This window comes from Streptomyces sp. NPDC048473, assembly GCF_043200155.1.
Taxonomy (GTDB): Bacteria; Actinomycetota; Actinomycetes; order Streptomycetales; family Streptomycetaceae; genus Streptomyces.
The window spans coordinates 1-111307 of the sequence record NZ_JBICXE010000022.1 but is presented as its reverse complement, the minus strand read 5'-3'; the positions used below and the strand labels follow the sequence as shown (position 1 = coordinate 111307).

Here is a 111307-nt window from a genome sequence, read left to right as displayed (position 1 = left end):
GGCGACGAAGCCGTAGGCACCCAGCGCGATGACGCCCGCGCCGATCCAGATCCAGCCCCGGTGCTCGCGCACGCCCTGCCAGACGAGCCAGGCGCCGCCGATCTCGAAGAGTGCGGCGATGACGAACAGAGCGACAGAGCGGGCGACGACCATGGAAGCAGCGTGTCATGGGGCGGGGAGCGGGCGTCGGGGATGTCTGGGGACGACGAGGGGAGGGCGCGCCGAACCGGTGGGTAGATATGGGCGATTCGGGGTGATCTGTATCTTCGGGGCATGGTAGTGACACGTGGAGCTGCGCCCGTGGTGTTCGCCGCGACGGCTGCGGCTGCGGCTGTGGTGCTGGGGATGGGCGGCGCGGCTGCGGCGGCGACCGCGGCTGTCGGTACCCCCGTGGTCCGGGGCGGTGCGCCGGAGGCGGTGGCCGGGGGCATTGCGTCCGAGGCGGATGTGTCGCACCACGGGCATGTCTCGCTGTGGGGTACGGGGCTCGGGGTCTGGGTGCAGAGCCAGAACCACGGCCCGTCGAACCTGGCCGGTGTGACTATGCGGGTGCGCACGTCGGTGCGGCTCTCCGGGCGGCAGGAGCTTCCGCAGGGCTGTCTGCAGGCCGACCGGCTGACCGTACTGTGCCGGACGGGTGCGCTGCGCGCGGACGCGGCGGAGGGGCAGCAGCTCGCCCTTGAGCTGCAGCTTGCGGGGCGGCCGGACGAGGTCGTCGTGCGGATCGACACGCTGTGGAACGGCGGAGCGACCGACCGGAACCCGAAGAACAACGACCACGAGGTGCTGGCTCCGGCCACCGGGGATGAGTACGTGTTCTGACCACGCCCCCTGCCCCCCGGCCGGTACGCCTTCTGACCCCCGGCCGGCGATGCGGGGCGGTAGGCGTGGGGCGCGTGTTCATCGGGTGAGTGCGGCCTGCAGGGCCGCCGGGTCGGCGTGGTCGCTCGCCCAGGCGATGTAGCTGTCGGGGCGGACGAGCAGGGTGGTGGTGCGGTCGCCCCTCCGGTGGGCGTGCACCAACGGGGTCGGTGATACCGGAGTGGCGGCGTCGTGTCCGATAGCGGCCGGCGTCTGCCCCGACCCGGCCGACGCCCCGCGCCGTGCGGCCCTCGTCACCTCGCAGATCCTGGGGATGGCGCTCGCGCGCTACGTCCTGCGGATCGCGCCCGCCGCCTCGATGCCGCGCGAGGAGGTGATCGCCCGGCTCGCACCCACCGTTCAGCGCTATCTGACCGCCGAGCGGCCGTAGCGAGGCCGCGAGGGTGATATCTGCTTCGTACACTCTCTGCATGCCGCAGAAGTCCCAGGTCCGCCGCAGTGCACTGATGGCCGAGCTGACCGTCGAGTCGCGCCGCTACATGGCCGCGTACGCCCTCTTCAACCAGGCCGTCGCGGACCATCTGCGGCTCCACCCGACCGATCTGCAGTGCCTCAATCTGCTCAGTCTGGAGACGGTGCCGGTCACCACGGGCCGCATCGCGGAGCTGACCGGGCTCACCACGGGGTCGGCGACCCGGCTGGTCGACCGGCTGGAGCGGGGCGGCTATGTGACGCGCGAGCGTGACACGGCCGACCGGCGGCGGGTGCTCGTCACGACTGTCCCGGAGCGGATGGCGGAGATCGGTGCGGTGTGGGAGTGGCTGAACGGGGCGTGGGCGGCGATGTTCGAGGCGTACGACGATGACGAAGTGGCTCTGCTCATTGCCCATATGCGGCGGACGGTTGAGCTGAGCGCACTGCAGGTCACGGCGTTGCGGGAGGGTGGCCCGTCAGTCTCCGGCCCCGGAGGCGCCGGAGGCCCCGGACGGGTTTGACGGCGCCCGGTCGTGGTCGTTCTCCTCGGTGTCGTCCGGGGGAGTGGGCGCGAAGTCGTGGAGCGCCTTCGTGACGATCGCGTCCAGGTGGGTGTGGTGGGCGCCCCGCCAGTAGACGCGGTCGCACTCCGTGCACTGCGCGAAGACGTCGTACGAGCGCCGGGTGCCGTGCTCCAGGTGGTCGCTGACGGAGTCCTTGTCGGCCGCCTTCAGCGGGCCGTTGCAGGCGGTGCATCTGGTCCAGGGGGCCAGGTGCGGGGTGAACCGCTCCAGCACGTCACGCAGTTGGTCCTCCGGCCGGTCGCTGTAGACGTACGCCCCGGCCCAGATCTCCCGCCGGTGCAGCAGCCCGCGGTCCCGGGAGAGCAGTACGCGGTGCTCGACCGCCGACCGGGTGGCCAGCGCGGCATCGCCGATGTCCTCGCTCTCGTACGCCGCATCGACACCCAGCAGCCGAAGCCGCCGGGCGAGCGTGCCGAGGTGGACGTCGAGCAGGAACCGCAGGGGTGCGCCCGGGACGCGCTGGGGGCGTTCCACGGCGCGTACCCGGACCAGCTCGCCCGCCCCCGGGATGTGCGAGACGGGTACGGGGCGGCCGTCGACCAGGAGCTGCCCGGCCTCGGTGAGCGGGATGCCGAGCGACTCCACGACATGGCCGAGGGTGGAGGAGCCGTCGGTGGTCACGGCCGAGCGTCCCCGGCGGCGTTCATGAGCGACGAAGAGCCGCAGTTCGGGGTCGACTTCGAGGTGGATCTCCGGTCCGTTCACCTCGTCAGGATGTCATCGCGCGGGGTACGTCAGCCAGGGGTTTCGGCGCCGGGGCGCCGGGTGCCGGGACGCCAAGGTGCCGGGGTGCCGGCTCAGGGGCGGAAGGCGGCCGCGTGTTCCTCGGCCCAGGCGGCGAAGGTGCGGGCGGGGTGGCCGGTCAGCTTCTCCGTATCGCCGGTCACCTCGGCCGGTGAGCCGTCCGTGGCGGCCGAGTAGGCGAGCAGCGCGTCGGCGATCGGCTCGGGAACGAAGGGGGCCATGGACTCCTTCCATGCCTCCTCGGTCACGGTGTTGACGGTGATGGGGCGCCCGGACGCCGCCGCCAGCAGGCCGACCTGTTCGGCGGCGGTGAGCGATTCGGGGCCGGTCAGGTGGTACGCCGCGCCCTGCAGCCGAGGGTCGGTGAGAACGGCGAGGGCGGCCTCGGCGACGTCCGTCGCATGGATCGGGCTGGTGTGGCTGCGGGGGTAGGGAAGGCCGACGGAGCCGTGGGCCCGTACCGAATCCGCCCACTGGTACGCATTGCTCGCGAAGGCGCCGGGGCGGAGCAGCGTCGTGGTGAGGGGCGAGGCCGTAAGGGCCTGCTCCACCGCGTGGTGGGAGGCGGCGATCGGGTTGTCGTGGGCGTCCGGGCCGAGGACCGAACTGGAGGACAGCAGCACGATGTGGCCGACCCCGGCGGTCTCGGCCGCGGAGAGGAAGGCGTCGATGCCGGACGCCTCGGCGTAGAGGAAGACGGAGTCGACCCCGTCGAGAGCGGTCGCGAAGGTGGTGGGATCGCCGAGATCGCAGGCCACGATCGGTACGCCGGCGGGCAGGGCGGTGAGTGTCTCGGGGTTGCGCGAGGCGGCACGTACGGCGTGGCCGTCCCGGTGCAGAAGCGAGACGAGCGTGGAGCCGATACGGCCGCGGCATCCGGTGACGAGAGTGAGCATGGGGTGGGGGTCTCCTCTGGCGTTGATCTGCTCTGAATTTTTATCTGTGATGCACATAAGCTGCGCGACGCAGATAAATATCCTGGAGGAGGGCCCGCCCGTCAAACGTTTTCGGGCGGGCCCGTGGTCCGGGGCTCGTCGTCCGGGGTGCGCGGGCCCGTGGCTACGGCACGACGCGGTAGTGCGTGGTGATGCGCCCGCCCGCGCCCTGGTCGCCCTCGTCCAGGACGTGGAAGGCGACCCCGGGCGGCGCCACCAGGTCGGTCAGCCTCTCGCCGCTCTCCCAGGGCAGGCGCAGCGTCGACACGACTCCGGGCGCCACGAGCAGGGGGCGTCCGGCGAAGGTCGCCGCCATCGCGGTGTGCGCGTGTCCGGTCAGGATCGCCGGGACGTTGTCGATGGGGCGCTCGGCGAGGAGTTCGGCGAACCGGGCCGCGTTGGTCAGGTTCGTCGAGTCCAGATACGGGTGGTGAACGGCGGCCGGGGGGTGGTGGAACGCGGGGATCGCCGGGGTGTCGCCCAGGTCGTCGAGTGTGCGGGCCAGCCAGTCCAGGGTCTCGTCGTCGAATCGGCCCGCATCCTCGCCGGGGATGGTCGAGTCGCAGAGCAGCAGGGCGTAACCGGCCACGTGGTGCAGCCGGTTGACGGGGGCGGCCGGGCGCGCCCCGTCGTCCGGTTCGCCTGCCAGCAGGACCTTGCGGTAGGCGCTCCGGTCGTCGTGGTTGCCCGGACACGGGAGAGCGGGCGCGGTGAGTCCGGCCAGCAGCCGGGCCGCCTCCGCGTACTCCTCGGGAGCGCCGTGGTCCGCGATGTCGCCGGTGACCAGGACCGCATCCGGCTGCCGGGTCAGGGAGTTGAGGTACGTCACCACTCGGGTGGCCCGGTCCGTGGCCCGGTCGGTGCCGTCGAGATGCAGATCGCTGATGTGTGCCAGCAGCATCGGGTCGTCCTCCGTAGGTCGGCGAAATCAATCTAATGGTTTATACGTTACTGACCATTAGATCGATGGGTGGGGTGCCCGCGCAAGACCCGGGCGGAACCGGGCGGAACCGGATGGGCCCGGGCGGTCCCGGCACCTACAGTTCCCGCATGAAGATCCTCGACCTCGAACCCGGCGATGCCCGACTGGCCGCCGACCTGCTTCCCGTCCTGCGCGAACTCCGCCCGCACCTCACCGAGGACCTCTTCCGGGAGGTGTACGAGAAGGGGCACGCACAGGGGCTTCGGTTCAGCGCCGCCTACGACGACGAGGGTGCCTGCGTGGGTGCGGCCGGCTGGCGCATCGTCGACAACACCAGCCGGATCCGGATGCTGTACGTCGACGACCTGGTCACCGCCGAAGGTGCCCGTTCCACCGGTGTCGGCCGTCGGCTCCTCAGGCATCTCGAAGGGCGGGCCAGGGAGGCCGGCTGTCTGCACCTCAACCTGGACTCGGGCACGCAGCGCACCGACGCCCACCGCTTCTATCTGCGGGAACGGCTGAGCATCGGCGCGTTCAACTTCGACAAGGCCCTTGATCTGGACTGAGCTCAAGGGCCTGGGTGTGGCCCCGGGTCCGGGCCGGAGCGCGGGCCGAGTTTCAGCGTCCCGCGTCAGGGGCGTCAGGGGCGTTTGGGGCGTCAGAGGCGTCCGGGGCGAGGTCCAGCTGCCAGTTGTTCGTCAGCAGCGCATGGCCGGGCGGGTACTCGAAGTCGCACTCGCCGACCAGGGTGAAGCCCGCCTTGCGGCACACCGCGTTCGACGCGCCGTTGTCGACGGACGGATAGGCGTGCAGAAAGCGGTGCTTGTGCTCGGTGCGGGCCTGTTCGGCGACGGCCGTCGTGGCGGCCGTCGCGATGCCCAGGCCCTGGTATCCGGGGAGGACGGACCACCCCGTCTCGTACACCTCCCGGCCCTGCCAGGTCCGCTCCCAGAAGCCGATCGTGCCCACGGCCTCGTCCCCGTCGGCCAGGGTGATGCGGAACATCCTGCCTGCGCCCGTCCGGTCCGCGCTCATCGCCACGTAGCGCTCGTGACGCGTGATGAGCTGCTCCTCCGTCTCGGGTCCGCCCAGATGGTCCATCAGCTCCGGTGCGTTGGCGCGGCGGAGCAGCTCCAGGTCGGCGTCCGACCAGGGCTCGATCCGTACGGATGATGAAGCGGCGCGTTCCATGCCAAAACTGTAGGACGCGGCACTGACAGTCGGACGGGGCTAGCCCCTTCGAGCAGGTGCCGGCGCTGACCGGCCGGGATCCGGGCCGGCGGCCTCCCGGCGCGTGACGCCGGGGGCCGGAGGGTGCGTGTCCGGTACACCCGGACCGTCGTAGAGGCCACCGAGCCTCGTGTACGCGCCGTCGACGATGTCCTCGGCGTCCACCAGCATCGCGCGCTCGGCCAGCCGCGCCGCCTGATGGGTGTACGGGGACGGCGGCGCGGGGTGCCGACGCCGCCACCAGCTCTCGCACGCCGCGTAGATGCCGCCGGCGAAGACCAGCACGGGGATGGACAGGGCCAGCAGAGTGTCGCCCATGGCAGGCCTCCTCACGACGCAGAACAACGTAGATGACTCCTGCATCGGCAGGATCGGCAGGTCAACTGAAGATCATTCTTCGGCCAATGAATGGCCGAATGCGGGTGATTGAGGGACGGCGCGGGGTCGGGGGCCCGGGGCAGGCGCCCCCGGCCGGCCCGGACTACCGGCTCCACACATGCACGGCGTCGCCCGACTCCGACACTGTGTACCAGGTGCCGTCACCGAGGGCCGTGACTCCGCCGGATATCGGGAAGGGGTACACGATCTGCGCGGTCACCCGCATCTGCGCCGCGTCCGTGCTCACCAGCCAGTGGCGCTGCTCGCCGTACTCCTCGTCCCTCTCCGACGTACCGGCGATGACGGTCTCCTCGTCGAGGAAGCCGCACTCGTAGTCCCAGAGCGACTCGTCGGCGTCCTCGTCGTCGGGACCGGCCTCGGGGTGGCGGGCAATGGTGTTCTCGGTGTCGAGTTCGCACAGCACGGAACCGTCGTCGATCCGGTGCACGCCGAGCGTCTCCTCGTAATGAGTCACCGTCAGGAAGCGCTCGCCCGAAGGGCTCACCGCCATCAGGACCCGCTCGTCGTCGCAGAACCGCTCGACGGAGAGCTTCTCGCCGTCCCACCGGCCCCACAGCATCGGCACCCCGTCCTGGCCCTCGCCGACACTCAGTCCCATCCGGGAGGGGTCCGGGTGCGGGACGTGATCCGAGCCCGCGGCCACGGTCTCCGCGTCCGCCCGGCCGAGCACCCGCCCGTCGGCGGCGTCGATGACCAGCCACTCGTCCAGCGCCTCCGGGTCGGGTCCGGCCGCCGCGACGGGGCCGCGGATGTGGGCCCACACGAGTGTCCCGTCCGCCGAGAACACGGCCGAGCCGCTGTCCGCGTACAGATGCGAACGGCCGGTCGCGTACTCCTCGTGCGTGGTGTGGAGGGTGCGGCAGCTGCCGTCCCAGCAGCCGTGCCGGACCTCCCAGCGCACTGCGCCCGTCGGGTCCACCGCGCGCAGCGCGTGCACCCCGGCGAAGACCGCGAGATCACCGCTCGGCGCCACCGTGCAGGTGCCGAAGCGGCGGGGCCAGGGGGCGGGGAAACGGATCGCCGGGGCGTCCTCGGTGTCCGGGTCGACGGCGACCAACTCGGTGTCGCTGCGCTGGAGAAGCAGGCGCCGGCCGGGGGCGGGCTGTCCGTCGCCGGACGCGGGCCGTATGTCCTCCTGCTGTGCGGGCCACCGCAGGAGGTGCGGGGCGTCCGCCGCGTCCTGCTTGCAGTCCAGCGGTGCGGCGAGCGTGGCGACAAGACGTGCGGCGGCAGCGTTGGCCATGGGTGGCCCTCCCCCTCGTACATGAGTGCATCGGTACGAGGAGAACCGTACGACCGGGGACCGACAGTCGCTCGCGCTGTACGTCTCAGGCTCGGGACGGAAGGTACGTATCAGGGACGACGGCGACCGGGCAGGGCGCGTAGTGCAGCATCGCGTGATTCACCGGACCCAGATGGAATCCGTGCCATCCGTCGGTCCGCCGGGCGCCGACGACCAGCAGTTCCGCACCTGCGGCGGCTTCGATCAGTTCCTGGTGCGCCGGTCCCTGCATCACCGACCTGTGGATGGTGGCGTCGGAGGAACCGGTCCGGTCCAGCACCGCCAGTACCTCGTCGAGGTGTTCCTCGGCCTGTTGGTGGTGTGCGGAAGCCGGGGAACCCGAGAGGAGCGGATGGCTCAGGGCCTCGTGGGCGGGTCTGCGCCAGGCTCGTACGGCGATCAGCTCGCCGTGGCGCGATGCCGCCTGGCCGAGTGCGAAAGCGGCGGCTGCCGAGGGGCCTGCGGCGTCGCCGATCCCGACGACGATGCGTCCGGATTCCGGCGGGGTGCTCGGCGCCGTTGCCTGGACCACCACGACAGGGCAGTGGGAGCGGCCGGCGAGCGCGAGGCTGATGGACCCCAGGAGCATCCCGGCGATCCGGCCCCGGCCGCGGGAGCCGAGGACGACAAGGGCTGCCTCGTGGCTCTCCCTGACGAGTGCGGCCACCGGGTCCTCGGGCTGCACGGAGGCCACCACGCGCACCTCGGGGCCGAGCCGTTGCGCGCGTTCCTGAGCCACGGCGACGAGATGCTCGGCGAGGATCTCGTCGGTGGGACGCTCGGTGTCGGAGGCGGGGTGCGTGCCTTCGTAGCGCTCCCACAGCGACGCGTGGACGACGCGCAGGGGGAGCCGTGCGCGTGCCGCTTCCGCCGCTGCCCAGTCCAGGGCACGGAGACTGCCCTCTGATCCGTCCACTCCGACGACTACGGGGAGCTGCATCGCTCCCACCGCCTTCCTGGGTGTTTCTACGGTTCGATCGTCAGCACCTGGTCCAAGGGGCGACGTGGCGTGCGTGGTCCCGTGGGCCCGTATCCCAGGCGGACGATCATCTGTGCGTGCCCCGCGCCGAAGACCGGGTCGCGCAGGAGCCATCGCAGGTCCGGCCATTCGATGGGCTGCGTCGCGAACGAGGTGGACACATTGTGGAGCGTGGCGGTGAGCAGTACGCGCTCCAGCGCCTGACCTGCGCTCAGCCAGTCCATCGGGTGGTCGCCCGGGGTGCTCAGCAGGGCCAGTTGCGGCTGCTTCTCGAACGGGACACGTGCCCGGCCCGGGATCACACCGGTTCCCGCGAAGTCGCGGGTGGTCGCTCGTTCGGAGGCGTCGCGGGGGCCGAAGGCGTAGTCCGGGATTCCGTCGACGGGTGCCTCGGTCTTCGTGTCCCGGGTCCAGTATTCCTGCTCCGCCACCCGTGCCGGGTCCCCGCGGTCGTATCCCTCGGCGTCCCGGATCAGTTCGAGCACGGTCTGCAGATGCGGCGGGACCAGGAACGAGAAGTCCGCGCCCTCGATACGGGCCGCGTCGGCGAACTGTGCGCAGATGTCCTCGGGGATCGCCTGCTCGTCGAACGGATAGCGACTGGTGTGCCGGTCGCGGATCGCAGGGTGGAGAGCGGCGAGCGCTTCATTCTCGGGCTTCCGCGGGGCGTCGGCGGGGCGGATACCGAGGCGGACGGTGGCCAGTACGGCCGGGGCCGACGGTTCGGGCAGCAGTGCGGTGGCCGCGTCCAGGCCGTGGTGGGCGGCGGACACCCGCAGGTTCAGCAGTGCCGCGCCGCAGCCCACGTGCAGTGCACGGGTGGCGGGGTCGGCCTCCGGCATCGCGCGGTCGAGGTCCGCCACGAGAGTGAGGGTCCGGCCGGCGCGTGTGTAGCGGAACTGCCAGGGCTGGGCGTTGTGCATGGACGGGGCGGTGGTGGCATCGGCGACGAGGCCGGTCAGCGTTGCGTCGTCGAGTGTCTGGCTGGGCATCGGAACTCCCGGAGATCGGGAACGGTCGATGGTCTCTTCAGCATGGAACAGATGTGGGCCGGGTGGTACGGGTCTCTCGTCCCTCCCCTCCCATGCTCCGGACGGGTCCGACGCCCCGGACCGTTCTTCAGGCCTCAGGAGCCTCGGCCCGGGGACCGTACAGCTGCGGCAGCCCCGTCCGCGTTCCGTGCAGCCGCTCCGCCGCGGGTCACCGGAGGGCTGCGGCGGCCGCGCGTGCCCGAACCCGGCCACGACTGCCTGTTGTGAACGATATGCGCGGTTCCGGGGGGACGCTCGGCCGCGATGCCGTACGGAGTCCACGACGCGCCCGTACACCGCAACCGTGGTGCCATGAAGAAGAGCCCCTGACGAAGGGACCGCCGCGGTCATGGCAGCCGCAGTGTCCCCGGCACCGTGCCTCCGCTCCGTGCGGGCCGTGGTCTTCGATACCGACGGAGTGATCACCGGCTCCGCCCGGAGCCACGCCGCAGCCTGGAAGAAGGCGTTCGACGCCTTCCTGCCGGCCGGTGAAGGGCAGCGGCCGTTCGACGCCGTCGACGACTACCTGCGCCACGTCGACGGCAGGTCGCGGAGGGACGATGGCGGCGTTCCTGGCATCGAGGGGGCTGGGCGCCGGTGGCCGGCGGGGTGAACGGCCGGCCCTGAACACACTCCTCGGCGCCACCGTCCCGTGGTCAGTGGGGGAGTGTCATCTCGAAGGATGTGTGCCCGGGACGGCTGTCGACCTCGATGGTGCCGCCGTGCGCGGTGACCACGGCGTGGACGATCGACAGGCCGAGGCCGGTACTGCCGGTTTTCCGGGAGCGGCTGTGATCCGCGCGGACGAAGCGGCCGAAGATCTCGGGCCGGAGTTCCTCGGGAATGCCCGGCCCGTTGTCGGTCACGGTCAGACGGGCGACGGTGTCCTCGGCGCGGAGCCCTACGGTCACCTCGGTGCCGTCGGGAGTGTGGGTGCGGGCATTGGTGAGCAGGTTGCCGATCGCCTGGTGGAGGCGGTGTGCGTCACCGGTGACGGTCACGGGCTCTTCGGGGAGGTCGAGCAGCCAGCGGTGGGCGGGGCCCGCGGCCCGGGCGTCCTCCGTCGCGTCGAGGACGAGCAGGGTCAGGTCGACGGGTTCGTGGTCCAGGGGCCGCCCGGCGTCGAGCCGGGCGAGGAGCAGCAGGTCGTCCACGAGGCCGCTCATCCGCCGGGATTCCGCCTCGATCCGCTCCAGGGCGCGCACGACCTCGGCGGGTACGGGGCCGTGGTGGCGCAGGGCGAGTTCGGCGTGGCCGCGGATATTGGCGACGGGGGTGCGCAGTTCGTGGCTGGCATCCGCGGCGAAGTGCCGCAGTCGTTCCTCGCTCGTCTGGCGTCGGGTGAGCGCGTCTCCGACATGTCCGAGCATGCGGTTGAGAGCGGTGGCGACCTGCCCGACCTCGGTGCGCGGATCGGTGACGGGCAGCGGCCTGGGCATGGCGACCTCGCCACTGGCGAGCGGCAGCCGGGCCACGTTCGCGGCCTGCGCGGTGACCCGGTGCAGGGGCCGCAGCGAGATCCGTACCCACAGGGCTCCTGTGACGCCGGTGGCCAGCAGAGCGGTGCCGAACACCATCGCCTCGACGACTTCGAGCCGGTGCACGGTCTCTTCCACGGGGTGCAGCGGCAGTCCGGTGATCAGGACGTCGCGATCGTCACCGGTCACTGCGGTGACCCGGTAGGCCCCGAGTGCGGAGAGGCGGATGCTGTGGCCGTCCGCGTCGACCGGGACGGCGGCCAGGGTGCGCCTGTCCCCGGCCGTCAGCGGCACAGGGCGGTCGGCTGCCTCGTCGACCACGGCCGCCTGGGTGACCGTCCCGTTCAGCAGCCGGGCGCCGAACGTGTGCTCCGACTGTCCGCGGGTGTCGGGGCGGTTGTCGGCGTCCGGCCTGGCCTCGTGCTCCAGACTGGCCGCGAACCGGCCGCCGGACGCGGTGAGCTGCTGGTCCAGGCGGCGTACCAGGAAGCCTTCGAGCGCCAGGGCGGTCGTGATGCCGACGGCGAGACAGGCGACGGCGAGCAGCAGGACCAGCCCGGCGGTGAGCTGTCCCCGCAAGGTGTGCGGCACGGGCCGCCTCACGAGAGGCCCGGCTTCAGGACGTATCCCACACCCCGCACCGTATGGATCATGGGGGCGCGGCCGGCGTCGATCTTCTTGCGCAGATAGCTGATGTAGAGCTCGACGACGTGGGCACGGCCGCCGAAGTCGTAGGCCCAGACCCGGTCGAGGATCTGCTCCTTGGACAGCACCCGGCGCGGGTTGCGCATCAGAAACCGCAGGAGCTCGAATTCGGTACGGGACAGCTCGACGATGTCGCCCCCGCGTCTGACCTCCCTGGCCTCCTCATCCATGGTGAGCTCGCCCACGGTCAGCCCGTTCCCGCCCGGTCCGCTCGCCGTTCCGGCCCGGCGCAGCAGCCCGCGCAGCCGGGCCAGCACTTCTTCCAGGCTGAACGGCTTGGTCACGTAGTCGTCGCCGCCTGCCGTGATGCCGGCGATACGGTCCTCCACCGCGTCGCGGGCGGTCAGGAACAGCACGCAGACGTCCCGGGCCTCACGGCGCAACTCCCGCAGCACCCGCAGGCCGTCCATGTCGGGCAGCATCCGGTCCAGTACGACGGCGTCCGGCCGGAAGACACGGGCCTCGGCGACGGCGGAGGCACCGTCCGCGGCCGTACGGACCTGCCAGCCCTCGCCGGTCAGCGCTCCGGCCAGCACCTCGGTCAGGTCCGGTTCGTCATCGACGACGAGGACCCGCACCGGTTCCCCGTCGGGCCGGCGCAGGGACGGCTGCGTGCGGTGGTTGCTCATGGTCTGTCCAGCATCCCCCGGCCCGGGGCGCGGCTGCCCGCCCGAATCCTCTGAGTTCCCTCTGAATTCCTGCTGGTAACCGGCCGGACAGGGCGGGCGGGCGTTCGGTTCAGAAGGTACGCAGAGGATGCGCTGCAAATCTGGCGAAGTCCACCGCACAAGCGGATCTTCCCGAGGAGCGTCATGGCCGGCACACCCCTGACCACCAGGTACGCGAGCCGCGGCCTGAGCCACCGGCGGCCACCGCGAAACATCATCCCGATTCTCGTCCCCGGACTGATCTGGACGGGTGCCGCGGCCGTCCTGGCCCTGTGGTGGAGCGACACCACCGCCGTCGTCGGCCCGGCCGGATGGCTGACCGGCGCGGGGCGCATCACCGGCCTCCTGGCCGGGTACGCGTGCGCCGTCCTGCTGGCCCTCATGGCGCGTGTCCCGCTGCTGGACCACAGCATCGGAACCGACCGGCTGGCCCGCTGGCACGCGATGGGCGGGCGCTGCACCATCTCGTTGGTCCTCGCCCACACCCTGCTCATCATCTGGGGATACGCCGTCGCCTCCCGGACGAACGTGGTGGACCAGACTACGCTCCTGGTCCTGCACTATCCGGACCTCCTCAAGGGAACAGCGGGCTTTCTGCTCCTTGTCATCACGGGAATCGTCTCGGCGCGGTCCGCCCGCCGCAAAATGAGTTACGAGACCTGGCACTACCTGCATTTCGCCACTTATCTGGCCGTCTTCCTCGCCTTCGGCCACCAGCTGTCCAACGGAGCGGACTTCGTCGCCAACCGCCCCGCGCAGCTCGCCTGGTACGCCCTCTACCTGGGTGTCGCCGCCCTCATCGCGTGGTACCGGTTCGCCGTCCCCGTACGCCGTGGACTGCGTCACCGGCTGACGGTGTCCGCCGTCCGCGCCGAGGCCCCCGGTGTCGTCTCGGTCCATCTCACAGGCCACTACCTGGACGAACTAGGAGCTCGGCCGGGCCAGTTCTTCCGCTGGCGCTTCCTCACTCGCGGACTGTGGTGGACCGCCAACCCCTACTCGCTGTCCGCAGCGCCGCACCCCCGCCATCTGCGGATCACCGTGAAGGCCGACGGATCCCACAGCAAGGCCCTCGCCCACCTCGCCCCCGGCACCCGGGTCTGGGCCGAGGGTCCGTACGGCGGCTTCACCGCGGAACGCCGCACCGCCCCCAAGGTTCTGCTGCTCGCCGGTGGCGTCGGCATCACTCCACTGCGGGCGCTGTTCGAGACGTTGCCCGGACAGGTGACGCTCATCTACCGGGCCCGGCGGACCGAGGACCTCGCCCTGCGCGCGGAGCTCGACGCGATCGCCGCCGCCCGCCCCACGACGCGCGTCCACTACGTCGTCGACGACCACCCCGCGCCGTCCGCTCCTCACCCGGGCCCATCCCCCGCTCCGGATGCCGCCCCGCCGGTCCCCCTGCTGACCCCGCACGCTCTGAGCGGGCTCGTCCCGGACCTGGCCGAGCACGACGTCTACCTCTGCGGTCCGCCCGGCATGACCGATTCAGCGATACGCGCGCTGCGCGGCGCCGGGGTACCGCGAAGCCGGATCCACCACGAGTCATTCGCGTTCTGATGAGCACCCGGAGGAGAACCACCGTGCGTCGAGCCGTCCTCATCACCGTCGGTACCAGCGGGCTGATCGTGGTGCTGCTGTCGTTCAAACCCCACCAGATGCCCGGCACGGCCGAAGGTTCACCCCGGCCCGCCGGCACGACGTCCCCGCACACCTCGGCGAGCGCGCCACCGGGCACCCACACCGCATCCGGCACCTTCACCGGCGATCCCGTCGACACCCAGTACGGGACGGTGCAGGTGGCCGCCACCCTCGTACGGGGAGAGCTCACCGCCGTACGCGTACTCCAGGCACCGAACGAGAACGGCCGGGACCAGCAGCTCGCCGCCTACGCCCTGCCCCGCCTGACCCAGGAGGCTCTCGGAGCCCAGAGCGCGCACATCGACTCCGTGTCCGGGGCCAGCTACACCAGCCAGGGATACATGCAGTCGCTCCAGAGCGCACTGGACAAGTCCGGTGCGTGACACCGAACGCGGCCTGCGCCATGCCGAGCATGTGATGGGCACCGTCTTCTCCTTCGACATCCGCCAACGCCCCACCGCGGCGATCCGCCGCGCCCTCGACGAGGCCGTGCGCGGGCTGCACCACGTCGACGAGGTGTTCTCGACCTACCGTCCCGACAGCGTCATCAGCAGGCTCGGCCGGGGCGAGTCCGGACTCGACGCCTGCCCGGCCGAGGTCCAGGACGTCCTCGCGCTCTGCGCGGAAGCGACCCGGACCAGCGATGGCTGGTTCAGCACCAGCCCGGGCGGCACCCTCGACCCCTCGGGCCTGGTCAAGGGCTGGGCGGCCGAAGCCGCTTCACACGTCCTGTACGAGGCGGGCGCACGGAACACGTGCGTCAACGCCGGAGGCGATCTCCAAATGCGCGGCGAAGCATCCCCGGGCACCCCCTGGCGCATCGGCATCGCCCACCCGCTGCGCCCCGGAGAACTGGCCGCCGTGGTGACCGGACATGATCTGGCCGTCGCCACCTCGGGAACCGCCGAACGCGGAGCCCACATCCTCGACCCGCACACCGGAGAGCCGGCCCGTGCCCTGGCCTCTCTCACCCTGACGGGCCCCCGGCTGACCATGACGGACGCCTACGCCACCGCCGCGTTCGCCATGGGCGCGGTGGCACCCGCCTGGCTCGAATCGCTGGACGGGTACGAGGCGCTGGCCATCACACCCGACGGGCAGGAGTGGCACACCCCCGGCTTCGGCCGCCGACGGGCTTGACGCGCGCCCTCGCGGTGCCCGGCGACTAACGAGTCGCCCCGAGTCGCGTGACCAGGTGGTGCCAGCCTTCCTCCAGGCGCTCCAGCGGGATGCCGCGCTCCTCGGTGAGGTGGTGGACGAGGGCGGTGTCGATGGATCCGAGCAGGGTGTGTGCGAGCAGTTCCGGGTCGCCGGCCACGTTCGCCCGACGCAGCAGCATCGTGATGTGGCTGAGCCGCAGATGGCGGGCCGGGACGGTGTAGTTGCGCAGCGGGTCGGTCCGGCTGGCCAGGATCAGGGGGTGGTGATCGCGTTCGTGGCGCAGGACGGCGGGCCCGAAGGCGTGCAGCCGCTCCGCCGCGGGGGCGCCGGGGCCCAGGGGCGGCGGGCCCGAGAGGAAGGCGGCCTGGAGCTGCTCCTCCCGGTGGTCCAGGAGCGCGAGCAGGAGTCCGGCTCGGTCGCCGAAGCGCCGGAAGACGGTGCCTTTGCCCACCCCTGCGGCGGCGGCCACCGATTCCATGGTCAGGTTCGCCGCTCCGCACCCGGTCAGGAGCCGGGAAGCGGCGTCCAGCAGGCGCGTGCGATTGCGCGCCGCGTCCGCCCGTAGCTGCGGCGGTCCACCGGTCGGGGCGAGCGGGAGACTTCTGCGCGCCTCGCCGGGGTCGGGCGGCCTGGGCGGCGGGGAAACGGGACCGGTCATGGACTCAGAGTAGCGCCCGGAAGGAATAAGTGGACCCTAGTCCGCTTAAGTGGTACAACTTTCAATGGACCGCGGACCACGGTCCGCTTGTTCCGTAGATTCCGCCCTCCGGGAGTTCTCCATGTCTGTACGCATCCTCGCGCTCGTCGGCAGCCTCCGCGCCGGCTCGCACAACCGTCAGCTCGCCGAAGCCGCCGCCAAGCACGCCCCCGCGGGCGTCGACATCGAGCTGTACGAGGGCCTGGCCGACGTGCCCTTCTACAACGAGGACGTCGACGTCGAGGGAAGCGTCCCGGCCGCTGCCGCCCGGCTGCGCGAGGCGGCCGGTCGGGCCGACGCGTTCCTGCTGTTCTCGCCCGAGTACAACGGCACCATGCCGGCCGTCCTGAAGAACGTCATCGACTGGCTGTCCCGCCCGTACGGTGCCGGCGCCATCTCCGGCAAGCCGGTCGCCGTGGTCGGTACCGCCTTCGGCCAGTACGGCGGCGTATGGGCGCAGGACGACGTCCGCAAGTCCGCCGGCATCGCGGGCGGTGTGGTCCTGGAGGACGTCAAGCTGTCCATCCCCGGCTCCGTGACGCGCTTCGCCGACACCCACCCCGCCGACGACGCCGAGGTCGTCACCGCGCTCACCGAGGTCATCCGCCAGGTGACCTCGCAGGCCACTTCCGCGGCTGCCTGACCCCTCACGGGCACCTCGTCGAGGCGCCGACGAAGACCGGCCGCGCCGATCGGGGCGTCACCGGCACCGCCGTGCGGACCGACGCCGAGGCGGAAGCCCCCGGACTTGCCCGACTCACAAAGGGTCGCCGCAACACTCACGTGTTGCGGCGACCCTTTGGTGTGTGATGACCGTCACGCTGATCTTTTTGGGTGCGGTGTCGTCCGGATGCGGGGCGCCGGGCGTATGCCCGGTGAGACCGCGGAGATCCAGGAGCTGATTGTTGACCGTCGAGGAGTTCGAAGAGTTCTATGCGCAGACGGCCGCCCGGCTGACGGGGCAGTTGCTTGTGATGCTCGGCGACCAGCACGAGGCGCAGGACGTGGTGCAGGAGGCTTTCGTCAAGGGCTGGAGCCGACGGCGTCAGCTCGACCGTGACGGGCAGCCCGAGGCGTGGATCCGTACGGTCGCCTGGCGACTTGCGGTGAGCCGGTGGCGCGGGCGGCGCCGCACAGCGGATGCCTGGCAGCGCAGCGGTGCCCCGCCCCATATGGAGGCGCCCGGCCCGGAGTCGGTGGCCTTGGTACAAGCGCTGCGGGATCTGCCGTCCAAACAGCGCCGCACGCTGGCCTTGCACTACGTATGCGATCTGACCGTCGAACAGATCGCCGCGGAGACCGGTCTGGCGGCCAGCACCGTCAAGACGCATCTGTCCCGGGGCCGGGCCACGCTCTCGCACCGTCTGCAGGATCCGCGTTCCGAGGAGGGGCCCTGTGTCTGAACCCCAAGACCCGCTGCGGTCCCTGTTCAAGGAGGCCGCCGCCACCGGCCAGTCCCGCGCCCGTTCCGCTCCGCTCTCCTTCATCACCGAGCGCGCGGAGCGCATGCGCAGGCGCCGGATCCTTGCGCTGGCTGTCGGAGCCTGCCTGGTCTTCTCCGGCGCCGGCGCGGCCGTGGCCGAACTCCTGCCCGACAGCACGGGCACCACCGTCCCGGCCACCACTCCCTCCACCCCCCGGCCCTCTCCTGTGTCCTCCCTGCCCTCTTCACCCCGCACCAGCCCGCCGCCGACGGGCATGCCCTCCCCCGGCCAGAGCGCATCGGGGGCATCGACCGCTCCCTCGCAGAGCAACCCGCCCCGCTGACCTCCCGCCTCCCGTGCCCCAGGTGACGCCTACCCGGGGCCGTTCGGCACGCGCGAATCCGACCCAGGAGATCCTGTTGTGAGCCTTTCGTCCCCCCATCGGCAGCGTGTGCGTCCGCCCGCCCGGACCAGGACCACTCCCGGACCGCCCCGCGATACCCCGTCACCGAGCACGACATCCTTCGACCGGCTGTTCCTCCAGCGGCTGCCTCTCCGGCGGCTGTTCCTGCGGCTCAAGCCCGCCGACCGCGAGGTGCTGTGGCTGTACCTGCTGACCCGGGCAGGCATCTGGATCACCGCCTACTGCACCCGCTGGCTGTTCCCCGACGACCGCCAGACCCGCCATGCCGCCTCGTTTCTCTCACCGTGGCAGCGGTGGGACTGGTGGCACTATCTGCACATAGCCCAGGACGGCTACTTCCCGGGCCGGTCCGGCCCCTGGATATCCGGCTGGGACAACAGGGAAGCCTTCTTCCCCGGCTTCCCCTTCGTGCTGCGGGCCGTCCACACCGTCATCCCGAGCTGGCCCGCGGCCGGTGCGCTGATCTCCCTCGTTGCCGCAGGCGTCGCCGTACTGGCCCTGGCCCGGATCGCCCGGCTGCACCTGCCGCAGGACAACGCGGGGCAGCGCACGGTCCTGTTCTTCCTGCTCTCCCCGTGCGCCGTCTTCCTGGCCGCCGGCTACACCGAAGCGCTCTTCCTCGCCCTGGCCCTGCCGGCCTGGCTGGCCGCCCAGCGCCTCAACTGGCCGCTCGCGGCCGCCCTGACGTGCCTGGCCACCACCGTCCGTGTCAGCGGTCTCTTCCTCGCCGCGGCCCTCGCGGTCCACTTCCTGGTCACCGCCCGCACCCCCGCCCACTGGCGCGCTCTTCCCTGGCTGGCCCTGCCCGCCGTCCCGCCATTTCTTTACAGCTGGTACCTGCACGCGCACACCGGCGACTGGATGGCCTGGAAACACGCCGAGGAACGCGGCTGGTACCGCGACTTCCACGCCCCCTGGGAAGCCTGGCAGAACACCTGGCACGCCGCCTTCGGGCATTCCCAGAGCACCGGGTACGCCCTGATGAGCCAGGCCGAACTCCTCACGATGCTGGTCGGCATCGGCCTGTGCGGCCTGCTGATCCGACAGCGGCGCTGGCCGGAAGCCGTGTACATCGGCCTGAGCCTGTGGGCCCTGGGCACTTCCTACTGGTACACGTCCATCCCCCGCGCGACCCTCCTGTGGTGGCCCCTGTGGACCGGCCTCGCCGCCTGGAGCCTGCGCAATCCCCGCGTCCAGACCGCCTGCCTCGTCATCGCGGCACCCCTGATGACCGTCTTCGCCGTCACGTTCCTCTCCGGACGCTGGGCCGGCTGACCCACACCCTGCGGCCGACCCCGGATTCACTCCGCGTACGCACTCGCATCTGCTGCCGCCGAGTCGGACGTGTATCCGCAGTCCAGCGGGCCGTGCGTCCCGGATGGAAGCCCGGGTCAGGGCCACACCAGGCAGTACGCCTGATGTCCCGCGTCATGCAGACGATGGCTGAAATCCTGCCACTCGTGCAGCAGTTGGTAGACGTTGAACGCGTCGCGCGGGCCGCCGCGGTCCGGGACCGTGGACCAGATGAAGGCTGCGGCACCCACCGTCTCCTCGCCGACGCCGCGCAGCGGGTCGACGACTGTCATCGGGAGCTTGACCACCGCGTAGTCGGGGTGCAGAACGACCAGTTCCAGCGGGGGGACCTTGTGCAGGGGTATGCCCTGGATGCCGGTGAGGACCATCGCCGCCACCGTCTCCGGCTTGATCTTGGTGAACATGCCGCCCATGCCCAGTTCGTCGCCGCCGAGCTCCTCGGGGCGCATCGAAATGGGCACGCGTGCCGCGGTCGCCCCGTCGGGGGCACCGAAATACTTGTAGGTCACCCCCACCCGGCCACCACTCCTGCTTCCGGCTCCGACACCCTGCGCACCACCGGCCTGTATGCCCTGCTTGCGTTCCGCCTCACGCCGGTGCCGACCCCGCCGGGCAGGCTCGGGCCCCAGGTCGTCGGTCCCTTCGCCCACTCCGCCACCGCGATGCATATCTCATCCACCCGACTACTACTTAGGAGACACAGCCCCCGCCGCGCAACCCGATCATCGTGTCAGTGACCTCCCCCACGGGCGTGCGGTGAAACACCTGTCCGCAAGACCGTCTGTGGCTCTGACACCATGGCTTGTGTGAGCTTTCCCTATGACGCCCCAGTTTCGCAGACGCTTTTCGACCGCGCGTCCCTCGTGACGCCCGGCGGCGTGAACTCTCCCGTCCGTGCCTTCCGGGCCGTGGGCGGTACGCCCCGCTTCATGGTGTCCGGTACCGGTCCGTACCTCACCGATGCCGATGGCCGTGAGTATGTCGACCTCGTGTGCTCGTGGGGGCCGATGATCCTCGGCCATTCCCACCCCGAGGTCATCGCCGCAGTCCAGGAGGCTGTCGCCCGCGGCACCTCGTTCGGTACGCCCGGTGAGGGCGAGGTCGCGCTCGCCGAGGAGATCGTGGCCCGGATCGAGCCCGTGGAGCAGGTGCGACTCGTGTCGTCCGGCACCGAGGCGACCATGTCCGCGATCCGCCTCGCCCGCGGGTTCACCGGCCGCGCCAAGGTGGTGAAGTTCGCCGGCTGCTACCACGGCCACGTCGACGCGCTGCTCGCCGCCGCCGGGTCCGGGGTCGCGACCTTCGGCCTTCCGGACACCCCGGGGGTCACCGGTGCGCAGGCCGGCGACACGATCGTGCTGCCGTACAACGACCTGGACGCCGTGCGGGAGGCGTTCGCCGCGCAGCCCGGTGAGATCGCCTGTGTGATCACCGAGGCGTCGCCGGGCAACATGGGCGTCGTACCGCCGCTGGACGGTTTCAACGCCGGGCTCAAGGAGATCTGCGCCGCCAACGGTGCGCTCTACATCTCCGACGAGGTCATGACCGGATTCCGTACCTCGAAGGCCGGCTGGTTCGGCATCGACGGGGTGCGGCCCGACCTGATGACCTTCGGCAAGGTCATGGGCGGTGGCTTCCCGGCCGCGGCCTTCGGCGGGCGTGCAGACGTGATGGCGCACCTCGCCCCGGTCGGTCCCGTCTACCAGGCGGGCACCCTCTCCGGTAACCCGGTCGCCACCGCCGCCGGTCTCGCCCAGCTGCGGCTGCTCGACGACGCCGCGTACGCGAAGGTGGACGCGGTCTCCGCGGAGATCCGCGGCCTGGTCGGCGAGGCGCTCACCAAGGAAGGTGTGGCACACACCGTGCAGGCGGCGAGCAACATGTTCTCCGTCTTCTTCACCGACCGGCCGGTGAGGAACTACGAGGACGCGAAGCAGCAGGAAGCTTTCCGCTTCACCGCCTTCTTCCACTCGCTGCTGTCGCAGGGCGTCTACCTGCCGCCGTCCGCCTTCGAGTCCTGGTTCGTCTCCACCGCCCACGACACGCAGGCCGTCGAGCGCATCGCCGCCGCCCTGCCCGCCGCTGCCCGTGCCGCATCGGAGGCCACCGCATGAGCGAGAACGGAAGCCGCAAGGACATCACCGTCGTCCATCTGATGCGGCACGGTGAGGTGCACAACCCGGAGGGCGTGCTCTACGGGCGCCGCCCCGGCTACCACCTCTCCGAGCTCGGCCGGCAGATGGCCGACCGGGTCGCCGAGCACCTGGAAGGCCGCGACATCACCCATGTCGTCGCCTCCCCGCTGGAGCGCGCCCAGGAGACGGCCACGCCGATCGCCAAGACGCACGGCCTCGGCCTGGCCACCGACGAGCGGCTCATCGAGGCCGGCAACGTCTTCGAGGGCAAGACCTTCGGGGTCGGCGACGGGGCGCTGCGCAAGCCGGACAACTGGAAGCACCTGACGAATCCGTTCCGGCCGTCGTGGGGCGAGCCGTACATCGAGCAGGTCGTACGGATGATGGGCGCCCTGGACGCCGCGCGTGACGCGGCGCGTGGGCACGAGGCGGTGTGCGTCAGCCATCAGCTGCCGATCTGGATCGTGCGCAGCTTCGTGGAGCGGAGGCGGCTGTGGCACGACCCGCGCAAGCGGCAGTGCACGCTCGCGTCGCTGACCAGCTTCACGTACCAGGGCGACAAGATCGTGTCGGTCGGGTACACGGAGCCGGCGCGGGATCTGGTGCCGGCGCATCTGCGGGCGGGCGCGAAGCCGGTGAAGGGTAAGTCGAAGGCGTTCGGCGCGTAGCCGGCCTGGGGGCCGGCGGGGTCGGGGTGGTGTGGGGTGCCCCCCCGGGGACCGGGCCCCGGCCCTGGCCCCGGCCCCGGTCCGTCAGTTTTCCCGGTCGTCCGGTTGCCGTTCTGTCCTCAATCGCCGGACGGGCTTGATTTTTCCGCCCGTCCGGCGATTTTGCTGCCGCGACGGGATTGGTGCCCCGAGGCCGGTGATTTTGTGCCTGCGACGGGGCTGGTGCCCGAGGCCGGTGATTTTGTGCCTGCGACGGGGCTGGTGCCCGAGGCCGGTGATTTTGTGCCCGCGATGGGGCTGGTGCCCGAGGCCGGTGATTTTGTGCCCGCGACGGGATTGGTGCCCCGAGGCCGGTGATTTTGTGCCCGCGACGGGACTGGTGCTCCGGGGGCGGGGATTGATCCCCGGCCGGCGGCTGATGACTCCGGCGGCGATTGATCACTCCATCGGCGGTTGAGCTCTGCTCCCGCTGCGTCCAATCAGGTCGGCCACGCGTTCGGCCAAGGCCAAGGTCTGGTCGCGCACAGAAAAATGTGCTAGATCGCGGAACCCCCGTGCTGCTTCTCTCATCTAAGCCTTTGCCAGTTTGTATGGAAATAAGGCAAAACGACCGCAGATGGGGAACTCATGCGCGACATCAGCCGAAGGGGTTTGCTCGGAGCCGGGCTCGGGGCCGCGGCGGCCATCGGTCTGGCGGGGTGCAACTCCTCCGGTTCGGTCCGGTCGGGGGCGGATACGGGGACCACGGGGGAGAAGGGTGCCGGCGGGCACACCGGACCCGCGAAGAAGGACGTTCGCGAGATCGGGGATGGTTCCACCGCGGACACCGGGAAGCAGCCGCACCAGCCTTCCGCGCCGGTTCCGCTCGAACCCGGGCAGACGCCACCGCAGTTCGTGATCTTTTCCTGGGACGGGGCGGGCTCGGTCGGCAACGGGCTCTTCCCGCGCTTTCTCGAACTCGCCAAGGATCACGACGCGTCGATGACCTTCTTCCTCTCCGGCCTCTATCTGCTGCCCGAGTCGAAGAAGTCCATGTACCGGCCGCCCAACAACCCGGTCGGTGCTTCCGACATCGGTTATCTCACCGATGAACACATCAAGGAGACGCTGAAGAACGTCCGTCAGGCCTGGTTCGACGGGCATGAGATCGGCACCCACTTCAACGGGCATTTCTGCGCCGGTTCCGGATCGGTCGCGAACTGGTCGTCCTCCCAGTGGCAGGACGAAATAGATCAGGCGGTCTCCTTCGTCACCGAATGGCGCACCAACACCGGCTGGAGTGACCTCGATCCGCTGCCTTTCGACTACCGCAAGGAACTGGTCGGCGGCCGGACTCCCTGTCTGCTCGGCCAGGACAATCTGCTGCCCACGGCGAGCAAGCTCGGCTGGCGCTACGATGCCAGCTCGCCCGGCGGCACCCAGGTGTGGCCCCGCAAGCGCCAGGGCGTCTGGGACCTGCCGTTGCAGGCCATGCCGTTCCCGGGGCACACCTTCGAAGTCCTTTCGATGGACTACAACATCCTCGCCAACCAGTCGCAGAATTCGACCAAGGGCATGCCCTCGCGTTATCCGGACTGGCGCGAGCAGGCCACCCGGTCGTATCTCGCCGGTTTCGACCGTGCGTACACCACGAATCGCGCGCCCTTCTACATCGGAAACCACTTCGAGGAGTGGAACGGCGGCATCTATATGGACGCGGTCGAGGAAGCGCTCAAGAAAATCGCGGGGAAGCCGGATGTGCGGCTCGTCTCCTTCAAGCAGTTCGTCGACTGGCTCGACGTCCAGAACCCGGACGTGCTCGACAAGCTCCGTACGCTGGAGGTCGGTCAGTCGCCCGAAGGCGGCTGGAACACCTTCTTTAAACAGGCCTGACAACGGGCTTTACGGGCACCGAGGGGGGTGCCCGAGATCGCTGAAACCGCCATGCGAAACTTTTCACATGAGCTATGGCCGCGCACCCCGACGCCGCTTCACCCTGCTCGCCGCCCCCGCAGCGGCCGTCGCACTCGCACTCACGCTGACCGCGTGCGGTGGGGACGGCAACAAGGCCGGCGGCGGTGGCAATACACACTTCGTCACGGGCAGTGGCGGAATCGCCACCGTGGCCAAGGGCGACCGCACGGCCGCCCCGAAGCTCGACGGTGAGACCCTCGACGGCAAGCAGCTCGACGTCGCCGACTACAAGGGCAAGGTCGTCGTACTGAACATGTGGGGTTCGTGGTGCGGACCCTGCCGTCTGGAGGCCCAGTACTTCGCGAGGGTGGCGAAGGAGACGAAGGACAAGGGCGTCCAGTTCATCGGGATCAACACGCGCGATGCCCAGAAGGGCCCCGCGGTGAGCTTCGAGAAGGACTACGGGGTCCCCTACCCGAGCCTCTTCGACCCGACCGGCAAGCTCATGCTCCGCTTCCCCAAGGGCACGCTGCGTCCGCAGGCCATTCCGTCGACCGTGGTCCTGGACCGGGACGGGAAGATCGCCGCTCGTTCCCTGACCGCGCTCGACGACACCAAGCTGCACAAGATGATCGACCCGCTGATCGCGGAGAAGTGATTCCGTGCTCACCCTTGCCGCCGTTGCGGGCCAGAACGAGACCGTGATGAACGGGGCGCTGCTCGTCGCCCTGCCCATCGCCGTACTCGGCGGACTCGTCTCGTTCTTCTCGCCGTGCGTCCTGCCGCTCGTGCCCGGCTATCTCAGTTACGTCACCGGTGTCACCGGTACGGACCTGGCGCAGGCCAAGCGGGGGCGCATGGTCGCGGGCGCCTCGCTCTTCGTGCTCGGCTTCACCGCCGTGTTCGTCTCCGGTGGCACGCTCTTCGGCTACTTCGGCCAGACCCTCCAGGAGCACAGCGCAACGCTCTCCAAGGTCCTCGGTGTGCTGATGATCCTGATGGGGATCTTCTTCATGGGCCTGATGCCGTGGATGACGCAGCGCGAATTCCGTATCCACAAGAGGCCGGTGACCGGGCTGGTGGGCGCACCGCTGCTGGGCGCCCTCTTCGGGATCGGCTGGACCCCGTGCCTCGGCCCGACGCTCAGCTCGGTGAGCATCCTTGCGATGCAGCAGGGCACCGCCGGACGAGGGGCGATACTGACCGTCGCGTACTGCCTCGGGCTCGGCCTGCCCTTCGTGCTCGCCGCGGTCGCCTTCCGCAAGGCGCTCGGCGCCTTCGGCTGGGTCAAACGCCACTACGCATGGGTCATGCGGATCGGCGGCGTCATGATGATTGCCACCGGGCTGCTCCTGCTGACCGGCGTGTGGGACAGCATGATGCAGGAATTGCAGGGCTGGTCCGACGGCTTCACGGTGGGGATCTGAGTTCCATGAGCAACACCAAGTCCAACCCGGCCCCGGAGCGCGAGCGCCGCGACGAGCGGGAGATCCGGGACGAGCAGGACCGGGAGAACGCCCGCGAACTCGGTGCGGCCGGCTCCCAGCTCTCCACCGCCCCGCGCGAGGAGAGCGCGGCCAATCTGCCGGCCATGGGCGTCATCGGCTGGGTCCGCTGGTTCTGGCGGCAGCTCACCTCGATGCGGGTCGCGCTGATCCTGCTCTTCCTGCTGTCGCTCGGCGCCATCCCCGGCTCGCTGATCCCGCAGAACAGCGTGGACGAAATGAAGGTGCAGACCTTCAAGGACGCCCACACCACCGTCACGCCGATCTACGAGAAGCTCCAGTTCTTCGACGTCTACAGCTCGGTGTGGTTCTCCGCGATCTACATCCTGCTGTTCATCTCGCTCATCGGCTGCATCGTGCCGCGCACCGGCCAGTTCGTCGGCCAGCTGCGCAGCCGCCCGCCGGGCGCCCCCAAGCGTCTGACCCGGCTGCCCGCGTACACCACCTGGCGCACCGAGGCCGAGCCCGAGCAGGTCCGCGAGGCCGCGCTCGCGATGATGCGCAAGCGCCGCTACCGCGCGCACACCGCGGGGGACGCGGTCGCCGCAGAGAAGGGCTATCTGCGCGAGGCCGGGAACCTGATGTTCCACATCGCGCTGATCGTGATGCTGGTGGCGTTCGCCTTCGGACAGCTCTTCAAGTCCGAGGGCGGCAAGCTGATCGTCGAGGGCGACGGCTTCTCCAACACGCAGACCCAGTACGACGACTTCAAGTCCGGCTCGCTGTTCGACGCCGACTCGCTCGCCCCGTTCAGCTTCAAGCTCGACAACTTCATCGGTACGTACGAGCGCAGCGGCCCCCAGATCGGTACGCCCCGGACCTACGAAGCCCATGTGACGTACACGAAGGGTGCCTACGGCAAGGCGCAGAAGACCGTCATCAAGGTCAACGAGCCGCTGGTCGTCGACGGCACCAAGGTCTATCTGAACGCGCACGGCTACGCGCCCGTCGTCTCCGTCAAGGACGGCAGGGGCAAGGAGGTCTACAAGGCCGCCGTGCCGCTGCTGCCCATCGACAACAACGTCACCTCGACCGGTGCGATCAAGGTGATGGACGGCTACCGCGACAAGAACGGCAAGAAGACCCAGCTGGGCTTCCAGGCCTTCTTCGTGCCGACCTTCGCGGGCGACGGCAAGGGCACGATGTTCTCGCAGTTCCCGGCCGCCGACATGCCTGTCCTCGCCCTCAACGGCTATCACGGCAGCCTCGGCGTCGACTCCGGACTGCCGCAGAACGTGTACCAGCTGGACAAGTCCGAGATGAAGGAGTTCAAGGACAGCAAGGACAAGCAGCTCAAGCAGCGCCTGGCGGTCGGCGACACGATGAAGCTGCCCGACGGCGCCGGCTCGATCACCTTCGAGGGCGTCGAGGAGTGGGCCAGCTTCCAGATCTCCAAGCAGCCCGCCAGCGGCTGGGCGCTCACCGGCGCCATCGCCGCGATCGCCGGACTCGCGGGCTCGCTGTTCATCCAGCGGCGCCGCGTCTGGGTGCGGGCCGTACGCGGTGCGGACGGCGTCACCGTTGTCGAAATGGCGGGTCTCGGCCGCAGCGAGTCCGCGAAGCTTCCCGAGGAGCTGGCCGATCTCGCGGTCACGCTCAACGCCGTGGCGCCCACCGCGCCCGGCCCCGACACCGACCCCGGGGCCGAACCCGGATCTGATCCCGGGTCCGATCCCCATTCCGATTCCGGCTCCGTCGAAGAATCCTCCGTAGAACCTGCCGAAGGGGCTGAGAAGTGAATCTCGCCGCCGCAACCAACGAGAACCTGGCGCACACCAGCAATGTGCTGATCTATTCGTCGATGGCCGTCTACACCCTGGCCTTCTTCGCGCACATCGCGGAATGGGTGTTCGGCAGCCGCAGCAAGGTCGGCCGCACCGCCGCCGCGCTGACCGGTGCCGAGGGCGCGGCCGCCGGCGCCACGGTGAAGGTGCAGGTCGCGGAGAAGAGCGGCGGCACCGCCGTACTCGACCGCCCGAAGATCATCACGCGCTCCGCGGCCGGTACCCGCGATGTCCCGGACGGGCCCGGCGCAGCCGGTGGCACGTTCAAGGGCGATCTGTACGGACGCATGGCGGTCTCCATGACCGTGCTCGCCTTCCTCGTGGAGGCCGGCGGTGTCCTCGCCCGCGCGCTGTCCGTGCAGCGTGCCCCCTGGGGCAACATGTACGAGTTCTCGATCACCTTCTCCACGGTGGCCGTCGCCGCGTACCTGATCCTCCTCGCGCTGAAGAAGAACGTCCGCTGGATGGGGCTGCTCCTGGTCACCACCGTCCTGCTGGACCTCGGCATCGCGACCACGGTGCTCTACACCTCCAGCGACCAGCTGGTGCCCGCACTGCACTCGTACTGGCTGTGGATCCACGTCTCCACCGCCATCATCTGCGGCGCCGTCTTCTACATCGGTGCGGTCGCCACCCTGCTCTACCTCTTCCGCGACAGCTACGAGAGCAAGCTCGCCAACGGCGTGCAGCCCGGCTCGTTCGCCGAGTCCGTGCTCTCCCGGCTGCCCGCCGCCTCGACGCTCGACAAGTTCTCGTACCGCGTCAACGCCGCCGTCTTCCCGCTGTGGACGTTCACGATCATCGCGGGCGCCATCTGGGCGGGCGACGCATGGGGCCGCTACTGGGGCTGGGACCCCAAGGAGGTCTGGTCCTTCATCACCTGGGTCGCGTACGCCTGCTACCTGCACGCCCGCGCCACCGCAGGCTGGAAGGGCCGCAAGGCCGCCTACCTGGCACTGATCGCCTTCGGCTGCTGGCTCTTCAACTACTACGGCGTGAACATCTTCGTCACCGGCAAGCACTCCTACGCAGGCGTCTGACCGTCTCCCGTCTCGTAAGGGTGCGGATCCCGCACCACCGGGCCACGCTGGAACCATGACCGATGCGATCCCCGTCATCGAGCGTGGCACCAGCGAAACCCACGGTGACCAGCACACCCTGCGGTTCACGCTACGGCTGCCCCACCCCGTCCCGCGGGTGTGGGCAGCCGTTGCCAGTTCCGAGGGGCTGCCCGGCTGGCTCGCCGCCGCCGACCCGTTCGAACCGCGCATCGGCGGAGCGATCACGCTGCGCTGGCTGAACACCGACCGGGACGGGCACGCTACGGCCGCCTCCGGCACCGTCACCGCCTGGGACATCGAGAGGGTCGCCGAGTACACCCTCGAAGGACTTCACGGCCGCATCCGCTTCCACCTGGAGCCACCGCGCGGCGACCATGTGCTGCTGCGCTTCACCAACGAGTTCCGCGGTGACGACGGGCTGCGGCTGGACTGCCTCGCCGGCTGGCACGACCACTTCCGCTACCTCGTGGACGCGCTCGACGGATACCCCGCCGACTGGTCGAAGTGGACCCCGGTCCGGTGGGCGGGGCTGCGCGAGGAGTACGCGGCGGCCGAGCGGTGACGCGGTGTCACGGTGCCGAGGACGGCGGCAGGCACTTCGGGTCCGGCGGTGTGCGCTCCGGCCAGGCGATCGCCACGAACCGCTGACGGGCGTCCTCGGGCGCCAGCTCCACCACCGGCACCGCCTTGTTGTACGGGTTCCCGTGGTTGTCCAGGCAGATCCAGCCGCTGGCCCCCGACACCCGCAGCGAACCCTTCACCCGCGGCCACTGCTCACCCACATCCGAGAGCTGCGGAAGCCGCTTGCCGTCCGGGGTCGCCTGCCGGATGCCGTGCACCGCCAGCGACATCGCGTCGTGCGCGATGATGACCTGGCCGTCGGTCAGCTCCTGGTGGCCGGTCGGACCGATCGGACCCACGGGCTTCTTCGCCACCGTGGCCAGCAGATCAAGGAAGCTCCGGTAGTCCGCCGGGGAACCGCCCGTCGCCGCCCCGCCCTTCTCCTTCGCCGCCGCCCAGGCGTCCGGGTGCGCCAGCGAGGCGTAGCGGACCGTCACCTTGCGGCGCAGCGCGCCCCGGTCGAGCTTCTTGTCGCTGCCGAGATACGAGCCCTCGTCGCCGGTGAGGATCGTGAACGGGCGGCTCTGGCAGCCGCGCGCCCCGAGCGCGTTGATGAACTGCCGCAGCTGGGTGTGGCGTCCGGCGAAGAACACCGTCTCCGCGTCCGTGTCGCAGATGAGGTGCGTGATCTGCTGGAACGTGTTGGCCGTGGTGCCCTCGTCGTTGGGGTCCTTGCGCGAGGTGAACAGCTGCGGCTCGTACTGCGTGCCCTTCACCAGTGAGGTGAACGCCGCCCGCAGTGTGTCCGTGTAGTGGTCCCCGGTACGGGTGTCCTGCACGAGCAGCGCCTTGTCCGCCTTCACCGTCCCGAAGTGCGCCAGCGCCCGCGCCTCGTCCCGATTGGTCGGGGACACCCGCGCCAGACCGGGGAACGGGTCGCCGGCCGGGCCGTTGGCGATGTCGTCGGCGGTGATCGTGGTACCGACGACCGCGATGTGCGCGGCGGTCAGCTCCTTGACCGCCGACCTGATCTGCGTACTGCTGGTGGCGACCCCCGACACGGCCCGCAGATGGTCCGGGGCCCCGGTCATCGTCTTCAGCCGGTCCACCGTCGGCTGCCACAGCAGGTTGTTCTTTCCCGTGTTGGCGAGCACCAGCCGGATCCCCGGCACCTGCTCGTTCGACAGATGGTTGGCCCGGTACTGCGCGGCGAACGCGCCCTGCAGCTCGCGCTGCATCTTCGTCTGCATGGCCCCGTCCGTCGACGTCAGCGGCAGCAGCAGCGCGACCGTCGCGTACCGGCCGGGCTTCAGGGTGTCGTTCTCCCGGGCGATGGCCGCGGCGACCTCGGTCAGCTTCGACCGCCCGAAGTCGTAGCCGTCGCCGGAGACGCCTATGCACTCGTCGCTGCCCTGCGGCCGTTCGACCCCCTTCGCGCAGGAGCGGTCCTCGGGGGCGGTGAGCCGGCCGATGCCGTACCAGCCGGACGTGAGGACCAGGGCGCCCACCACCACCGTGGTGACGACCTTCTGCCGCGCCGTGTACCAGACGCGATAGCGCAGCGGATTACGCATTCGAGCCACCGTTCCCCCGACCGCTCTGCCCGCGCCGGCTTTCGCCTGTGCCCGGTCCGCCTGTGCCTGATGATCCGCCCGTGCCCGACGATCCCGGTGGCATGGACAGCGGCCGCCAGGCCCTGATGTCCTGCGGCCAGTGCGTCGCCGCGTCCCACAGCACGCTGTTGCCCGTCGGATGCCTGCCGGACAGTTGTCGCAGTTCGTGCGCCATCTTGTCGATCACCTCTTCGTCCGGCAGGGCCAGTGGATCGGACAGCAGCCATACGGCGTGCAGCAGTCGGCGCAGCTGCAACTGGAGCTCCACGGCCCGCTCGCCGAGCCCCGCGAGCCCCGTCTCCCCGTCCGGCAGCGAACCGGCCGCCTCCCGGCCGAGCGCGACCGCCCGCCGCGGATCGGGACCGGCGTAACCGGGCGGACGCGGATACGGCGCCGAGGCGATGAACCGCAGCGAGCCGAGCCACGCCGTCACATCCCCGTCGGTGAACCGCTCCCGCAGATGCGTCACGCAGTCCCTCGTCCTGCCCAGCACCAGCTCCTGGTGCAGCCGGTGCGGGACGCTCGGGCAGCGGCCCCCGGGCGCGTACGCCGTGCGCAGCGTCTCGTGCACCGCACGCCACACCGCGTAGTACGGATGGTCGTCGTCCTGGAACCGCAGCCGGTGCAGCAGCAGCGAGCGCAGCAGCGGATCAGCGACGAAGTACTCGGGGCCGACCGGCCAGTCCTGCGCCCGCAGTACGTCCCGTACCTGCAACGCGACATCGCCGTCCAGCGACCGGCCGCGCAGCCGGGCCGTGGCCAGCAGCCGCGCCGAGTCCTCGCCGTGCGCGGCGGCCAGCACACTCAGTACGTCGAGCTGCTGCCCCGGAAGCAGCCGTGCCAGCAGCTCGTCGGCCACCCGCACCGGCGCCCGGTCCTCACGCAGTTCCACCGTGCGGTCCAGCAGCGCCCCCGGCACCAGCGAACCCGGCCGCGGCGGCCCCGGCTGCGACGACTCCGGCCGCGGCGTCCCCGGCACCAGCGCCTCGCCCGCCGCCTGGGCCAACAGCGCCACACCCAGCGGACGCCCACCCGTCAGCCGGTGCACCCCGCGCGCCAGCCCGGCCGGAGTACGGCCCACCGGATCGTGCCGGTCGAACGCCGCCTGCACATGCGCCGGGCCCAGCGCGGTGAGCGCCACGGCCAGAATCCCGGACGTCACCTCCGAACCGCGCACCCAGTGCGAACCGTGCGCCACCTCGGGCAGCCGCCGGCGCACCGCATGGCTCAGCCCCTCGTGCTCACGTGCGCGCGAGGAGGCGAACAGGGCGATCTGATCCCGCACCCCGGAGGCCCGCTGCCGCAGCACCGGCTCGACCAGCTGCCGGCCCAGCAACGTGTGCGCGTTGTCCAGCAGCAGCACCGGACGGCCCCGGCGGGCACCGCGCGCCAGGCCCCCGTACGCCCGCACCAGATCCGCGACCAGCGCGAGCACCAGATGATCCTCGGCCCGGCGGCGCAGATCACCGCCGCGCTCGAAATCGACCGCCAGCTGCCTCAGCCCGATCCTGCCGTTGCCGCCCGCGTGCGGATAGCTCCCGTACCAGTCCACCGAACGCCGCTGGAACCGGCTGAACGTCTCCTCCAGCACCGTCTCGATCGTGGCCTCGGCGACCATCCCGGCCAGCGGGACCACCGAGTCGAAGGCACTCGCCGCCAGCTTCGTCAGCACCTTGGTGACCCAGCCCGTCGCCGCGTCCCCACGGGTGTCGACGGTCGCCAGCACCGGGCCGAGCGACTGCAGATCGCGCTGCGCCCGCGTCTCGTCCTCCCGCGTCCAGGAGATCGAGGCGACGGCCACGAGCCCGAGGCTCAGCCGGGGGAACTGCACCGGCCGCGCGGCATGCACCCTCGCCGTCAGCTGGGTGGCGAGCTCCGGCAGCGCCCCGGTGACCGGAGTCCAGCCGGGGCCCGGGTCCGCGGGCGGCACGACGGCCTCGCAGTCGACCAGGGCGACCGGGGTGATCTCCCGGTACAGATGGCGCAGTTGCTTGAGCACGGCCGTCTTGCCCATGCCGCGGCCGCCGGTCAGCACGGCGACCGGCGGATCGTCACGGTGCTCGTAGGCGACCCGGGCGGAGCCGTACGGAGTGAGACCTGTCAGACGCGCCGCAAGTCCGTCGTTGCCGAAGATCGCCTCGCGCCCGTACAGCTCTCTCTCCACAGCACCCCCAGCGTCGATGTCCCATCCGATCTGTCACACCGTCAACATAAGGATATCGGCAGGGTGTTGGAGCATGGTGAAGATTTTCGAACGATCAGGGACGCGGGACGGTGAATCAGTCGACGCCGATGTCCTCGTTCCACACGTCGGGGTGGTCCTGTACGAAGTCCCGCATGAGCGCGACGCATTCGGCATCGTCGAGCAGCACGATCTCCACCCCGTGCCGGGCCAGCCAGTCGTGCCCGCCGTGGAACGTCCGTGCCTCGCCGATCACCACCCGTGAGATCCCGAACTGCCGTACCAGGCCGCTGCAGTACCAGCACGGGGAGAGCGTCGTCGCCATGGTCGTGCCCCGGTACGAGCGCTGCCGCCCGGCCGCCCGGAACGCCGCCGTCTCCGCGTGCAGGGACGGGTCGCCGTCCTGGACGCGACGGTTGTGGCCGCGGCCGAGGAGGGTGCCGTCCGGCCCGTAGAGCGCGGCACCGATGGGGATGCCGCCCTCGGCGAGACCGGTACGGGCCTCGGCGAGGGCGGTGGCGAGCATGGCGCGGTCGTTCATGTGAGCCTTTCTCGTCGTTTCCGGGGGCGCTGCCCCCGGACCCCTGCTCCTCGATCGCCGGAGGGGCTTGATTCGAGCCCCGAGGGGCGTCAGCCCAGCGGAGTGTCCAGGACCGCCTTGCGGTGGCTGAACGTCTCCAGTGAGTACCGGCCGTGGTAGCTGCCCATACCGCTCTCGCCGACCCCGCCGAACGGCAGGTCGGGCACGGTCAGATGGGCCAGCGGCAGCCCGATACCGACGGCGCCCGACGACGTCTCGGCGACCAGCCGTTCGCGTACCGCGTCGGACTCCGTGAACGCGTACAGCGCCAGCGGCTTGTCCCGGTCGTTGATGAAGGCGATGGCCTCGTCCAGACCGTCCACCGCCACGATCGGCAGCACCGGGCCGAAGATCTCCTCCCGCATCACGGGCGCGTCCGGCGCGACGTCGGCGAGCACGGTCGGGGCGATGTACTTGGTGTCCCGGTCGTACGTCCCGCCGGTCACCGTGCGGCCGGAGCCGAGCAGTCCGGTCAGCCGGTCGAAGTGGCGCCGGTTCACGATCCGTCCGTACTCCGGGTGCGTCGAGGCGTCCGCCCCGTACAGCCCCTCGACCGCGGCGGCGAGCGCGTCCGCGAGATCCGCGGCCGTCTCCGGGTCGGTCAGTACGTAGTCGGGGGCGACGCAGGTCTGGCCGGCGTTCAGGAACTTGCCCGCCGCCAGCCGGCCCGCGACCGTCTTCAGGTCCGTGCCCCGGTCCACGAACACCGGTGACTTGCCGCCCAGTTCGAGCGTCACCGGAGTGAGGTGCTTCGCGGCTGCCGCCATCACGATCCGGCCCACCGCGCCGTTGCCGGTGTAGAAGATGTGGTCGAAGCGCTCGGCGAGCAGCGCGGTGGTCTCCGGAATCGCACCCTCCACGACGGCGACCGCGTCGGTGTCCAGATAGCGCGGCAGCAGCCGGGCGACGGCGGCGGAGGTCGCGGGCGCCAGCTCGCTCGGCTTGGCCACCACTGCATTGCCCGCGGCCAGCGCGCCGACGACCGGGGCGAGCAGCAGTTGCGCCGGGTAGTTCCACGGCGCGATGACCAGGATGACGCCGAGCGGGTCCTGCACGGTGCGGGCCTTCGCCCCGCCCAGCGAAGCCGGCACGGGGGCGGGCTCGGGCCGCAGCCATGCCTCCAGGCGCTCCAGCGTGTGGTCGATCTCGCGGATCGTGAAGTCGATCTCGGTGCGGTACGCCTCCTTGCGGCTCTTGCCGAGGTCGACGCGGAGCGCGTCGGCCAGCTCGTCACCGCGCTCGGTGAGCATCGCGCGCAGCTGCCGGAGCTGTCCGGTGCGCCAGTCGAGGCTCTTGGTGCGGCCGGTACGGAAGGTGGCGCGGAGGCGGTCGACGGTCTCGGCCGGGGACTCGGCGGGGGCCGACGCGGCGACGATCTCGCGGGCCAGCTGCTCGGAGGAGGCCGGGTTCTGGCCGGTGTGCAGATTGCGGTCGGCGACGGTGTGCGCGGCGAAGGGGGAGGCGGCGGTGTAGTCGGCGCCCAGCTCGATCAGCCGGTCCTCCAGCAGCCAGGGCGCCTTGTCGGCGAGCCCGCCGATGGACTCCTCGGCGTTGCTGAACCCGGTCATGCGGTAGCCGGCGAACGGCCAACTGCCGTCCTCGCGACGGGCGGCGAGCAGCGCGGCCGGTGCGTGGCACAGGACGCCGAGCTGCGTACCGGAGTCGAGTGCGGTGGTCAGCAGCCGCCCGGAGATCTCGCTGACGGCCAGGTCCTCCATGGGTCCGTGGCCGCCGGGGTAGAAGACGGCGTCGTACCGGTCCGGCTGGATGTCCTCAAGTCGGGCTGGGGCACGGAGCTCGGGCCCGATCGAGTCGAGGTACGCGGCGACGGCATCGGCCTTCTCCTGGCCACCGTTGGCGGCCGGCAGGAGGCTGCCCGCGTCGACGGTGGGGGTAACGCCGCCGGGGGTGGCCAGTGTGATCGCGTAACCGGCCTCGGTGAAGACCCGGTGCGGCGCGGCCAGCTCCTCGGCCCAGAACCCGGTGGGGTGGGTGGTGCCGTCGTTGAGGGTCCAGTGGTCGGCGCCGGTGAGAACGAACAGTACGGAGGGCATGGGGGTACTCCCTGCGGGGCGAGCTCAAAACTTGATATGCTCAAGCAACGCAGTTCATGTAACTGCAAAAAGTTGAGCATGTCAAATAAATGTCGGCGGATGCCGATCGAAGAATGGCCGACCATGACCACCGAACCGACGCCCCGCGCCGCCACTGCTCCGGACGATCGCGCCGCCCCGACCCCGGACGATCTGCTGGAGCCGCTGGCCGTCGTCGTCCGCGGCCACCACGACGACCTCACCGCCGTCGCCGCCCGCCACGGCCTGTCCACCTCACAGGCCCGCGCGCTGATCGCCCTCAACCAGCCCATGCCGATGAGCGCGCTCGCCGCCCACCTGGTCTGCGACGCGTCCAACGCCACCGGCCTCATCGGCCGCATGGAGACCCGCGGCCTGGTCAGCCGAACCCCCGCCCCCGGCGACCGCCGCTCCAAGGTCGCGAGCCGCACACCCGAGGGCACGGAGCTCGCCCACACGATCCGCGCCGAGATGCGCGCCGTGCACGGCGCGCTCGAAGCGCTCACCCCCGAGGAGCGCACAGCACTGCTGCCCCTGCTCAACCGGCTGGGGCAGCTGCTGTACTCCTGATCCGCTACGGGTTACGAAGCGGGCGGCGCCGACTCCTCCGGCCCCGCCCCGCTCTCCCGGCGCTTGAGCTCCTCCTCGCGGCGGCGCAGATCCGCCTCCCAGTCCTTGAGGAGCGACTCGTCCTTCTTGTTCTCGTCCTTCAGTGCCCTGAGGAACTCCGGATTGTCGTCCGGCGCCACCCACTGCGAGCGGTGATTGCGGTGCCATTCGGACGGCGTACGGCCCCCGGCGGGCACCTCGCGCATCTTGCCCGCGGCGAGCCAGACGATCGGGCCCACGATCCAGAACAGCAGGATGATGAAGACCCAGGCGATCTTCGGCAGGTGCTTGGCCTCGTCCTCAGGGGTGTTCAGGCAGTCGATGAACGCGTAGATCGTCAGCGCCAGAGGCAGGAGATAGATCAGGGCCCGGAACATGATGGAAAGGTCCCCCTGCGGAGAGTTGGCGGGGCTTGTCCCGCCCCGGTGACGGGCCCAGAGTAGCCGGTGTCAATTACGTCCCACGGCGAGCAGGTGGGAACTGGCGGCGAGCAGGTCGGGGCAGGGGTACGCCATGCGGGCCGCGGTCGGCGCGGAGGTGAACATCCGTGATTCGGTGAGTGATTCACCGGTGTGCTGCTCGGTCGCTTTCGGCAGGGCCCGGGCGGGGCCCTCGACGCCGTACACCTGGGTGCCGGTGAAGCCGCCCTCGCGCATTTCCGCCTCCAGTCCGGGACCGGTGTGGAAGTGTGCTTCGGCGAATCCGGGTGGAGGTTGTGCAACTCGGTATGGGGGCCGAGGTCCTCGACTGCGCCAGGCCGATCATTGCCGCCGCCGGTGCCGGTGCCGGTGCCGCTGCCGCTGCCGGTGCGACAGTGACAGAACTCCGTTTTGCTGCTGCCCGGTTGGCCGAGTGCCTGACTGATGCCCTACGGATCGCCGAAAGCCGGGGCGGACGGCTTCAGCAGGGCAGGCCGGTGGAACGTGGCGTGGAGTCCGACGATGTTCGCAGGCCGTACATGCCTTGAATGCCGCGCGGAGCTTTGAATGCCGCGCGGAGCCTTCCGGCGCTGATCGCCACGGGGAGGCCGGTCGGCCGCGATTAAACCATCGGGAACCTTGGATTCGGACGGTTCGGCCCAGCTGTCACTCATATGGGCGGCGGTCGGGCTGTGCTCGTTTCCGGCTCTGCCGACGTGATCATGATGGTCCCACGAGGGGCTGGGGCCGGATGGCCGAGGAAGCTGTGGTGCGCCGACGGCATGGGTGTGAAGTCGTGGAGACTCCACCCGGACTGCCGGTGGTGCGTGGCCGGGCCCCAGCACAAGCGCCCGGGGCAGAAGCCCTGGGCAGGGCGAACGCAGGGGGAATGGCTGTGCACCTGACTCCACATGAACAAGAGCGCTTGATGATTCATCTGGCGGCGGACGTCGCCGAGAAGCGTCGGGCCCGGGGGGTGCGGCTCAACTACCCCGAGACGGTGGCGCTGTTGACCGTGCATGTCCTTGAGGGGGCTCGGGACGGCAGCACCGTCGCCGAACTCATGTCTTCCGGCCGGAAGTTATTGTCCCGGAAAGAGGTCATGGAGGGCATCCCCGAAATGATCAAGAACGTGCAGGTGGAGGCCACGTTCCCCGACGGCACGAAGCTGGTCACCATCCACGACCCCTTGCCGGAGGCGGGCGAGGAGGAAGAGGGGCTCGTCTCCCCGGGGGAGGTCGATTACTCCACGAAACAGGAAGACAGGCTCGTGCCCTTCAACGAGGGCCGTGAGATCACTTCCCTGACTGTCAAGAACCCGTGCGACCGTCCCATCCAGGTCGGTTCCCACTACCACTTCGCCGAGGCCAACTCCGGGCTGGAGTTCGACCGCGAGGCCGCTTGGGGCAAGCGTCTGCACGTCCCGGCCGGCAGCTCCGTACGCTTCGAGCCCAGCATCACCGAAGAGGTCGAACTCGTACCCATCGAGGGCAGGCGGCTGGTCCACGGCCTGCGCGAGAGGATCGACGGTCTGCCCGGAAAGATCGACGGTTCACTCGACAACATCGAGGGTCCGTTCGGCGAGGTCGGGGGCAAGTCCAATGACTGACTTCGCCGAGTGTCCTTGCTGCCCGGAGCCCCCCAAACGCTCCGACCCCCTGACCCGTGCCGCGTACGCGGACCGGTTCGGGCCGACGATCCGCGACCGCATCCGTCTCGCCGACACGGAGCTGCGGATCGAGATCGAGGACGACTGGTCGGGTGGCCCCGGGCGCAGCGGGAACGAGATGGTCTTCGGCGGCGGCAAGGTGATCCGTGAGTCGATGGGGCAGTCCATCGCGCCGCGCGACCCGGCCGGTGCCGACGAGACGGGAGGCCCTGGCGAGTCCGGCGGCGACGAGGTCGTCATGCCTCCGGACACGGTGATCACCGGCGCCGTCGTCCTGGACCACTGGGGCATCGTCAAGGCCGATGTCGCCATCCGGGACGGCCGCATCACCGCGCTCGGCAAGGCGTACAACGACGAGACCATGGATCCCCTCCACGAGGGGGCCGGCAACCACAACAACGTCGGCCCGATCCCCACGGACTTCGTCATCGGCCCCGATACCGAGGTCATCGCGGGCAACGGGAAGATCCTCACCGCGGGCGGGGTCGACACGCACGTCCACTTCATCTGCCCCGAGCAGGTCGGTGAGGCGCTGTCCGCGGGCGTGACCACGCTCATCGGGGGCGGTACGGGACCGGCGGAGGGCAGTACGGCCACCACTGTCACACCCGGTTCCTGGCACCTCGCCCGGACATTCGAGGCGCTGGACTCCTTCCCGGTCAACGTCGGGCTGCTCGGCAAGGGCGCCACCATGTCGGAGAAGTCCATGTACGACCAGGTGGACGCGGGCGTCATCGGCTTCAAGATCCACGAGGACTGGGGCGCCACACCGGCGGTCATCAAGAAGTGCCTGGAGGTCTGCCAGGAGACAGGCGTCCAACTCGCACTCCATGCCGACTCGTTGAACGAGGCGGGCTTCGTCGACGACACCATTCGGGCCATCGACGGACACTCCATCCACGTCTTCCACGTCGAGGGTGCGGGCGGCGGCCATGCTCCCGACATGATCAAGATGGTGCATGAGGGCAATGTGCTGCCCGCCTCCACCAACCCCACGCGGCCACTGACCGTCAACACGGTCAAGGAGCACTTCGACATGGTGATGGTCTGCCATCACCTCAACCCGAAGATCAAGGAGGACCTGGCCTTCGCGGACTCCCGCATCCGGCCCTCCACGATGGCCGCCGAGGACATCCTGCACGACCTCGGCGCCATCTCGATCATGTCGTCGGACGCCCAGGCCATGGGCCGCATCGGCGAGATGATCATGCGCACCTGGCAGACCGCGCACGTCATGAAGGTCCGCCGGGGCTTTCTGGAGGGCGACAAGCTGCCGGGGGACGAGCAGCCGACGGGCGACAAGGGCGCCGACAACAGGCGCGCCCGGCGGTACGTCGCGAAATACACCATCAACCCGGCGATCGCTCAGGGGATCGACACAGTGGTCGGGTCCGTGGAGCCCGGCAAGCTGGCCGACCTGGTGCTGTGGGAGCCGAAGTTCTTCGGGGTCAAGCCCCACCAGGTGATCAAGGGCGGGCAGATCGCGTACGCGCAGGTGGGCGATGCCAACGCGTCCATCCCGACCCCGCAGCCGGTCCTGCCCCGCGCCATGTGGGGCGCCACGGGCCTGGCGCCGCGCTCCACCTCGTTCAACTTCGTCACCCAACGGGCCATCGACGACGGGTTGCCCGAACGGCTCGCGCTGGGCAAACAGTTCAAGGCCATCAGCAGCACGCGTGACGTCTGCAAGGCGGACATGAAGGAGAACAGCGCCACCCCCGACGTCCGGATCGACCCCGACACCTTCGAGGTGATCGCGGGGGGCGCAAAGGTGGAGGACGTGACGACGTGCATCGACGGCCAGATCGTCGAGCGGAACTACCCCCGTGAACTCCCCATGGCGCAGCGGTACTTCCTCTTCTGAGATCCCGCAAGACGGCCGCAGGCGACCCGGGCGGCGAGCTGTGAAGCGTGAGCTTCGAAGATGAGTGACGAAAGGTGACCTGCGAAATATGAGCCGCGCCGCGCTGTTCGTCCTGGCCGATGGCCGCTTCCCCGCCGGAGGGCACGCACACTCCGGTGGAGCCGAACCGGCCGTGGCCGCGGGCCGTATCAAGGATGCGGACTCGCTGGAAGAATTCTGCCGGGGGCGGCTGCACACCGCCGGCCTGGTCGCGGCGGCACTGGCCGCTGCGGCCGCCGCGGGCCACGATCCGCTGGCGCTGGACGAGGCCGCCGACGCCCGTACTCCGGTGCAGGCGCTGCGGACCACTGCCCGCAAGCTGGGGCGGCAGATGATGCGGGCTGCCCGAGCGACCTGGCCGTCGGCCGAGCTGGACGCGCTGGCCGCGGCCCGGCCGCGCGGCGCGCACCAGCCGGTGGTGCTGGGTCTGGCCGCGCGGTCGGCCGGGCTGGCACCTCTGGATGCCGCGTATGCGGTGGCGTACGAAACCGTCAGCGGGCCGGCCACGGCGACGGTCCGGTTGCTGAGCCTGGACCCGTTCGACGCCACCGCCGTCCTCGCCCGCCTCGCCCCCGACCTCGACCGGACCGCCGCCGCGGCGGCCGCGGCCGCCGGGCGCATCCCCGAGGAGGGGATCGGCGCCCTGCCCGCCGCCTCCGCGCCGCTGCTGGACATCACCGCGCAGCAGCACGCCGCCTGGCCGGTACGCCTCTTCGCCTCCTGAACCCCCCAAAGACCGCTGAACACCACGCAGGACTGGAGCCCGTATGCACCTCGACCACGCAGAGACGTTTCCCGAGCGCCACACCTACAGCGCTGAACCCCGGCGCCCCGACGGCACCCGGCGTGCCCTGCGGATCGGCCTGGGCGGGCCGGTCGGCTCGGGCAAGACCGCCACCGTCGCAGCCCTGTGCCGGGCGCTGCGCGACGAGCTGTCCATCGCCGTGGTCACCAACGACATCTACACGCGCGAAGACGCCGAATTCCTGCTCCGCGAGGCGGTACTGCCCGCCGAGCGGATCACGGCGGTGGAGACCGGTGCCTGCCCGCACACCGCCATCCGCGACGACATCTCCGCAAACCTCGAAGCCGTCGAGGACCTGGAGAACGCCATCGGCCCCCTCGACCTGATCCTGGTGGAATCGGGCGGCGACAACCTCACCGCCACCTTTTCCAAGGGCCTGGTCGACGCCCAGGTGTTCGTCATCGATGTCGCCGGCGGCGACGACATCCCGCGCAAGGGCGGCCCCGGCGTCACCAATTCCGACCTCCTGGTCATCAACAAGACCGACCTCGCCCCCTACGTCGGCTCCGACCTGGAGAGCATGGCGCGCGACGCCGAGGTCCAGCGCGGGCACCTGCCCGTCGCCTTCACCTCCCTCAAGACCGAGGGCGGTGTGAAACCTGTTGCCGACTGGGTCCGCGAGCGCCTCACCGACTGGACCGCAGGCCCCGCATGACCCTCGTACCCCCGCCGACCGCGGGGGCTCCTGGACGGACTGCTGTAGGCGTACGTGCCACCGCCCGCATCACGGCAACCGCCAGCGGCACCACCACCACGCTGCCCGTCCTCGACGGCGACGGCCCCTTCGAACTGCGTCGCCTGCGCTCGCACGGGAGCGAGGCGCGGGTGTGCGTCGTCGGCGCCATGAGCGCCCCCCTCGGCGGTGACCGACTGCGTATCGAAGCGACTGCCCAGCAGGGCGCGGCGCTGCACATCACCTCCGCCGCCGCGACCCTCGCCCTGCGGGGCCCGACCTCCGAGCACGCCACGTACGACGTGCATCTGACCGCAGGGGAGCACGCACAGCTCCACTGGCTCCCCCAGCCGTTGATCTGCGCGGGCGGCAGCGATCTGCGCCAGACCTGGACCGTCGACCTCGCCCCCACCGCACGGCTCGTACTGCGTGAGGAACAGATCCTGGGTCGCACGGGCGAATCTCCCGGCCATGTGGCGACTCGTCTCACCGTCCGACGCGGTGGGCAGACGCTGCTGGACCAACAGGCCGAGTACGGACCGGGCGCACCCGGCTGGGACGGCCCCGCCGTCCTCGCCGGCCACCGCGCGGCCGGGCAGCTCCTGATCGTCGACCCGGCCTTCGAGGAGACGCCCCTCGAAGTTCAACTGCTCGGTGGTTCCCCGGAAGACGGCCAGGCCGTGCTGACACCGCTCGCCGGCCCCGCCGCGCTGGTCACCGCCATCGCCCCCGACGGCCTCTGCCTTCGCCGCCTCCTCGACACGGCGCAGGCCGCTTCCCGCCGTCCCGTCCCGCGTGGACACGGGCGCGTTCGCGTTCCGTGAGAGGCGCTGAGGTGGGGCACCCCGGGTGATCGCCAACGGTGATGACAAACTGGACGGCATGGCTTACGACGATCTTCGTTCCCTCCTCCGGGCTCTGGAGCGCGAGGGCGAGCTCAAGCGCATCAAGGCCGAGGTCGACCCCTATCTGGAGGTCGGCGAGATCGTCGACCGGGTGAACAAGGCGGGCGGCCCCGCGTTGCTCTTCGAGAACGTCAAGGGGTCGTCGATGCCCCTGGCCATGAATGTCTTCGGGACCGACAAGCGGCTGCTCAAGGCGCTCGGGCTGAAGTCGTACGCCGATATCAGCGACAAGATCGGCGGGCTGCTCAAGCCGGAGCTGCCGCATGGTTTCGTCGGGGTGCGGGAGGCCTTCGGGAAGCTCGGCTCGATGGTGCATGTGCCGCCGAAGAAGGTGAAGTCCGAGAGCGCGCCCGTGCAGGAGGTGGTGCTCACCGGCGACGACGTGGATCTGGATCAGCTGCCCGCGCTCTTCACCTGGCCCGAGGACGGCGGCTCGTTCTTCAATCTGGGGCTCACGCACACCAAACACCCGGAGACGGGTGTGCGGAACCTGGGTCTGTACCGGCTCCAGCGTCATGACCGCCGCACCATCGGGATGCACTGGCAGATCCACAAGGACAGCCGCAACCACTACCAGGTCGCCGCCAAGCGCGGGGAGCGGCTGCCGGTCGCGATCGCGTTCGGGGCGCCGCCCGCGGTGACGTACGCCTCCACCGCGCCGCTGCCCGGGGACATCGACGAGTACCTCTTCGCCGGGTTCATCCAGGGCAAGCGGATCGAGATGGTCGACTGCAAGACCGTGCCGTTGCAGGTCCCGGCGCAGGCGGAGGTCGTCATCGAGGGGTGGCTGGAGCCCGGGAAGATGCTTCCCGAGGGGCCGTTCGGCGATCACACCGGCTTCTACACGCCGCAGGAACCGTTCCCCGCACTGACCATCGACTGCGTGACCATGCGGAGGCGTCCGCTGCTGCAGTCGATCGTGGTGGGGCGGCCGCCGACCGAGGACGGGCCGCTGGGGCGGGCCACCGAGCGGTTCTTCCTGCCGCTCCTCAAGATCATCGTGCCGGACATCGTGGACTACCACCTGCCGGAGGCGGGCGGCTTCCACAACTGTGCGATCGTCTCGATCGACAAGAAGTACCCGAAGCACGCCCAGAAGGTGATGAGTGCCATCTGGGGTGCGCACATGATGTCGCTGACCAAGCTGATCGTCGTCGTGGACTCCGACTGCGACGTCCACGATCTGCACGAGGTGGCCTGGCGGGCGCTCGGCAATACGGACTACGCGCGGGATCTGACGGTTTCCGAGGGGCCCGTCGATCATCTCGATCATGCCTCCTACCAGCAGTTCTGGGGTGGCAAGGCGGGCATCGACGCGACGAAGAAGTGGCCCGAGGAGGGTTACACCCGGGACGGGGGATGGCCGGACATGGTGGAGTCCGACCCTCAGACGGCGGCGAAGGTCGACCGCCGGTGGAAGGAATACGGACTGTGAGCGCCGCCGAAGCAGCACTGGGCTCAGAGCCCGTACAACCGAACAGCAAGGTCAAGGCGTTTCTGCGGCTCGTGATGATCGAGCACTCGGTCTTCGCGCTGCCCTTCGCGTACATCGCCGCCCTGACCGCGATGTTCCGGGCGGACGAGTCCATCCACTGGGTCACGCTGCTGCTCGTCACCATCGCGATGGTGGGGCTGCGGACGTTCGCGATGGCCTGCAACCGGATCATCGACCGGGAGATCGACGCCCGTAACCCGCGCACCGCGAGCCGGGAGCTGGTCACCGGGGCGGTGTCCGTGAAGTCGGCGTGGACGGGCGCGATTGCCGCCGTTGTCGTCTTCCTCGGGGCGGCCGCCCTGCTGAACCCGCTCTGTCTGGCGCTCGCGCCGGTCGCCGTCGTGCCGATGGTCGTCTATCCGTACGGGAAGCGGTTCACCCACTATCCGCACGCCATCCTCGGTATCGCGCAGGCCATAGGGCCGATCGGTGCCTGGCTGGCGGTGACCGGCAGCTGGTCGTGGGACGCGGTGATTCTCGGTCTCGCGGTCGGTATCTGGATCGGTGGCTTCGACCTGATCTTCGGCTGCCAGGACGTCCAGGCGGACCGGGCGCACGGGGTGCTGTCGGTGCCGGCCCGGTTCGGGATTCCGGCCGCGCTGTGGGGTGCGCGGGTCTGTCACGTGGTGACGACCGGGCTGCTCGTCTGGTTCGGACTGGCCACGGAGGCGGGCCTGCTCTACTGGATCGGCATGGTGATCGTCGCCGTCGCGTTCGTGTACGAGCACCGGGTGGTGCGGCCGCACGATCTGTCCCGGCTGAACCGGGCGTTCTTCTCGGTCAACGGGTTCATCGGAATAGCGCTGTTCGCTTGCGCGCTGCTGGATCTGCTGGTGCGGGGGCTGACGGTCTGAGCCGGACAGGCCCTACGGCATGAGCGGTTGGGCGGGTGGCGTCGTGCTCCTGCGGCGGCGGAAGACGAACGCCGCCGCCACGCCCGCCGCCAGTCCGAACAGGTGGCCCTGCCAGCTGACCGAGGTGTTGGCGGGGGATATCCCCAGCACGACCGATGAGCCCCATATCGCGCCGATCACCAGCCCGGCGCCGATGTCCAGCAGTCTGCGGTCCACGAAGCCGCGAACCAGCAGATAGCCGAAGAGGCCGAAGACCAGTCCGGACGCTCCCGCCGTATTGGAGTGGGCGGGCGAGACCAGCCAGACGCCCAGACCGTCGACCACGATGATCAGAGCGGCCACGGCCGCGAACCGGCGGATGCCGCCCAGAGCGGCCAGGAAGCCGAAGACCAGCAGCGGCACGCTGTTGGACGCGACATGGCCGAAGCCGAAGTGGATGAAGGACGCGGGCACGACGTCCAGCAGTTCGCCGGGCCGGCGCGGCTCGATCCCGTACGTGTCCAGTGAGTGGCCGGTCGACACGTCGACGACTTCGAGTATCCAGAGGAACGCCACCCAGCCCAGCATCAGCTTGGCCGCGGCCTTCGCCCGGTCGCCCGTGTTCCACGCCGGTGCAATTCCATCTGACGATGCGGCCATCGAGGCCCCCCTGCCGTCCCGTGTCGCCCGTGTTCCCACCTCCGGAAACGCCTGAGGCACCTTACTCAGTTCCGAGTTCGGGCAGCCGGATAGGCTCGGGTGTGTGGATTCCGGGACTTCAGTGAGTCAGCACCAGCGGCAGCCTTGGATTGTCGGGGTTTCAGGCGCTTCGGGCACCCCATTCGCCGCCGCCGTGCTGCGCGGTCTGCTGGCCGCGGGGGAGAGCGTCGATCTGGTGGTGAGCCGGGCGTCGCGGCTGACGCTGCTGGACGAGACCGGGATCGCGTTCCGCGACGCGCACTGGCAGGAGGATCTGCGCAGCTGGCTGGCGCGCGGGGCGGACGGGAAGCCGCACACCTTCGACGTGACCGATGCGGACGTCGAGGGCGTACGGCACTGGGCGGCCGGTGATCTTGCGGCGGGACCGTCCTCGGGGTCGTACCCGGCGAAGGGGATGCTGATCGTCCCGGCTTCGACGGCATGTGTGGCCGGGGTGGCGCTCGGGCTCTCGAAGGATCTGCTCCAGCGGTCCGCGAGCGTGACGCTCAAGGAGCGGCGGAAGCTGGTCGTCGCGGTGCGGGAGACACCGCTGAACGGGCAGACGCTGAAGCATCTGGTGAGCCTGGACGAGGCGGGCGCCGTCGTGCTGCCCGCCTCTCCGGCGTTCTACGCGGGGGCGACGCACATCCAGGATCTGGTGGACTTCGTCGCGGGGCGGGTGCTGGATGCGGCGGGGGTGCCGCACGGCCTGTACCGCCGATGGGAGGGAGAGCTCGGTGGCGGCTCTCGCGGCTCCGGAGGCTGAGTCCGTGGTCAGCGCTTCTTCTTGGCGCGCGGGGTGCGGGTCCTGTCGGCCCGCTGCGCGGCGGCGGGCTGGTGGGCACGCGAGCGGTTGGCCAGGTCCTGCAGCTCGCGCATTCGGGCGTAGGCCATCTCGATCGTGTACACGGTGTTCTCACTCCTGAAGATTCGAAAGTATTTTTTGGATGTTCGGAAAGATTTGCAGGCGATGAAGCCTGCATGCCTTAGATTCTACACATAAACTCGCGGTACTGCTGAACAATGGAAGGTTTCAGTCATATGGACGCGGTGGACAGGCAGCTCATCCAGGCCCTCAGGGAGAACGGCAGGGCCTCGTACGCCGAGCTGGGACGGCTCGTCGGGCTCTCCGGGCCCAGCGTCACCGACCGCATCAACCGGCTGGAAACCGCCGGTGTCATCACCGGCTACCGCGCCACCGTCAACGCCGCGGCCCTGGGGCTCGGGGTCACGGCCCTGATCGGTATCTCGCTCTCCGACGCCGCCGATCACGAGGACGTGGCGCGTCGGCTGAAGGACCTCGCGGAGATCGAGGACGCCTGGTTCATCGCGGGCGACGACTCGTACATGCTCAAGGTGCGGGTCGGTGACGTGGACGGTCTGGAGAAGACCATCCGCCGGCTCAGTGGTACGAGGGGCGTCTCGCGTACGCGTACCACGATCGTGCTCTCCACCAAGTGGGAGAACCGGGTCGGGGAACTTCCCGAGGAGGCGTAGGCGTAACGTGGTGGAGCCCCCGGGTGACCGGGGGTTTCGCCCGGTATCACCGGGAAGGCACAGCGCGTCGACAACTGGGAGGCAGCCGCATGGACGTTGGGCTCAAGCGCGAGCTGGAGGAGAAGGTCCGCGCAGGGGAGCGGCTGACCCGTGAGGACGGCATCGCCCTCTACGAGTCGGACGACCTGGCCTGGCTCGGCGGCCTCGCGCACGAGGTGCGGATGCGCAAGAACGGCGACGTCGTGCACTTCAACGTCAACCGGCACCTCAACATGACCAACGTGTGCACCGCGTCGTGCGCGTACTGCTCGTTCCAGCGCAAGCCGGGCGAGAAGGACGCGTACACCATGCGCATCGAGGAGGCCGTCCGGCTCGCGAAGGCGATGGAGGGCGAGAGCCTCACCGAGCTGCACATCGTCAACGGGCTGCACCCCACCCTGCCGTGGCGTTACTACCCGCGCTCGCTCAGCGCGCTGAAGGAGGCCCTGCCGCAGGTCTCCCTCAAGGCGTTCACCGCCACCGAGATCCACCACTTCGAGACCATCTCCGGGCTCTCCGCCTCCGAGATCCTCGACGAGCTGATCGAGGCCGGTCTGGAGTCGCTGACCGGTGGCGGTGCGGAGATCTTCGACTGGGAGGTCCGCCAGCACATCGTGGACCACAACACCCACTGGGAAGACTGGTCGCGCATCCACCGCCTGGCGCACGAGAAGGGGCTCAAGACCCCGGCGACGATGCTGTACGGGCACATCGAGGAGCCCCGGCACCGCGTCGACCACGTGCTGCGGCTGCGCGAGCTGCAGGACGAGACCGGTGGCTTCCAGGTCTTCATCCCGCTGCGCTACCAGCACGACTTCGTGGACATGAAGGACGGCAAGGTCCGCAACAAGCTCCAGGCGCGGACGACGATGGCGACCGGCGCCGAGGCGCTGAAGACCTTCGCGGTCTCGCGGCTCCTCTTCGACAACGTCCCGCACGTCAAGGTCTTCTGGGTGATGCACGGTGTGCAGACCGCCCAGCTCGCGCTGCAGCACGGCGCGGACGACATGGACGGCTCGGTCGTCGAGTACAAGATCACGCACGACGCGGACAACTACGGCACGCCGAACAAGCTCGGCCGTGAGGATCTGCTGGACCTGATCCGTGACGCGGGCTTCCGGCCCGTCGAGCGCAACACGCGATACGAGATCATCCGCGAGTACCCGGGCCCGGACGCCGAGCGGCGCGAGTCGCCGCAGCCGATGCGCGTCTGACGTACCGTCTCCAGCAGTCCCCGTACGAGAGCCCCGGCCGCCGGCCGGGGCTTTCTCGCGTACTGGACAGGGCTTGAGGCGATGGATCGGTAATAGTTAATCTGCGCCTATGGCACTTACGTTTGAGCTGGATCCCAAGTTCGACCGCACCCTGCGGGACGGCATCGCCGTGCTGTGGACCGATGTCTCCAACGCGGGCGGTGCGGTCGGCTTCGTACCGCCCGTCACGGCCGACGACGTCCGGCCCGAACTGGTCAAGCACCTGGTCGCCATGGCCGAGGGGCGGACCCGGCTGCTGGTCGGTTACGACGAGGAGGGTGCCGTCGCCGCCACGGCCTTCCTGGCCCTCAATACGCACCGGCTGATGGTCCACTGGCTCTGGCTCTACACGGTGATGGTCCACCCCCGCCACCAGGGCAAGGGTTACGGACGCGACCTGATGGACGCCGCGGCACAGGCCGCGCGGGGGATCGGCGGGATGGAAGCGATCCGGCTCACCTGCCGGGGCGGCACCGGTGTCGACCGGTTCTACACCTCGTGCGGATACAAGGAGGTCGGGCGGGTGCCCGATGCGATCCGGGTGGCCGACGGGGACGACCGCGACGACATCATCATGCTGCTGCCGCTCGGCTGAGAGCTCCGGGCGGCCCTGTCGGGCCCCTTTTGGTGCAGCCCTCCGAAGTGATCGATTCCGGGGCATGCTTCACTGGTCGGGCAGGATCGCAGGACTGTCGTACGTAGAGAGAGGCCAACTGTGTCTGCTGCCAAGCCGAGCGCGACGATTCGTTACACCGCGATGCGCCTCAGCATCTTCGTCGGCTGCTTCGCCGTCGCGGCCGTGGCCGTCCACTTCGGCCTGCTGCCCTCCGGTGCGCGTGGCTCCAATGTCATCTGGGTGGTTCTCCTCGCCCTGGTCCTGTCCGCGCCGCTCAGCTATGTGCTGCTGCGCAAGCAGCGTGACGAGATGTCCGCGCAGATCGTGTCCAAGGTCGACCGCACGAAGGCGCGGCTCGAAGCGAACCGGACCCGCGAGGACCACGTCACCCCGTGACGACCCGGTGAGGATGACGTAAGGGCTACGTAAGGTTCCTCACACCCCGCACAGTTTCCGTACGAAACCCCGGTGCCGGAGCAAGCGCTCCTGTACTGGGGTTTCGTCGTTCCCGCGCGTGTGCCGGGGGCTCCGGCGCCCTGCGTCGTTGCCCGAAGAAGACCGAAGAAGGCCAAGGGAGACCAAAGAAGAGCTTTGAGGTTCTCAAAGTTCAAGTGTTAACGTGTTCGACATGAAGACAGCAGTGCGCCATCGATTCGCCGCGAGCGTCCCGCTCGTGGAGCGCCTGCATGTCGATCTATGCCGCTGTATGTCCGCGGTCTGTTGCCGCAACGTCTGAACCGGCACCATGCAGCGGCGCCGCCCCTGACGCGGGCGCCGCACCCCCGTCCCCCCGCACGGCGTCCCCGTGCGTCCCGATGCGTCACATCTGGAGTGTGTCCGTGTCCGCGAATCCCGCGTCCGCCGCCGCGACCGACAGCCCGTCCGGCTCCGGCTCCGGTTTCCGTATACCCAAGGTCCCGTTCTGGGCCCAGATAGTCGCCGGCCTCGTCCTCGGTGTCGTACTCGGGTGGCTTGCCCGTACGTACGACATCAACTGGCTCTACACCACGCTCGACAAGGTCGGCCACATCTTCGTCCAGCTGCTGAAGCTGGCCGTCGCGCCGCTCGTCTTCTTCGCGATCCTGGTGTCGATCACCAACCTGCGCAAGGTCAACAACGCCGCCCGGCTGGCCACCCGCACGCTGCTCTGGTTCATGATCACCTCGCTGATCGCGGTCGCCATCGGCCTCGCGATCGGCCTGATCACCAACCCGGGTTCCGGTACGGGACTGACCCCGAAGGACGGCAAGCTGCCGGAGCACGCGGGCTCCTGGCTCGACTTCCTCACGGGCATCATCCCGGACAACGTGATCACCCCGTTCACCGAGCTGAACGTGCTCCAGATCGTCTTCATGGCCGCCGTCGCCGGTATCGCCGCTCTCCAGCTCGGTGAGAAGGCCCAGCCGATCCTCACCCTCAGCGAGTCCGTCCTGGAGCTCCTCCAGAAGGCCCTGTGGTGGGTCATCCGCCTCGCCCCCATCGGCACCATCGGCCTCATCGGCTACGCGATCGCCGACTACGGCTGGGACCTGATCGGCAAGTACGCGACGTTCACCGCCGACGTCTACATCGGCTGCGCCCTGGTGATGTTCGGTGTGTACCCGCTGCTGCTCGCCACCGTCGCCAAGCTCAGCCCGCTGCAGTTCTTCAGGGGCGCCTGGCCGGCGATCCAGCTGGCCTTCGTCTCCCGCTCCTCGGTCGGCACGATGCCGGTCACCCAGAAGGTCACCGAGCGCCTCGGCGTCCCGAAGGAGTACGCGAGTTTCAGCGTCCCGTTCGGCGCCACCACCAAGATGGACGGCTGCGCCGCGATCTACCCGGCGCTGGCGGCGATCTTCATCGCGCAGATCTTCGACGTCCAGCTGGGTGTCGGTGACTACATCCTCATCGCGTTCGTCTCGGTGATCGGCTCGGCGGCCACCGCCGGTCTCACCGGTGCGACGGTCATGCTGACCCTCACGCTGTCGACGCTGGGCCTCCCGCTGGAGGGCGTCGGTCTGCTGATGGCCATCGACCCGATCCTGGACATGATGCGTACGGCCACCAACGTGGCCGGCCAGGCGCTGGTCCCGGTGATCGTCTCGGCCCGCGAGAAGATCCTCGACCACGACGCGTACAACTCGGCCTCGTCCTCCCCGGTCGACGACGTCGAGGTGCGCGACGCCGAGCCGGAGCGCGTGCCGGTCGCCGCGTAGCCGGCCGTTCGTCATCTGTGGGCCTCTCCTCCAGTCCGGGGGAGAGGCCCACGACGCGTTCCGGGGCACCGCCGACGACCGGTTCGGGTCAGTGGGGCACCGTGCTCGGTCAAGAGGCGGAGTTCCTGCGTGCCCGATCCGCCGCCGCGCAGGTCCCGCTCGCACTCGTCTTCCCCGGCAGCGGATCGGGGAGGCGCCCGGGGTGCGTGCGCCGGCCTCCTCGCGGGAGGCCGCGGGCGCGCTGCCACTGGAGCTGTACGCCGCCACCGACGACGGACGGCTGCTGCGCCGCGACCCGGTCGCGGCCCTCGCCGAGTGGTACGAGGTCGCCCCCGTGCCTGCCGGGACTGCCGCACCGGCCCTGTGCGACGCCGGGGTGTTCGCCGTGACCCCGCACGACGACACCCTGCACCACCCCTCTGCGACGGAGCCCGATGCGCCCTGGCGGGTCCTCGGTGACGCGGGCGGTGCGGTCGCGCTCACCACGATGAACAGCCGGCTTCCGGCGGTGACCGCCCACAGCCGGCTGCGCACCCGGCTTCCGGCGGCCCCCGGCACCGGGCCCGCCGGCTTCACGGACTGCGCGTCACCGGGCCCCTCGGGCGGCTGCGACGCCCTGGCCGCCCGCTCGGGCACGCTGTACGCGGCGAGCGGCGGCGGCCCGCTGCGGATGCGACGACAACCGGCCATCCGACCGGTGCGGCCCCTGCTCCGTACGACGGTGAGGAGGCCCGCGCCGTACTCTTACCGAGGAGTGGCACAGCGGGGGTGGGAGGAAGTCGACGTGGGTGCTGTGAAGAGCAAACGGATGCCGCGTGCCGTGCGTGAGCAGCAGATGATGGACGCCGCCGTGCAGACCTTCGGGCAGCGCGGATACCGTGCCGCCTCGATGGACGAGATCGCCGAGCTGGCCGGGGTTTCCAAGCCACTGGTCTATCTGTACCTCAACTCCAAGGAAGAGCTTTTCACCGCTTGCATCCGGCGCGAGGCGAAGGCGCTGGTCGATGCGGTGCGGGCGGGGGCGGAGCCGGGACTTCCGGCCGATCGGCAACTGTGGGCAGGGCTGCGCGCGTTCTTCACGCACACGGCGGAGCATCCGGACGGCTGGGCGGTACTGCACCGCCAGGCGCGCACGCACGGGGAGCCCTTCGCCTCCGAGGTCACGGTGATGCGGGACGACATCGTTGCGTTCGTGACGGGTCTGATCGGGGCCGCGGCGCGCGAGGCGCACCACGATCCGGCGCTGCCCGACCGCGATGTGTCGGGGCTGGCGCAGGCGCTCGTGGGGGCCGCGGAGTCGCTCGCCGGGTGGGCGAACGAGACCCCGGGCGTCTCGGCCAAGGAGGCCGCGGCCACCCTGATGAACTTCTCCTGGGCGGGTCTGGAGAACCTTATGAACGGGCGTCCGTGGCAGGCGCCGACCCCGTCTGCGGGCCGGGCGCGCCGATTGTCGTCCCGGTGAGGTGGATACGGCCCGCACCGCGCAGCTGGAAGCCGGTGGAGTCCGCCGCGTAGGTGATGGTGGCGGGCAGCAGGACGGGGGCCCTGAAGTCGGCCCGTACCCAACGGATCTCATGGGGCCGAGGCGCCTCGGCCAGACACCGGGCGACGGTCCACATGCCGTGGGCGATGGCCCGGGGGAAGCCGAAGAGCCGGGCGGTGAGCGGATACAGGTGGATGGGGTTCCGGTCGCCCGACGCGGCGCCGTAACGGCGTCCCAGATCGCCGGGCAGCCGCCACTCGGCGACGGCGGGAAGCTCCGCGGCCGGGGCCGAGTCTCCCGTGGTGAGGGCTGCGCCCCTCGCGGTGGGCGCACCAGCCGCGTCGGGTGTACCTGCCGTACCGCGTTCACCTGCCGCAACGGCTGCGCCCGTCGCATGCCGGGAGAGATAGCCGCTGCGGGACTCCCAGACCAGCTCGCCCGCCAGCCGCGCCTCGGTGACCACCGTGACCTCCGTACCCCGTCGGTGAGGTGCCAACCCAGCGGCGTACACCGTGAGTTCGAGCAGATCGGTCGGGTGCAGGAGCCGGTGGCGGGTGATCTCGATCCAGGTGTGGACGAGCCCGACGACCGGCAGCGGGAACCTCCGGGCGGTCATCAGCCGCATGGCGAGCGGGAAGCCCAGCACATGCGGGTAGGTGAGCGGCAGCGTGCCCGACTCGGAGAAGCCGCAGATCCGGCTGTACGCGGCGAGGCGGCCGGGTGCGATCGGTGCGGCCGGGAGCACCGCCCGGTCGGCGGGCACGGTGGCGCCCGGGCGGCCGGCCCTCTTGAACGGGGACGTGACAGCTGCCCGTATGAGTGTCACGTTCGGATGCGGCATGCGGTCACGCACCCAGCAGGCTCTGGCCGCAGACCCGAACGATCTGGCCGTTGACGGCCGTCGACGCGGGCTCGGCGAACCAGGCGGTCGTCTCGGCGACATCGACCGGGAGGCCGCCCTGGGAGAGGGAGTTCATCCGGCGGCCCGCCTCGCGGATGAAGAGGGGGACGGCCGCGGTCATCTTCGTCTCGATGAAGCCGGGGGCCACCGCGTTGACCGTGACACCGTGGTCGGCGGCGGCACGCGGGGCCAGCGAACGGACCAGGCCGATGATGCCCGCCTTGCTGGCCGCGTAGTTCGTCTGGCCGTTGTTGCCCGCGATACCGGCGATGGACGCGGTGGCGACGATCCGGCCGCCGCGGTTGACGGTGCCCGCCTTGAGCAGGGCGTCCGTGGTGCGCAGCACGCTGTCGAGGTTGACGTCGATGACCGAGGCCCAGCGGTCGGCCGGCATATTGGCGAGCCGGCGGTCACGGGTGATACCCGCGTTGTGGACGAGGACGTCGAGACCGCCGGGGGCCGCGGCGGCGATCCGTTCCGCGGCGTCCGCAGCGGTGATGTCCAGCGGCAGCGCGGTGGCGCCGAGCCGGTCGGCGGTACGGGTCAACTCGTCCTGGGACTGCGGGATGTCGAGGCAGATGACCTGGGCGCCGTCCCGGGCCAGCACCGAGGCGACCGAGGCGCCGATGCCGCGCGCCGCACCGGTGACCAGCGCGGTGCGCCCGGCGAGCGGTGCCGACCGGTCGGCGACGGGATCGGGGGCGGCCGCGGTCAGCTCGATCACCTGACCACTGATGTACGCGGACCGGGGCGAGAGCAGGAAGCGGAGGGTGGACCCGGCCGAGGCGACGGCATCCGGCGCGATACGGAGCAGCTGTACGGTGGCGCCCCTGCAGATCTCCTTGCCCAGTGAGCGTACGAACCCTTCGAGGGCCTGCTGGGCGGCGGCCTGACGGTGGTCGTCGGCCGACGGCCGCACCCCCACCACCACGATGCGCCCGCCCGGCGCCAGGGAACGGACCACCGGGTGCAGGGCGGCGTGGACATCACCGAGCCCGCCGGGGGTGTCCACGGCCGTCGCATCCAGCACAATCCCCGCAGGGCGTTCGGCGGGTCCGGTGACTTCGAGTCCGGTCGCCGCGAGAAGTGCTCCGAGCTCCTCCGTAACGGCGGAGTCCCCGGCGGTGAGATGCAGCAACGGCCCGTCCAGCGACTGGGTCTCCAGCGACCAGCGGCGCAACGGTGCGGGCTGCGGCAGGCCGAGCCGCCGGGCCAGAAAACGGCCGGGTGCTGTGCCGGTGAAGTGCAGATAGCGGTCGGCCATTGTCCAGACTCCCTGCTCGGTCGTAGATTTACTCCGGAGTAAGGTTACTCAAGAGTCAGGAGCTGGTCGAGATGATCCCCCTCGAACTCCCGCAGCCCCGCAGGGTCGCGGTCATCGGCGGCAGCCGCATTCCGTTCGCGCGCTCCGACGGCCCGTACGCACAGGCCTCCAACCAGCAGCTGCTCACCGCCGCGCTGGGCGGCCTGGTCGAGCGGTTCGGACTCCAGGGGCAGCAGGTCGGCGAGTTCGTCGCGGGCGCCGTCCTCAAGCACAGCCGCGACTTCAACCTGGCCCGCGAGACCGTACTCGGCTCGGCGCTCGACCCGCGCACCCCCGCGTACGACATCCAACAGGCCTGCGGCACGGGCCTCCAGGCCGTCATCGCCGCCGCGAACAAGATCATGCTCGGTGCGGTCGACTCGGCGATCGCGGGCGGCACGGACACCACGAGCGACGCGCCCCTCGGCGTCAACGACGAGCTGCGCAAACTGCTGCTCACCGCCCGCCGGGCGAAATCAACAGGTGCCAGGATCAAGGCACTCGCGGGGGTACGTCCCCGGCACCTCGTCCCGGACATCCCGCGCAACGCCGAACCCCGCACCGGCCTCTCGATGGGCGACCACGCGGCGATCACCGCCCGCCGCTGGGACATCGCCCGCGAGGACCAGGACCTCCTCGCGGCCACCAGCCACCAGCGCCTCGCGGCCGCGTACGAACGCGGCTTCCTGGACGACCTCGTCGTCCCGTTCCGGGGCCTGACCCGCGACCAGAACCTGCGCCCCGGCTCCACGGTCGAGAAACTCGCCACGCTGAAGCCGGTGTTCGGCACCGACCACCCCGACGCGACGATGACCGCGGGCAACTCCACCCCACTCACGGACGGAGCCGCGACCGTACTGCTGGCGAGTGAGGAATGGGCCCGGGCCCACGACCTGGAACCGCTCGCCTACCTCGCGCTGTACGAGACGGCCGCCGTCGACTACGTGAAGGGCGAGGACGGTCTCCTGATGGCCCCCGCGTACGCCGTACCGCGCATGCTGGAGCGCGCCGGGCTCACCATCGAGGACTTCGATCTGTTCGAGATCCATGAGGCCTTCGCCTCCCAGGTACTGGCCACCCTCGCAGCCTGGGAAAAACAGGGCCTCGCCCCCGTCGACCGGGACAAGCTCAACGTAACCGGCTCATCCCTCGCCACCGGCCACCCGTTCGCCGCCACGGGCACCAGAATCGTCGCCACCCTCGCCCGACTCCTCGCCGAACGCGACGCCCCGTCCCGAGGCCTGATCTCCATCTGCGCAGCCGGTGGCCAGGGCGTCACGGCAATCCTCGAACGCCCGTGACGAACCGAACCGAACCGGCCGACCACCAGTTCCTCCTGTTCCGACGTGACGCTTCGGTTCGGCCGGCCGCCAAAATCCACATCCCTGTCCGGCCTGACGCATCAGACCGGACAGGACCAAAATCCAGCCCGTCCGGTGATTGAGGACATCTTTTGAGCCCGTCCGGCGATTGAGGACGAACACGGCCGCCGGACGGACCCGGCGCCCCGCCCGACCCCACGTTGAGGAGCCGCACGTGTCCACGCCACCCACCGCCCCCACCCCCACCCTCGTCAAGCCGACCAAGGCCAGAGCCACCGACGGCTCGGTACAGCAGGTCTCCGTACCCCCCGCCGCACCCCCCGTCCGTCGCGGCTCCCTCGCCGAGATCCCGTTCGACAACGCCCGCGAGGCCCCCGCCGACGCCGTCCTCAGCCGCAAGCAGCCGGACGGCAGCTGGCAGGACGTGACGGCGGCGGCGTTCGCCGACGAGGTGCTCGCCGTCGCCAAGGGCCTCATCGCGGAGGGCCTCGGCGCGGGCGACCGGATCGCGATCATGGCGCGTACGACCTACGAATGGACGCTGCTCGACTTCGCCGCCTGGGCCGCCGGGCTCGTCACCGTCCCCGTCTACCCGACCTCCTCCGCCTTCCAGGCCCGCTGGATCCTCCAGGACTCCGGCGCCGTCGCCTGCGCCGTCGAGACCGCGGACCAGGGCCGGCTGATCAGCCAGGAACGCAAGCAGCTCGGCGACCTCACCCACCTGTGGCAGTTCGACACGGGCGCGCTCGGCCGGCTGAAGAGCCTCGGCCGGGACGTCCCCGACGACGCCGTCACCGCCCGCCGCGCCACACTGGAACCGGGAACCCCCGCCACCCTCATCTACACCTCGGGCACCACCGGCCGCCCCAAGGGCTGCGTCCTTACCCACGGCAACTTCTTCGCCGAGGTCGACAACGCGATCGAACTCCTCCACCCGGTCTTCAAGTCGGTCAGTAAATACCCCGCGTCCACGCTCCTCTTCCTCCCCCTCTCCCACGTCTTCGGACGCATGGTCGCGATCGGCTGTCTGCGCGCCCGGGTCCGACTCGGCCACGCCCCGTCCATCCAGACCGAGGATCTCCTCGCCGACCTGGCCGGGTTCAGGCCGTCGTTCCTGCTGGCCATCCCGTACGTGCTGGAGAAGGTCTACAACACCGGCCGCGCCACGGCCGAGAAGATGGGCCGTGCCTCGTCGTTCGACCGCGCCGCGAGGATCGCCCAGCGGTACGGGCAGGCCGTTGAGGCCGCCGAACACGGCACGGGCCCCGGCCCCGGCCCGGTCCTCCGGGCGGCCCGCGCCCTGTACGACCCCCTGGTCTACCGCCGTATCCGGGCCGCACTCGGCGGACACGTCCGGTACGCGATCTGCGGCGGCTCCCCGCTGGGCCAACGGCTCGCCTCGTTCTACGCGGGCGCAGGCATCGAGATCTTCGAGGGGTACGGCCTGACGGAGACCACCGCGGCCGCCACCGTCACCCCGCCGCTCAAACCACGCCTCGGCACCGTCGGCTGGCCGCTGCCCGGCACCGCCGTACGGATCGCGGAGGACGGCGAGGTGCTGCTCAGCGGCGGCCAGGTGTTCCAGGGCTACTGGGACACCGAACGCGGCGAGGCCGTACCCGTACAGGAAGGCGGCTGGTTCGCCACCGGCGTCCTCGGCGCGCTCGACGAGGACGGCTACCTCACGATCACCGGCCGCAAGAAGGACATCATCATCACCTCCGGCGGCAAGAACGTCACCCCGGCCCCCCTGGAGGACTGGCTGCGCGCCCACCCGCTGGTCAGCCAGTGCATGGTCGTCGGCGACAACCGGTCGTTCATCACCGCCCTGATCACCCTGGAGCCGGACGGGCTCGCCCATTGGCGTCAGATGAAGAAGAAGCAGGACGTGCCGATCCGCGAACTGGTGGCGGACGAGGAGCTGCGGGGCGCGCTCCAGCGCGCGGTCGACGAGGCCAACCGTCTGGTCTCGCGTGCCGAATCGATCCGCACGTTCGCTGTGCTGCCGGGGGACTTCACGGAGGAGGGCGGGCACCTGACGCCGTCGCTGAAGCTGAAACGGGATGTGATCGCACGGGACTTCGAGAAGGAGATCGAGGCGTTGTATCGGAAGTGACCGCGCAGGCGGCGGCACATCGTCACCGAGACCGGACCTGTTCCGGGCCTCTCCCGTTCTCCCCTCAGCCGTCCCGCGCGCCTTTCATGCGGTCTTCGGACGGGCGAAGGCGGCGGGTGCCGACCGGCCGGAGCGTGCGGCGACGAGGTCGGCCGCGAATTTACGGTTGCTGATGGTCTGTTCGCGGTAGCCGGCCGGGAGGTCGGACAGGGCGAGGAGGCGATCGCAGGATGCCAGCGATCCGCGCGCGTCGCCGGTCCAGTAGGAGGTGATGGAGTGCTCGAAGAGCAGGCCCCAGCTGTAGATCCAGGGCTCCATGAACAGCCAGTCCTCGGGGGCGGGGCGATTGAGGCCGGCGACGACGACTGCGTTGGCCGCTCGATAGCGGCCCATCTTCCTCAGCCGGGAGGTCAATTCGTAACAGGCCTCCAACCGCTGGGGCCGGCTTTCCCATGCGCGGGTGAGAGCGTCCATGGCGCCGGGCCAGTCACCGGATTCGGCCTTGAGCACGCCCACTTGCAGCAGGGCGTAGTACACCTCCTCGTCCCATCCGCCCATCCCGGCCCGACGCTCGTACGACGCGATCGCTTCCCGGGTCTCACCCATGTCGCGGAGGGTCTGCGCGAGGTAGAAGACCGTGCGGGGATTGTCCGGATTGCGCTTGAGGTCTTCGCGCAGCAGGCGGGCGTCCCGGGTGAACTTGTCCCCGCGCGAGCCGCCGTCGGCGAAATGCTCGATGCTGAGGACCGAGAGATCGGCAACGGTGTGCTGCTGGGCGGTGGTCAGAAATTCGTGGGTCGCGCCCTCGTACCGCCACGGGATGTCCCCTTTGACCAGCCGGGGGATGCGGTATTCGAGGGCACCGAGATGGCGCAACATGTAGGAGTCGGCGCTCAGTTCGGACAGTTCGGACAGCGGGCCCTCCCGTCGGACGGCCATGTCGGCGTCGATGAGCAGGAGATAGTCGGCCTTGCCGCGTGCGCGCTGGATGTTCAGGGTGCGGTTGTGGCCGAAGTTGGCCCAGAGGTCCTCGTGGAGTTCCCCCGGAATCCCCTTCATCGCGGCGCGGATCAGTTCCTGTGTTCCGTCACGGGAGCCGGTGTCGGAGATGACCCATGTGTCCACCAGGTCGCGTACGGAGTTCAGGCATCGCTCGATGACCTTCGCCTCGTCCTTGACGATCATGCACAGGCAGATCGACGGCTTGCGGTGCAGGACGGGTGGCCGTTCTTCGGCAGGACGGTCAATTAGATTTGTCATATAGATCTCCCCATCTGGCTTCTATGGGGTAACACCCCACGGCGAATTGGTGCGGTGTACGGGATCAGCCGATCCGGTCACCGAGGAAAGCGACGCTAGTGCGCCGGAATCCGGTGGCCGCGACGCGACACGGGATTCTCGGGGGCGCGCAGGTGGCCGGGCCGGAATGGCCAATGGGTCTAACCAGTATGTGAATAGGGGCGGATGGCCGAAGCATCCCTCACTCACAAGGGGAGCGGTCTGCACTCAGACGGTAGATCATCGGCGTGGCGCATATGCCATTACCCTCTCCGGCCTGTCACAGTCACGGCTCCTGATCCACGCAGACCCGGTAAGGAATCCGAGATGCAGAAATCGAGAAGCTGGGACATTTTGTCCCGTTCAACTCTGGGCGCCATGTCGCTGGGAATGACCCTGGCGCTGTGCCCCATGGACATTGCTCACGGAGCGCCGAACCCCACGGGTTCGCAGGCGGTCAACCGAGTGATGGCCAGCCGGGTGGCGGCCAGCGTGTCCGGGACGGTCACCTCCCAGGTCTCTCAGAACATCCGTAGCAGTCCCACCACCCAGTCGCAGATCATGGGCAGCGTGCCGTCCGGCGGCTCGGTGTCCATCGCCTGCAAGGTGGTCGGCCAGAACGTCGACGGGAACTCATTCTGGTACCTGCTGTCCAACGGCAGTGGCTGGATGAGCGCCCGCTACATCTCGACGCAGACCACCGTGCCCTTCTGCGACGACTTCCCGGGCTCGGGTGACACCGGACCGACGGGGCCCATGGGTCCGACGGGTCCGGTGGGTGCTAACGGCGCGACCGGGCCTGCTGGTCCGACGGGTGCGACGGGTCTGCAGGGCATCCCCGGTATGCCTGGTATGCCTGGTGCGACTGGTGCCACGGGTGCGTCTGGTGCCAACGGTGCCAACGGTGCAACCGGTCCTGCCGGCCCGACGGGTGCGACGGGTCTCCAGGGTGCCACCGGTGCCACCGGTGCGTCTGGTGCTGTTGGTGCTCACGGTCCGACCGGCGCGACCGGTCCGACGGGTGCGACTGGTCTGCAGGGTGCCACCGGTGCGTCCGGTGCTAACGGTGCCACGGGCGCCACCGGTCCGGCCGGTGCCAACGGTGCCAACGGTGCCAACGGTGCGACGGGTGCCACCGGTGCGTCCGGTGCTAACGGTGCGACGGGTGCCACCGGTCCTCTTGGGCCTGTTGGTCCGACGGGTGCCACGGGTCTGCAGGGTGTGCCCGGTGCCACCGGTGCCGCGGGTGCTAACGGTGCGACGGGTGCCACCGGTCCTCTTGGGCCTGTTGGTCCGACGGGTGCCACGGGTCTGCAGGGTGTCCCGGGTGTGCCCGGTGCCACCGGTGCGTCTGGTGCTAACGGTGCGACGGGTGCCACCGGTGCGTCCGGTGCCAACGGTGCGACGGGCGCCACCGGTCCTCTTGGGCCTGTTGGTCCGACGGGTGCCACGGGTGCCACGGGTCTGCAGGGTGTCCCGGGTGTGCCCGGCGCCACCGGTGCTCTTGGGCCTGTTGGTCCGACGGGTGCGACGGGTCTGCAGGGTGTGCCCGGTGCCACCGGTGCCACCGGTGCCGCGGGTGCTAACGGTGCGACGGGCGCCACCGGTGCCGCGGGTCTGCCTGGTACCAATGGTGCTGATGGCGCCACTGGTCCTGTTGGTCCGGTGGGTGCGACGGGTGCGGCTGGTACCAATGGTGCTGATGGCGCCACTGGTCCTGTTGGTCCGGTGGGTGCGACGGGTGCGGCTGGTACCAATGGTGCTGATGGCGCTACCGGTCCTGTTGGTCCGGTGGGTGCGACGGGTGCGGCTGGTACCAATGGTGCTGATGGCGCTACCGGTCCTGTTGGTCCGGTGGGTCCGACGGGCGCGGCTGGTACCAACGGTGCTGATGGCGCCACTGGGGCTACTGGCCCGGCGGGACCTGTTGGCCCGTCCCAGACTGCCACCAGCGCCGCCACGATCATCCCCCCTGGGGGCAGCGTCGAGGACATCACGGCCACCTGCCCCGCCGGGACCGTGCTGACCGGGGGAGGTGCCGTGAACCAGTTGCAGAACGACGAAATCCACTGGACCGCGAGCGCTCCGGACACCCCGACCAACACCTGGCACGTCTCCGCGTACAACGCCGGTGCCGGCCCGCAGACCGTCCAGGCATTCGCGGTCTGCATTCCCGCCAGCAACCCGTGAGGTGACTAGTACCACGGGGAATGGACGGGAACCTGCTTAGGTTTCGGGACAGCCCCCGTAGTCGCTGCCGCAGCAGATGAAGGGTTTTCTGCTGCGGCAGCTTCATGTCGTCCCGCGTCAGGAGCGGAAGTGTCCGCTATGCCTTGCTCTTGTAGTGCGCGATGTCCCAGTGACTGCCTTCCCGCGCGTAGACATTGCCGGCGGGGGACTTGTACAGAGCGGCCCCGTCGCTACGCTTCCCCGCCTCGGCGAACTTGCGCGTGATGTAGTTGTTGACGCACGGGACCTTGGTGGAGATATCCGTCCTGTACCCGTTGCGCCGGCTGTATGTGCCGGGGCTGTGCCCTTCTCGGTGCCGCCGGTGACGATCACCTTGCAGCCGCTGACCTTCCTGAAGGCGATCACGCCCGCGATGGTCGCCTTGTTGATCCGGGTGAATGACGTACACGACTTCTTGTTCCAGTCAGAGCGGTTGCCGCTGGATGTCCAGGTGATGCCCGCCTCCTTCAACTGGGCGGCGGCATCCGCGTGCCGCGCGTACTTCGCAGGTGCGGCCTGGGCGGTGCCGGCCACCAACAGGACCGAAGCGGTTGCGGCGATCACCGCGCGGGTGGACAGAAGTCCCATGCGCTTCGAGTCGTACTCCTTGTCTGTCCTGCCGGTTCGAACGCTGCTCGGGTGTGCTGCTCCAAGTGCGGGAAGCCTGCCCGGCGGCGAACAGCCTGCGTATCCACCCTTCAAGTGAAAAGGGCGTGTCGAAAAAGACTTTCCCGTCCGTCGCGCGCTCCCGGCGACTTCTGCCGGCCGCTCGCCGCGCCAGTGGAGTCAGTACGCTCCACGCATGGGTGAAGCAGCAGACAGCGACCTGGACCGGTCGGCGACGCGTACGTGGGTGGAGAAGGCCCTTGCGTCGGGGGAGCGGATCGAGAGCGCGGAGCGGCTGCGTGGCGGATGGACCTCGCAGATGCGACGGCTGGACGTCTCCGGGCCGGCCGGCGGGCGTTCGCTCGTGCTGAGGTCCTTCGTCAAGCCCTTCTTCGTGCGTCATGCGCCGGGGCTGCTCACCCGGGAGGCGGACGTCCTGCGGCTGCTGGACGCGACCGATGTCCCTGCGGCGCAGCTCGTGGCCGTCGATGCCAGGGGTGAACACTGCGACCGTCCCTCGCTGTTGATGACCCTGCTGCCCGGGCAGGTGCGGGTGGACGATGCCGGAGCGCAGGAGCGCATCGGGCTGCTGGCCCGGCAGTTGGCCGACATCCACCGGGTGCGGGTGACGGATGAGACCCGCCCGCGCGACTACGAGGCGTGGACCGCGCCGGACCGGGTGCGGGTGCCCGAGGCCACCGAACGGGCGCGGCTCTGGCAGCGCGCGGTGGACGTGATCCGCCGCGAGCCGCCTGCGTACGCACCCCGGTTCCTGCACCGCGACTTCCATCCGGGCAACGTGCTCTTCACCGGCGCCGGGGCGGACCTCCGTATCAGCGGAGTCGTCGACTGGGTCGAGACCTCCTGGGGCCCCGCAGACCTGGACGTCGCCCACTGCTCGACCGCGCTGGCGCTGCTGCACGGTGTACCGGCCGGGATGAGCTTCGCCGAGGAGTACACGGGCGCGGGCGGGCGGTTGGCCGGGAGCGGTACGGACCACCTGTACTGGCGGCTGCTGGACGCGCTGGCCTACGCGCCGGACGCGGAGAAGGTCGCGGTCCCGTGGCGGGAACTGGGGCGGACCGATCTGACGCCCGAGGTGCTCACGGCGCGCCTCGAGGGCTATGTGGAGTGCCTGCTCGACCGGTTCGCCTGATCGGCGCTCGTCGCTGCAACAGCCCAACACGGCGTCCCTGTGCGGCAGTCGGCGCACTACCCGTCCGATGTTTCGGATGATCCGAGAGAAACAGACCCTCCGGTTTCGTACACAGGGTCAAATCCGGCGTGTCCCGGGGCAAAGAGACGGTCATGTCTGTATAGATGTACACGTCTTCGTAAATGGGGCTGCTTTTGCGTCCCGTGCGGCATGAGTGCCGCCGTCTCTTCCGCACGTGGGCGCCGCGCGTGGTGTTCCCGAATTCGTCGCATCAGTGAATCGCTGAACCGCCGGCCCGCATGCCTCGATTCGCCGGAGTCCTTGTCGCCGGAAACGGCATTGCTCAAAACCTGTTCCACGCAACGGAATCACTGAACCGCCGGCTCGGCGCATTTTCGATGCACCGAATGCTGATTCACGAATCAACGACTCATTGGCAAGGGGATGCTGTGCGTTACGGAAGTGCGCTGAGGGAAGAAGTCCGATCTCCGGGAACGACTCCTCTCATCGGTATTTACGACATGTACTCGGCATCCGTTGCGGCCCGGCATTACGACGGATTCTTCGTGTCCGGATTCGGTTTCGCCGCCTCCCACTACGGGCTCCCCGACATCGGCTTCATCGCCTGGCCGGACATGGTGGCCTTCGTGGAGCGGCTGCGGCCGGCCTTCCCCTCCCACCACCTGCTGGTCGACATCGATGACGGCTACGTCGATCCCGAGGTCGCCTGCCACGTGGTGCAGCGGCTGGAGAGGATCGGCGCCTCCGGCGTCGTCCTGGAGGACCAGAAGCGCCCCCGCAGGTGCGGTCATGCGGACGGCAAGCAGGTGCTCCCGCTGGAGGAGTATCTGGAGAAGCTCAACCTCGTGCTGGAGAGCAGGCAGGATCTCGTGGTCGTCGCCCGCACGGACGCCACGGAGGAGGACGACATCCTGCGCCGGGCCGAGGCGCTGGCCGAGACGGACGCCGACGTCGTCCTGGTCGACGGGGTGCGCAGTGTCGAATGGATCCGGCGCATCCGGAAGGTGGTTGGCGACAAGCCGCTGCTCTTCAACCAGATCGCGGGCGGAAAGTCACCCAGGCTCTCGCTCTCCGAACTGACCGAGCTGGAGTGCCAGATGGCCATCTACAGCACTCCCTGCCTCTTTGCCGCACATGCCGCCATCGATGCCGCGCTGACTGATCTCAAGCAGTCCGACGGACGGCTCCCCGAGCTCGCGCCCTCCGGCGGAATCGGAGTGCGGGGCTCGACGGAACTGCTGGAGAAGAACATCAGCAGGCATCACGGCGTCCGTGAGCCGGTGTCCGTCTGACGCGAGCGATGTGCCGGGAGCGGGCCGCCCGCTCTCGTCACTGTTCCGGCCGAACGCCGGGGGCCCGGTGGTGCACCCCCCAGGCGCCAGCGGGACCCCGGCGCACGCGGACCACAGCGAAACAGGCCGTTGTCCGGACCGGGACCGTGCGGCCGGGAGAGAAGAGCCGGATCATGGGATTCACCTCGTCGAAGGCGCGTGCGGCCCTGGTGGTCGCCCTCAGTGCGCTCTGCCAGGGCCAGTTGGCCGCCGGTAACGCCTGGGCCGACGCCCCCGACGGCGGCATGGAAACGCACCACGGACCCTCCTTGGTCACCATTGACAACTCCAACGCCGACTCCTGGCTGGAAGTGGACCGGACCCTCGACGTGCTGGGCCCCTTCAGCAAGGGCACCGCGGGCAGTGACCACGACGGCGGCGGGGGCGCGATCGACCAGAACGTGTCGGGTTCGACGGGCGTGGGCGTCCAGGCCGCGCCGAACGAACACGAGGATGAGGAAGAAGGGGACGAGGGGGCGCCGAAGCCCGGGAGCGCGGCGACCGGAGGGGACGATGACGAGGGCGACGCCGACCGTGATGCCGGCCGTGATGCCACCCGTCCGCCGGGCTCGTCGGCGCCGGACGCCGCCGCTCCGCGCCGGCCCTGACGCCACCGCTCCGGCTCGGGTCCCGGAGGCCGCGCGCGCACCGTCGGTGCCGTGCGAGGCTGGTGCCGGGAGGTCGGGAGGGGTGGCGATGGGCGAGACGCGAGGCGAGGGGGCGGACCCCGGCGGGCGCTTTGTGCTGCACCGGTTCAACGGCGACGAGGTGTACCGCTTCGGTTCGGCGGAGATGTGGGTGGGCCATGCGTCCGACGGTGGTACGGACGCGGATGTGACGCTCTGGTTCGAGCTCGCGGCCGATGACGATGCCGTTCAGCGGTGCGAGGACACGGCGGATTCGGGCATGGCGCCGACCGCTGAGGTGGGCATCGTGCTGCCGGCGGCCGAAGCGGACGCCGGCCGGCTGGTCGGGAGGACGTTCGTGATGGCCGGTGCGGCGGACGGCGAGGACTCGTGCATGTCGCTGCTCTATTACTACGAGCACGAGCCGCTGCGGGACAACCGGATCACGGTGGTCTCACGCGACGGTGACCGCTTCCGGCTGCGGTGGACCGCGGTGTGCGAGGACGTGAACTTCTACGACGGGAGCAAGCCCCCGACCCGGGTGGAGATCGAGGGCGAGTTCCTGTTCCGGGACGCCCGCACCTGACCGGGTGCGGCCGACCGCCCGGACGGGTGGCGGTGGTGCACCGGTTCGCCTGCCCCCGCCCCTTGTCTGATGTGACGTCAGGTACGACGATGGCCCCCGCGCCGTCAAGTGACGATACGTCAGATTCCTTCGGGGAGGAGGCCGTTCGGTGCCGATACTGCCCACCGGGCCGCTGTCGTACGGGATGCAGCTCCCGATCCAGTCGCAGAGCACCATCTACGCGGAGGGGTGGGAGGCCGCGGCCACCCCCGCCGACCTCGCCGAGATCGCCCGCACCGCCGACCGAACCGGCTTCGCCTACCTGGCGAGCTGCGACCATGTCGCGATCCCGCGGCGGCTCGCCGGGGTCATGAGCACCGTCTGGTACGACCCGGTCGCCACCCTCGCCTTTCTCGCCGGGATCACCGAGCGGGTCCTGCTGATGAGCCATGTCGCCGTCGTCGGCCTGCGGCACCCGCTGGCCACCGCCAAGCAGTACGCCACCCTCGACCACCTCTGCGGCGGCCGGCTGATCCTCGGGGTCGGGGCCGGGCACGTACCGGAGGAGTTCCGGGCGCTCGGGGCGGACTTCGAGGGGCGGGGCGGGGTCCTCGACGAGACCATCGACGCACTGAAGGCGGCGCTCGGTCCCGAGGAGTACCCGGAGTTCGCGGGGGAACGGTTCTCCTTCGCCGGGCTCGGGCAGCTGCCGCGTCCGGCCCAGGAACGGGTGCCGGTCTGGGTGGGCGGTTCCTCGCCCGCCGCCGTGCGCCGGGCCGCGGTGCGGGGGGACGGCTGGCTGCCGCAGGGCGATCCGCGGGGGAAGCTGCCCGCACAGATCGCCCGGCTGAAGGAGCTGCGCGAGGCGGCGGGCGTCGGGGAGCCGATCGTCATCGGTGCGATCACCGAGCCGCTGTACGTCGGTGAGCCGGAGTGGTCCGTCGGGCGGCGCACCCTGACCGGAAAGCCGGAGGCCGTCGCGGAGTCGCTGCGCGAGTACGGGGCCATGGGCGTCCACCAGATCCAGGTGCGGTTCCGCAGTCGGAGTCGTAGCGAACTGACCGACCAGATGGCGGCGTTCGCCGCCGAGGTCGCACCCCATCTCGACAGGTAGGAGTCAGATCATGGGCAAGCTGGACGGGCGGGTCGTACTGATCAGCGGTGCGGCGCGCGGGCAGGGCGAGCAGGAGGCGCGGCTCTTCGCCGCGGAGGGCGCGCGGGTGGTGATCGCCGATGTGCTCGACGAGCAGGGCGAGGCACTGGCCAAGGAGCTGGGGGAGGACGTCGCCCGGTTCGTCCATCTGGATGTGAGCCGGGAGGAGGAGTGGCAGGCCGCCGTCGCCGCCGCGAAGGACGCCTTCGGGAGGATCGACGGGCTGGTCAACAACGCGGGGATTCTCCGGTTCAACGAGCTGGTGACCACGCCGCTGGAGGAGTTCCAGCAGGTGGTGCAGGTCAACCAGGTGGGCGCGTTCCTCGGGATCAAGAGCGTCGCGCCCGAGATCGAGGCCGCGGGCGGCGGGACCATCGTCAACACCGCCTCGTACACGGGGCTCACGGGCATGGCGTTCGTGGGCGCGTACGCCGCGACCAAGCATGCGGTGCTCGGTCTGACCAAGGTGGCGGCGGTGGAGCTGGCCGCGAAGGGGATACGGGTCAACGCCGTCTGCCCCGGGGCCGTGGACACCGCGATGACCAATCCGGCGGCGCTGGACCCGACCGCGGATCCGGGGGAGTCCAGGGCGGCGGTGGCCGAGCTGTACCGCAAGCTCGTACCGCTGGGCCGCATCGGGCAGCCGGAGGAGGTGGCGGCGCTGGCGCTCTTCCTGACCTCGGACGACTCCTCGTACATCACCGGGCAGCCGTTCGTCATCGACGGGGGATGGCTGGCGGGCGTCAGCCTCTTCTGAGCGGCCTGTTCCGAGCCGATCTGACGATGCATCAGGTATTGACGGGTGCGGGTGCCGGTGGAACAGTCGGACGCATCAGAATCTGACGATGCGTCAGAAACGATTGAGGACGGTGAACCCCCTTGGAATTCGGGCTCTTTGTACAGGGGTACGTGCCCGCCGCGCGGGCCAAGGCCGACCCCGGGGCAGAGCACAAGGCGCTGATCGAGGAGACCGAGTACGTCATCCAGGCGGACAAGTCCGGCTTCAAGTACGCCTGGGCCTCCGAGCACCACTTCCTGGAGGAGTACTCGCATCTCTCGGCCAACGATGTGTACCTGGGCTACCTCGCGCACGCCACCGACCGCATCCACCTCGGATCCGGCATCTTCAACCCGCTCGCCCCCGTCAACCACCCGGTGAAGGTGGCCGAGAAGGTCGCCATGCTCGACCACCTCTCCGAGGGCCGCTTCGAATTCGGCTCCGGGCGCGGGGCCGGCAGCCACGAGATCCTGGGGTTCATGCCGGGCATCACCGACATGAACCACACCAAGGAACTCTGGGAAGAGACCATCGCCGAGTTCCCCAAGATGTGGCTCCAGGACGAGTACGTCGGCTTCCAGGGCAAGCACTGGTCGCTGCCGCCGCGCAAGATCCTGCCCAAGCCGTACGGGAAGTCGCACCCGGCGATGTGGTACGCGGCCGGGTCGCCGTCCTCGTACGCGATGGCGGGCAAGAAGGGGCTCGGCGTGCTGGGCTTCAGCGTGCAGAAGGTCTCCGACATGGAGTGGGTCGTCGAGTCCTACAAGACGGCCGTCAAGGAGGCCGAACCCGTCGGGGACTTCGTCAACGACAACGTCATGGTCACCTCCACGGCCATCTGCGCCGAGACGCACGCGAAGGCCGTCGAGATCGCGGTGGGCGGCGGGCTGAACTATCTGCAGTCGCTGCTGTTCCGCTACCACGACACGTTCCCCCGGCCCGAGGGCATCCCGGAGTGGCCCGAGCTGCTGCCCGAGTACTCCGAGGAGATCATCGAGCTCCTGATCGCCGAGGAGCTGATGATCTGCGGCGATCCGGACGAGGTGCTGCGGCAGTGCAAGCGGTGGGAGCAGGCGGGGGCGGATCAGCTGAGTTTCGGGCTGCCGATCGGGATGAGCCGCGAGGACACGCTGAACTCGATCCGGCTGATCGGTGAGCACGTGATCCCGAAGATCGACACGGACCCGGTGCACCGGACCTCGCGGTTCCGGGCGGCGGCGGGGGAAAAGTAAGCCCCTCCGGCGATTGAGGCGCGGGGGCTCGGGGGCTGAGCCCCCGGTCAAAACAGCGGCGTCTTCCCGGATCGCCGCTCCGTGGAGCCGGGGTGCGTACCGCGGCCGTGCGCACCCCGGCTGCACACCCACCACAGAAGGGAACCCGTCATGCTCGACCACCTCATCCGCGGAGCGACCGTCGTGGACGGCACCGGCGGACCCTCGTACCCCGCCGACATCGGCATCCGCGCCGGCCGCATCGCCGTCATCGCCGAACCGGACACGCTCACCGAGGAAGCCGCCACCACGCAGGACGCCACCGGCCTCGTCCTCGCACCCGGCTTCGTCGACCCCCACACCCACTACGACGCCCAGCTCTTCTGGGACCCGTACGCCACCCCCTCCATGAACCACGGCGTCACCACCGTCGCCGGAGGCAACTGCGGATTCACCCTCGCCCCGCTGCACCCCGAACGCCCCGAGGACGCCGACTACACCCGCCGCATGATGTCGCGGGTGGAGGGCATGGCCCTCAAGGCGCTGGAGGAGGGCGTCGACTGGAGCTGGTCCAGCTTCCGCGAATACCTCGACGCCCTCGAAGGGCGGATCGCCGTCAACGCCGGATTCATGGTCGGGCACTGCGCCCTGCGCAGACACGTCATGGGCGCCGACGCGATCGGCGGACAGCCCACCCCCGAACAGCTCGACGCCATGCTCGCGCTCTTCCACGACGCGATGGACGCCGGAGCCTGGGGGCTGTCCACCACCCAGTCCTCCACCCACTCCGACGGCGACGGACAGCCCGTCGCCTCCCGCCACGCGCTCCCCGAGGAGCTCCTCGCCCTCTCCCGCGCCGTCGGCGAACACGAAGGCACCCAGCTCGAAGCGATCGTCGCGGGCTGCCTCGACCAGTTCTCCGACGAAGAGATCGAGCTCCTCGTCGACATGACCGCCACCGCGGGCCGCCCGCTGAACTGGAACGTCCTCACCATCGACGCCGCCGTCCCCGAACGCGTACCCCGCCAGCTCGTCCCCAGCGAACGGGCCCGCCGGGCCGGCGGCCGGATCGTCGCACTCACCATGCCGATCCTCACCCCCATGAACATGTCGCTCGGCACCTTCTGCGCCCTCAACCTCATCCCCGGCTGGGGCGACATCCTCGCCCTCCCCGTCCCCGAACGCATCGAACGGCTCCGCGACGCCGCCACCCGCGCCGAAATGCTCCGCCGCGCCGACAGCAAGGAGGCCGGCGTCTTCCGCCGCCTCGCCGACTTCGGCCGGTACGTCATCGGGGACACCTACAGCGAGGCCAACGAAGGGCTGAGCGGCCGCGTCGTGCGCGACATAGCCGCCGAACGCGGGCAGGACCCCTTCCACTGCCTCGTCGAGATCTGCGCCGACGACGAGCTGCGTACGGTGCTGTGGCCCATGCCCACCGACAACGACCCCGACTCCTGGGCGCTGCGACGGCAGACCTGGGAACACGAGGACGTCATGCTCGGCGGCTCCGACGCGGGCGCGCACCTGGACCGGATGTGCGGCGCCCCGTACACCACCCGCTTCCTCGGCGACTGTCTGCGCCGACGTAAACTCCTCCCCCTCGAACAGGCCGTCAAGATGCTCACCGACGACCCTGCCCGGCTCTTCGGGCTCCGCGACCGCGGCCGCATCGAGGAGGGCTTCCACGCCGACCTCGTCCTCTTCGACCCCGAACGCATCGACGCCGGGCCCGCCACCCTCGTACACGATCTGCCCGGCGACAGCCCCCGCCTCGACGCCAAGGCCATCGGCATCGTGTCGGTCCGCGTCAACGGTGTGGAGACCCTGCGCGACGACAAGGTGACCGGAGCGGTCCCCGGTACGGTGCTCCGCTCCGGCCGCGACACCCGGACGGTGAGCACCGTATGAGCGACAGGAACCGTACGGGCGACACGAGCCGTACCGGCGACAGAACGCGGCGCCTCTTCATCGGCGGAGAGTGGACCGAACCCGACCACGGCCACTACGAGGTCATCAACCCGGCCACCGAGGAGGTCGTCGGCCTCGCCCCCGAGGCGAGCCGAGAACAGGTGTATGCGGCAGCGGCCGCGGCCCGCGAGGCCTTCGCCACCTGGTCCCGCACCCGCCCCGAGGAGCGGGCCGCGATCCTCGACCGGGCCGCCGACCTGATGCAGCGCGACTTCACCGTCAACGCCGCACTCGCCCAGGCGGAGAGCGGCGCCACCACGGGAACGGCCAGGGCCATGCAGGCCGCCGTCGGTGCCGCCCGCTTCCGCCGGTACGCCAGGGGCGCCCTGGAACCGGTCGAGGAGGCGATCGCACCGCAGATCAACGAGGCCGGGCCGATGGGGCGGGCCGGTGTCTTCGGGGCGCTCGCCGTACGCCAGCCGGTCGGCGTCGTCACCTGCATCACCTCGTACAACAACCCCTGGGCCAACCCGGCCGGCAAGGTCGCCCCCGCACTCGCCATGGGCAACACGGTCGTCGTGAAACCCGCACCGCAGGACCCGCTCTCCGTCTACCGGATGGCCGAGGCGCTCGAAGAGGCGGGCGTTCCGGCGGGCGTCGTCAATGTCGTCACCGGATCGGGCCCCGAGGCGGGCGAGGCCGCCGTCGACTCACCGGACGTCGACATGGTCAGCTTCACCGGCTCCACGGCCGTCGGGCAGCGCATCGCGGAGGTGTGCGGGCGCGGCATGAAGCGGCAGCTGATGGAGCTGGGCGGGAAGGGGGCCGCCGTCGTCCTCGATGACGCGGACCTCGACTCCGCGGCGGCGGGCATCGGCACCACGTTCTCCTTCTACAGCGGCCAGATCTGTACGGCCCCGACCCGCGTCCTCGTCCAGCGCGCGGCCCACGACGCCCTGATCGGGAAACTCACCGCGTACGCGGGCCATCTGAAGGTGGGCGACCCGACGGACCGGGGCACGGTCGTCGGCCCGGTCATCTCCGCCGCCCACCGCGACCGCATCGAGTCGTACATCGAACTCGGCCGGAAGGAGGGGGCGAGGACCGTCACGGGCGGCGAACGCCCGGCCGGACTCGACCGGGGCTTCTACGTCGCCCCCACCCTCCTCGCCGACTGCACCAACGACATGCGCGTCGTCCGCGAGGAGATCTTCGGCCCGGTCGTTGTGGTCGTCCCCTTCGACGACGAGGACGAGGGCATCGCACTCGCCAACGACAGCGACTACGGACTGATCGACTACGTCTGGTCCTCGGACGTGGCACGCGCCTTCCGGGTGGCCCGGCAGCTGCGCGCCGGCGGAGTCGGCGTGAACACCATCGGGCGGAACATGGAGGCCCCGTTCGGCGGGTTCAAGAAGAGCGGAGTCGGGCGCGATGTCGGCTCGTACGCCCTGCACGCATACAGCGAACTCCAGGCGATCGTCTGGCCGGGCTGAACCGGCGCACCCCATGGGTGTCCGCTCAGCGGACACCCATGGGAAAATTTTGAATCCCCACAAAACGGACAGTGCTGCGATTCTCGTATGACGCTGTGATCGAGCATCGACCTCTCATCGGTAGGTCTCAGCCGCCAATCACCTTCAATTAACTCTCGCGTGTCCGTTCTGTCACCCGCAATTCAAGGGTGAAGTGCCGGAGTCTCAGCCTCCGAATGTGGATATCGCAGGGCCTAACGTCCTCTCCATGACACAGCTGGACGCGCGGCCGCAGGCCGGAGACACGGTACGGGGCACTGCCCCGGCCGACGGCGGTGTACGCGGCAAGGGTCTCGGCGGGAACTCCGTCGGCCTGATGGGCAGCGCCGTCATCGGCATCTCCACCGTCGCCCCCGTCTACTGCCTCACCTCCACCCTCGGCTCCACCGCGGGCGAGGTCGGCGTGCAGATGCCCGCCGTCTTCCTGGCCGGCTTCCTGCCGATGCTGCTCGTCGCATTCGCGTACCGCGAACTCAACAAGGCCATGCCGGACTGCGGCACGTCCTTCACCTGGACGGTGAAGGCATTCGGCCCGCGCGTCGGCTGGATGTGCGGCTGGGGCCTGGTCATCGCGACGATCATCGTCCTGTCGAACCTGGCGGGCGTCGCCACCTCGTACTTCTGGCTCCTCGCGGGTGAGATCACGGGCAGCGGTTCGATCGCGGCCCTGGACGACAGCAAGCCCGTCCACATCCTCACCTGTCTGATCCTGATCGCGATCGCCACGGCGATCAGCTACCGCGGGATGACGGCCACCAAGGGCATCCAGTACGCCTTGGTGGGCCTTCAGCTCGTCGTCCTCGCGCTGTTCGTGGCGATGGCCGTACAGAAGGCGAACAGCGGGGAGTTCGCCTCGTCGCTGGACTTCTCCTGGTCCTGGCTGAACCCGTTCGCGGTGCAGTCGTTCGCGGCATTCACGGCGGGCCTGTCGCTGTCGATCTTCATGTTCTGGGGATGGGACGCCTGCCTGACCGCCAACGAGGAGACCATCGGCAGCGAGAAGACCCCTGGGCGCGCCGCCCTCATCGCGATGGTCGTGCTCGTCGGCTCCTACCTGGCGACCGCTGTCGCCGCCCAGATGGCCGTCGGCTCCGGCGGCTCCGGTCTCGGCCTCGCCGACCCGGACACCTCCGACAACGTCTTCGCCGCACTCGCCGGCCCGGTCATGGGCCCCGGACTCGGCGTCCTGCTCTTCATCGCCGTCCTGGCCTCCGCCGCCGCGAGCCTGCAGACCACCTTCATCCCGGTGGCCCGCACGGTCCTGGCGATGTCCACGTACGAGGCCCTGCCCGCCTCGTACGCCCGCGTCCACCCGCGCTTCAGGACCCCGGGAAGGGCCACCGTCACGGCGGGTGTGGCGACCGGCGTCTTCTACACGGTCATGACCCTGGTCAGCGAGCACGTCCTGGTCGACACGATCTACGCGCTCGGCCTCATGATCTGCTTCTACTACGCGCTGACGGCGTTCGCCTGCGCCTGGTACTTCCGCGCCGACCTGACCCGCTCCGTACGCGACCTGGTCTTCAAGGGTCTCTTCCCGGCCGTCGGCGGCATCCTGCTCACCGCGGTCTTCGGCAAGACCCTCTACGACATGTGGGATCCGGCGTACGGCTCCGGCTCGTCCGTCTTCGGGGTCGGCTCGGTGTTCGTGATCGGTGTCGGGCTGCTGCTGCTCGGTGTGGTGCTGATGCTGGTGATGCAGCGTCGCAGTCCGGCGTTCTTCCGCGGCGAGGTGCTGACGAAGGAGACTCCGGCGCTGGTCGTGGAGGACTGACGGCCGGGGCTTTCGGCCGAGACCCGGACAGCCGGGGCTCCGGGCCGCGGGCCGTGCGTACGGCTACCTGCCCACGCGGGCTGCCAGCCGGCTCAGGACCCGGCGGCCTGCGCGGGACACTCCGACCGGGATCAGGGCCGCACGGCCCGGGAGGCGTACGCCGCCTGTGAAGGCGACCAGGGTGTGGCCGGGGGTGGTGGGGGACGGGGTGGCCGCCATACCGATCAGGACGAAGCGGCTCTGGAGCCAGAGCCAGCCGGGGCGGCGTACGCCGTGGAAGCGGGCGTGCATGCCGTAGCGGCTGCGGGCCACGGCCTCGATGCGGTCGCCGTCCGCGCGGGTGAGCTTCAGACGGCGCATGTCGGGGACGAGTCGGGACAGTTCGCCGTCGATGTCGGCCAGCAGCGGGTGGACGGTGGCGTACGGGGCGGGGATCTCGCGGGTGGTGACGCGGGCGCCGCGGACGCCCGCCGCGAGGGCGTGCAGGCGGCGGACCGGGTCGAGTTCCGGGGTGGTGGGCCACTGCGGGCGGGGGGTTTCGGTCATGACGTCCATGCCTTCCGGAAGGAGTCCCGGGCCCGGTGCAGCCGTGACTTGACGGTGCCCACGCGCAGGCCGAGGAGTGCGGCGGCGGATTGTTCGTCGAGGCCCTCGACATCACGCAGGACGAGGACGGCCCGGTGTTCGGGGGAGAGGCGGGCGAGGACGTCGCCGATGTCGGAAGCCAGCTGCGGGTCGCCGCGCTGGGGAACGGTGGTGAGGTCCGCGGGGACGGAGCGTGCCGTGCGGCGGGCGACGCGGACCGCCTCCCGGCAGGCGATGGCGCGCACCCATCCGTACAGCGCCGCCGGTTCCCTGAGGGAGCGCAGGCTGCGGAAGACGGCGACAAGGGTCTCCTGGACGGCGTCCGGCCCGTCGGCCAGGGCGATGGGGGTGCATATGCGGCCCGCGTACGGGGTGAGGACGTCGAGGAGCTCGTTCATGGCGATCGTGTCGCCGCGCTGGGCCGCGCGCACCAGCCGGAAGGTGCGCTCGTGATCCAGGCCGTGATCATCGGACACGGGTCGGGGCTTCCTCCCCGGCCGCCACCCGGAGTGCGGCGGCCGCGAGTACCAGGCAGACAGGGGTGTAGAGCGCCAGGTTGAGCCAGTGGAACGTGTCGCCCGCCCCGTCGTCCAGTCCGGTGCGCAGCCCGCACGCCCAGGCGATCCCGGCGAGGCCGCGCAGCGCGGTGCCGCAGGCGACGGCCACGGTGCCGGCCTGGAGCAGCCGGCCCGAACGGTGGGTGCGGCCCAGGCGGGCGCGGGCGGTGACCAGGGCCGCGCCGGTGAACAGCAGGGTGGCGAGCGGGAGGACGACGGGCGGGGTGAAGGGTGCGTCGATGCCGAGTACGGCGTACGAGAGGGATGCGGCGTCGTGCGCGGGCCAGGTGGAGCCGGTGGACCAGAGGACGTGCAGCAGTCCGTCGGCGGTGAGGACGGTGGCGACGGCCGCGGCCGCGGTGGTGGCGGCGGGTGTGCGCCGGGTGGGGTTCATGGGTGCTCCTCTGCGGGGCGGATGGTGGTGACGGGTTGCGTCACCCCACAGAGGAGCCGGGTCGCCGATTCGTTCCGACGAGTTGGGGTTCGGGCCGGACCGGAGATCCCGGGAGCCGGAGTCCGGCTCAGCCCGCGCGCCAGTAACCCAGCGCGTTCACCCGTTCCTTGGGGACGGCCAGATCCTTGCGTACGTACGAGGCCAGGGACCTGGTCGTCGCCGTGTCGCAGGCGATCCAGACGTACGCGTCGGACGGGTCGGTCCCCAGTAGCTCCGGTAGCGCGGCCTTCACTTCGGCGACCAGTCCGGTGCCCCCGTCGCTGCGCGGCACCCGGTGCAGGGTGTGGTGGGCCGGGTCCAGGCGGAACGGCAGCTTCTCGTCCGAGGCGTGCGTGGTTTCGAACCAGATGGTGGCCGGGGTCTGGGGAACCGCGTCCAGCAGGGAGTTGATGGCGGGCAGCGAGGCCGGGTCGCCGATCACGAAGAGCCGGGCGGGCGGCGGTTCGGGCAGGGTGAAGCCGGTGCCCTGAAGGGTCGCCTCGATCGTGTCACCCGGCTCGGCCCCGCGGGCCCAGTCGCTCGCGGCGCCGTTGTGCAGGGCGAACTCCAGGCTGAACGTTCCGGCAGCAGGGTCGGGGTCGACCAGCGTGTAGGCGCGCTGGTGCGGTCTGCCGCCCTGTTCGAACCAGATCCTGACCCACATCGTCGGGTGCGCCCCGCCGGTCGCGGCGAGCAGACCGCCGTCGGTGAGGTGCACCCGGTGGAAGTCCTCGGTGACCTGCTCGGCCCCGGTCACGGTGAACGTGAAGTCCCGTCCCCGCATGAGCTTGAGGACAACGCCCTCCCAGCCGTGACCCACAGCTGTCCCTCCCCGTCCTGAAGAATTATTTTAGGTTAGGCTAACCTAAATTTTGGGGGCTTGGGAAGTCGAACGATCTGGCAAGGGGCGGGATGCGGCATGCGTGGAGACGTCTACCGGGACGACTGGGGCATACCCCATGTACGGGCGGGCAGCGCACTCGAACTCGCCCACGCCCAGGGCCGTAACGCCGCCCGGGACCGTGCCTGGCAGATCGAGATCGAACGCCACCGGTTCCAGGGCACCACCGCCGCGTTCCTCGGCGCGGACGCCGTCGACTGGGACCGGTTCGCCCGGCAGGCCCGGCTCGCCGACACCGCGCAACGCTGCTTCGACCGCCTGGAGCGCCTCGCACCGCAGACCGCCGCATGGGTCGTCTCGTACGTCGACGGCGTCAACGAGGGACTGGCCGAAGGGGCGCGCCTGGCCCCGGAGTTCACGGCTGCCGGGGTCGCCCCGGGGCGATGGGAGCCCTGGACCCCGCTGGGCGTCTGGCTCTCCACCCACATCCTGTTCGCGGGCTTCCCCACCAAGCTCTGGCGCGAGGAGGTCGCCCGCCGGCTCGGCGACGGGGCGATCGAACTCTTCGCCACCGACGGCCCCGGCACCGCCGGCTCCAACGGCTGGCTGCTGACCGGCGACCGCACCGACACCGGGGCGCCGATCATCGCGGGCGACCCGCACCGTTTCATCGAGGACCCGGGCGTCTACCAGCAAATCCGGCTCGCCTGCACCGAGTTCGACGTAGTGGGCCTCGCTGTCCCCGGCGTACCCGGCATCGCGCACTTCGGGCACACGGGCGGCGTCGCGTGGGCGATCACCAACGCGATGGCCGACTACCAGGATCTGTACCGGGAGCGGTTGCGGCGTACGGCGACGGGCGGGGTCGAGGCACTGGGCCCCGGGGGCTGGGAGGCGGCCGCCGTCCACATCGAGACGATCGAGGTGGCGGGCGCCGACCCGGTCACGGCCGAGATCATCGAGACCGAGCGCGGGCCGGTGATCATCGGTGGGCCGGACGGTGATGGGGACGGCGGCGCGGAGGGCGACCCGGGCAGCGGTGCGAAGGACACCCCGGACGGCGCCCCGGGCGGTGGCGCGGGTGGCATCAGCCTCCGCTACCCGCCCCGCGTCACCCACGAGCTGGGCTTCGAGGCGCTGCCCGCCCTGCTCCGGGCCCGTACCGTCGCCGATCTCGACGCCGCGCTGGACCACTGGGTGGAGCCGGTCAATGTCGTCCTCGCCGCCGACACCACCGGCGCCACCCTGCATCGGGTCGCCGGGCACGTCCCGCTGCGCCCGCGCGAGAACCGGCTGCGCGTCGTACCGGCCCACGACCCGGCGTACGCCTGGCGCGGCCGCCATGCGCCGATGCCCCGCGCCGAGGTCGACGGTGCGGCCGTGATGGCCAATGCGCGCGGCCTCGCCGCCCCGCTCGGCGTCGAGTTCGCGCCCCCGCACCGGGCGGCACGCATCCGGGAACTGCTCGGCCGGTCCGACAACTGGACGACCAAGGGCATGGCGGACATCCACACCGACACCCGTCTCGCCTCCGCCCGCCCGCTGCTGGAACTGCTGGCCGGGGCGACGGGTCTCAGCCCCGAGGCCGCCCGACTGCGTGACCGACTCCTGTGCTGGGACCGGCACATGGAGGCCGACAGTACGGACGCCACGCTCTACGCCGCCGTGCGCGCGGACGTCGTACACCGGCTGGCCGCCCACCCCGCGCTGGCCGCCCTCACCGGCTCCGCCGACCCGGCCGCCTCTCCCGTGTACCCGGCGATGTTCCGCCCCTGGCTGGCCGCGGTGCCGAGAATCGCGTACGCCCTGGAGACCCTGCTGACGCACGGGCCGCTGCCGCACACCGACCGGCTGGCGGCCGTCGCCGCGGCGGCCGAGGCGGTGGCGGCCCGGTATGCGCAGGACGCCTCGCCGCGGCCCTGGGGCGAGGCGCACCGACTGGCCCCCTGGCAGGCGTTGCCCGGTGCGGACCCCGACGCGGACTGGCCGGGCCTCGCCGGTGACCACGACTGCGTGCTGTCCACCTCCAGCGTTCCCGGCATCACGGACCGGTTCGCCCGCGGCCCCGCCGCCCGCTACGTCTGGGACCTGGCCCGGCGCGAGGACAGCCTGTGGGTGGTCCCGCTCGGGGCGTCCGGGGTCCGGGGCGAGACCCACCACCGTGACCAACTGCCGCTGTGGGTACGGGGCGACCTCGCGCCCGTGGTCATGGACTGGAACAAGCTGCACCGAACAGAAGAGAGAGCCGAGATGACCGCCGACCCCGCCGCGAGCGCGGTGCGCACCCCCGTCCACGAGCAGGAGGCCCCCGGTTTCGGGACCGTCCGCCTGGTCCCCGTGGACCCCGCCGCGGACCTCGACCTGATCCACCGCTGGGTCACCGAGGAGCGCGCCCGCTTCTGGGGCATGGGCGACGCGAGCCGCGAAGAGGTCCTGGAGACCTACGAATTCCTGGACTCGCTCACCACGCACCACGCCTATCTGGCCCTGCGTGACGGTGTCCCGGTCGCCCTCTTCCAGACGTACGAACCGGCCGCCGACCCGCTCGCCGACTGCTACGACGTCCAGCCCGGCGACTTCGGCGTCCACCTCCTGATCGGCCCGGGCGACACCACCGAACGCGGCTTCACGGCCGCCCTGCTCTCGGTGCTCATCGGCTACGTCTTCAGCGACCCGGCGCACCTGCGGATCGTCGTCGAGCCGGACGCCCGCAACGAGAAGGCCGTCGCGCGGATGGTCCGGGCGGGCTTCGAACTCGGCCCGGAGATCGACAAGCCGGAGAAGCGGGCCCGGCTGGCGTTCCTGAGCCGGACGGCTGTCGCGGGGGCGTAGGGGGCGACGGACGAGGGCGGCGGGCCTCCCCGCCCGCAGCGGGTGTCCGGTCCGTGCCGACGGGTTGCCGTCAGGCACGCGCCCCGGTCCGCGGCCCTGGACTGCGCCGCCCGGCCACCCTTAAGCAACGCGCGCTCCGGTCCGTTCCTGCGGGCCGCCCCCCTCAGGCCCGCGCTCCGACATCGTCCACGACGTGCTTGTCCAGCGCGGCGCGCACCAGGGCCGCCGCGAGCACGGCGGGCCCGCGGTCGTCGGCCTGTTCGGCTTGCTCCGCCAGCCGTGCGAGCTTCGCCGGTGACGCGGGCAGCCCCAGCTTCTCGGCGCCCTGGAGCGCCTTCCCGTCCAGGAACGGCGCCGTCTCCGGCCACACGGCCTGCACCTCGCGTACGAAGATGTCCGCACCGGCCGGGCCCATGCCCGGGGTTCGGCGCAGCCCGGACCGCAGGATGCCCAGGTCGCCGTCGGCCTCCTTGCGCAGCCGCCGCAGATCGCCCCCGTACTCGACCAGCAGGAGCTCCGCCCCGGCGCCGAGCTGGGTGGCGGTGCGTTCGTCGTAGCGCCGGTAGCCGCCCTCGCCCAGCGCATCGACGCGCTGCTGCCATGTCGCCCCGATCATCCGGTCCGGGGACCGCATGCCGTGGGCGAACAGCGCGCGTGCCGCCGCCACCGCCACGGACGCCCGGATGCGGGCACTCAACAGATCGCTGAGCACGAGGAGTTGGTACAGGGGCTGTGGTGTGTTCCGCAGCCTGACGCCGGCCTCGGCGGCGTAGGTGGTGCCGTAGCGGCTGAGGAGGACCTCCACGGTTCGGCGGGCGGTCACGAGGGCCCGCCCCCTTCCTCGGCGGCGACCTGCTGCAGGGTGCGCCCCGTACGGGCCGAGCGTGCCCGGTAGGGGTCCGGTGCGTCCGGCCCGTCATGGGTGGCGCGCCCGTCCTTGGCCTTGATCAGCAGCCATATCTCCTCGCCCGGGGCGTCGCTCCCGCTGCCGCCCTTGAAGCGGGTGAGGGCGAACTCGCCGTGCAGCTTGGTGCCGTCGAGCCAGAAGGTCGCGTGCCCGTTCTCCAGGGACTGCTCGAACGGCACGGGTGCGCCCCAACGGTCGTGGCTGAGCGGCCGGTAGGTGCCCTGGTCCCAGACGATCACCGTGCCGCCGCCGTACTCGCCCTTCGCGATGACGCCCTCGAACGTGCGGTACTCCAGCGGGTGGTCCTCCGTGGGGACGGCCAGCCGCCTCTCGCGCGGGTTCTCCGAAGGTCCGCGCGGCACCGCCCATGACTTCAGTACGCCGCCGACCTCCAGCCGGAAGTCGAAGTGCATCCGTCGCGCCTGGTGGATCTGTACGACGAAGCAGGGCGCCGCACCCGTCCGTCCGCCGTCGCCGCGCGGCTCCGAGGTCGTGTCGAAGTGCCGTCTGCTGCGGTAGTCCCGGAGCCGGTCGTCGTTTTCGCCGGTCACATCCATCCGGATACCTCCTCCGGCAGGCCCGCCCGGTGTCCCCCTTCCACTGTGACGCTCCCGGCCGCGAAGCGCACAGGGACGGAGCGCGTCGGCACATGCTGCCAGTATGTCGACATCAAGTATCTTGACATCGAGACGAATTCCCCGGCAGGCTTCACCCTTGATCCATTGATGTCGAGACATGTCGGAGGGGGCGTGCGATGCGGCGCGGCAAGGGCGGCAGGGAACCGGAAATTCCGAAGGGCGGCCAGCAGGGTCTGCTGGCCCAGCTGCGCAATCCGCCGGGCGGCCGCAATGCGCGGATCATGCTGCTCGCCCTGGCCGTGGACCGGACCGGCTCGGGGCTGTGGGCCGCGTCCTCGGTCCTGTATCTCACCTTTGTGACGCATCTGAGTGCCCAACAGATCGGTGTGCTGCTGGGCGTGGCCGGAGTCGCGGGCATCGCGGGCTCACCGCTGGCCGGACGTCTGGCCGGCCGCTTCCCGGTGCGCCCGCTGCTGATCGGCTGCCACCTGCTCCGCCTGGTGACGCTCGCCCTGGTGCTGGTGTGCAGCGGCTTCGACGCGCTGCTGCCCGTCGTCGCCGTCACGTACCTGGGCGACAGGGCGGCGAAGACGCTGGAGATGCTGTTCGCCACCCGGTCGGCGGGCGAGCGGCGCGCGGCCTACCAGGCACTGTCCCGCAGTGCGGCCAACGCGGGCTACGCCCTCGGCGCGGGGATCGCGGCCATCGGCCTGGCCGTGGGTACCAGTGGCGCCTACCGGGCCCTGATCCTGGGCAACGCGCTGTCCTTCGTCGTCGCCGCGGCGCTGGTGTGGCGTACGAGCGAAGCGCGGGAGAAGACCGTCGAGGTGGCCGGGGCGCCAGCCGCCGGAGCCGCGGCCGCAACCGGGAAGCAGCCACCCGTCCGCCGGGCCAACCCGTGGCGGGACCGCGGCTATCTCACGTTCGTGCTGCTGGACATCCCGATGAACCTCGACGACTCGATCCTCAACGTCGGTCTGCCGCTGTGGCTGGTGAACCGCACCTCGGCGCCGCACGCACTCGTCCCGGCCTTCCTGATCATCAACACCGTGATGGTCGTGGTGCTGCAGATCAGCGTGTCGGCACGGGCCGAGGGGCCGCGCCGGGCCACCCGGGCGGTGCTGCTGTACGGGGCCATGATGTTCGTGTGCTGCGCGTTCCTGGCAGCGGCCACCCGGGGCGGGACCTGGGTGGCCACGGCCGTCCTGCTCGCCGCGGCGCTGGTGGTCACCCTGGCGGAGCTGATGCGTTCGGTGAGCTCCTGGGAGCTGGCGGTCCTCCTCGCACCCCAGGACGCCCGCGCCGAGTACCTGGGGGTGGCCGGGATGTCCCAGTCCATCCAGAAGTCCGCCGGGCCGCCACTGCTGACCGGTGCCGTGATGGCCGCCGGACCGGCGGGGTGGCTGGTGCTGGGCGCGGTGGTCGGGGGCCTCTCGGTCGTCCAACGACGGGCCTGTACGCGACGGCTCCGCACTCTCGCGCCGCCTGCCCCGAAGAGGACCACCCCCGCGCCGGTCTCCTAGGGGCTGCCCCTAACCCTCCAGGAACACCGGATTGGTGAGCGCCGCCAGTGCCCCCGGCAGCCCCGGCACTGTCGCCGGGTGCCGGACCTCGGCCCGCACATAGGCGGCGTAGACCGGCGTCGTGCGCCACTCCACCACCCCCGTCCCCGACTCCGGCAGCGTGGCCGTGAACAGCGTGCCCTGGTCGGTGACGAAGTGCGCGGTGCAGCCGGGTGCTCCGGTCACCTCCAGCCGTACGGTGACCGGGGTGTCGTCCCCGTCCACCCGCAGCCGTTCACCGATCCCCGCGTGCAGGCCGCGCCCGCCCGAGGCCCCGAAGGACAGGGTGACGGCGGACGACTCGGCGATGTAGGAGTGCCCGGCCCGGATTCCGGCCGTGATCGCCTCGCGCGACAGCTCGCCGGCGAGGACGACGGTCTGCGGCAGCCCCACCTTGTCCGGCTCCCGGTGCGCGTCGCTGCTGCCCATCGCCGGAACCCACGGCTTCGACGTACGGACGGCCGCCACGAGGGAGTTGTCCCACTCGGCGAGGGCGATTTCGTCCTCCGGGGTGTACGCCCCGTTCCACACCTCCACCGCGTCCGCCTCGCTGAAGCCGAACTTCCAGTGGCAGCCGATGCAGGTGGCGTGCGGATGAGCGGGCACGACCAGACCACCGGCCCGGCGCACGGCCTTCGCGTAGTGCCCGAACCGGTTGTCGCGGGCCCGGTAGCGCCAGTCGACGAACGTCCCCGGGTCGGTGGCGAGCGCGATCACATGCCCGTTGCGGGTGGTGACCTCCTCGCCCGTGAGGACGAGCAGATCGTCACCCCACAGCCCGCCCCACGCGCTGTGCGCGGAGTACGTGTTGTGCTCACTGCTGTTGATGAAGTCGAGCCCGGCCGCGCGAGCGGCGGCGGCGATCTCGGCCGGGGTGCGCTTGCCGTCCGAGTGGACGGAGTGGAGATGACAGTCCCCGCGGTACCAGGAGCGCCCGCGCCCCTTCGCCCGCTCCGGCGGGTACACGGGCTTCGGCGTGGACCCGGTGGGTCCGAAGCGCAGGGTGATCGTCACCTCGTACGGAAGCCCTTCCGGGGCGACGGTGTACGGCCCGAGGGCGATGTTCCAGGTCCCGGCCCGCACCGGCCCCGCGATGTAGCCGGGCGTCGCCTCGTCCGCCCGGATGAAGAAGCTGCTGCGCGCCCCGCCCGACCACCCCCGGAACCCGCGCCCGCCCAGCTCCGTGCCGCGCTCGTCGAAGATGCCGATGTCGAGGGCGTTGCCCTGGGTCCCGGCCGGGACGGGCGGCTTCTCGTACGTGTACGAGACGGCGATCTCCCGTACCCCGCGCGGTACTTCGACCGGCAGATACACATAGTCGGGCGACCCCATCGGCAGAGTGCCGCGCACGGTCCTGGTCCGGTCCGGGGCGTCGTCCCCGGTCGCGGCGTCGGCGAAGCTCACAGTGCCCAACGTTAGAGCGGTGGCGGCCGTACCGACGAGAAGGCCGCGCCTGGCCATCGGGCGGCCGTGGGCGGATTGCGATGCGGACATACGAGTGGCTCCCCGGGGTGTCGTGGCTGGCGAGGGGTGACGTACCCGACCCTGGCCGGGAGCCATGAACTCCGGGGAAACGGCGGGAGGCACGACCGGGGTCCGGACTCCCGGACACTCGGCTTTCCGCACCGCACGGCATACGTTGGGGCTCTCACCGGATCACGACGGAGGTGTCCTCATATGCGGATCGCCACAACGATCTTCCTCACCGATGAGACGATCACGCCGCTGCGGCTCGCCCGCGAGCTCGAACAGCGCGGGTTCGCCGGGCTCTATCTGCCCGAGCACACCCACATCCCGGTGAGCAGGGACACCCCCTATCCGGCGGGCGGCGAACTCCCGCCCGAATACGGCCGCACCCTCGACCCCTTCGTCGCCCTCGCCCAGGCCGCCGCCGTCACCGAACGCCTCACCCTCGGTACCGGCATCACGCTCGTCGCCCAGCACGACCCGATCGACCTGGCGAAGCAGATCGCCACCCTCGACCATCTCTCCGGCGGCCGGTTCACGCTGGGCCTCGGCTACGGCTGGAACGTCGAGGAAGCCGCGGACCACGGCGTGAACTGGTCGACGCGCCGGGAGCTCGTCCGCGACCGCATGGCCCTGATGCGCGCCCTGTGGTCGGACGAACCTACGGCGTACGACGGCGAGTTCGGCTCGGTCCGGGCCAGCCACGCATATCCGAAGCCGGTCCAGAATCCCCGCGGCCCGGTGAACGGCCCCCGCACCCTGATCGGCGGCGCGGCAGGCCCGAAGCTGTTCGCGCACATCGCGCAGTACGCCGACGGCTGGCTCCCGATCGGCGGCCGCGGCCTGACGGAGTCCGTACCGAAGCTCCGCGAGGCATGGGAGTCGGCCGGCCGCGACCCGAAGCAGCTCCAGGTGGTCCCCTACGCGGTGCTTCCGAGCCCGGGGAAGCTGGCGCACTACGCGGAACTGGGCATCGAGGAGATTGTCCTCCAGCTGCCTCCGGCGGGAGAGGCGGAGGTACTGCGGGCGCTGGACGCGTACGCGGAGTACCTGTGACCGTGTCCGGGGTGGTGCGGCACAGCCGGCGCGGGCCGCTCGGGCCGGCCCGCTCGTGGCCCGGGCGGCCCGGCCGGACGGCCGCCCGCGAGCGATTCCTCGGACGGCAGCGGCCGGTGCGCGAGGAACGGTGACCCGTCGGCGGGCTGTTCTCCGGCCCGCCGCGAGATCACTTCACCGTGACGGCGTCGCCGGTGGAGACGACCTTCATGGTCGTGGTCGTACCGAGGAACGCCCAGCGCCAGCTGCCCGAAGCGGTGGCTTTCACCGTCGCGCGGAGGTGCCCCTTGCTGTCCGTGGTCGCCGTCTTCACGGTGCTGTACGCGCCGCCGGGCTTCTTGTACTGCAGCTTCACCACCTGCTTGGTGAACGCGTGGTACTTGAGGTCCGTCCAGTTGGCCCGCGACAGTTTTCCGGTGACGGTCAGCGTGCCCCCCTTCCTGACCGGCTCGGGCGTGGCGTCCGTGGTCAGGGTCGCGGCGCGCTTCACCTTGAACAGGGCGATGCGGTCGGAGATCCAGTAGTCGCGGTCATTCGCCTGGACCGTGGCGTTGACCTGCCAGTTCCCCGCGACCGCGTTGGCGTCCCAGCCCTCGTTGCCACTTCCGTACGAGTCGATCCACGTAGGATCGATCTCCATCGTCGCCGTGCACACGGACGTCGTCGTACTGACCTTCCTGCACGTCGTGCCGAGGTGGTCGACCGGCCCGAGACCATTGGTCGTGTTGTACGCGGACACGTCGGCGACCCCCTTCACCCCCGAGTTGTCCTTGATCGTCATGGTGATCGGGAACCGCTTGACGTTCTTGACCCCGACGATCACGTTGCTGCCACCGTTCACGACGGTCTTGGTGACCCGGATGTCACCCCGCCCCTCCGCGTGAGCGGCCGGCGCCACCACGATCCCGGTGGCCACCGCCGCCACCACCGAGGCCGCAGCCATTCTTCTGCGCATGTCCCACCCCTGTTCTCCCCGCCTTGTGGCAGGGGGAGAACAGGGTAGCGACCACCCCGACCCGCCTTACGCGTAATGAACCCGAGGCGGCCGGCCGTCAGATCTGCGACAAGAGCGTCGGCAGTTTGCGCATGTCGTCGAAGACCACCGTGTCCGGGCCCTCCAGCCAGTGCGCCGGGGTCAGCCCGCCCGCGTAGCCGAGTGACCGCATGCCGGCCGAACGGGCTGCCTGCACGCCGTACTTGCTGTCCTCGACGACGACGCAGGCCGACGGCTCCACCCCCATCTGCCGGGCCGCGTGGAGGAAGAGGTCGGGGGCGGGCTTGCCGTGGGCGACCTCCGAGGCGCTGAAGATGCGGCCCTCGAAGTGCGGGTGGAGGCCGGTGTGGCCGAGGGTGTGGCGCATCTTCTCGTGGCTGCCGCTCGATGCCACACAGGTGGGGAGCACGAGGGCGGCCAGCGCCTCGTGGATGCCGTCGACCGCGACGAGTTCGGAGTCCACGGCGGCACGGTGGAGGTCCTCGAAGCGCTGCTGCCAGACGGCGGACTTGCCGGGCAGGTGGGCCTCGATCAACGCACCGATGGACTTGTTCGACCGGCCCACGAACTTTTCGATGACCTCTTCCGCAGCCAGCGGCCACCCCAGTTCGGCGCCCACTTCGACCTGGATGCGCACGGCGATGCGTTCGCTGTCGACGAGTACGCCGTCGCAGTCGAATATGACGAGTTCAGGAGGAGTGGTCATCCGGCCAGGATAAAGAAACACCTGCACTTCAATGGAGGCGGGAAGAGCCTGGCGGCGCGGGCAGGGATGGCGCTCGGCATCGTCCGCATCGGGCACGAGTGCCGTGTGAGCGGGCGTCATGAGTCCCGATGCGGACACCCCCACTCGATCTGCGCCCGGACGTGGTGATCCGGAGAACAAGGGACGAGCCGGGCCGGGAGCGGACCCTAGTGGGGGACGAAGCGGTCGACCAGGAGCGCGAGGCGGTCGGGGACTCGGTCGGCGGGCAGGCGTCCGGCGCGGGTGAGGGTGACCAGACCGTGCAGCGCGGCCCAGAACGTCTCGACGAACAAGCCCGGTTCATCGGGGTGTGCGTGGTCGACGAGCGGGTCCAGCAGGGCCTGGAACGCCTCGCGCAGTGGAGCGGGCGTGGCGTCGTCGGCGAAGGGGAGGCCGTTGTCGAGGCTGAACATCGCGTCGTACAGGGCGTGGTTGCGCGCGGCGAAGTCGGTGTAGGCGCGGGCCAGTGCGGCCACCGCCTCCCGGTCGGCGGGCCCCTCCGGCACCGCGGCGCGCAGCGCGGTCGTCAGCTCGGCGAACCCCTCCAGCGCGACCGCTGCCACGATCTCGTTCTTGCCCCGGAAGTGGCTGTAGAGCACGGGCTGGCTGTACTCGATCCGCTCGGCGAGCCGGCGCGTGGTGACGGCGTCCCAGCCGTGGGCCTCGGCGAGTTCGCGGGCCGTGGAGACGATCAGCCTGTGGCGGTTGGCCCGCTCGCGTTCCTTGCGTTCGTGTACTGACATGACTCGATGCTAGCACCGCTAGACAATCGAGCGATGACATGTCTAGCATTGCATCAGAACCTAGCGCCGCTAGGTCAGCCTTTGGAGGGGTCATGCAGGACGTACTGGCCGTCGTCACGGTCGTTGCGGTCGGGCTGATGGTGGGCGTGGAGTTCGCGGTGGCGGTGTTCGTGAACCCGATCCTCGACCGGCTTCCGAACGACGGCGGGGTCGAAGCCCGCAGCGACGGGGCGCGAGTCCTGGGCCGGGTGATGCCGTTCTGGTACATCGGCTCGGTCGTCCTCGGCGCGGTGTGGTCCACGCTGACGTGGGGCGACGCGGGCGCGTCGCTCGTCGCCGCGGGCGCAGTGCTGCTCGTGGTGAGCGTGGTGATGTCGATCCTGCTGCTCGTGCCGATCAACTCACGCGTCGCGACCTGGTCACAGGAAGGCGTGCCCGCGGACTGGAAGCAGCAGGTGGGGCGTTGGGACCGGTTCCACTACGTCCGCGTGGGCGTCATCGTGCTCGCCTTCACGCTGTTCGCCGTGGCCCTCGTCTAGGGGCGTCGTTCGCGGGAGCACGACCGCCGGCCCCGCCCCTCAGCAGGGGGCGGGGCCGGCGGTCGTGCGATGGGGAGGTGCCGCGGTCCGCGGCTGCGGTCGGGCATGCGCGGATGCGGCCGCCGGGACGGAGAAACCCGCAATTCAGCGAAGGCGCGAGGAGGACAGGATCGAGGCCAGGTGGGCCACGACCATGACCCAGGTGATGACGGCGATGGCCGACACCGTCAGCTGGGTCGCCTCGATGCTGCCCATGAACAGGTCGACCACGGCAACCGCCAGCAGGACGAGGGACGCCTCGATGCCGTTGGTGATCCGGTGAATCTTGAAGGCCGAGGCCAGACGCCGTGCCGAGGCGAGCCCCGCCGACCGGGGCCGGGTCGCCTCGTCGTCCGCGACCGGCAGACCACGGCGGGCACGCGCGACATCCACGAGGTCCGTGGACGCCTTCAGCAGTACGACTCCGAGTGCCGCCGCGAGTCCCACCGACACCCAGAGGTCCGAGGAGCCGCGAGCCGCCCGGAACCCGGCCCCGATCATGAGCGCCGCGTCCGCCAGGTAGGCCCCGAGCCGGTCGACGTAGATGCCCGTCGCGCTGTTCTGGCCCTTCCAGCGCGCCACTTCGCCGTCCACGCAGTCGAAGAGCAGGAACAGCTGGAAGAGCACCGCCGCGAGCAGGGCCCCTGCCAGGCCGGGTATGAGGAGCGCGAAACCGGAGGCCACGCCGCACACCACCATCGTCCAGGTGAGCTGATCGGGCGTCACGCGCGTACGCACCAGCTGCCGGGTGGTCCGCAGGGAGATCCGCCGCATGTACAGGCGGCCCGCCCAGTGCTCCCCGTTACGGCTCTGAAGCTTCGCGTTAGGCTGACAGATCTCACGCAGCTCTGCCAATGCCGGAGCACTCGTCATGACGTTCCTTCACCCACCTGTCCCGTCGGACCAGCAATGATCACCACAGGGTAGAGACCCCACTTGTTCAGGCCGACAGGAGGTGCGGTTCGTCGGCTGTGCAGGCCGGCCGTGCAGTAACCGGGGGGCCTTCCGGTGGCATGTAGGGCTGCCGCTGGCCAGCATGGACACATGTCCGTCGATCAGGGAGAACCCATGTCCATCGCGGTACTCGGAGCGACCGGTGGCCAGGGCGGCGCGGTGGCCGCCGCCCTGCTGGAGGCGGGGCGTGGCGTGCGCGCCGTGGTGCGTGATCCCGGCAGCGGGCGGGCCAGGGCGCTGGCCGCGGCCGGAGCGGAGGTCGTCCACGGGGATCTGTTCGACGAGGGCTCGCTCGCCGGGGCGTTCCTGGGCACGACGGCCGCGTTCGCCGTCACCACACCGTTCCAGGACGGTCTGGACGCCGAGGTGGCCCAGGGCGCGGCAATCGTGCGGGCCGCCGAGGACGCCGCGCTGCCGCATCTGGTGCTGGCCTCCGTCGCCAGTGCGGACCGTGGCACCGGCATCCCGCACTTCGAGACCAAGGCCAGGATCGAGGAACTGCTGGCCGGCTCCGGACTTCCGGCGACGGTGGTGGCACCGACCTACTTCTACGACAACGCGCTGGGCGCGCTGGACGAGGTCGCCGCCGGCCTCCTCACCATGCCGCTTCCCGGTGACACCCCCCTCCAGCAGGTGGCACGGCAGGACCTGGGCCGGGTCGTGGCCGCGGTCGTGGCCGATCCGGAGCGTTGGATCGGGCAGCGGATCGAGGTGGCGGGCGACGATCCCACGCCGGTCCGGATGGCCGAGGAGATCGGACGGGCCGCGGGCGGCACGGTCGCGTTCCGGCAGACGCCACTGGCGGACCTGCGTACCGCCAACCCCGACATGTTCGCCATGTACAGCTTTCTGGCGGACACCGGTTACCAGGTGGACCTGGAGGCATTGCGGACGCAGTTCCCCACCGTCCCCTGGACTCCGTACGGCGCATGGGCGGACGCCCAGAAGTGGCCGACGCCCCGCATCAGGACAACGTGACACTTGGGCCTGTGATGTCACGTCGCCCCCTGCCCGAGCCGGGCGGCTCGGGCAGGGGGCGCATCTGTGTCACAGCGCGAGCAGTGCTCGCACAGGGACGACGGTGTCCGACAGAGGACGTACGGCCATGCGCATCAGCGCGAGGGCGTTGTCGTCTCCCGCGATGCGGTTGGCGCTGAGCTCACCGCAGGTCAGGCACTCGTGGATGATCGTCCATTCCCCGTCCTGCCGGACGGACAGGCTGAGCGCCGTCATCCGCCCGCGGCAGTCGGCGGCCCGGTCTCCCGGAATCCGCTGATCGACGTGCAGGCTGGTCAGGCAGTGCGGGCAGTGGTTTCGATGGGCGGTGCCCGGTGCGATCAGCGGCACGTCGAGCCGGCAGCCGACGCAGCGGAACGCGTCGCCGTGGGCGCCGCCCGGTCCGTGCAGAACGTCCTTGCGTCTCTGCGGGCGGTGGGACGGTCGTCGGGGTTTACGTCGTGGCACGGCGGGCCCTCCGTCCTGCCCACGGTCGTCGTCGGCGGTTCACAGGTCACCGAACGCTTCGAGCGGGAAAGGCGGTTGGGCCAGTGGGCGTACGGCCATCCGCATCAGGATCAGCTGGTTGTCGTCCCCGCACACCGGGTTCGAGGTCAGCTCGTCGCAGCGGGTGCAGCGGTGGATGACCATCCAGCCACCGGTGCGGAGCACCGCGATGGAGATCGGGGTCATACGCGCCCCGCAGTCGGACGGCCCGCCCTCGACGTGGTCGAGGCAGTGCTGCGAGTGCAGGCAACTGGGGCAGTGGTTGCGACGGCTGCCGTCGGGCGCGAGCGTGGCGACGGTCAGACCGCACCACAGGCAGGTGAAGGTGTCGGTCCTCAGACAGGCGCCGGCGCCGTTGGCGGAGGACTTGGTCGAACGGTTCTGGGGGTTGTCGGTGGACACCCGGTTTTCTCCTTGCCGAAGAGGATGAGCAATGCAGCAGGGAAGTACCGAGCAGCCCTCGGGGGCATGGGCCTCAGAGGCGTGAGTCGTCAGCCGGGATCACGTACTGACGAGGCAAAAACGCGTACCGGTCAGGGAACGCGGGTCAGCGCGATGCCGCGGGCGTGCGCATGCACGCAGCTCCGATCGCCCCGGCGCGGATGGAGGCGCAACGAGGGAAGCTCGGAACTACTGGCCGGGGCATACATCAACTTCTTTCCAGGGCAGGCGCCCATGGTTCGGCGGCGGTCGACACCGTGGTGTCGAGGTGACCGTAACAATGCGCCCGGACCGGATCCAGCGATTATCGGGCCGCGCAGATACGGGTGGGGTGGCCCGGCCGAAGAGCGGGCCGGGCCACCCCGGGCGGGGGAAGGTGCGTGCTCAGGAGCGGGTCGGCGGGTGGATCGGGCTCCGGGCGGGGGCGGCCTGCTCCGTCGCCGCGAGTGACCGGTGCTGTGTGATGCGGCCTGCGCTCAGCTCCAGGTGGTTGCCGGTGAAGCGGGCTCGCATGCGGCGGTCGTGGGTGACGACGACGACCGCTCCCGGGTAGCCGGCCAGTGCTCCTTCCAGTTCTTCGACCAGGGCGGGGGAGAGATGGTTCGTGGGCTCGTCGAGCAACAGCAGGTCGACGGGATCACTCACCAGGCGGGCCAGTTCGATGCGGCGCCTCTGCCCGTAGGACAGCTCGCCGACCCTCAGACGCAGGTCGTCCGGACTGAACAGACCGAGCGAGAGCAGGGTGTCGGTGTGCTCGTCCAGGTCCCCGGCCCGGCCCTGGGCGAAGGCCTGCGGCACCGTCAGGCCGGACGGCCACGGTGTTTCCTCCTGCCGCAGGTGCCCGACCCGGCCCGTGGTGCGCACGGTCCCGTCGTCGGGCCGCAGTTCGCCCGCGAGGACCCGCATGAGTGTCGTCTTGCCGGCCCCGTTGGGTCCGGTGACCAGCAGCCGGTCCTCGCCCCCGATCCGCAGGGACGGAACGTGCAGCCGGTCCCCGACGTGGACGTCGGTGAGTTCGGCCGCCGTCTGCGGTGTCCGAGGGCCCGCGGTGGTGATGCGGGCGGAGAGGACGAGCGGGTCGGGTGGCGGCGCGACGGGGTTCCCGGTGAGGCGCTCGACGCGCTCCTTGGCGTTGCGGATACGGACCATCGCCCCGTGTCCGCGGCCACGGGCACGGAATCCGCCGTGCCCGAACACGGCGAACGGCAGCTTGCGCGGAACGGCGTCGAGACGGGCCGTGTTCGTTGCGGCCAGTTTCTGGTTACGGGCCAGCTCCGCGCACCAGTCCTCGTACTCCTGCAGCCGGCGCCGACGTTCTGCGGCCTTGGCGGCGAGGTAGCCGTCGTAGCCGTTCCCGTAACGCGACACCTTGCCCTCACCGACCTCCAGGATCGTGGTGGTGACCCGTTCCAGGAACACCCGGTCGTGGGTGACCGCGAGCAGCGTGCCGCGATGCGCGCGCAGACGCGCCTCCAGCCAGCTCACGGCCCGGTCGTCCAGATCGTTGGTCGGCTCGTCGAGCAGGAGCAGCTCGGGCCGGGACGCCAACGTGGCGGCCAGCGCGAGACGTGAGCGTTCGCCGCCCGACAGCGTGCCGAGCGCCCTGTCGCGCGCCAGGCCCGGCAGACCGAGCCCGTGCAGTGCGATGTCCACCCGGGCATCCGCCTCGTACCCGTCACGTGCCTCGTACCGGGCGACCAGCCGGGCGTAGGCGTCGAGCGCGGCGGCGAGCTCCGCCCCGGCCAGGTCCTTCAGCCCGGCCTCGGCACGGCGCATCCGGCTTTCGAGGTCGCGCAGCTCGGCGAGGGCCAGGTTCACGGCATCCTGGACGTCGGCTTCGGGCGGCAGCGCCAGGGACTGGGCGAGATGGCCGACGCCGCCGGGCGAGACCACGGTCAACTCGCCGTTGTCGGGCCCGTCCTGTCCAGCGATGAGCCGCAACAGGGTGGATTTACCGGCCCCGTTGTCGCCGATGATGCCGGCCTTCTCGCCCGGTCCGACGGTGAAGGACACCTCGTTCAGCACGACGTGTCTGTCGTAGCGGCGGGTGATGTCGTGAAGGGATAGTTGCGCGGTGGGCATGGAGGAGTCCCCTGTTCTCGGCCGGGCCGATCGGAACGGGCAGCTGGACGCATCCGCGCACGCCGGAGCCCCTCACGGCCCGCCGCGCAGGCGGCATCGGCACAGGAGCAGGAGCACGGATGGGAACGTGCGACGGCGGAGCCGAGCTCAACGCGGTCGCACGGGGACTGTCACAGGGAACCCATACGAAAAACTGTACGGGGAGGTCTGCCGGCGCGCACGTCATTTGTCGTCCTCGCGCCATGTGCCCGGGCGAGGACGACGTCCGGCACGGCGAGGATCACGACGTCGGCCCGGGCCGCCGCCTCGGCGCCGACGGTCAGCTCGCGTCCGAGCTCGCGGATCAGCTCCTGGCCCCCCGGAGAGTTCTCGGCGAAGAGGGTGGTGAAGTCGCTGCTGACCAGGTTGCTGGAGACGCGCCGGCCCATCTTGCCGACGGCCCCGATGACGGCAACGGTGGTGGATGCGGTCGCGAGCGAGCGGTTGAACCTGTCGCTGGAGGGCCTTTCCAGCCCGTCCGGCGGTTGAGGACACGGCGCGGCCGGTGGCCGCGTCACGAATGGTGTCCTGTCACCCGGGCGACGGTTCCGTCCTCAAACGCCGGACGGGCTGACGCGGTCGCCGGACCGGTCGTCCGATTCGCGGGCCTCGGCAACCAGCGCCGGGAGTTCAGTCAGCGCGTTGATGCGCCAGTCCGCCGTCTCCACCACGTCCGGATGGTCCGCCCACCAGTGCCCGTACGCACCGCGGCGGACATGCGCCGCGCGCAGGCCGAAGGACTTGGCCGGGAACAGGTCGTTGGCCGGGTGGTCGCCCACGTACAGGGTGCGCTCCGGGGCGGCCCCCGACACCTCCAGTACCCGTGCGAAGAACGCCGGGTCCGGTTTGGTCACACCCCACTCGTCCGAGGTGACGACCAGGTCCGCGGGCAGATCCAGGGCCCGCAGCAGTTCCCCGGCCCGTACCGTCTGGTTGCCCGCGACCACCACCCGTACCCCCAGCGCGCGCAGCTCCGCGAGGGCGGGACGGACGTCGGGGTAGAGGTCCGTCTCGTCGAGATGCTCGCCCCGCCCGGCCGCCGCACGCGCCAGGTACGCCTCCCTGACGTCCATGCCGGGGCGCAGGATGCGCAGCGCGTCGGCGCTGTCGCGGCCCTGGGTGACCGCCGCGCCGACCAACGCGCTGAGCGTGTGCGGCGGAACGCCGAGCCAGTTCGCCCAGGACGCCCAGTAGCGGTCGTCGCGTACGAGTGTTTCGCCGATGTCGAAGACGATCGTTTCCATCACCGTCCCGACCCTACGGCCCCCGACCGCTTCAGCGGCCCAGGCGCCAGGGACGGGCCTGCGGTCCTCCTGTCTCATGGAGTCCCTGGTCCGGGGCGCGTGCCTCGCTCGTATGCTCGCTTCATGACCGATCCTCAGCGCGGACGTCCGACCACCAATTCCATGCGGCGCGCCCTCAAGCGGGCCCGCGACGGTGTCGCACTCGATGTGACCGAGGCCGCCGTTCTGCTCCAGGCGCGAGGTGACGATCTGACGGATCTCGCGGCCTCGGCCGCCCGGGTGCGCGACGCCGGACTCGAAGCCGCCGGCCGGCCGGGCGTCATCACGTACTCCCGCAAGGTCTTCATCCCGCTGACCCGGCTCTGCCGCGACAAGTGCCACTACTGCACCTTCGTCACCGTCCCCGGCAAGCTCCGGCGCGAGGGGCACGGGATGTTCCTGTCGCCCGACGAGGTGCTGGACATCGCCCGCAAGGGCGCGGCCATGGGCTGCAAGGAAGCGCTGTTCACCCTCGGTGACCGGCCCGAGGACCGCTGGCCCGAGGCGCGGGAGTGGCTGGAGGCCGAGGGGTACGACGACACCCTCGCGTACGTACGCGCCATGGCGATCCGCGTCCTGGAGGAGACCGGCCTCCTCCCGCACCTCAACCCGGGCGTGCTCACCTGGACCGACCTTCAGCGCCTCAAGCCCGTCGCCCCCTCCATGGGCATGATGCTGGAGACGACGGCCACCCGCCTGTGGTCCGAACCGGGCGGCCCGCACCACGGCTCCCCGGACAAGGAACCGGCCGTACGCCTCCGCGTCCTCGAAGACGCGGGCCGCTCCAACGTCCCGTTCACGACCGGCATCCTGATCGGGATCGGCGAATCGTACGAGGAGCGCGCCGACTCCCTCTTCGAGCTCCGCAAGACCGCCCGCGCCTACCACGGCATCCAGGAAGTCATCGTCCAGAACTTCCGCGCCAAGCCGGACACGGCGATGCGCGGCATGCCGGACGCCGAGCTGGAGGAACTGGCCGCGGCCATCGCCGTCGCCCGCCACATCCTCGGCCCGTCCGCCCGCATCCAGGCCCCGCCGAACCTCGTCGACGCCGAGTACGCGCTGCTCATCGGCGCGGGCATCGACGACTGGGGCGGCGTCTCCCCGCTCACCCCGGACCATGTGAATCCCGAACGCCCCTGGCCCCACATCGACGAACTGGCCGCCAGGACCGCCGAGTCGGGCTTCGCACTCCGCGAGCGCCTCACCATCTACCCGGAGTTCATTCAGCGCGGCGAGCCCTGGCTCGACCCCCGCCTGCTCCCGCACGTCCGCGCCCTCGCCGACCCGGAGACGGGCCTCGCGAAGGAGGGGACACTCCCTGTCGGGCTGCCCTGGCAGGAGCCCGACGAGGAGTTCGGCGCCACCGGCCGCACCGATCTGCACCGCACCATCGACACGGAGGGCCGCACCGGCGACCGCCGCGAGGACTTCGACGAGGTGTACGGGGACTGGGAGGCGCTGCGCGAGGCAGCGGCCCCCGGCATGGTCCCGTCCCGCATCGACGCCGACGTACGCCAGGCGCTGAGCCAGGCCGCCGACGACCCGACGAAACTCACCGACGACCAGGCGCTCGCCCTGCTCCACGCGGACGGCCCGGCGCTCGACGAACTGTGCCGGATCGCGGACACCCTGCGGCGCGACGTGGTCGGTGACGACGTCACGTACATCGTCACCAGGAACATCAACTTCACCAACGTCTGCTACACCGGCTGCCGTTTCTGCGCCTTCGCCCAGCGGCGCACCGACGCCGACGCGTACACCCTCTCCCTGGACCAGGTCGCCGACCGGGCCGCACAGGCGTGGGACGTCGGCGCGGTCGAGGTCTGCATGCAGGGCGGCATCCACCCGGACCTGCCCGGCACCGCGTACTTCGACATCGCGCGGGCGGTGAGGGAACGCGTACCCGGCATGCATGTGCACGCCTTCTCCCCGATGGAGGTCGTCAACGGGGCGACCCGCACCGGCATGTCCATCCGTGACTGGCTGATCGCCGCGAAGGAGGCCGGGCTCGGCTCGATCCCCGGCACGGCGGCCGAGATCCTGGACGACGAGGTCCGCTGGGTCCTCACCAAGGGCAAGCTGCCCACGGCGACCTGGCTGGAGGTCATCAGGACCGCCCACGAGGTGGGACTGCGCTCCTCGTCGACGATGATGTACGGCCATGTCGACCAGCCCCGCCACTGGCTCGGCCACCTGAGGACCCTGGCCGGCCTCCAGCAGGAGACGGGCGGCTTCACGGAGTTCGTCACCCTCCCCTTCATCCACACCAATGCCCCGGTCTACCTGGCAGGCATCGCCCGCCCCGGCCCGACCGACCGCGACAACCGGGCCGTCACCGCCATGGCCCGGCTGCTGCTCCACCCGCACATCACCAACATCCAGACCAGCTGGGTGAAGCTCGGTACGGAGGGTGCGGCCGAGATGCTGCGCTCGGGCGCGAACGACCTGGGCGGCACGCTGATGGAGGAGACCATCTCCCGGATGGCGGGGTCGAGTTACGGCTCGTACCGGTCGATCCAGGACCTGGTCGCCATCGCCGAGCTGGCCGGGCGGCCGGCGAAGCCGCGTACGACGCTGTACGGAGAGGTCCCCGAGGAGCGGGTCACGGCGGCCGCCGCCTCGGACGGCCACCTGCCGGTGCTGCTGCCGGTGCTGCCTTAGCAGGGCGGGGGGCTCGTCAGCCGAACCGCTCGTGATCGACGCCGTGCCGGCCGATCACGAGCGGTTCGGGGGCGGCCCGCTTCCGGTCCGCGCCGGCGCGGCTGTCCGGCGTGGCCGTCCGGCGCGGCCGTCCAGCGCCGGATTTCTTCGTCGTCATGGGCGGGCGACGTCCCCCGGCACCAGCTGTGCTCCCCGACGAGCGGACCCGCGGACCCGCGGACCCACCGCACAGGTCAAGGATCAAGTCAGTCCAGGCGGCGCGGGGTTCCGAGGAGCCCGGCCTCGACGTCAGTCGGTTGCAGTTTGACCAACTTCCGGTGCTGAGTCGTACACCACAGCACCATGTCGTCGCCGAGTGCGGGCAGCGCTTCCGCCTGCACCCGGGGCAGCCCCAGAATGCGCCCGAGGACTACCGCCTCCTCGGGGGAGACCCGCTGGATCCCGACCAGTCCCGCGTTTTCGAGCAGCCTCGGCGCCGTCGGGCCCAGGAACGGCAGCAGTGTCAGCACGGACTGCCACGGTCCGGGTGCCAGCCGGCTGCGCGGTGGGCGCATGCCGCAGTCCCGCACGACCAGGACGGGGCTGGTGACCGACGCGCCCTGCGGTCCCACCTGCTTGACATCGTGCACCGTCATGCACTGTTGCCCCCCGCCGGCGGCCTGCGCGAGCCCCGTCCACGCCTGCGGCCTGGCCGTCTCGACGGCGACGCGCGCGCCGGTGCCGGCTGTGCGCAGCGCCAGTACTTGCGCCGTCCACACACTGCCGATGACCACGACATCGAGCTGAGAGGGGCGGAAGAGGCCGAGTACGGCGGGCTGCCTCTTCGCGTCGACGCCCACCACGACCCCGTCGTCGCCGAGCGGCAGTGTCAGCGCGGCGAGCTGTTCCACGGGCAGCACATGCCGGTCGCGGCGTGGGCCGAGCAGTCCGAACCCGGCCCTGCCCCGTCCGGCCGCCGGTGGGGCGGAAGCAGCCGGGCCGGCGGTGCCGGTGCGCGTCATGCGATGGGTGGTCAACGGGTACCTCCGAGGGGCAAGGTGGCCAGCACACCGGGAAGTTGTTCGCGGTCGAGCCGTACGAGGCTGACTTTCACTCCTCGTGCGGCGCGCTCCAACTGCCGTCGTACCGTAACTAGTTCGTTACTCCCGCGCGCGGTGAGGCGGACGTACCCGCTGACGGCCGGTGCGCCACCGGTCCCGCGCGACACCGTCAGGCTGAATGTGCTGGCCGGCGCCGGCATCGACGTCAGGAGTGCCACGAGTTGTGCCGATGGCGCAGCACCCGCGCCCAGGTGCGGCCAGCGGCCGACCCAGTAGGTCGTGTGCCAACGGTCGTCGCAGCGCCAGGCGCGGGTGGACTCCGTGGTGCGCCGCAGCGGCACATCCGTCCGCACCGCCAGCGCGCTGGCCTGCGGATTCACCCCGGCCGAGGTCGCGAGGGCGGACGTCACCTGCGCTTCGGTCAGGACCGAAGCGTCGAACCCCGCCCCTGCCAGTCGGCTTGCCAGCTGATCCGTGGCCCGCAACAGCGCGCGCTGCGCTCCGTCGATGCCGCCGCCGCGTGCCCGCACCGCCTCCGGACACAGCTCCGGGTCGAGTTTCAGCGCGATCCATGTCAGCCGGATCGCGGGGGTACCGGCCTGGGCCTGGAGCGGCGCGTACGACCGTGCCGCCGCGGCCTGTTCAGGGAGGTGCGGTCCGGGCGCGGGCTGCGTGTGCTGCACGACCTGTACCGACTCCAGCCGGATGTCGTCCACCTCCAGGGCGTCGTGCAGCAACCCGAGTTCCAGCGGACGCGCGTCCCGGGCCATCCGCAGCGGTTCGTCCCGTGGCTGCACGAGCAGCAGGGCTGTCAGGAACGTTCCGTCACCCACCATCCCGATCGTGCGCTCGCGCTGCCGGTCGGTGTAGGTGTACGTCCGCAGCGCCGCCTCGCACTCGACGACCGGCGCCAGCGCGGGGTCCACCCCTTCCGCGGACCACGGCCGTCGCGCGGCCCTCAGCCGCCCGCGCAGGGCCATGACGGCGGTGAACCACTCCATCACCGGCCGCCCCCGCCGCCGCAGAACCGCCAGCAGCACCAGCGCCGCCGCAACCAGGCCCATCGGCACCAACAGGATCCTGTTCGTCACCCACGCGACAAGCATCAGCGCGCCGGCGACCTCCATCAACACCACCTGGTGCAGCCGCACTCCACCGATCCGCCCCGGCTGCGGGTGCACACTCATCACTGCGGTCGTCGCGCTGCTCATCCCCCGGTATGTCCCTCCGTGTCACGGCACTAAGGCGTGTGCGAGTCGGACCGACGCTATCGGCACACCGGTCCGCGACCGCCCACTGTCCCACGCCCGGCGATGAGGGGTTCGAAGGGGGGTTCACGGCCCGCCCGGTCGGGCAGGGGCGTCAGCCGGCTCCTTGAAGCATGTACCCGCACAGCGGTGAACGAGCGGCAGCGGGCATAGTGGGGGCGGTTCGCGAGGCATCTACAACCACGGGGAGAAATAGGGCAGATGGCATCACGGCGGGACGAACTCAATGCCTACACCTTCGCGAAGAAGCGGCTGGTCGCCGCCTTCCTGCAACCGTCCGCAGCCGGTTCGGACGAGGGGGCGCCGCGCCCGCTGCGGGCCCTGCTGCCAGGAGTGGTGGTGGGCGCCCTGCTGGTGGCGGGCTTCGGGGCCTGGGGCATCTTCAAGCCCAAGGTTCCCGACGGCTGGGACGACCCCGGTGCCCACGTCATCGTCGGCAGTGAATCGACAACCCGATACGTCGTCCTGGAGACCAAAGGCGTCAAGCGCCTGCACCCGGTGCTGAACTTCTCCTCCGCGAAACTGCTCCTGGACCCGGACAAGTCCTCGGTGATCCAGGTGGCGGAGTCCGAACTGGACAACGGAAAGCTGCAGCGCGGTCCGATGCTCGGCATACCGTACGCACCCGACCGGCTGCCCAGCGCGGACGAGGCGGGCCGCAACAAGCTCTGGGCGGTCTGCGAGCAGCCGGGCGCCGGCGCCGGTGACACCGTGCAGAAGGCGGTCTTCCTGCTTGCCGACCGAGAGACGGACAAGGTGGGCGGCAAGCAGCAGCTCCACGGCGGCCAGGCCCTGTACGTCGAGGCGGACGGCGGGGGTGGCACGCGCTACCTGGTGGATGCGGACGGCACGCAGCACGTCATCGGGACCACCGGAGGCGACAAGCCCTCGGCCCGGGACGAGGTGTTGCGCCGCTCACTGTTCAGCGAGGGCGCACAGCCCCAGAAGGTCACCAAGGACTGGCTCGGCACCCTGCATGCCGGCAAGCCCATCGACTTCCCGCGGTTGCCCGGCAAGGTCGGTGACCCGGCCGGCGTCAGCGGCCTGGACCCCCGCCTGGACAAGGTGGGCACGGTACTCAAAGCCGTGGCCGGTACCGGCATGCAGCAGTACGTCGTCCTGCCGGGGGCGGTTGCGCCCGTGTCCGACCTCGTCGCCAGGCTGCTCCTGACGAGCCCGGAGGCGGAGGTGCTGGGCCAGAAGGCGCAGGCCACCGAAGTCGGACCGCAGTCCTTCACCTCTTCCCCGGACGAGTTCTACGCGAAGTACGGCTGGCCGAAGAACGTCCCGACACAGGCCAACGACACGTCGGCCCGGACCGGAACCGTCTGCAACGTGCTGCACAGCGTCACCTCGGCGGGCGTGCCGAAACTGACCACCTGGGCCGGCCCCGGGTATCCGGTCCGCTTCCAGGACGGGGCCACCAGCGCGTACGTCACGCCGGGCAGCGGTGTGCTGTACCGGCAGTTCAACGGAGCTTCCCCCACCACCGGTTCGCTCTTTCTGGTGACGGATACCGGGCTGCGCTACGCCGTGCAGACGAACAACGACAGCAGTGCGGACCCCTCCAAGATCGGGGCCGACGCGAAGCCCCCGACGGCAGAGGAGCAGGCTGCCGAGGTCAACCAGGCCCAGACCAGGCTCGGCTACAAGGATGTACGGCCGCTGCCGGTGCCGGACAACTGGTCCGGCCTCCTGCCCAAGGGGCCCCGGCTCGACGCCAACAGTGCCAAACAGCCCCAGAGTTCGTGAGAACGGAGAGGAGGAAGCGCGTGATGATCACACGCAACGGATTCCGTTCTTCGGCCGTAGTGCTGCTCCTGATGTGCGCGGCGGGCGCCGGCCTGCCGGGGTTCGCGCAGGCTCCCGCGGCAGCACAGGACTCCGACCCGCAGACGGGTTCCGAGGGCAGCGGTGAGTGCACCTTTCCGATGGCGAAGCAGATCCAGGGCCGTCCCTGGGCGCTCCAGCGGCTGGTCTTCGACCAGCTCTGGCAGGACACCAAGGGCAAGGGGGTCCGGGTCGCGGTGATCGACACCGGTGTCGACGACACGAATCCGCAGCTGAAGTCCGCTGTCGACCGGGCGTCCGGGACCGATCTGCTTCCGCCGTCGCAGGACGGGTCTCAGGACCCGGCCACGGATGCCTCGAAATCCAAGGGCAAGGGAGGCGGTGGTGACGGCACAACCGATCTCGTCGGCCACGGCACCAAGGTCGCCGGCATCATCGCGGCCCGCCCGCGTCCGGGCACGGGGTTCGTCGGTCTCGCTCCGGAAGCGACGATCATCCCCATCCGGCAGAACGACGACAAGGGCACCGGCACTGCCGCGACGATGGCCGCGGCCATCCGCCACGCCATCGCGAAGCACGCCCGCGTCATCAACATCTCCCAGGACACCGCCAAGCCCCTGCGAGCCGACTCCGACCTGGCGCTTGCTGTGAGCGAGGCTCTGAGCAACGACATCGTCGTGGTCGCCTCCGCGGGTAACGACGGTCTCGCCGGCAAGGTCAAGGCGACGTACCCGGCGGCCTATCGGGGCGTCCTGGCGGTGGCCGCGTCGGACCGCAACGACGAGCGGGCGCCGTTCTCCCAGACCGGAGCCTTCGTAGGGGTTGCGGCGCCGGGCGTCGACATGGTGTCCACCGTTCCGAAGGGCGGCCAGTGTGTCGACAACGGCACAAGCTTCTCGGCCCCCTACGTCGCCGGAGTCGCTGCCCTCCTACGGGCGAAACACCCGCGCTGGACGCAGTCCCAGGTGGTCGCCCAGATCGAGCAGACCGCCGAACGCGCGGTCAAGGGACGGGATGACTTCATCGGGTGGGGAGTGGTCGATCCGGTGCGCGCTCTCAACGACGACGAACACCCGCCGAGCGCACCTACCCCGGATCGTGCGGTGTCGGACGGTCCCGTCGGACCGGAACCGATCGCCCTCCAGTTGGGGGAGACCCGGCAGGAGCGGATCACCCGGATCTCGATCTATGCGCTGGCCACCACGGGCCTTCTCATCGCAGTGATCGCGGGAACCGCGATCGTGCTGCGGGACCGTCGCCGCCGGTAATTAGGTGAACATCCAACAACTCAACTCAGCGCTAAGGCTGTTGGAATGAGTGGCGGCCGCAGCTAAACTGATTTTTGATAACTTTGGTCCGATGTACGCGCGGTACCCGACAATCGGGCAGCCGCGACATCCGATTCATGGGGGAAGGTGCGTTATGGGAGACAAGCTCAAGCTTTCAGCCGATCAGATCGACAAGCTCATCGGCGAACTCGGCAATATGCATGACACGCTCGAAGGCAGGATCACCCACCTCAACGGGGTCATCGACGCCGTCGAAGGCCACTGGAAGGGCGTTGCGGCCAACGCGTACAACGGCCTCCAGACGCAGGTCAATCTCGACGTGCGCAACCTGAAGGAGCTCCTGGCCTTCACCAAGGAAGCCGTTCAGATGAGCCGTGACGGCTTCGACGCGGAAGAAGTCGAGCGCCTCAACAGCTTCAAGGGCGTCGACGGTGGCAACCTGGGCAGCAACGGCGTTCTGGACCGGTTCCAGGTCTCTTCGTAACCCGTCCTCATTCCGCCTCGCATCAGGAGACCGCTCAATGGAGATTACGTACTCCGGCGTCGTCGAAGCCTCGAACCAGGTCAAGTCGACTGCCAACACCATCAAGACCCAGCTCGACGAGCTGAACACCAAGGTCAAGGCCGTCGTTGCCACGTGGGACGGTGAGACGCAGCAGGCGTTCTATGACCGGCACAGTGGCTGGGACGTCAAGGTGAACCACATGCACGAGACCCTGCTGACGATCTCGACGAAGCTCTTGGAAGCCACCGAGGGCTACCGGGCGAACGACCTCGCCCAGGCCCGGCGCTTCCAGGGCTGACCCAGGCTCAGATGAATCACGACGGAACCGGCACGTTGTGGGTGTGGGATGCGGTCAGCGCATCCCACACCCGTGCCTGCGGTTCCGTGGCACTTTAGGGGAGGTGCTTCCATGAGACCTGAACTTCCGGGCGATGGGTCGCGCACGCCGGATCTGGCGACGCCCAGTGAGTCTCTGCAGAACTTCAAGATCCGCGTGGACAATCTGCTCACGAAGCTCGACGCGTCACCGGCCGCGCACGGCCGCATCACCGAACAGAAGGTCACCACCGCCGCGTACGGCACCGGCTTTCCGGAGGCCATAGGGCTGTCCAGCGCCTACGACATGGTGCATGCGCGCTTGGCGCTGCTCTCCAAGACGCTCGGTGATCAGCTGGAAGCGATGGGCATCACCGTCGATCTGGCTGACCGCGGCTACGAGAACGTCGACCAGGAACACTCCGAGCGTCTGCACGCCATCCAGCAGCGCACCGAGATCTACTACAAGAAGCCGGAAACCGACAAGGATCCCGGAGCGCCCGCAGAGGGCAAGGACAAGACCGGTGGGGGTTCGTCCAGCGGATCAGACGGCTTGTAACACCTGAAGTGAACGGGGGACAGGGATAACCATGGGCAAGCAACTGCCACCACTCAACGCCTGTTACAACACCAGCGACTTCGAGCACGCGTCGTACCAGGACATGCTCAACATGGTCAGTGGCGTCAACGCCACGGCGATCATTAGTCGTGGCACCGCTCTCGTCGACGCGCAGACCGAGATCGAGAAGATCGGCACCGAGCTCAAAGAGCACGTCGGCCGTACCACCGGCTGGAAGGGCGCGGGTGGTGATGCCTTCCGCGAGTGGGGCAACGACTTTGCCAAGGAGACCCTGAAGCTGGCCGACTACGCCGGCACCGCGGGCACCTCGCTGCAGACGGCCGGCCAGGCCCTCAGCGAGGTGGTCAAGGTGATTCAGGGACACCCTGACGCCGTGCAGATGTGCTTCGCGGACGAGAAGAAGGAAAAGGCTCGGATCGCAGCCGTCGAGACGGCGCGGAACGAAGCGATTCCGCAGATGAACAAGCTCGCCTCGTACTACCTGATGGCACAGCAGTCGATCTCCTCGCAGGAAGAGCCGAACTTCAGGCCGCTGCCGAATGCGGCACTGCCGGAGAGCTCGTACGACAGCTGGAAGACGGGCTACGGCTCGCCTGGAAGCAACCCCGGCAGCACGGACTCGGTGACAAGTCCGCAGAGCAGTAACGTGTCGACGGGCGGCCACCACTACAGCACCGTGAGCCCCAACGGCGTCAGCCCGTCCTCCCCGGACGGCGCACCCGTCGTCCACACGCCGCAGCACGTCAGCGCGGTGCCCGGGGCCCCGGACAACACGGGGACGAACATCGACACGGTGACGATGCCGCAGACTCCGACGCCTGGCACGCTCCCGCCCACTGGCGGACTGCCCCCTCAGGGGCCGAGTGGCGGCGGACACCAGACACCTTTGCCGCCCGTGGTTATGCCCCCGCGTTCGGGCCCCTTCGGGCCCGGAGACGGCGTGGGGCGTATCTCCCCGACCGGGCCGGGGGGCAAGGGCGACATCGGAAGCGTCCGGCCCCCGACGATCAACCCCGGCAGGGGTGGCGTGGAAAGCGTCCGTCCCCCCATGACCACCCGGACCGACACTGGCATCCACGGTGGTACGCCGGCTCGGGGCGGCCAGGGCGGGGTCGGCCCCGCCCGGGGCACCTCGCGCGGGACGGTCATCGGCGGCGAGAAGCCGTCGACCGGCCGCGGAATGATGCAGGGCCATGCCGGTGGCGCCCCGGGGATCGCCGGGGGGCGGGCCCGGGCCACCGGCCCCGGTGGCAGCTCGCCACGCCTGGTCAACGAGCCGGGTGGCACCGTGCGGGCACCACGCGGAACGCAGTCGGGGGCTGGAGGGGAATTCACCCCGGGCGGCACCGGGCTCGTCCGTGAATCGCCGCGATCAGGCGGAGCGATGGGCTCGATGGGTGGTGCGATGGGCGGGTCCCAGGGCACACGGCGACGTCCGCAGCGACGTGACGGCGAGAGCCCGGATTATCTTGCCGAGGACGAAGAGACCTGGGGCACGGGGGACGACGGCGTGGTTCCCCCCGTGATCGACTAGAGCCGGTTCCGAAGCAGCGACGCCGGACGGCGGACAGAGAACGAGTGGGTGGCATGAGGTCAACGGTCAGGCGTCACCGCAGGCGAGCGTCGGCGGTGGTGTCAGCGCTGGGTTCCCTGCTCCTCCTCGGCGGCGCCATCGCCCCGGCCGCATCCGCGGACACCATGCGCGACCGGGAGTGGTACCTGGACCGGATGCAGGCCGCTGAGATGTGGAAGGTCAGCACCGGTACGGGGATCACTGTCGCTGTTCTCGATAGCGGCGTTATCCCTTCTGTTCCTGAACTGACGGGGAAAGTGCTTTCCGGGAAGAACTTCGTCGAGCCTCAGCGGGGTGCGCACAAGGACAAGAGCGGGCATGGCACCGCCATGGCAATGCTCATTGCGGGGAACGGGGTGAATGGTTCGGGCGTGAAGGGTCTTGCACCGAACGCGCACATCCTCCCGTTGACCGTCTTCGGCTCCTCCAAGGAATCGGGCACCAATAGCGTCCCAGCTCTGGTCGCTGCCATCCGATATGCCGCTGACAGCGAAGCCAAGATCATCAACATGTCCTTGGGCTTCGAGGACTTCATGCTCGCCGGGGGTGAGAAGGCTCAGATCCAAGAGGCAGTGGATTATGCCGTGGGGCGTGGGAAGCTGCTTCTGGCAGCGACCGGCAACAGGGGCGACAAGGACAACGGCGTCTCGTACCCGGCGGGAAGCCTTGGCGTCGCGGGCATCGGGGCCGTCGACAAGACGTCCTCAGTCACGAAGTACTCGGTGTCAGGACCTCAAGTGGCGCTCGCCGCCCCGGGTGAGGAAATCCCGATTCTCTGTGGCGGCGGTCAGGCAGGCTACTGCAACAGCGGCGGCACCAGCCAGGCGACCGCCATCGCCTCCGCCTCCGCCGCCCTCATCTGGTCCAAGCACCCGTCCTGGACCGGCAATCAGGTCCTCCGCGTACTGATGAACACTGCGGGCAAACCGACCGAAGGCAAGGTCCCCAGCCGCTACATCGGCTACGGCACGGTCCGCCCCCGCCTGGCCGTCCTCGGTGACCCCGGAGACCCGGGCCCCGCCGACGTGAACCCCCTGGTGGCTGCCCGATCCCCCAAGTCCCCTTCTGCGTCCGCCCCAAGCGGATCCGGCAGCCCCTCGAACTCCTCGAAGTCGTCGGCATCACCCGCTGTCTCGGCGAAGGCCGATGACGGCAAGGGCGTCGGCGCGATGGTCTGGATCATCATCGGAGTCGCCGTGGTGGTCATCGACGGCGCGGTGCTCCTGCTACGTCGGAGAGCAGCTGGAATCCGGCGTTGAAGTCGTGTCATCGCTCACTCACCCCCAATCGAAATCAGCTGTACGCGTATGGGGCAGGTGTAGGGATCGTGAAGGGTGAACTCACACGCCTCGCCATTCACAGGGAAAACCGCACCGAACTTCACGACGCCTTCATCTTTATCACCCGCAGTCTCATCTACTGACGACATCTCAAAGAAGCTCACTTGTGCGAGAGCCACTGGCAGCCCGACCACCACAACGATCGTGACCGACAAAGCGGGGCGGTATCACTGCAGAGCGAGCCGCACCCAACTCGGTTTCTTCATAACGGTGATGAAACGTGGCTGTACTGGAAATCGGCAAAGTGATCAAGTGGTCGTGTTAGTGTGTAATGCACCATCAACTTACAACGTCATAGGGACAGATGGGTACAACCCTGCAAATCAGGGAATAATCGGAAGGGGGAAACGTGAGCGGTGACATATTTCAAGAACTGAAGCAGTTTCAAGAATATGCGAATAAGATGCAGCAACTGATGTCTGAGATGCGCGACCAGATGCCTCAGCACGCCGAGGGCGAGGACGCGCAGGGAGCCGTCAGAGTCCGGTTGATAGCCGGTGGCATCCCGGAATCGATCAAGGTCGCATCTGACTGGCAGCGTAGGCAGCCTCCCGAGAATCTTGGTGCAGCTGTTGTCGAGGCGTATGGGGCCGCCCTGAGTGAGTGGATGGAGCGCTGGTCGGGTGGCCTCGCGCAGGCGGACTGGGAAGCCCGAGCTCATCAGCTCGACGGCAGCCTTGGCCAACCTGCGTCGGCAGGGACGGCCTCAGCGCCTCCGGAGACTTTCGAGCGGGACGTGAGGTACGTCGTTCCGCGGCCCCTCGAGGAAGTGGCCGAAGATGTGCTGACAGCCTTCGACGTGGTCGAGCGACAGGGCCCGGAGTCGTCCGTACAGCCCGAGGCGAAGGGGGACTCTGCCGCGCGCCGGGTCGTGATTACCCTCGGTTCGCAGGGTCTCGCCTCGTGCGAGGTGGAACCGGAATGGGCAGCCCGGCAGTCAGTTGTGCGACTGAATCAAGCGCTTGATGATGCATTGGCCGACGCACGCGCCAAGTCCAGCAGTGCTGAAAGCAGCGGCCCGGACGCCGTTGCAGACCTGAACCTGGGCGGCCTGCTGGATGAGGCTCTGGCCATCATGAAAAACCCGCGGCACTTCATCTAGGGAACTCCTGAAGGGGTTGAGAGCTTTGGGAAAAGACCTCAAAGTCATTACCGATGCGATACGTACTGATGTGGGCACGTGGGACGAGCAGGCCAAGTCAATAGGCGAGGTATCCGCTTCCATTAAGGGGATGCAGCAAAATCCGACCGAACTTGGAATCTTCGCTCCGCTTTTCATCGCCTATAACGGTGTCATCACTCATCTCTCAAGTCGATGCGCCGAAGGGAACGTTGAAATGTCGAAAATCGCCGACGAGTTGGTCAGGAACGCGAAGGCTTACGACGATCAAGAAGTAGATACCACGAAATCCGTTGAAGGCGCCTACTAGACAGAGATTCGGAAAGAACGGAGCTCCTCATGGCATTCAATCCCGAGCAATTCCAGGCGATTATCGATAAGTTGAACTCTGGCCTTACGACTATATCGACACATGCGACTGAACTGGGCCCAAAGGTAGAGTCGGCGGTGAACCACTGGTATGTTCCGGACGCCGTCGCGCGGGGATGTATCTGGATAGCGAACAAGATCATTGAAGCCGTCAATTGGATTATTAACAAGCTTGTAGACATCCTGCAAGGGGCGTTCGCTCCTGTCATCATGTTCTACAACGCCATGCAATGGCAGGGTGAGGAGATTCGGGGGAAGGCGTCCGGCGTGGCGTCTTCTACGCAGAAGTTCAACCTCACGGCCCCCAAGTACTGGGAAGGGGATGGGGCAACCGCATACACAAATGCCATCTTCCCTCAGTCTGGAGCTTCCGCTCAAGTCGCGTCCAGCGCGAGCACAGTAGCGGGCTGCCTCACAGCCTGTGGAGTGGCGGGACTCGCGTTCTACACCGCAGTAGGAGTCTTTATGGCTCAGCTGATCGCTGTCCTGGCTGCCTCGGCTGTTGCGGCTCCTACTGTGGTGGGTTTTCCCCCTGCCGCAGCTGCTGTCACGGCGGAAGCAACTCTCGGACCCGCCGTCATCGGGGGCGCTGTACTCGCCCTGCTGTCCATAATCGGTGCTGAGGGCACGACGATGACTCAACTCTCGGGCGAGAGCACCGACAAGAGCGCCTTTCCGAACGGGGGGCACTGGCCGGTCGGAACGGTCTGACGTCCTCGCTCAGCCGTCGACTTCATTATTTCCGAGATGGCGATTGGCGCTGCGCTTTTTCTGAATTGAAGAGGAAGATGATATGAATAGAACTCGCGTGGCCCTCTGGGGGGTTGCGGTGGCATCATTCGGATGGTTCTGCCTGCCGCTGTTCACCGGTAACGTGAGCGATCTTCCCCCTAAAAGCCTGATTGCCGTCCTCAGCGTTCTGGTGGTTTTTTGCCCAATTGCCGCAGAGGTGCATGAGATACGGCGGAAGAAGCGCGGTTAGCGCACACGCGGGGTTCGCAGGGTGAGGGCGCCAAAGCGTACGTCGCGGCAGTGAAGGGCCAGCCCACCGCTGCCACTCAGATCGAGACGAGTGCGGACAAGCTCGTAACGGAATTGACGCTTTGTGCGGTTGCCGGGGCGGCATTCCAATTGGCGCTGCTGGCCGTTTTGATCAAGGTCATCGTTGTTATGACCGCCGCAGCCGTCGCTGAAGGCTCCGTCGTGTTCTCGTGGGCGGGCCTTCTCGCTGCTGTGGGGGAAGTGCTGTTGGGTGCCGGCACCACCACCGGACTTGTGGTAACGCTGGTGGGGGTGCTCACAGCGCAGGCTACTCAAATAGCCGTTGCCAAGGGTGAAGCAAACGACAACAGTGCCTTTCCCAAGGGAGGCAAGTGGCCGTCCGCAGTTGTTTGATGCAGGTGCGGCGCTGCCGAATTGATTCTGCTGGCTCGGCAGTGCTTGATGACGCCGGGAAGGCAGGATCTTCTGAATGACGGGTGATGGTTTCGCATGTACTGGATTCGAGTACCGCTTTGGTGTGCCACGCCGGCCAGTTTTTACGTGATGTTCTTCACCCCCCATCTTCTTATGAAGTCCCCGTTGGTGATGCTCCTTTGTGTCGTGGGCATTCTCCTCCCGGGCTGGGGTGAGAGTTACTTGCTGTGGCGGCGCCGGAGAGACTGGTACGCACAGTTTGCGTCCATCGACGAACTGCGGTTGCTAGTGACGGACGAGGCGGAGCTCCGGCGGATTCGTGACGAAAAAGGGTTGCTGGTGGCTGCCCGCCGATTCAGGCGTCAGTTTCCTCGGTGCCCCTTGAGTGAAGCCCTGAAGATGATCCAGTCGCTGTGACCGCTCCACTCGCTCACCGCGGTCGTCAAGGTTGGAACAAGCGCGGATAAGGCCGTCATGGGCCCGGCGCTACGTGGCGCTGTCGGGGCGCGTTCTACGTCACGCCGGGCGTCATCCCGGCTGAGTACGTCGTGACCCTGAGCGGCGCGATCGCGGCGCCGGGTGCCGTTGCCTCCTCCTGGGCACCGTCCGACGCCCGACTTTCGCCCAGTGCATGACCGGGCGCGCGGAATTCTCGGATCAACAGGCAGGGTGGACTTCTTGTACGGATTGTGGGTCGCTCTCTGGGCCATCGGCCTGGTGGCCTTGGGGTGTTCGTTCTTCTTGATGAGATCGGATCTCCCCGAGGCGGTCCTGATGCTCTCCGTAGTCTTGTCCCTGGCCTGCCCGTTGGTGGCCGAGGGCCAGGTGGCACGACGGAAACAGAAAGCGCACCAAGCGGAGCAACGGGATTGGTACGCCCAGAGCTTCGGCTCGATCGACGTGCTGCGGAAGGCCGTTGACGAGCCGGGCCTGCGTCGCATCCGCGACGAGAAGGCGCCTGCCAACGCGGTACGGGAGGTCAAGCGTCAGCTCTATCCGCTTCCGTTGGACGTGGCAGTAACCCTGGTCACGGCATTGTGAGCCCGCGTGCCACAGACGGGTCCGGATCAGGGAGAGTGCGCTGCGATGCGGCGTGCCCTCCCTGAGTTCGTGTTGGTGCCAGGGAAGGCGGCATCCAAGAAATCCAAGCGCTGTGAGCGCTGTACCCGCTCACCATGGCCGTCAACGTTCGGCGCTGTGCGGTGCTCTGGATGCCGATCGGCTTGGCCGTGGAGAGTTGTGAGACGTGCACTCGCCGCCCGAGACTCAATGGAGGAAACATCATGCCCACACTCCCCGGTTCCGCCGAAGGGCTATTGCTCCCCGCTGAGCGGGCGCGCCGCGGCGGGTTCTACCTCGGTTTGGTTCTCGCTGCGATGCTCTGCATGGTGCTTTTGGAAGCACTCGTGGTGTTTGTTACCTGCGTGCTGATCTTGGGCGAAGGTATTGAGTTTATGGGCAGTGTGGGCGTCGTCGGCCTGTGTACGGGACTACCGGTGATGGGAGGAGTAGTGAGTCTGCTGCTGCTGATCGCCATTGCGTCGCGATATCCGGCCCTGCGCATCGATCCAACGGGCATCAGCAATGTGTGGCCTCGCCGCACGAAGACCGTGCGCTGGGCTGATATCGACAAGGTTCGGTTCAACAGCAGGCGGAGCTACCTGCTGCTGGTGCTGAAGGCAGGCGCACTCCCGGAGCAGCCGAACGCCATTGGCGGGCCGAGGGCGGTTGTGGTGTATTCGCTCGGAAACTCCCTCTGGCGCCGACGGAGGCCGGCTCACGCTGACTTGATCATTGATGCGGTCGAGCGGTTTGGCCCGGGAAGGTACACCGTCGAGCCCTGGAACCTGGGCAAGGGCGGCGCGACAGGGGCGGGCGCCTCGGCGTAGTCGAAGTATGCGCAGTTCGGGGATCGGCGTCCCGTCTCACCGAAGATTGAGTACCGGAGCGCCGTGCACAGACTCGCGTGCGCCGCGTGGA

The 111307-nt window shown here is 69.8% G+C and carries 110 protein-coding genes and 4 pseudogenes (1 of these 114 cut by a window edge); 69 read left to right on the top strand and 45 right to left on the bottom strand.

From position 1 onward, the window contains the following. Nucleotides 1-153, bottom strand: the beginning of a protein-coding gene (locus tag ACGFU7_RS29610; RefSeq protein WP_393699728.1) for a YnfA family protein. 183 nt of this gene lie to the left of the window's left edge; 153 of the gene's 336 nt are visible here — the first part of the coding sequence; it begins with the start codon at nt 151-153; its stop codon lies beyond the left edge, outside the window. Between the two features lie 120 nt (nt 154-273). Between ACGFU7_RS29610 and ACGFU7_RS29605 the strand changes: the two genes are divergently transcribed. After that, nucleotides 274-822, top strand: a complete 549-nt coding sequence (locus tag ACGFU7_RS29605) for a hypothetical protein (RefSeq protein ID WP_393699726.1) — start codon at nt 274-276, stop codon at nt 820-822. 78 nt (nt 823-900) lie between these two features. Here the strand turns inward: ACGFU7_RS29605 and ACGFU7_RS29600 are convergent, their stop codons facing one another. Next, a complete protein-coding gene (locus ACGFU7_RS29600) occupies nt 901-1020 on the bottom strand; it encodes a hypothetical protein (protein ID WP_393699799.1) in 120 nt (39 codons plus the stop codon). Between the two features lie 37 nt (nt 1021-1057). On the opposite strand from ACGFU7_RS29600, the pseudogene ACGFU7_RS29595 reads away from it, so the two are divergent. Then, nucleotides 1058-1252, top strand: a pseudogene (locus tag ACGFU7_RS29595) (TetR/AcrR family transcriptional regulator); the annotation flags it as partial. A gap of 40 nt (nt 1253-1292) precedes the next feature. Next, on the top strand, nt 1293-1817 hold the full coding sequence (locus ACGFU7_RS29590) for a MarR family winged helix-turn-helix transcriptional regulator (RefSeq protein WP_393699725.1): 525 nt from the start codon (nt 1293-1295) through the stop codon (nt 1815-1817). Here the strand turns inward: ACGFU7_RS29590 and ACGFU7_RS29585 are convergent. The 3 genes from ACGFU7_RS29585 to ACGFU7_RS29575 all read right to left on the bottom strand — a co-directional run bounded on the left by ACGFU7_RS29585 (nt 1773) and on the right by ACGFU7_RS29575 (nt 4460). Beyond that, nucleotides 1773-2585 carry a Mut7-C RNAse domain-containing protein gene (locus tag ACGFU7_RS29585; RefSeq protein WP_393699723.1) on the bottom strand — a complete coding sequence of 271 codons (813 nt, stop codon included), beginning with the start codon at nt 2583-2585 and terminating at the stop codon, nt 1773-1775. The genes ACGFU7_RS29590 and ACGFU7_RS29585 overlap by 45 nt on opposite strands. A gap of 92 nt (nt 2586-2677) precedes the next feature. Then, on the bottom strand, nt 2678-3520 hold the full coding sequence (locus ACGFU7_RS29580) for an NAD(P)H-binding protein (protein ID WP_393699722.1): 843 nt from the start codon (nt 3518-3520) through the stop codon (nt 2678-2680). 163 nt (nt 3521-3683) lie between these two features. After that, nucleotides 3684-4460: a phosphodiesterase gene (locus ACGFU7_RS29575; RefSeq protein WP_393699720.1), complete on the bottom strand. Its 777-nt coding sequence runs from the start codon at nt 4458-4460 to the stop codon at nt 3684-3686. A gap of 149 nt (nt 4461-4609) precedes the next feature. On the opposite strand from ACGFU7_RS29575, the gene ACGFU7_RS29570 reads away from it, so the two are divergent. Further along, complete coding sequence (locus ACGFU7_RS29570; RefSeq protein ID WP_393699719.1) at nt 4610-5047, top strand: GNAT family N-acetyltransferase; 438 nt, start codon at nt 4610-4612, stop codon at nt 5045-5047. Between the two features lie 52 nt (nt 5048-5099). Here ACGFU7_RS29570 and ACGFU7_RS29565 read toward each other — a convergent pair whose 3' ends face one another. From ACGFU7_RS29565 to ACGFU7_RS29545, 5 genes are all read right to left on the bottom strand, one after another. Further along, entirely contained in the window at nt 5100-5672 is a 573-nt protein-coding gene (locus ACGFU7_RS29565) for a GNAT family N-acetyltransferase (RefSeq protein ID WP_393699717.1), read from the bottom strand. A gap of 39 nt (nt 5673-5711) precedes the next feature. After that, nucleotides 5712-6029 (bottom strand): hypothetical protein, encoded by a 318-nt coding sequence (locus ACGFU7_RS29560; RefSeq protein ID WP_393699715.1) that lies wholly within the window; start codon nt 6027-6029, stop codon nt 5712-5714. Between the two features lie 163 nt (nt 6030-6192). Next, complete coding sequence (locus tag ACGFU7_RS29555; protein ID WP_393699714.1) at nt 6193-7353, bottom strand: hypothetical protein; 1161 nt, start codon at nt 7351-7353, stop codon at nt 6193-6195. 85 nt (nt 7354-7438) lie between these two features. Beyond that, nucleotides 7439-8332: a universal stress protein gene (locus ACGFU7_RS29550; protein ID WP_393699712.1), complete on the bottom strand. Its 894-nt coding sequence runs from the start codon at nt 8330-8332 to the stop codon at nt 7439-7441. Nucleotides 8333-8358: 26 nt separating this feature from the next. Further along, on the bottom strand, nt 8359-9363 hold the full coding sequence (locus ACGFU7_RS29545; RefSeq protein ID WP_393699710.1) for an Acg family FMN-binding oxidoreductase: 1005 nt from the start codon (nt 9361-9363) through the stop codon (nt 8359-8361). 388 nt (nt 9364-9751) lie between these two features. On the opposite strand from ACGFU7_RS29545, the pseudogene ACGFU7_RS29540 reads away from it, so the two are divergent. Further along, nucleotides 9752-9992 (top strand): annotated as a pseudogene (locus tag ACGFU7_RS29540) (hydrolase); the annotation flags it as partial. 66 nt (nt 9993-10058) lie between these two features. On the opposite strand, the gene ACGFU7_RS29535 reads toward ACGFU7_RS29540, so the two are convergent. Both ACGFU7_RS29535 and ACGFU7_RS29530 read right to left on the bottom strand, forming a co-directional pair. Then, entirely contained in the window at nt 10059-11483 is a 1425-nt protein-coding gene (locus ACGFU7_RS29535; protein WP_393699709.1) for a sensor histidine kinase, read from the bottom strand. Beyond that, nucleotides 11480-12214 carry a response regulator transcription factor gene (locus ACGFU7_RS29530; RefSeq protein WP_393699707.1) on the bottom strand — a complete coding sequence of 245 codons (735 nt, stop codon included), beginning with the start codon at nt 12212-12214 and terminating at the stop codon, nt 11480-11482. The genes ACGFU7_RS29535 and ACGFU7_RS29530 overlap by 4 nt, the downstream gene beginning before the upstream one ends. 183 nt (nt 12215-12397) lie before the next feature. Between ACGFU7_RS29530 and ACGFU7_RS29525 the strand changes: the two genes are divergently transcribed. From ACGFU7_RS29525 to ACGFU7_RS29515, 3 genes are read left to right on the top strand one after another with little or no spacing between them, the layout of a single operon-like run. Further along, on the top strand, nt 12398-13813 hold the full coding sequence (locus tag ACGFU7_RS29525) for a ferric reductase-like transmembrane domain-containing protein (protein WP_393699706.1): 1416 nt from the start codon (nt 12398-12400) through the stop codon (nt 13811-13813). Nucleotides 13814-13836: 23 nt separating this feature from the next. Beyond that, nucleotides 13837-14277, top strand: coding sequence for an FMN-binding protein (locus ACGFU7_RS29520; RefSeq protein WP_393699704.1), 441 nt, complete (start codon nt 13837-13839; stop codon nt 14275-14277). Nucleotides 14278-14311: 34 nt separating this feature from the next. Then, nucleotides 14312-15034: an FAD:protein FMN transferase gene (locus ACGFU7_RS29515; RefSeq protein WP_393699798.1), complete on the top strand. Its 723-nt coding sequence runs from the start codon at nt 14312-14314 to the stop codon at nt 15032-15034. A gap of 25 nt (nt 15035-15059) precedes the next feature. Here ACGFU7_RS29515 and ACGFU7_RS29510 read toward each other — a convergent pair whose 3' ends face one another. Continuing rightward, nucleotides 15060-15713 carry a TetR/AcrR family transcriptional regulator gene (locus ACGFU7_RS29510; RefSeq protein ID WP_393699702.1) on the bottom strand — a complete coding sequence of 218 codons (654 nt, stop codon included), beginning with the start codon at nt 15711-15713 and terminating at the stop codon, nt 15060-15062. Nucleotides 15714-15834: 121 nt separating this feature from the next. Here ACGFU7_RS29510 and ACGFU7_RS29505 point away from each other — a divergent pair, with 121 nt between their 5' ends. The 4 genes from ACGFU7_RS29505 to ACGFU7_RS29490 all read left to right on the top strand — a co-directional run bounded on the left by ACGFU7_RS29505 (nt 15835) and on the right by ACGFU7_RS29490 (nt 18875). Next, on the top strand, nt 15835-16395 hold the full coding sequence (locus ACGFU7_RS29505; protein ID WP_393699700.1) for an NAD(P)H-dependent oxidoreductase: 561 nt from the start codon (nt 15835-15837) through the stop codon (nt 16393-16395). A 262-nt stretch (nt 16396-16657) separates the two neighbouring features. Continuing rightward, nucleotides 16658-17155, top strand: a complete 498-nt coding sequence (locus tag ACGFU7_RS29500; RefSeq protein ID WP_393699698.1) for a SigE family RNA polymerase sigma factor — start codon at nt 16658-16660, stop codon at nt 17153-17155. Then, nucleotides 17148-17519 (top strand): hypothetical protein, encoded by a 372-nt coding sequence (locus tag ACGFU7_RS29495; RefSeq protein WP_393699697.1) that lies wholly within the window; start codon nt 17148-17150, stop codon nt 17517-17519. Before ACGFU7_RS29500 ends, ACGFU7_RS29495 begins: the two co-directional genes overlap by 8 nt. 78 nt (nt 17520-17597) lie before the next feature. Next, the gene (locus ACGFU7_RS29490; RefSeq protein WP_393699695.1) at nt 17598-18875 is read left to right on the top strand and encodes a mannosyltransferase family protein; all 1278 of its coding nucleotides are present in this window, start codon (nt 17598-17600) and stop codon (nt 18873-18875) included. A 116-nt stretch (nt 18876-18991) separates the two neighbouring features. Here ACGFU7_RS29490 and ACGFU7_RS29485 read toward each other — a convergent pair whose 3' ends face one another. Then, entirely contained in the window at nt 18992-19582 is a 591-nt protein-coding gene (locus ACGFU7_RS29485; RefSeq protein WP_383960350.1) for a hypothetical protein, read from the bottom strand. Between the two features lie 129 nt (nt 19583-19711). Here ACGFU7_RS29485 and hemL point away from each other — a divergent pair, with 129 nt between their 5' ends. The 8 genes from hemL to ACGFU7_RS29445 all read left to right on the top strand — a co-directional run bounded on the left by hemL (nt 19712) and on the right by ACGFU7_RS29445 (nt 28522). Continuing rightward, on the top strand, nt 19712-21028 hold the full coding sequence (gene hemL / locus ACGFU7_RS29480; RefSeq protein ID WP_393699693.1) for a glutamate-1-semialdehyde 2,1-aminomutase: 1317 nt from the start codon (nt 19712-19714) through the stop codon (nt 21026-21028). Further along, nucleotides 21025-21717, top strand: a complete 693-nt coding sequence (locus ACGFU7_RS29475; RefSeq protein ID WP_393699691.1) for a histidine phosphatase family protein — start codon at nt 21025-21027, stop codon at nt 21715-21717. The genes hemL and ACGFU7_RS29475 overlap by 4 nt, the downstream gene beginning before the upstream one ends. A gap of 627 nt (nt 21718-22344) precedes the next feature. Beyond that, nucleotides 22345-23589 carry a hypothetical protein gene (locus ACGFU7_RS29470; RefSeq protein ID WP_393699689.1) on the top strand — a complete coding sequence of 415 codons (1245 nt, stop codon included), beginning with the start codon at nt 22345-22347 and terminating at the stop codon, nt 23587-23589. A 67-nt stretch (nt 23590-23656) separates the two neighbouring features. Continuing rightward, a complete protein-coding gene (locus ACGFU7_RS29465; RefSeq protein WP_393699688.1) occupies nt 23657-24268 on the top strand; it encodes a TlpA family protein disulfide reductase in 612 nt (203 codons plus the stop codon). Nucleotides 24269-24314: 46 nt separating this feature from the next. Then, on the top strand, nt 24315-25037 hold the full coding sequence (locus ACGFU7_RS29460; protein ID WP_393699797.1) for a cytochrome c biogenesis CcdA family protein: 723 nt from the start codon (nt 24315-24317) through the stop codon (nt 25035-25037). 5 nt (nt 25038-25042) lie between these two features. Further along, nucleotides 25043-26854 (top strand): cytochrome c biogenesis protein ResB, encoded by a 1812-nt coding sequence (locus tag ACGFU7_RS29455; protein ID WP_393699686.1) that lies wholly within the window; start codon nt 25043-25045, stop codon nt 26852-26854. Further along, nucleotides 26851-27939: a c-type cytochrome biogenesis protein CcsB gene (ccsB, locus tag ACGFU7_RS29450; RefSeq protein WP_393699684.1), complete on the top strand. Its 1089-nt coding sequence runs from the start codon at nt 26851-26853 to the stop codon at nt 27937-27939. Before ACGFU7_RS29455 ends, ccsB begins: the two co-directional genes overlap by 4 nt. A gap of 55 nt (nt 27940-27994) precedes the next feature. Continuing rightward, a complete protein-coding gene (locus tag ACGFU7_RS29445; RefSeq protein ID WP_393699682.1) occupies nt 27995-28522 on the top strand; it encodes an SRPBCC domain-containing protein in 528 nt (175 codons plus the stop codon). Between the two features lie 7 nt (nt 28523-28529). On the opposite strand, the gene ACGFU7_RS29440 is transcribed toward ACGFU7_RS29445, so the two are convergent. From ACGFU7_RS29440 to ACGFU7_RS29425, 4 genes are all read right to left on the bottom strand, one after another. After that, the gene (locus ACGFU7_RS29440) at nt 28530-30095 is read right to left on the bottom strand and encodes a hypothetical protein (RefSeq protein WP_393699681.1); all 1566 of its coding nucleotides are present in this window, start codon (nt 30093-30095) and stop codon (nt 28530-28532) included. Further along, on the bottom strand, nt 30088-32298 hold the full coding sequence (locus tag ACGFU7_RS29435; protein ID WP_393699680.1) for a hypothetical protein: 2211 nt from the start codon (nt 32296-32298) through the stop codon (nt 30088-30090). Before ACGFU7_RS29435 ends, ACGFU7_RS29440 begins: the two co-directional genes overlap by 8 nt. Nucleotides 32299-32413: 115 nt before the next feature. Further along, nucleotides 32414-32857, bottom strand: coding sequence for a nucleoside deaminase (locus ACGFU7_RS29430; RefSeq protein ID WP_393699679.1), 444 nt, complete (start codon nt 32855-32857; stop codon nt 32414-32416). 89 nt (nt 32858-32946) lie between these two features. Further along, complete coding sequence (locus tag ACGFU7_RS29425; protein ID WP_393699678.1) at nt 32947-34950, bottom strand: aldehyde dehydrogenase family protein; 2004 nt, start codon at nt 34948-34950, stop codon at nt 32947-32949. A gap of 123 nt (nt 34951-35073) precedes the next feature. Between ACGFU7_RS29425 and ACGFU7_RS29420 the strand changes: the two genes are divergently transcribed. Beyond that, nucleotides 35074-35538 (top strand): MarR family winged helix-turn-helix transcriptional regulator, encoded by a 465-nt coding sequence (locus ACGFU7_RS29420; protein WP_393699677.1) that lies wholly within the window; start codon nt 35074-35076, stop codon nt 35536-35538. A gap of 11 nt (nt 35539-35549) precedes the next feature. Here the strand turns inward: ACGFU7_RS29420 and ACGFU7_RS29415 are convergent, their stop codons facing one another. Further along, entirely contained in the window at nt 35550-35954 is a 405-nt protein-coding gene (locus ACGFU7_RS29415; protein WP_393699675.1) for a PLD nuclease N-terminal domain-containing protein, read from the bottom strand. Nucleotides 35955-36026: 72 nt separating this feature from the next. After that, the gene (locus tag ACGFU7_RS29410) at nt 36027-36233 is read right to left on the bottom strand and encodes a hypothetical protein (RefSeq protein WP_393699673.1); all 207 of its coding nucleotides are present in this window, start codon (nt 36231-36233) and stop codon (nt 36027-36029) included. A 514-nt stretch (nt 36234-36747) separates the two neighbouring features. On the opposite strand from ACGFU7_RS29410, the gene ACGFU7_RS29405 reads away from it, so the two are divergent. The 7 genes from ACGFU7_RS29405 to mqnP all read left to right on the top strand — a co-directional run bounded on the left by ACGFU7_RS29405 (nt 36748) and on the right by mqnP (nt 44300). Next, entirely contained in the window at nt 36748-37605 is an 858-nt protein-coding gene (locus tag ACGFU7_RS29405; RefSeq protein WP_393699671.1) for an urease subunit gamma, read from the top strand. Next, nucleotides 37598-39529, top strand: coding sequence for an urease subunit alpha (locus ACGFU7_RS29400; protein ID WP_393699670.1), 1932 nt, complete (start codon nt 37598-37600; stop codon nt 39527-39529). Before ACGFU7_RS29405 ends, ACGFU7_RS29400 begins: the two co-directional genes overlap by 8 nt. Before the next feature lie 88 nt (nt 39530-39617). Continuing rightward, nucleotides 39618-40292 (top strand): urease accessory protein UreF, encoded by a 675-nt coding sequence (locus ACGFU7_RS29395; protein ID WP_393699668.1) that lies wholly within the window; start codon nt 39618-39620, stop codon nt 40290-40292. Nucleotides 40293-40335: 43 nt separating this feature from the next. Continuing rightward, the gene (gene ureG / locus ACGFU7_RS29390) at nt 40336-41028 is read left to right on the top strand and encodes an urease accessory protein UreG (protein WP_393699667.1); all 693 of its coding nucleotides are present in this window, start codon (nt 40336-40338) and stop codon (nt 41026-41028) included. Further along, complete coding sequence (locus tag ACGFU7_RS29385) at nt 41025-41870, top strand: urease accessory protein UreD (protein WP_393699665.1); 846 nt, start codon at nt 41025-41027, stop codon at nt 41868-41870. The genes ureG and ACGFU7_RS29385 overlap by 4 nt, the downstream gene beginning before the upstream one ends. Before the next feature lie 58 nt (nt 41871-41928). Further along, a complete protein-coding gene (locus tag ACGFU7_RS29380; protein ID WP_393699663.1) occupies nt 41929-43386 on the top strand; it encodes a menaquinone biosynthesis decarboxylase in 1458 nt (485 codons plus the stop codon). Next, nucleotides 43383-44300 carry a menaquinone biosynthesis prenyltransferase MqnP gene (gene mqnP / locus ACGFU7_RS29375; protein WP_393699661.1) on the top strand — a complete coding sequence of 306 codons (918 nt, stop codon included), beginning with the start codon at nt 43383-43385 and terminating at the stop codon, nt 44298-44300. The genes ACGFU7_RS29380 and mqnP overlap by 4 nt, the downstream gene beginning before the upstream one ends. A 12-nt stretch (nt 44301-44312) precedes the next feature. Here mqnP and ACGFU7_RS29370 read toward each other — a convergent pair whose 3' ends face one another. After that, nucleotides 44313-44939, bottom strand: a complete 627-nt coding sequence (locus ACGFU7_RS29370; RefSeq protein ID WP_393699660.1) for a rhomboid family intramembrane serine protease — start codon at nt 44937-44939, stop codon at nt 44313-44315. Nucleotides 44940-45060: 121 nt separating this feature from the next. On the opposite strand from ACGFU7_RS29370, the gene ACGFU7_RS29365 reads away from it, so the two are divergent. Then, nucleotides 45061-45744, top strand: a complete 684-nt coding sequence (locus ACGFU7_RS29365) for a UbiX family flavin prenyltransferase (protein WP_393699658.1) — start codon at nt 45061-45063, stop codon at nt 45742-45744. 8 nt (nt 45745-45752) lie between these two features. Here ACGFU7_RS29365 and ACGFU7_RS29360 read toward each other — a convergent pair whose 3' ends face one another. Then, the gene (locus tag ACGFU7_RS29360; protein ID WP_393699657.1) at nt 45753-45887 is read right to left on the bottom strand and encodes a hypothetical protein; all 135 of its coding nucleotides are present in this window, start codon (nt 45885-45887) and stop codon (nt 45753-45755) included. 132 nt (nt 45888-46019) lie between these two features. Between ACGFU7_RS29360 and ACGFU7_RS29355 the strand changes: the two genes are divergently transcribed. From ACGFU7_RS29355 to ACGFU7_RS29330, 6 genes are all read left to right on the top strand, one after another. Continuing rightward, a complete protein-coding gene (locus ACGFU7_RS29355) occupies nt 46020-46475 on the top strand; it encodes an Lrp/AsnC family transcriptional regulator (RefSeq protein ID WP_393699655.1) in 456 nt (151 codons plus the stop codon). Between the two features lie 89 nt (nt 46476-46564). Then, nucleotides 46565-47728, top strand: a complete 1164-nt coding sequence (gene mqnE, locus ACGFU7_RS29350; RefSeq protein WP_393699653.1) for an aminofutalosine synthase MqnE — start codon at nt 46565-46567, stop codon at nt 47726-47728. Between the two features lie 109 nt (nt 47729-47837). After that, nucleotides 47838-48362 (top strand): GNAT family N-acetyltransferase, encoded by a 525-nt coding sequence (locus ACGFU7_RS29345; protein ID WP_393699651.1) that lies wholly within the window; start codon nt 47838-47840, stop codon nt 48360-48362. Nucleotides 48363-48482: 120 nt separating this feature from the next. Continuing rightward, entirely contained in the window at nt 48483-48779 is a 297-nt protein-coding gene (locus tag ACGFU7_RS29340) for a DUF4229 domain-containing protein (RefSeq protein WP_393699649.1), read from the top strand. Between the two features lie 443 nt (nt 48780-49222). Then, complete coding sequence (locus ACGFU7_RS29335; RefSeq protein WP_393699647.1) at nt 49223-50578, top strand: dicarboxylate/amino acid:cation symporter; 1356 nt, start codon at nt 49223-49225, stop codon at nt 50576-50578. Nucleotides 50579-51386: 808 nt separating this feature from the next. Beyond that, nucleotides 51387-52040, top strand: coding sequence for a TetR/AcrR family transcriptional regulator (locus ACGFU7_RS29330; protein ID WP_393699796.1), 654 nt, complete (start codon nt 51387-51389; stop codon nt 52038-52040). On the opposite strand, the gene ACGFU7_RS29325 is transcribed toward ACGFU7_RS29330, so the two are convergent. Both ACGFU7_RS29325 and ACGFU7_RS29320 read right to left on the bottom strand, forming a co-directional pair. Then, nucleotides 51970-52902, bottom strand: a complete 933-nt coding sequence (locus ACGFU7_RS29325) for a MaoC family dehydratase (RefSeq protein WP_393699645.1) — start codon at nt 52900-52902, stop codon at nt 51970-51972. The two genes, ACGFU7_RS29330 and ACGFU7_RS29325, sit on opposite strands and share 71 nt — an antisense overlap. 4 nt (nt 52903-52906) lie before the next feature. Further along, nucleotides 52907-54226, bottom strand: a complete 1320-nt coding sequence (locus ACGFU7_RS29320) for a 3-oxoacyl-ACP reductase (RefSeq protein WP_393699644.1) — start codon at nt 54224-54226, stop codon at nt 52907-52909. A gap of 71 nt (nt 54227-54297) precedes the next feature. Between ACGFU7_RS29320 and ACGFU7_RS29315 the strand changes: the two genes are divergently transcribed. Next, a complete protein-coding gene (locus ACGFU7_RS29315) occupies nt 54298-55566 on the top strand; it encodes an acetyl-CoA C-acetyltransferase (protein WP_393699642.1) in 1269 nt (422 codons plus the stop codon). A 235-nt stretch (nt 55567-55801) separates the two neighbouring features. Further along, nucleotides 55802-57703, top strand: coding sequence for an AMP-dependent synthetase/ligase (locus ACGFU7_RS29310; RefSeq protein ID WP_393699641.1), 1902 nt, complete (start codon nt 55802-55804; stop codon nt 57701-57703). A gap of 84 nt (nt 57704-57787) precedes the next feature. Here ACGFU7_RS29310 and ACGFU7_RS29305 read toward each other — a convergent pair whose 3' ends face one another. Further along, entirely contained in the window at nt 57788-58963 is a 1176-nt protein-coding gene (locus tag ACGFU7_RS29305) for a glycosyltransferase (protein WP_393699639.1), read from the bottom strand. A 204-nt stretch (nt 58964-59167) separates the two neighbouring features. Here ACGFU7_RS29305 and ACGFU7_RS29300 point away from each other — a divergent pair. The 13 genes and pseudogenes from ACGFU7_RS29300 to ACGFU7_RS29240 all read left to right on the top strand — a co-directional run. Further along, nucleotides 59168-59611, top strand: a pseudogene (locus tag ACGFU7_RS29300) (hypothetical protein); the annotation flags it as partial. 1410 nt (nt 59612-61021) lie between these two features. Next, the gene (locus tag ACGFU7_RS29295; protein WP_393699804.1) at nt 61022-61171 is read left to right on the top strand and encodes a hypothetical protein; all 150 of its coding nucleotides are present in this window, start codon (nt 61022-61024) and stop codon (nt 61169-61171) included. 361 nt (nt 61172-61532) lie between these two features. Next, nucleotides 61533-61916 carry a hypothetical protein gene (locus ACGFU7_RS29290; RefSeq protein ID WP_393699638.1) on the top strand — a complete coding sequence of 128 codons (384 nt, stop codon included), beginning with the start codon at nt 61533-61535 and terminating at the stop codon, nt 61914-61916. Nucleotides 61917-62012: 96 nt separating this feature from the next. Then, nucleotides 62013-62972 carry a phosphotransferase family protein gene (locus ACGFU7_RS29285; protein WP_393699636.1) on the top strand — a complete coding sequence of 320 codons (960 nt, stop codon included), beginning with the start codon at nt 62013-62015 and terminating at the stop codon, nt 62970-62972. A 449-nt stretch (nt 62973-63421) separates the two neighbouring features. After that, nucleotides 63422-64285 (top strand): oxaloacetate decarboxylase, encoded by an 864-nt coding sequence (locus ACGFU7_RS29280; protein WP_393699634.1) that lies wholly within the window; start codon nt 63422-63424, stop codon nt 64283-64285. A 173-nt stretch (nt 64286-64458) separates the two neighbouring features. Next, nucleotides 64459-64932: a hypothetical protein gene (locus ACGFU7_RS29275; protein WP_393699633.1), complete on the top strand. Its 474-nt coding sequence runs from the start codon at nt 64459-64461 to the stop codon at nt 64930-64932. 88 nt (nt 64933-65020) lie between these two features. Then, nucleotides 65021-65536 carry a hypothetical protein gene (locus ACGFU7_RS29270; protein WP_393699631.1) on the top strand — a complete coding sequence of 172 codons (516 nt, stop codon included), beginning with the start codon at nt 65021-65023 and terminating at the stop codon, nt 65534-65536. A 148-nt stretch (nt 65537-65684) separates the two neighbouring features. After that, nucleotides 65685-66629, top strand: coding sequence for an LLM class F420-dependent oxidoreductase (locus ACGFU7_RS29265; RefSeq protein WP_393699629.1), 945 nt, complete (start codon nt 65685-65687; stop codon nt 66627-66629). A gap of 10 nt (nt 66630-66639) precedes the next feature. Beyond that, entirely contained in the window at nt 66640-67425 is a 786-nt protein-coding gene (locus ACGFU7_RS29260; RefSeq protein WP_393699627.1) for an SDR family NAD(P)-dependent oxidoreductase, read from the top strand. 122 nt (nt 67426-67547) lie between these two features. After that, on the top strand, nt 67548-68678 hold the full coding sequence (locus ACGFU7_RS29255; protein WP_393699625.1) for an LLM class flavin-dependent oxidoreductase: 1131 nt from the start codon (nt 67548-67550) through the stop codon (nt 68676-68678). Between the two features lie 150 nt (nt 68679-68828). Further along, nucleotides 68829-70568 carry an amidohydrolase family protein gene (locus ACGFU7_RS29250; protein ID WP_393699623.1) on the top strand — a complete coding sequence of 580 codons (1740 nt, stop codon included), beginning with the start codon at nt 68829-68831 and terminating at the stop codon, nt 70566-70568. Beyond that, nucleotides 70565-72064, top strand: coding sequence for an aldehyde dehydrogenase family protein (locus ACGFU7_RS29245; protein ID WP_393699622.1), 1500 nt, complete (start codon nt 70565-70567; stop codon nt 72062-72064). Before ACGFU7_RS29250 ends, ACGFU7_RS29245 begins: the two co-directional genes overlap by 4 nt. Before the next feature lie 247 nt (nt 72065-72311). Beyond that, a complete protein-coding gene (locus ACGFU7_RS29240; protein ID WP_393699620.1) occupies nt 72312-73877 on the top strand; it encodes an APC family permease in 1566 nt (521 codons plus the stop codon). Nucleotides 73878-73940: 63 nt separating this feature from the next. Here ACGFU7_RS29240 and ACGFU7_RS29235 read toward each other — a convergent pair whose 3' ends face one another. The 4 genes from ACGFU7_RS29235 to ACGFU7_RS29220 all read right to left on the bottom strand — a co-directional run bounded on the left by ACGFU7_RS29235 (nt 73941) and on the right by ACGFU7_RS29220 (nt 76272). Further along, nucleotides 73941-74423 (bottom strand): hypothetical protein, encoded by a 483-nt coding sequence (locus ACGFU7_RS29235; protein ID WP_393699618.1) that lies wholly within the window; start codon nt 74421-74423, stop codon nt 73941-73943. Then, nucleotides 74420-74860: an RNA polymerase sigma factor gene (locus tag ACGFU7_RS29230; RefSeq protein ID WP_393699795.1), complete on the bottom strand. Its 441-nt coding sequence runs from the start codon at nt 74858-74860 to the stop codon at nt 74420-74422. The genes ACGFU7_RS29235 and ACGFU7_RS29230 overlap by 4 nt, the downstream gene beginning before the upstream one ends. A 67-nt stretch (nt 74861-74927) precedes the next feature. Beyond that, nucleotides 74928-75413 carry a DUF3995 domain-containing protein gene (locus ACGFU7_RS29225; RefSeq protein ID WP_393699616.1) on the bottom strand — a complete coding sequence of 162 codons (486 nt, stop codon included), beginning with the start codon at nt 75411-75413 and terminating at the stop codon, nt 74928-74930. Between the two features lie 127 nt (nt 75414-75540). Further along, entirely contained in the window at nt 75541-76272 is a 732-nt protein-coding gene (locus ACGFU7_RS29220; protein WP_393699614.1) for a siderophore-interacting protein, read from the bottom strand. A 99-nt stretch (nt 76273-76371) separates the two neighbouring features. On the opposite strand from ACGFU7_RS29220, the gene ACGFU7_RS29215 reads away from it, so the two are divergent. Further along, on the top strand, nt 76372-79125 hold the full coding sequence (locus tag ACGFU7_RS29215) for a GNAT family N-acetyltransferase (RefSeq protein ID WP_393699613.1): 2754 nt from the start codon (nt 76372-76374) through the stop codon (nt 79123-79125). A 163-nt stretch (nt 79126-79288) separates the two neighbouring features. On the opposite strand, the gene ACGFU7_RS29210 is transcribed toward ACGFU7_RS29215, so the two are convergent. Then, the gene (locus tag ACGFU7_RS29210) at nt 79289-79948 is read right to left on the bottom strand and encodes an endonuclease (protein WP_393699612.1); all 660 of its coding nucleotides are present in this window, start codon (nt 79946-79948) and stop codon (nt 79289-79291) included. Further along, nucleotides 79945-80589, bottom strand: coding sequence for a DNA polymerase ligase N-terminal domain-containing protein (locus ACGFU7_RS29205; protein WP_393699611.1), 645 nt, complete (start codon nt 80587-80589; stop codon nt 79945-79947). Before ACGFU7_RS29205 ends, ACGFU7_RS29210 begins: the two co-directional genes overlap by 4 nt. Before the next feature lie 197 nt (nt 80590-80786). Between ACGFU7_RS29205 and ACGFU7_RS29200 the strand changes: the two genes are divergently transcribed. Continuing rightward, nucleotides 80787-82133: an MFS transporter gene (locus tag ACGFU7_RS29200; protein WP_393699609.1), complete on the top strand. Its 1347-nt coding sequence runs from the start codon at nt 80787-80789 to the stop codon at nt 82131-82133. 9 nt (nt 82134-82142) lie between these two features. On the opposite strand, the gene ACGFU7_RS29195 is transcribed toward ACGFU7_RS29200, so the two are convergent. Next, nucleotides 82143-83633 (bottom strand): CehA/McbA family metallohydrolase, encoded by a 1491-nt coding sequence (locus tag ACGFU7_RS29195; RefSeq protein ID WP_393699794.1) that lies wholly within the window; start codon nt 83631-83633, stop codon nt 82143-82145. Nucleotides 83634-83849: 216 nt separating this feature from the next. Here ACGFU7_RS29195 and ACGFU7_RS29190 point away from each other — a divergent pair, with 216 nt between their 5' ends. Further along, nucleotides 83850-84695 carry an LLM class F420-dependent oxidoreductase gene (locus tag ACGFU7_RS29190; RefSeq protein WP_393699608.1) on the top strand — a complete coding sequence of 282 codons (846 nt, stop codon included), beginning with the start codon at nt 83850-83852 and terminating at the stop codon, nt 84693-84695. Between the two features lie 169 nt (nt 84696-84864). On the opposite strand, the gene ACGFU7_RS29185 is transcribed toward ACGFU7_RS29190, so the two are convergent. From ACGFU7_RS29185 to ACGFU7_RS29175, 3 genes are all read right to left on the bottom strand, one after another. Then, nucleotides 84865-85650, bottom strand: a complete 786-nt coding sequence (locus ACGFU7_RS29185; RefSeq protein ID WP_393699607.1) for a hypothetical protein — start codon at nt 85648-85650, stop codon at nt 84865-84867. A 97-nt stretch (nt 85651-85747) separates the two neighbouring features. Further along, the gene (locus ACGFU7_RS29180) at nt 85748-86395 is read right to left on the bottom strand and encodes an HAD family hydrolase (protein ID WP_393699606.1); all 648 of its coding nucleotides are present in this window, start codon (nt 86393-86395) and stop codon (nt 85748-85750) included. Nucleotides 86396-86601: 206 nt separating this feature from the next. After that, entirely contained in the window at nt 86602-87177 is a 576-nt protein-coding gene (locus tag ACGFU7_RS29175) for a TetR/AcrR family transcriptional regulator (protein ID WP_393699605.1), read from the bottom strand. 92 nt (nt 87178-87269) lie between these two features. Here ACGFU7_RS29175 and ACGFU7_RS29170 point away from each other — a divergent pair, with 92 nt between their 5' ends. Further along, complete coding sequence (locus ACGFU7_RS29170; protein ID WP_393699604.1) at nt 87270-87716, top strand: anthrone oxygenase family protein; 447 nt, start codon at nt 87270-87272, stop codon at nt 87714-87716. A 144-nt stretch (nt 87717-87860) separates the two neighbouring features. Here the strand turns inward: ACGFU7_RS29170 and ACGFU7_RS29165 are convergent, their stop codons facing one another. Further along, nucleotides 87861-88628 carry a CDP-alcohol phosphatidyltransferase family protein gene (locus tag ACGFU7_RS29165; protein WP_393699602.1) on the bottom strand — a complete coding sequence of 256 codons (768 nt, stop codon included), beginning with the start codon at nt 88626-88628 and terminating at the stop codon, nt 87861-87863. A gap of 195 nt (nt 88629-88823) precedes the next feature. Between ACGFU7_RS29165 and ACGFU7_RS29160 the strand changes: the two genes are divergently transcribed. Further along, entirely contained in the window at nt 88824-89687 is an 864-nt protein-coding gene (locus ACGFU7_RS29160) for an NmrA family NAD(P)-binding protein (protein ID WP_393699600.1), read from the top strand. Nucleotides 89688-89756: 69 nt separating this feature from the next. Here ACGFU7_RS29160 and ACGFU7_RS29155 read toward each other — a convergent pair whose 3' ends face one another. From ACGFU7_RS29155 to ACGFU7_RS29135, 5 genes and pseudogenes are all read right to left on the bottom strand, one after another. After that, nucleotides 89757-90173 (bottom strand): RNHCP domain-containing protein, encoded by a 417-nt coding sequence (locus ACGFU7_RS29155; protein ID WP_393699598.1) that lies wholly within the window; start codon nt 90171-90173, stop codon nt 89757-89759. Between the two features lie 39 nt (nt 90174-90212). Next, nucleotides 90213-90614, bottom strand: a complete 402-nt coding sequence (locus ACGFU7_RS29150) for an RNHCP domain-containing protein (protein ID WP_393699596.1) — start codon at nt 90612-90614, stop codon at nt 90213-90215. A 423-nt stretch (nt 90615-91037) separates the two neighbouring features. Then, nucleotides 91038-92735, bottom strand: coding sequence for a TlrC/CarA/OleB/SrmB family ABC-F type ribosomal protection protein (locus tag ACGFU7_RS29145; protein WP_393699594.1), 1698 nt, complete (start codon nt 92733-92735; stop codon nt 91038-91040). 248 nt (nt 92736-92983) lie between these two features. Then, nucleotides 92984-93247, bottom strand: a pseudogene (locus ACGFU7_RS29140) (NAD(P)-binding domain-containing protein); the annotation flags it as partial. 81 nt (nt 93248-93328) lie between these two features. Beyond that, nucleotides 93329-94018 carry an HAD family hydrolase gene (locus tag ACGFU7_RS29135; RefSeq protein WP_393699793.1) on the bottom strand — a complete coding sequence of 230 codons (690 nt, stop codon included), beginning with the start codon at nt 94016-94018 and terminating at the stop codon, nt 93329-93331. Nucleotides 94019-94141: 123 nt separating this feature from the next. Here ACGFU7_RS29135 and ACGFU7_RS29130 point away from each other — a divergent pair, with 123 nt between their 5' ends. Further along, complete coding sequence (locus ACGFU7_RS29130; protein ID WP_393699592.1) at nt 94142-96721, top strand: bifunctional FO biosynthesis protein CofGH; 2580 nt, start codon at nt 94142-94144, stop codon at nt 96719-96721. A gap of 16 nt (nt 96722-96737) precedes the next feature. On the opposite strand, the gene ACGFU7_RS29125 is transcribed toward ACGFU7_RS29130, so the two are convergent. The 3 genes from ACGFU7_RS29125 to eccE all read right to left on the bottom strand — a co-directional run bounded on the left by ACGFU7_RS29125 (nt 96738) and on the right by eccE (nt 98912). Next, nucleotides 96738-96878: a hypothetical protein gene (locus tag ACGFU7_RS29125; RefSeq protein WP_393699590.1), complete on the bottom strand. Its 141-nt coding sequence runs from the start codon at nt 96876-96878 to the stop codon at nt 96738-96740. Between the two features lie 88 nt (nt 96879-96966). After that, nucleotides 96967-97722, bottom strand: a complete 756-nt coding sequence (locus ACGFU7_RS29120) for a hypothetical protein (protein ID WP_393699588.1) — start codon at nt 97720-97722, stop codon at nt 96967-96969. Nucleotides 97723-97733: 11 nt separating this feature from the next. Next, entirely contained in the window at nt 97734-98912 is a 1179-nt protein-coding gene (eccE, locus tag ACGFU7_RS29115) for a type VII secretion protein EccE (RefSeq protein WP_393699792.1), read from the bottom strand. A 318-nt stretch (nt 98913-99230) separates the two neighbouring features. On the opposite strand from eccE, the gene eccB reads away from it, so the two are divergent. From eccB to ACGFU7_RS29080, 7 genes are all read left to right on the top strand, one after another. Next, nucleotides 99231-100781 (top strand): type VII secretion protein EccB, encoded by a 1551-nt coding sequence (eccB, locus tag ACGFU7_RS29110; protein WP_393699586.1) that lies wholly within the window; start codon nt 99231-99233, stop codon nt 100779-100781. A 179-nt stretch (nt 100782-100960) separates the two neighbouring features. Continuing rightward, nucleotides 100961-102088 carry a type VII secretion-associated serine protease mycosin gene (gene mycP, locus ACGFU7_RS29105; protein ID WP_393699791.1) on the top strand — a complete coding sequence of 376 codons (1128 nt, stop codon included), beginning with the start codon at nt 100961-100963 and terminating at the stop codon, nt 102086-102088. Nucleotides 102089-102242: 154 nt separating this feature from the next. After that, nucleotides 102243-102593: a WXG100 family type VII secretion target gene (locus ACGFU7_RS29100; RefSeq protein WP_393699584.1), complete on the top strand. Its 351-nt coding sequence runs from the start codon at nt 102243-102245 to the stop codon at nt 102591-102593. A gap of 37 nt (nt 102594-102630) precedes the next feature. Continuing rightward, nucleotides 102631-102912 (top strand): WXG100 family type VII secretion target, encoded by a 282-nt coding sequence (locus tag ACGFU7_RS29095; protein WP_362557448.1) that lies wholly within the window; start codon nt 102631-102633, stop codon nt 102910-102912. Between the two features lie 111 nt (nt 102913-103023). Then, nucleotides 103024-103488 (top strand): hypothetical protein, encoded by a 465-nt coding sequence (locus ACGFU7_RS29090; RefSeq protein ID WP_393699582.1) that lies wholly within the window; start codon nt 103024-103026, stop codon nt 103486-103488. Between the two features lie 31 nt (nt 103489-103519). Beyond that, nucleotides 103520-105043: a WXG100 family type VII secretion target gene (locus ACGFU7_RS29085; RefSeq protein ID WP_393699580.1), complete on the top strand. Its 1524-nt coding sequence runs from the start codon at nt 103520-103522 to the stop codon at nt 105041-105043. 164 nt (nt 105044-105207) lie between these two features. After that, nucleotides 105208-106341: a S8 family serine peptidase gene (locus ACGFU7_RS29080; RefSeq protein ID WP_393699579.1), complete on the top strand. Its 1134-nt coding sequence runs from the start codon at nt 105208-105210 to the stop codon at nt 106339-106341. A 14-nt stretch (nt 106342-106355) separates the two neighbouring features. On the opposite strand, the gene ACGFU7_RS29075 is transcribed toward ACGFU7_RS29080, so the two are convergent. Further along, nucleotides 106356-106577: a hypothetical protein gene (locus ACGFU7_RS29075; RefSeq protein WP_393699577.1), complete on the bottom strand. Its 222-nt coding sequence runs from the start codon at nt 106575-106577 to the stop codon at nt 106356-106358. Nucleotides 106578-106771: 194 nt separating this feature from the next. Between ACGFU7_RS29075 and ACGFU7_RS29070 the strand changes: the two genes are divergently transcribed. From ACGFU7_RS29070 to ACGFU7_RS29045, 6 genes are all read left to right on the top strand, one after another. Next, nucleotides 106772-107524, top strand: a complete 753-nt coding sequence (locus ACGFU7_RS29070) for a hypothetical protein (RefSeq protein WP_393699575.1) — start codon at nt 106772-106774, stop codon at nt 107522-107524. Nucleotides 107525-107549: 25 nt separating this feature from the next. Beyond that, entirely contained in the window at nt 107550-107852 is a 303-nt protein-coding gene (locus ACGFU7_RS29065) for a hypothetical protein (protein WP_393699573.1), read from the top strand. A gap of 29 nt (nt 107853-107881) precedes the next feature. Then, a complete protein-coding gene (locus tag ACGFU7_RS29060) occupies nt 107882-108622 on the top strand; it encodes a hypothetical protein (RefSeq protein ID WP_393699571.1) in 741 nt (246 codons plus the stop codon). A 321-nt stretch (nt 108623-108943) separates the two neighbouring features. Further along, the gene (locus tag ACGFU7_RS29055) at nt 108944-109306 is read left to right on the top strand and encodes a hypothetical protein (RefSeq protein ID WP_393699569.1); all 363 of its coding nucleotides are present in this window, start codon (nt 108944-108946) and stop codon (nt 109304-109306) included. Between the two features lie 690 nt (nt 109307-109996). Next, entirely contained in the window at nt 109997-110368 is a 372-nt protein-coding gene (locus ACGFU7_RS29050; RefSeq protein ID WP_393699567.1) for a hypothetical protein, read from the top strand. A 242-nt stretch (nt 110369-110610) separates the two neighbouring features. Beyond that, a complete protein-coding gene (locus ACGFU7_RS29045; RefSeq protein ID WP_393699565.1) occupies nt 110611-111216 on the top strand; it encodes a PH domain-containing protein in 606 nt (201 codons plus the stop codon). Nucleotides 111217-111307: the final 91 nt, after the last annotated feature.

What these genes read in the sequence shown, in the direction of transcription:
- ACGFU7_RS29385 (WP_393699665.1), top strand. Translation starts at nt 41,025, where the DNA reads ATGACCCTCGTACCCCCGCCGACCGCGGGGGCTCCTGGACGGACTGCT.
- mqnE (WP_393699653.1), top strand. Translation starts at nt 46,565, where the DNA reads ATGGACGTTGGGCTCAAGCGCGAGCTGGAGGAGAAGGTCCGCGCAGGG.
- ACGFU7_RS29175 (WP_393699605.1), bottom strand. Translation starts at nt 87,177, where the DNA reads ATGTCAGTACACGAACGCAAGGAACGCGAGCGGGCCAACCGCCACAGG.
- ACGFU7_RS29095 (WP_362557448.1), top strand. Translation starts at nt 102,631, where the DNA reads ATGGAGATTACGTACTCCGGCGTCGTCGAAGCCTCGAACCAGGTCAAG.
- ACGFU7_RS29530 (WP_393699707.1), bottom strand. Translation starts at nt 12,214, where the DNA reads ATGAGCAACCACCGCACGCAGCCGTCCCTGCGCCGGCCCGACGGGGAA.
- ACGFU7_RS29405 (WP_393699671.1), top strand. Translation starts at nt 36,748, where the DNA reads ATGGCCGAGGAAGCTGTGGTGCGCCGACGGCATGGGTGTGAAGTCGTG.
- ACGFU7_RS29185 (WP_393699607.1), bottom strand. Translation starts at nt 85,650, where the DNA reads ATGCGCAGAAGAATGGCTGCGGCCTCGGTGGTGGCGGCGGTGGCCACC.
- ACGFU7_RS29330 (WP_393699796.1), top strand. Translation starts at nt 51,387, where the DNA reads ATGCCGCGTGCCGTGCGTGAGCAGCAGATGATGGACGCCGCCGTGCAG.
- ACGFU7_RS29325 (WP_393699645.1), bottom strand. Translation starts at nt 52,902, where the DNA reads ATGCCGCATCCGAACGTGACACTCATACGGGCAGCTGTCACGTCCCCG.
- ACGFU7_RS29580 (WP_393699722.1), bottom strand. Translation starts at nt 3,520, where the DNA reads ATGCTCACTCTCGTCACCGGATGCCGCGGCCGTATCGGCTCCACGCTC.
- ACGFU7_RS29275 (WP_393699633.1), top strand. Translation starts at nt 64,459, where the DNA reads ATGGGATTCACCTCGTCGAAGGCGCGTGCGGCCCTGGTGGTCGCCCTC.
- ACGFU7_RS29085 (WP_393699580.1), top strand. Translation starts at nt 103,520, where the DNA reads ATGGGCAAGCAACTGCCACCACTCAACGCCTGTTACAACACCAGCGAC.
- ACGFU7_RS29410 (WP_393699673.1), bottom strand. Translation starts at nt 36,233, where the DNA reads ATGCGCGAGGGCGGCTTCACCGGCACCCAGGTGTACGGCGTCGAGGGC.
- ACGFU7_RS29120 (WP_393699588.1), bottom strand. Translation starts at nt 97,722, where the DNA reads ATGACGCGCACCGGCACCGCCGGCCCGGCTGCTTCCGCCCCACCGGCG.
- ACGFU7_RS29145 (WP_393699594.1), bottom strand. Translation starts at nt 92,735, where the DNA reads ATGCCCACCGCGCAACTATCCCTTCACGACATCACCCGCCGCTACGAC.
- mycP (WP_393699791.1), top strand. Translation starts at nt 100,961, where the DNA reads ATGGCGAAGCAGATCCAGGGCCGTCCCTGGGCGCTCCAGCGGCTGGTC.
- ACGFU7_RS29215 (WP_393699613.1), top strand. Translation starts at nt 76,372, where the DNA reads ATGCGTGGAGACGTCTACCGGGACGACTGGGGCATACCCCATGTACGG.
- ACGFU7_RS29570 (WP_393699719.1), top strand. Translation starts at nt 4,610, where the DNA reads ATGAAGATCCTCGACCTCGAACCCGGCGATGCCCGACTGGCCGCCGAC.
- ACGFU7_RS29045 (WP_393699565.1), top strand. Translation starts at nt 110,611, where the DNA reads ATGCCCACACTCCCCGGTTCCGCCGAAGGGCTATTGCTCCCCGCTGAG.
- ACGFU7_RS29245 (WP_393699622.1), top strand. Translation starts at nt 70,565, where the DNA reads ATGAGCGACAGGAACCGTACGGGCGACACGAGCCGTACCGGCGACAGA.
- ACGFU7_RS29315 (WP_393699642.1), top strand. Translation starts at nt 54,298, where the DNA reads ATGATCCCCCTCGAACTCCCGCAGCCCCGCAGGGTCGCGGTCATCGGC.
- ACGFU7_RS29565 (WP_393699717.1), bottom strand. Translation starts at nt 5,672, where the DNA reads ATGGAACGCGCCGCTTCATCATCCGTACGGATCGAGCCCTGGTCGGAC.
- ACGFU7_RS29305 (WP_393699639.1), bottom strand. Translation starts at nt 58,963, where the DNA reads ATGACAAATCTAATTGACCGTCCTGCCGAAGAACGGCCACCCGTCCTG.
- eccB (WP_393699586.1), top strand. Translation starts at nt 99,231, where the DNA reads ATGGCATCACGGCGGGACGAACTCAATGCCTACACCTTCGCGAAGAAG.
- ACGFU7_RS29225 (WP_393699616.1), bottom strand. Translation starts at nt 75,413, where the DNA reads ATGAACCCCACCCGGCGCACACCCGCCGCCACCACCGCGGCCGCGGCC.
- ACGFU7_RS29195 (WP_393699794.1), bottom strand. Translation starts at nt 83,633, where the DNA reads ATGGCCAGGCGCGGCCTTCTCGTCGGTACGGCCGCCACCGCTCTAACG.
- ACGFU7_RS29440 (WP_393699681.1), bottom strand. Translation starts at nt 30,095, where the DNA reads ATGCGTAATCCGCTGCGCTATCGCGTCTGGTACACGGCGCGGCAGAAG.
- ACGFU7_RS29285 (WP_393699636.1), top strand. Translation starts at nt 62,013, where the DNA reads ATGGGTGAAGCAGCAGACAGCGACCTGGACCGGTCGGCGACGCGTACG.
- ACGFU7_RS29250 (WP_393699623.1), top strand. Translation starts at nt 68,829, where the DNA reads ATGCTCGACCACCTCATCCGCGGAGCGACCGTCGTGGACGGCACCGGC.
- ACGFU7_RS29060 (WP_393699571.1), top strand. Translation starts at nt 107,882, where the DNA reads ATGGCATTCAATCCCGAGCAATTCCAGGCGATTATCGATAAGTTGAAC.
- ACGFU7_RS29455 (WP_393699686.1), top strand. Translation starts at nt 25,043, where the DNA reads ATGAGCAACACCAAGTCCAACCCGGCCCCGGAGCGCGAGCGCCGCGAC.
- ACGFU7_RS29555 (WP_393699714.1), bottom strand. Translation starts at nt 7,353, where the DNA reads ATGGCCAACGCTGCCGCCGCACGTCTTGTCGCCACGCTCGCCGCACCG.
- ACGFU7_RS29415 (WP_393699675.1), bottom strand. Translation starts at nt 35,954, where the DNA reads ATGTTCCGGGCCCTGATCTATCTCCTGCCTCTGGCGCTGACGATCTAC.
- ACGFU7_RS29320 (WP_393699644.1), bottom strand. Translation starts at nt 54,226, where the DNA reads ATGGCCGACCGCTATCTGCACTTCACCGGCACAGCACCCGGCCGTTTT.
- ACGFU7_RS29160 (WP_393699600.1), top strand. Translation starts at nt 88,824, where the DNA reads ATGTCCATCGCGGTACTCGGAGCGACCGGTGGCCAGGGCGGCGCGGTG.
- ACGFU7_RS29485 (WP_383960350.1), bottom strand. Translation starts at nt 19,582, where the DNA reads ATGCATCGCGGTGGCGGAGTGGGCGAAGGGACCGACGACCTGGGGCCC.
- ACGFU7_RS29430 (WP_393699679.1), bottom strand. Translation starts at nt 32,857, where the DNA reads ATGAACGACCGCGCCATGCTCGCCACCGCCCTCGCCGAGGCCCGTACC.
- ACGFU7_RS29180 (WP_393699606.1), bottom strand. Translation starts at nt 86,395, where the DNA reads ATGACCACTCCTCCTGAACTCGTCATATTCGACTGCGACGGCGTACTC.
- ACGFU7_RS29170 (WP_393699604.1), top strand. Translation starts at nt 87,270, where the DNA reads ATGCAGGACGTACTGGCCGTCGTCACGGTCGTTGCGGTCGGGCTGATG.
- ACGFU7_RS29345 (WP_393699651.1), top strand. Translation starts at nt 47,838, where the DNA reads ATGGCACTTACGTTTGAGCTGGATCCCAAGTTCGACCGCACCCTGCGG.
- ACGFU7_RS29260 (WP_393699627.1), top strand. Translation starts at nt 66,640, where the DNA reads ATGGGCAAGCTGGACGGGCGGGTCGTACTGATCAGCGGTGCGGCGCGC.
- ACGFU7_RS29370 (WP_393699660.1), bottom strand. Translation starts at nt 44,939, where the DNA reads ATGGCCGCATCGTCAGATGGAATTGCACCGGCGTGGAACACGGGCGAC.
- ACGFU7_RS29190 (WP_393699608.1), top strand. Translation starts at nt 83,850, where the DNA reads ATGCGGATCGCCACAACGATCTTCCTCACCGATGAGACGATCACGCCG.
- ACGFU7_RS29460 (WP_393699797.1), top strand. Translation starts at nt 24,315, where the DNA reads ATGAACGGGGCGCTGCTCGTCGCCCTGCCCATCGCCGTACTCGGCGGA.
- ACGFU7_RS29400 (WP_393699670.1), top strand. Translation starts at nt 37,598, where the DNA reads ATGACTGACTTCGCCGAGTGTCCTTGCTGCCCGGAGCCCCCCAAACGC.
- ACGFU7_RS29545 (WP_393699710.1), bottom strand. Translation starts at nt 9,363, where the DNA reads ATGCCCAGCCAGACACTCGACGACGCAACGCTGACCGGCCTCGTCGCC.
- ACGFU7_RS29515 (WP_393699798.1), top strand. Translation starts at nt 14,312, where the DNA reads ATGGGCACCGTCTTCTCCTTCGACATCCGCCAACGCCCCACCGCGGCG.
- ACGFU7_RS29465 (WP_393699688.1), top strand. Translation starts at nt 23,657, where the DNA reads ATGAGCTATGGCCGCGCACCCCGACGCCGCTTCACCCTGCTCGCCGCC.
- ACGFU7_RS29470 (WP_393699689.1), top strand. Translation starts at nt 22,345, where the DNA reads ATGCGCGACATCAGCCGAAGGGGTTTGCTCGGAGCCGGGCTCGGGGCC.
- ACGFU7_RS29605 (WP_393699726.1), top strand. Translation starts at nt 274, where the DNA reads ATGGTAGTGACACGTGGAGCTGCGCCCGTGGTGTTCGCCGCGACGGCT.
- ACGFU7_RS29575 (WP_393699720.1), bottom strand. Translation starts at nt 4,460, where the DNA reads ATGCTGCTGGCACACATCAGCGATCTGCATCTCGACGGCACCGACCGG.
- ACGFU7_RS29590 (WP_393699725.1), top strand. Translation starts at nt 1,293, where the DNA reads ATGCCGCAGAAGTCCCAGGTCCGCCGCAGTGCACTGATGGCCGAGCTG.
- ACGFU7_RS29080 (WP_393699579.1), top strand. Translation starts at nt 105,208, where the DNA reads ATGCGCGACCGGGAGTGGTACCTGGACCGGATGCAGGCCGCTGAGATG.
- ACGFU7_RS29130 (WP_393699592.1), top strand. Translation starts at nt 94,142, where the DNA reads ATGACCGATCCTCAGCGCGGACGTCCGACCACCAATTCCATGCGGCGC.
- ACGFU7_RS29135 (WP_393699793.1), bottom strand. Translation starts at nt 94,018, where the DNA reads ATGGAAACGATCGTCTTCGACATCGGCGAAACACTCGTACGCGACGAC.
- ACGFU7_RS29420 (WP_393699677.1), top strand. Translation starts at nt 35,074, where the DNA reads ATGACCACCGAACCGACGCCCCGCGCCGCCACTGCTCCGGACGATCGC.
- hemL (WP_393699693.1), top strand. Translation starts at nt 19,712, where the DNA reads ATGGCTTGTGTGAGCTTTCCCTATGACGCCCCAGTTTCGCAGACGCTT.
- ACGFU7_RS29090 (WP_393699582.1), top strand. Translation starts at nt 103,024, where the DNA reads ATGAGACCTGAACTTCCGGGCGATGGGTCGCGCACGCCGGATCTGGCG.
- ACGFU7_RS29355 (WP_393699655.1), top strand. Translation starts at nt 46,020, where the DNA reads ATGGACGCGGTGGACAGGCAGCTCATCCAGGCCCTCAGGGAGAACGGC.
- ACGFU7_RS29475 (WP_393699691.1), top strand. Translation starts at nt 21,025, where the DNA reads ATGAGCGAGAACGGAAGCCGCAAGGACATCACCGTCGTCCATCTGATG.
- ureG (WP_393699667.1), top strand. Translation starts at nt 40,336, where the DNA reads ATGCACCTCGACCACGCAGAGACGTTTCCCGAGCGCCACACCTACAGC.
- ACGFU7_RS29395 (WP_393699668.1), top strand. Translation starts at nt 39,618, where the DNA reads ATGAGCCGCGCCGCGCTGTTCGTCCTGGCCGATGGCCGCTTCCCCGCC.
- ACGFU7_RS29270 (WP_393699631.1), top strand. Translation starts at nt 65,021, where the DNA reads ATGGGCGAGACGCGAGGCGAGGGGGCGGACCCCGGCGGGCGCTTTGTG.
- ACGFU7_RS29510 (WP_393699702.1), bottom strand. Translation starts at nt 15,713, where the DNA reads ATGACCGGTCCCGTTTCCCCGCCGCCCAGGCCGCCCGACCCCGGCGAG.
- ACGFU7_RS29100 (WP_393699584.1), top strand. Translation starts at nt 102,243, where the DNA reads ATGGGAGACAAGCTCAAGCTTTCAGCCGATCAGATCGACAAGCTCATC.
- ACGFU7_RS29125 (WP_393699590.1), bottom strand. Translation starts at nt 96,878, where the DNA reads ATGACGACGAAGAAATCCGGCGCTGGACGGCCGCGCCGGACGGCCACG.
- ACGFU7_RS29525 (WP_393699706.1), top strand. Translation starts at nt 12,398, where the DNA reads ATGGCCGGCACACCCCTGACCACCAGGTACGCGAGCCGCGGCCTGAGC.
- ACGFU7_RS29560 (WP_393699715.1), bottom strand. Translation starts at nt 6,029, where the DNA reads ATGGGCGACACTCTGCTGGCCCTGTCCATCCCCGTGCTGGTCTTCGCC.
- ACGFU7_RS29425 (WP_393699678.1), bottom strand. Translation starts at nt 34,950, where the DNA reads ATGCCCTCCGTACTGTTCGTTCTCACCGGCGCCGACCACTGGACCCTC.
- ACGFU7_RS29550 (WP_393699712.1), bottom strand. Translation starts at nt 8,332, where the DNA reads ATGCAGCTCCCCGTAGTCGTCGGAGTGGACGGATCAGAGGGCAGTCTC.
- ACGFU7_RS29165 (WP_393699602.1), bottom strand. Translation starts at nt 88,628, where the DNA reads ATGACGAGTGCTCCGGCATTGGCAGAGCTGCGTGAGATCTGTCAGCCT.
- ACGFU7_RS29200 (WP_393699609.1), top strand. Translation starts at nt 80,787, where the DNA reads ATGCGGCGCGGCAAGGGCGGCAGGGAACCGGAAATTCCGAAGGGCGGC.
- ACGFU7_RS29380 (WP_393699663.1), top strand. Translation starts at nt 41,929, where the DNA reads ATGGCTTACGACGATCTTCGTTCCCTCCTCCGGGCTCTGGAGCGCGAG.
- ACGFU7_RS29240 (WP_393699620.1), top strand. Translation starts at nt 72,312, where the DNA reads ATGACACAGCTGGACGCGCGGCCGCAGGCCGGAGACACGGTACGGGGC.
- ACGFU7_RS29235 (WP_393699618.1), bottom strand. Translation starts at nt 74,423, where the DNA reads ATGACCGAAACCCCCCGCCCGCAGTGGCCCACCACCCCGGAACTCGAC.
- ACGFU7_RS29505 (WP_393699700.1), top strand. Translation starts at nt 15,835, where the DNA reads ATGTCTGTACGCATCCTCGCGCTCGTCGGCAGCCTCCGCGCCGGCTCG.
- ACGFU7_RS29230 (WP_393699795.1), bottom strand. Translation starts at nt 74,860, where the DNA reads ATGAACGAGCTCCTCGACGTCCTCACCCCGTACGCGGGCCGCATATGC.
- ACGFU7_RS29445 (WP_393699682.1), top strand. Translation starts at nt 27,995, where the DNA reads ATGACCGATGCGATCCCCGTCATCGAGCGTGGCACCAGCGAAACCCAC.
- ACGFU7_RS29205 (WP_393699611.1), bottom strand. Translation starts at nt 80,589, where the DNA reads ATGGATGTGACCGGCGAAAACGACGACCGGCTCCGGGACTACCGCAGC.